This is a genomic window from Streptomyces maremycinicus, assembly GCF_001184025.1.
Classification (GTDB): domain Bacteria; phylum Actinomycetota; class Actinomycetes; order Streptomycetales; family Streptomycetaceae; genus Streptomyces; species Streptomyces maremycinicus.
In genome coordinates, this window is sequence record NZ_BBYG01000009.1 from 115344 (window position 1) to 228368 (window position 113025).

Genomic DNA, 113025 nt, shown 5'->3' on the forward strand with positions numbered 1-113025 from the left:
ACCTGCGCAACCTGGTCGCCGGGCTCGCTCCGATGGACGTCGCCCTGGTCGGCATCGACTGCAAGCAAGGCGTCGAGCTGTTTCCTCTGGCCCGCCGCTTCTCCGCGCTGGCCGACAACCCCGATACCGCCGCCGAGCTGCTGGATGCGCTGGTGTCCCGGATGGAGGGCGTCTACCAGGTGATCCGGGCCGAGCAGCGCATCACCTCCGCCATCGCGGACGCGGAGATAGCCGCCGACATCTGGGACCTGCCCGAACACCTGCGGCCCGTGCCGGTGGTGGTCCTGGTCGACGAGGTCGCCGAACTCGCGCTGGCCACGAAGAAGAGCGACCCGCGCCGGGATCGGATCATCAAGGCTCTGGTCCGTCTCGCCCAGCTCGGCCGCGCGGCCGGCATCTACCTCGAGGTCTGCGGGCAGCGTTTCGGTTCCGAACTCGGCGACGGCATCACCATGCTGCGCGCCCAGCTCACCGGCCGCACCGCGCACCGCGTCAACGACGAGACCAGCGCCAAGATGGCCTTCGGAGACATCTCCCCGGACGCCGTCCTGGCCGCCATCCAGATCCCCGCCGAACTGCGCGGGGTCGCCATTGCCGGGGACTCCACCGGGGGCTGGCATCGCATCCGCGCCCCGCGCACCTCCCTGCGCCAGGCCGTCAACACCTGCAACCGGCACGCCGACCGCACCCCGGACCTGCCCGAACTCGCGACCTTCCGGCCCGAGCTGACCGGCACCGCCCCGGCTGTCGAGCAGCTGGCCGAGGCCGCTCCCGCCACGGCCTGATCCCTCCCGCTCCACGGTCGCTGCGACCGCCTGCACGCCCGGTCCCTACCCCTGCCATGCCTGATGAAGGGAGACCCCCGTCATGTGCCCCGACTGCGAGGACTTCGCCCGCACCGTCCTGCTGCTCGGCCAACTCGCCCTGTACGCCGACACCAGCGGCGCGGACCTCGACTTCGTGGACGCCGTCAGCCCCGCCCTGGCCGCCTCGCTCCCCGAGCCGCCCGCCGTTCCCGGTGAGGAGTCCTGATGGCCGCCCGTCACGGTCTGCGCGTGGACGCCGTCTTGGTCCAAGCCGTCATCGCCGGTGCCCTGTCCTTCGCCCACCTGCACGACCTGGCCGCCGCTGCCGGACAGAACGGCTGGAAGGCCTGGGCCTACCCGATCAGCGTGGACCTGCTCCTGGTCGCCGCCTGGCGACGACTGCGCTCCGAGGGTCCGTCGCGGCTGGCCTGGTGCTGGTTCCTCATCGCCCTGTTCGCCTCCCTCGGCGCGAACATCGCCACCGCCGGATTCCTCGACCTCGCCGACCCGCCCGCCCTGCTCCGCCTCGGCATCGCCGGATGGCCCGCCCTCGCCTTCCTCGGCGGCACCCTCCTCGCCCACTCCGCCGACCACCACACACCCACCCCGCCGGCACCTGCCCCGGCCCCGGAACCCGACGCCGTCACCGACCCTGAGCCGCTCCCCGAATCCGTGCCCGTGCTCGAACCGGAGCCCTCACCTGCCCTGGTGGACGAGCCCCCGGCCCTGCCACCTGCCGACTCGACGCCCGCAGTTCCTGCCGTCCTCGTCGACCACGCCCGCAAGGTCGCCGCCGAGTACCGCGACCGCACCGGTGGCCCGATCGACACCGACACCCTGCGCGCCCGCCTCGGCGTCCCGCCCCACCTCGCCGACGCCATCGCCGCCCAGCTCGCCTGACCGGAAGGAACGACAGGTGACCTCCGACCCCGCCGACCTGACCGCCGCCGACCACCTCGACGCTGCCCGCGAGATGACCGCCGCCAACCGGCCCTACCTCGCCCACCTGTTCGCCGAGGAAGCCGCCCGACGCACCACCGACCCGGCCACCGCCGCCGGTATCCGCGCCAGCTTCCCCGACCCCACCGCCCGGAAGGACTGACCGCCATGCCCGCCCGCGACAACTTCCACTCCGTGATGCGGATCGGCCCCGTGCAGATCGGCACCCACCGCGACCGCAACGGCCGGACCAAGCACGCCGCCGTCTGCACCGCCGACCGCTGCGGCTGGTCCGCCGACTACTCCAGCGGCACCGCCGCCCAGCTCGCCGCCCGCACCCACCGCTGCCGCGTCCGCTAGGAGACACCGCCATGCAGGTCCCGCTCTGGTTCGCCCTCGCCGTCGTCGGCTACCTCGGCTGCAAGCTCTTCCGCCCGCCGCTCTGGCTGGTCCTGGTGCTGCTCCTCGGCGGCTACCTCATCGCCGACAGCCTCCTCGCCCCCGTCATCGACACCGCCGTCAAGTAGTCACCTGAGAAGGGAGATCCGCCATGTTCCGCCCGAAGCTCCCGGTCATGCCGCAGCCGACCGGCCTCGTCACCCCGCCCGCCCGGGTCGTCGAGCCGACCGCCGTCATCCAGCACCAGCCCGCCCTCGTTGCCCCGGTCGCTGCGCCCGCTCCGGTGTCCACGCGGCCCACGGTGCAGCTCACCCCGGGCTCGGTCCTCGCTCTGGTCGGCGGCGGTACGGCCGTGGTCCTGGTCGTCGGCACGGTGCTGGTCTCCATGCTCCTGGCGGTCGCCGTCACCGCCGCCTCGGTCGCCGTCTGCGCCCTGGTCATCCGCTCGCTCATCTCCTCCCAGCACCGCCGCTGAACGGTCCCGGGGCGACGCACAAGCCGCCAAGCACGCCGCCGCCTCTGGGACCGCGTTCCGGTACGCCAACCGCATCGCCAAGGAGAACGCCATCGACCCGCACACCACCGTGAGCATCCTGCCGTTACTCGGCTGGGCCGTGCACGGCAGCGTCCTCGCCCGCCGCCTCGCCTGCGCCCGCCGCGACCCGCTCACCGGCCTGCACACCCGCACCGGATGGACCGACCGCGCCGACCACCTCATCCGCCGGCACCCGAACGCCGCCGTCCTCCTGGTCGACCTCGACCACTTCAAGAACCTCAACGACACCCACGGCCACGCCGCCGGGGACGCCGCCCTCGTCGCCACGGCCGACCGGCTGCGCACCTGGTGCGGACACACCGGCACCGCCGGCCGACTGGGCGGAGACGAATTCGTCGCGGTCGTGCGGGACCTGGCCGCCGTCGACCTGGACGCGCTCACCGCCGCACTTCACCGGCCGCTCGACTACGACGGCGTCTCGCTGCCGCTGGCCGCCTCCGTCGGGTCCTGCCCGATCGCCGAGCTTCCGGTGCCCTGCCTGCCCGACGCGCTCGCCGCCGCCGATGCGGCCATGTACGCCGCCAAAGGCCGTGGCCGCCGGGGCTCCCGCACTGCTCGCTGAGAGGCCACCGGGTGGCGCACAAGCCGCCAAGCACGCCGCCACCCGGGGCCGTTCCTTCCAACCGCAATCGAAAGGAACCACCATCATGGCCCACCCCAGCGCGCCCCCGCCGAGGATCTGCCCGGCCTGCGACGGCTTCGCCTACGTCGCTGTCACCCTCGGCGGCCGTGACGCCCGCGGCTGCCTGCGCACCATCACCGCGCACTGCCCGGCCTGCCAGGGCACAGGCACCGCCCGCACCCGCCGCAACCGCGAGGGCGCCCGTGCCTGACACCCTGCTCGACCCGACCACCCTCGGCGACCTGCTGAGGGTGGCTTCGGCGTCCGACTACGACCGTTGGGAAGACCAGATCCGCCGCACCGGCGGCTGCGCTGACCCCATCCATCTGACCGGCTGGACCCTCACCAAAGACAAGACCACCGGCGAGACCCTGCACCACTACTCCACCGAGAACGAGCCCGGCGGACGCCTGCGCCTCGCCTGCGGCAACCGCCGCGCCTCCCGCTGCCCCTCCTGCGCCTGGACGTACGCGGGCGACACCTACCACCTGATCCGCGCCGGCCTCGCCGGGGACGACCGCCGGAACATCCCCGCTGCCGTCCGCGACCACCCGCGCATCTTCGCCACCCTCACCGCCCCGTCCTTCGGCCGCGTCCACAACCGCCCCGACCATGGCGTCTGCCGCTGCGGCACCCACCACCAGGCCGATGACCCCGCCCTCGGCACCGCCCTCGACCCGGCCACCTACGACTACGCGGGCGCCGTCCTGTTCAACAACCACGCCGGCCAGCTCTGGCAGCGCTTCACCAACCGGCTCCGTCGCGAGATCGCCGCCCGCGCCGGCCTGTCCCAACGCGAGCTGAAGGAAGCCGCCCGGGTCTCCTACGGCAAGGTTGCCGAGTTCCAAAAGCGCGGTGCCCTGCACTTCCACGCCGTCATCCGGATCGACGGCCCCGACGGACCGGACACCGCGCCCCCGGCCTGGGCGACCGTCGAACTCCTCGCCGACGCCATCCAGGCCGCCGCCACCCACTCCTACACGTCCGTCTCGGTGCCCGCCGCCGGGGACCAACCCGCCCGGACGTTCCGATGGGGCCGACAGCTCGACGTCCGCCCCATCAAGGCCTTCGGCGACGGCTCCGACATCACCGAACAGGCCGTCGCCTCGTACGTGGCCAAGTACGCCACCAAGGCTGCCGAGAACACGGGCACGCTCGACCGGCGCATCGGCGAACTCGCCGAACTCGACCGCCACGGCGTGCCCGACCACGCCCGCCGACTCATCCAGGCCTGCAAGCAACTCGACCCGCTGTACCCCGAACGCCGCCTGTGGGCCTGGGCTCACATGCTCGGCTTCCGCGGTCACTTCTCCTCGAAGTCCCGCCGCTACTCGACCACCCTCGGCGAACTCCGGCAGGCCCGCGCCGACTACCGCGCCGCCCAGGAGCACGCCGCCCTCGGCCTCGAGGACCAGGAGCCGGACACCGTCCTCGTCCTGGCCGACTGGCAGTACGCCGGACACGGCCACACCCCCGGCGAATCCGCCCTCGCCGCCACCATCGCCCGCGGCCTCCAACTCAACCGCGAAACCGCCCGCGAAGCCCTACGCGACCACCTCGTCCTGGAAGGAACCGCCGCATGACCGTCAGCACGCTTCCCGAGCGGTACCTGACCCCGGCCGACGTCGCCGAGCTGCTCGGTGTGCCGGTCGAGACGCTGTATCAGTGGCGACGGAAGCGCACAGGTCCTCCGGCCTTCCGCGTCGGCCGGCACCTTCGCTACGACCCCGTCCGGCTTCGCGAGTGGGTCGACGGTCTGACCGAGGTGGCCGCCTGATGCCGGGCCACGTGCAAGATCGCTGGTACAAGACAGAGGCCGGTCCCCACGGCAAGCCGGTGAAGGCGAAGACCGACCGCTATGGCAGCGGTCTCCGCTACCGGGCCCGGTACGTCGGGCCGGACGGCACCGAAAAGAGCCGGTCCTTCCCCGACCGTCAGAAGCGCAAGGCGGAGGAGTGGCTGGCCGAGACGGCGGCCGACATGTCCCGCGGCCAGTACGTCGACCCGAAGGCCGCCCGCATGACCTTCCAGCAGTACGCGGAACGCTGGATCACCGGGCAGACGACCGACCTGAACACGCGCATCGGAGTGGAGACCCGGCTTCGGCTGCACGCCTTCCCCCGCATCGGGGCGCGTCCGCTCGGGTCCTTCCGGCCGGTCCACATCCGCGAGTTCGTGCGCGACCTGGAGAACGACTCGATAGGCGGTAGCTACGCCCGCAACATCTACGCGAACGTCCGCGCGGTCCTGTCGGCCGCCGTGGATGACGGCCACCTCGCCCGGAATCCGTGCTCGGCGGCATCTGTCCGCCCGCCGGCCGTCTCGACCGCCCGGGTCGTGCCCTGGCTCCCGTCCCAGGTGTGCGCGGTCCGCGACGCCCTGCCCGAGCGGTACCAGGCCATGGTCTCCGTGGGCAGCGGCTGTGGTCTCCGACAGGGCGAGATCATCGGTCTGGCCGAGGACACCGTACAGCTCGACGGCGACACGCTGCGGGTCACCACTCAGGTCAAGCTGATCCGGGGTGTCGCGGTGTTCGCTCCGCCCAAGGGCAACAAGGAGCGGGACGTACCGCTGCCGACGTCGGTGGCCTCGGCCCTACGGCAGCACATGAAGAATCACCCGCCCGTGGGCATCAAGCTGCCGTGGGGCCGCCCGGACGGCCCGCTCACCGAGCGGCGTCTGATCTTCACGAACACGGTCGGCGGCATCGTCTGGCGAAGCAACTTCAACTTTCACGAGTGGAAGCGCGCCCTTGCCGCGGCCGGCCTCATCCCGACCCCGGAACTCGGGAAGCCGTACGCCTCCGCCCGGCAGCACGGGATGCATGCCCTTCGCCACTTCTACGCCTCGGTCCTACTGGACGCGGGCGAGAGCATCAAGGCCGTGAGCGAGTACCTCGGCCATGCCGATCCGGCGATGACGCTGCGGGTGTACGCCCACCTGATGCCCAGCAGCAGTGAGCGGGCTCGCCGGGCCTTGGACGACGTCTTCGGCACGGCCCAGGAGCCCTGACGGCCCAGGGACGGCCCACCGGGCACAAGACGGCCCCCTACTGGCGACAAAACCGCTGGTAGGGGGCTTCTTCGTGCCCGTGGGAGATCAGTTCTCCGGGCTTAGGCATGGCTTTACCAGTGTCGCAGATCCACTACGGTGCCCCGGTCGCCGCCGATCACCGGCGCCCACGGCAACGGGCCCCCTCCCCGAAGTGCGGGAAAGGGGCCCGTAGGAGCCGGTGGTGCAGGTGATGCGGGTGGAACCAGTGGTGCCCGCCGAATCGGTGGTGCCCGTGGAACCGGTGGTGCCCGTGGGTCAGCCGGAGCCCACGAACAGGACGAGCAGCAGCCAGACCACGGGGGCCGTGGGCAGGAGCGAGTCGAGGCGGTCCATGATGCCCCCGTGGCCCGGGAGCAGCGTGCCCATGTCCTTGATGCCCAGGTCCCGCTTGATCATGGACTCGCCGAGGTCGCCGAGCGTGGCGCTGGCCGCGACGGCCAGGCCGAGCAGCAGGCCCTGCCACCAGGTGCCGTCGTCGATCACGAACTGCATCAGCAGCGCGCCGGCGACCATCGCGAACGACACCGCGCCGAGCAGGCCCTCGCGGGTCTTGCCCGGGCTGATGCGCGGAGCCAGCTTGGTCCTGCCGAAACGCCAGCCGACGGCGTACGCGCCCGTGTCGCTGACGACCGTCAGGACCAGGAACGTCATGACGCGGAACGCTCCGTCGTCGGCGGTGAGCATCAGGGCGACGAACGTGGCCAGGAACGGGACGTAGAAGGCCGCGAAGACGCCGGCGGTGACGTCCTTCAGATAGCCCTCGGGCGGTTCGGTCATCCGCCAGACCAGCACCGCGAGCGCGGTGAGGGCCATGGCGACCCAGGCTCCCTCGGGACCCCGGACGTATCCGGCGACGACCATCGCCGCGCCGCCGACCGCGAGCGGCACGAGCGGCGCCTTGATGCCCTTGCGCTCCTGAAGCCTGCTGGTCAGCTCCCACAGGCCGACGACGACCGCGATCGCTATCACGCCGATGAACACGGCCTTGACCACGAACAGCGACGCGATGATCACCACACCGAGCCCGACGCCGACCCCTATGGCCGCGCCCAGGTCACGGCCCGCACTCTTCTTCTGGGGTGCGGGCGCCGGGTGAGAGGCGTCGGGCATGGGCTCCGGATTCTGCGGCACCGCCGCAGGGGGCTGTGCCGACGGTGTGTCGTGGCCGTGGGCGGCGGTGCCGTACGACTGGTTGCCGTAGGGCCGGTCCGGGAACAAGGGGCCGCCCGACCGAGCGGCCCCCCGGTCGTCATCCTGGTTTCCGCCGTGCGCGGGTACGTCGGGGACGATGGGCATGGGGCGAGTCTGCTGCGCCTCAGGCGCATCGTACGCGGGACCCGCCGGGGCGGCCCCCTGGACAGGCCCCTGGCCGGCGGGCTCCCAGTACCCGGCCCGCGACCCGGCGTGTGGCGGTGAGCCCCAGGAAGAGTCGTTCATCAGACCTCGAGCAGCTCCGCTTCCTTGTGCTTCAGGAGCTCGTCCACCTGCGCGACGTACTTCGCGGTGGTGTCGTCGAGCTCCTTCTCCGCACGGCGGCCCTCGTCCTCGCCGACCTCGCCGTCCTTGATCAGCTTGTCGATCGCGTCCTTGGCCTTGCGGCGGACCGCGCGGATGGACACCTTGGCGTCCTCGCCCTTGCCCTTGGCGACCTTGATGTAGTCGCGGCGGCGCTCCTCGGTCAGCTCGGGGAACACCACTCGGATGATGTTGCCGTCGTTGCTCGGGTTGACGCCCAGGTCGGAGTCGCGGATCGCCTGCTCGATGTTGCGCAGCGCGGTCTTGTCGAACGGCGTCACGACCGCCATGCGCGGCTCCGGCACGGAGAACGAAGCCAGCTGGTTGATCGGCGTCGGTGCGCCGTAGTAGTCGGCAACGATCTTGTTGAACATCGCCGGGTGCGCACGGCCGGTGCGGATCGCGGCGAAGTCCTCCTTGGCGACCACGACGGCCTTCTCCATCTTCTCCTCGGCCTCGAGGAGGGTCTCTTCGATCACCACTTGCTCCTGCGTGTCTTGAGTAGGCCCGGCTGCACTTCCCTGCGGAGGCGGCGGCCGGCTGCGTCGCGTCTTCTTCCTGCACGGTTCCCGACCGGCAGGACATTGTCCATCCCCCGGCCAGGGTCCGTCCCCCGGTCAGGTGTCGTCGTACGAAACCGGGGTCCTACGGGGTCCACCGGTCAGGCCCGGCTGCCCTGCTCACCCACAAGCGTGCCGATCTTCTCACCCTTGACGGCGCGAGCGATATTGCCCTCGGTCAGAAGCTCGAAGACGAGGATCGGAAGCTTGTTGTCGCGGCACAGCGTGATCGCGGTCATGTCGGCGACCTTCAGGTCGCGGGTGATGACCTCGCCGTAGCCGAGGGCGTCGAACTTCACGGCCGCCGGGTTGGTCTTCGGGTCGGAGTCGTAGACGCCGTCCACGCCGTTCTTGCCCATCAGCAGCGCCTCGGCGTCGATCTCCAGGGCGCGCTGGGCGGCGGTGGTGTCGGTGGAGAAGTACGGCATGCCCATACCGGCACCGAAGATGACCACGCGGCCCTTCTCCAGGTGCCGCACGGCACGCAGCGGGATGTACGGCTCGGCGACCTGGCCCATGGTGATGGCGGTCTGCACGCGGCTGTCGATGCCCTCCTTCTCCAGGAAGTCCTGGAGAGCGAGGCAGTTCATGACCGTACCGAGCATGCCCATGTAGTCCGAGCGGGCGCGGTCCATGCCACGTTGCTGGAGTTCGGCGCCGCGGAAGAAGTTGCCGCCGCCGATCACGACCGCGATCTCGGCACCGTCACGGACGACGGCGGCGATCTCACGGGCGATCTTGTGCACCACGTCGGGGTCCACGCCCAGGCCCCCGCCGCCGGAGAATGCCTCCCCGGACAGCTTCAGCATGAACCGGCCGCGCAGTTTGCCGTCGTCGCTCGTCTGGGCCTTGGTGGTCATGGGAGAATCCCGCCTCTTTCACGTGGTGCACATGCGAAGAAGGCCATTGCCGGTGGGGTGTTCCAACCCGTGCGCGGCAATGGCCTCCTCGTCAGATCTGCTGTCGTCCGTCACGCACGCGCGTGACGGCGTACCGGACGACTGCCTCCGACCCTATCGGGCCGGAGCGTCGATAGCGGCACGGACTCAGATGCCGACCTTGATGCGCGTGAAGCGCTTCAGGGTGACACCGGCCTCGTCCAGGACCTTCTGGACGGACTTCTTGTTGTCCAGCGCGTACGGCTGGCCGAGCAGCGTGGCGTCCTTGAAGAAGCCGTTGAGGCGACCCTCGACGATCTTCGGCAGGGCGGCCTCGGGCTTGCCCTCGGCGCGGGTGGTCTCCTCGGCGACGCGGCGCTCGGACTCGACGACCTCGGCCGGCACGTCCTCCTTGGAGAGGTACTTCGGCGCGAAGGCGGCGATGTGCTGGGCGATGCCCTTGGCGACGTCGGCGTTCGGCTTGTCCAGCTCGACGAGGACACCGATCTGCGGGGGCAGGTCGGGCATCGTGCGGTGCATGTACGCGGTCACGAAGCCACCGGCGAACTGCGCGAAGCGGTCCAGCACGATCTTCTCGCCGAGGTTGGCGTTGGCCTCGTCCACGAACGCCTGGACGGTCTTGCCGGCCTCGATCTCGGACGCGAGCAGCGCCTCGAGGTCGGCCGGGGAGGTCTTGGCGACGTGCTCGGCGATCGCGTTGGCGACGGCCTGGAACTTGTCACCCTTGGCGACGAAGTCCGTCTCGCACTTCAGCTCGACGAGGACGCCGGAGGTGTTGTCGTCGGCGATGATCGAGACCACGGCGCCGTTCTCGGCGGAGCGGCCCTCACGCTTGGCGACGCCCTTCTGGCCCTTGATCCGGAGCGCCTCGACGGCCTTGTCGACGCTGCCCTCGGCCTCGTCCAGCGCCTTCTTGCAGTCCATCATGCCGGCGCCGGTGAGCTCACGGAGCTTCTTGACGTCAGCGGCGGTGTAGTTCGCCATGATCTGTGAATCTCTCTCGGAGTTCGAAGTCTCGAAGATCTACGAAGATCTGGGGGGCTGTGGGTGAACGGCGGGCGGTGCGCTGGGCACCCCCCGCCGTCACTTCGTCCCTAGGGCCGTACGGACGCGTCGGCGACCGTGCGGCCTACGGCCTGACTCAGGCCTGCTCGCCCTCGGCGGCCGGAGCGGCCTCGGCGGCGGGGGCCTCGGCGGCGGGCGCCTCGGTCTCGGCGGCGGGCGCCTCGGCGGCGGGGGCCTCAGCCTCGGCAGCGGCCTCGGCCGGCTTCTCGGCGGACTCTTCGCCGTCCGCCTTCTTCTCGCCCTCGAGCAGGTCGCGCTCCCACGCGGCCAGCGGCTCGCCGGCGGCCTTGTCACCCTTGTCGCCGGTGGCGACGCCGGAACGGGAGATGAGGCCCTCGGCGACGGCGTCGGCGATCACGCGGGTGAGCAGGGTGACGGAGCGGATCGCGTCGTCGTTGCCCGGGATCTTGTAGTCGACCTCGTCGGGGTCGCAGTTGGTGTCGAGGATGGCGACGACCGGGATGTTGAGCTTCCGGGCCTCGCCGACCGCGATGTGCTCCTTCTTGGTGTCCACGATCCAGACGGCGCTGGGCACCTTGGACATCTCGCGGATACCACCGAGGGTCTTCTCCAGCTTGGCCTTCTCACGCGAGAGGACCAGGAGCTCCTTCTTCGTCAGACCCGAGGCGGCGACGTCCTCGAAGTCGATGAGCTCGAGCTCCTTGAGGCGCTGAAGGCGCTTGTAGACGGTCGAGAAGTTGGTGAGCATGCCGCCCAGCCAGCGCTGGTTGACGTAGGGCATGCCGACGCGGGTGGCCTGCTCCGCGATGGCCTCCTGCGCCTGCTTCTTCGTGCCGACGAACATGACCGTGCCGCCGTGGGCGACGGTCTCCTTGACGAACTCGTAGGCGCGGTCGATGTACGACAGCGACTGGAGCAGGTCGATGATGTAGATGCCGTTGCGCTCGGTGAAGATGAAGCGCTTCATCTTCGGGTTCCAGCGACGGGTCTGGTGACCGAAGTGGACGCCGCTTTCCAGCAGCTCCCGCATCGTGACGACGGCCATGGCCGTTCTCCTTGGGTTTCTCGGTTGTGCCGCGGGGACCGGACGGCTCCCGCGCCTGACGCCCGCGGTGCGCCGAGCCACGAAGGACCGAGGGGCGCGGATACCGGAGAACCGACCGTGGCCGGTCCCCGATACCGGGGCGTGCGAAGTCGACCCGGTGACCCGGATCGCCAGAAGAAGTGTACGGGACCGGCGGGGCACCGGGTGACGCCGCTGTCCACAACCGTCGGGTGGTCCACAGGTCCGGGCCCCGGTCCCGGCGACGCGGGACGGTGTCGTCATGAACGCACAGCGATTCACGGCCCTGCTGCCGTTCCTGCCGTCCCTGCCGATGCTGTCGATGCTGTCGCTCTTGACGGTGGCCACGGTGGCGTGGGCGGTCCCGCAGCCCGCACCGGGCGCCCGGGCGCTCCCCGGGCCGACCGTCCCGGCGGTCGGCCGGGCCTGGCCGGTGGGCACCCGTCCGGCGGTGGTACGCGGCTGGGAACCCCCGGCGAGCCCGTACGCCCGCGGCCACCGGGGCATCGACCTGTCGGCGCCGCCGGGCGCTGCGGTACGGGCGGTGGCGGCCGGCCGGGTGTCCTTCGCGGGCCGGGTGGCGGGCCGGGGCGTCGTCTCGGTGGAGCTGTCGGCGACGGGTGTGCCGCCCCTGCGGACCACCTACGAGCCGGTACGGGCGTCGGTGCGCAAGGGCGACGAGGTGGCGCCGGGCGCGGTCGTCGGCACCGTGGAGCCGACGGGCTCGCACTGCGCGCGGACGTGTCTGCACTGGGGGCTGCTGAGCGGCCGGACCTATCTGGACCCGCTGTCGCTGCTGCCCCCGTGGCTGCGCCGGAGCGGCCCGTCGCGGCTGCTGCCGGTGCTCGGGGTGCCCCTGCCGTGAGTCAGCCCCGGACGCCGCGCAGCACCATCGTCACCGCGGCGTCCGTGATCGCGGTGGGATCCTCCGCAGCCCCCAGTTCGATCCGCCGCACCGCCGCGTCCACCACGCCCTGGAGCAGCATCGCCGCCAGCCGGGGCTCCTCGTGTCCCAGCTCAGCCAGCGCCGCGCCGATCATGGCCACGAGCCCGCCGTGCGCGGCCCGGATCTTCTCCCGGGCCCCCGCGTCCAGCTCGCTCGCCGAGATCGCCACGACGGCGCGGTGCCGCCGGTCGCCCACCAGGGCGAGCTGCCGGCGCACATACGCCTCGACCTTGGCCTCGGCCCCCTCGGCCGCGGCCATCGCCGACTCGACCTCCGCCGCCCAGACGGGGAAGTCGACCTCGCACAGCTGCTCGACCACGGCGGCCCGCGACCGGAAGTACTCGTAGACGGACGAGCGCGCGAGGCCCGTGCGCTCGGCGAGGGCCGGGAAGGTCAGCGCCTCCGTCCCGCCCTCGGACAACAGGGAGCGTGCCGCGTCCAGCAGGGCGGCACGCTGCATCGACCGGTGCTCGGCCACGGAGGCCGCTCGAATCCTTGGCACGTCGACCACTCTACGGACGCGCCGCCCGCGGCGGGAGTGACCCCGCCCGTCCTTCCGCCCGCCCGTCCTTGCGCCCGCCACCGTTGCGGGCCCCCGTCCCTCCGCGCGCCCGTCCGCCGGCCTGGGCAGTGCCCTCTGCCCAGGCCGTCCGCCGGTCAGGGCGCCGCGCCCTCCGTTCAGCGGCCGAAGCTCGCCAGTTTCGCGCGCAGCTGGAGGACGGACTTGGTGTGGATCTGGCTGACCCTGCTCTCGGTCACCCCCAGCACGTTCCCGATCTCGGCGAGCGTCAGGCCCTCGTAGTAGTAGAGCGTGACGACCGTCTTCTCCCGGGCGGGCAGCGTGTTGATCGCCCGGGCGAGGAACCGCCTGAGCTCCCGGTCCTCGGCCACCTCCACGGGGTTGTCCGCGGCGGTGTCCTCCAGCGTGTCCATGAAGCTGAGGCCGTCCCCGTCCTCGCCCCCGACGTGCAGCAGCTCCTCCAGTGCCACCACGTTGGCCAGCGACAACTGACTGAAGACGGCGTGCAGTTCCTCCACCGCGATGCCCAGCTCGGCGGCCACCTCGCACTCCGACGGAGTCCGCCGCAGCCGCGCCTCCAGCGTCGCGTAGGCCCGCTCGACGTTGCGCGCCTTCTGGCGCACCGACCGCGGGATCCAGTCCAGCGCCCGGAGCTCGTCGATCATCGCGCCCCGGATCCGGGTGATCGCGTAGGTCTCGAACTTGATCTCCCGTCCGATGTCGAACTTCTCGATCGCGTCGATCAGTCCGAAGACCCCGGAGGACACGAAGTCGGCCTGCTCCACATTGGGCGGCAGGCCGACGCTCACCCGGCCCGCCACGTACTTCACCAGCGGTGAGTAGTGCAGGATCAGCTGCTCACGCAGCCGTTCGTCCCCCGTCGCCTTGTACGACCGCCACAGCTCGTCGAGTGTCGAGGGAGCGGGCGGCCGCACGCTGCCACCGTCACGGGCGGCTGGGGTGATCGCCGCCCGGTCGGACCCGGAGGTGTGCTGGGGCATTCGTCGCCTTGTGCCGTTCTGCCGTGAAGTGCGTGTGGTGGGTACCGCGTGGTGCAGAGGTGCCGGTCTGTGCCGGAATCCTCGTGAGCGTAGCGTGACTGGGGTGTCGCGGTGCGCGAAGGCGGAGCCCGGACCGGTACGCAGATACGTTCCGCTGAGCGCACTCCAGGGTCACGTCGGTCTTCGCGGTCGACCCCGACGGTGCGTCAACTGCCGGAATCCCCAAGGCTTTCGACGTTCCCCCGGACGGCCGAACCCCCCGGGTCAACACGGACGCCGACCCGCTCGAACGGAGACCACCGCCTGGCGTGTCAACTTCCAGCCGTCGCCGTGTCGTTCGACGTAGCCGAGCGCTCTGAGTTCGTACAGTCTCGCGATCGCGTCGTCCGGCGTGGTGCGGGCCTCGCGGGCGATCTCCTCGGCCGGCGCGGGTCTGCGGGCGGGCAGCGCGGCCAGGACGCGGCGGGCGGCCGGCTCCAGCAGATCGCGCGGCAGCGCTGGACCGCGCCGGTCGGGGGCCAGCTCACCCATGTCACCGACCAGTTCGACGACCTCCGCGACATCGGTGACCAGCACGGCCTCTCCCCGCAGCAGTTCGTGCACACCGGCGGAGAGGCCGCTGGTGGCCGGCCCCGGGACGCCCATCGTGTGCCGGCCCAACCGCTGGGCCGCCCGGGCGGTGACCAGCGAGCCGCTGCGGTAGGCGGCCTCGACGACGACCGTGCCCCGGGTGAGCGCGGCGATCACCCGGTTGCGCAGGATGAACCTGCTCGGCGTCGGATGGTCGCCGGGCGGCAACTCGCCGATCACGAGCCCCTGTTCGGCGATCCTGTTGATCAACGCCGTGTGGCCGCGCGGGTAGGGCCGGTCGACCCCGCAGGCGAGGACGGCGACGGTGGCGCCGCCCGCCCCCAGAGCGCCCCGGTGGGCGGCGCCGTCCACCCCGTAGGCGCCGCCCGACACCACCACCCAGCCCCGCTCGGCGAGGCCGGCGGAGAGGGTGGCCGCCATGTGGGCGCCGTACTCGGTGCAGGCGCGGGCGCCGACGACGGCGACCGAGCGCAGCGCCCACATCCGCAGACCGGGCCGCCCCCGCACCCAGAGGCCGACCGGCCGGGCGTCCCCGAGCTCGTCCAGCGTCCCCGGCCACTCGGCGTCCCCCGGGCACACGAACCGCACCCCGGCCTCCCGCGCCACGGCGAGATCCCGCTCGGGCTCCGCCTGCCCGGCCCGCGCCCGCAGGCCGGCCCAGCGCCGCGCGGTCACCCCGGGCAACGGCTCCCCGTCGTCCCGCAGCCGGCGCACCACCTCCGCCGCGCCCCGCTCGCGCACCCACTGCCCGCCCACCTCGTCGCCGGGTTCGAGGACCCGCCCGAGGAAGACCCGGGCGAGCCGGTCGGCGGCCGGTTCACCACCGCCGTTCACGTCAGGGCCCCGAGGGCCATCGGCACCCCGCGCGGCACTCCCGTGCGCAGCTGGAGGGCCAGGTTCACGTCCATCGCGCCGGGCCGGTCGTGGCCGACCAGGTCGGCGACGGTCCAGGCCACGCGCAGGACCCGGTCGAGTCCCCGGGCGGTCAGCACCCCTCGCTCCAGGCCGCGTTCCGCCTCGTCCATGGCGCCGACCGCGGCATGCCACCGGTTGCGCAGCTCCCGCCCCGGCACCTCGCTGTTGGTCCGCCACGGGGTGCCCGCCAGCCGGGCCGCCGCCCGCTCGCGGGCGGCCCTGACCCGGTCGGCGACGATCGCGGTGGACTCCCCGCCGGGACCGCGGTGCGCGAGCTGGGCCCGGCTGACCGGGTCCACCTCGACCCGCAGGTCGACCCGGTCCAGCAGCGGGCCGGAGAGACGGGCCTGGTAGCGGCGGATCGCGGAGGGCGGGCACTCGCACAGGGTGTCCCGCTGCGAGAACCGCCCGCACGGGCAGGGGTTCGCCGCGAGGACCATCAGGAACCGTGCCGGGAACCGGACCACGCCGGCACTGCGCGCGATCACCACATGGCCCGCCTCCAGCGGCTGCCGCAGGGCGTCGAGGGCGTGGCTGCCGAACTCGGGGGTCTCGTCGAGGAAGAGCACCCCCCGATGGGCCAGCGAGACGGCGCCCGGCCGGGCGAATCCGGCCCCGCCCCCGACCAGTGACTGCATCGTGGCCGAGTGGTGCGGGGCGCAGTACGGGGCCACGTCGATGAGGGGCTTGCCCGGTGGCAGCAGCCCGGCCACCGAGTGGACCGCGGTGACCTCCAGCGACTCCTGCCGGCTCAGCCTGGGGAGCACGGCCGGCAGACGTTCCGCGAGCATGGTCTTGCCGGTCCCGGGCGGTCCCTCCAGGAAGAGATGGTGTCCGCCGGCCGCGGCCACCTCCACCGCGGTCCGTGCCGATCCCTGACCGATCACGTCCGCGAGGTCGTGCTCCTGTTCCTGGTGGGCGGCGCCCATGCTGTGCATCCCGGTGGCCGCTCCGGTGCCGGGCATCCGCAGGCCGGCCAGCAGCGGATCCGGGCGGCCCGCCTCCTCCGGTTCCTCGTCGGGGACCGGCTCGTCTGCGAGGATCGCGATCAGCTGCCGCAGGCTGCGCACCCCGAGCACGGACACCCCGGGGACCAGTGCCGCCTCGGCGGCGGCGCACTCCGGCACGACCACCTGTTCGTATCCGGCGTCGGCCGCGGCAAGCACGGCGGGCAGGATGCCCCGGACCGGGCGCACCCGGCCGTCCAGGCCCAGCTCTCCGATCATGACGATGTCGGCGAGCACCCGTGGGTCGATCCGCTCGGCCGCGCCGAGCACCGCGCTGGCGATGGCGAGGTCGAAGCCGCTGCCGCCCTTGGGCACCGAGGCCGGGCTGAGTCCGACGGTCAGCTTCTTCTGCGGCCATTCGCCGCCCGAGTTCACCACCGCCGCCCGGACCCGGTCGCGGCTCTCGGTCAGGCTCTTGTCCGGCAGCCCCACCAGCGTGAACGCCGCGACTCCCGGTTCGAGGTCGGCCTGCACCTCGACGACGACCCCTTCGACGCCCACCAGCGCCACCGAGCACGTACGCGCGAAGCCCATCTCAGGCCACCCCCCGCGCGTGCTCGACGACGGCCGCGCCGCGGCGGGGCAGGACGACGCCGACCAGGTCGATGCGGACGCCGCCCGGCGGTGCTCCGCCGTGCGCCTGGATCCACCGCTCGGCCAGGTCGCGCAGGCGCTCGGCCTTCTCGGGCGTCACCGAGGCCATCGGGTGCTGGAATCCGCCGCCGCTGCGGGTCTTCACCTCGCAGACCACCAGGACGTCGCCGTCGCGGGCGACGATGTCGATCTCACCGGCCCTGCCGCAGCGCCAGTTGCGCTCCAGGACCGTCATCCCGGCCTCGACCAGCCGCCGTGCGGCCACTTCCTCGCCGTACCTGCCGCATGCGCCCCGGGCCCGGTCCGCCGTCGTGTGCGCGTTCGCGTTCGTGTTCGTGTCCATGTGGGCACCACCTCCGGCACCCACGCTCACGCATCCGCCGCCCCGGAAAGGATCTTGGTGGACAACCCGGGGCCTGTGGAAAACCCGGTCACCCACACGAGCGGCCGCCTCCGGGGGCTCAGCTCCCCGGAAGCTCCAGATCGCTCTTGTTGAGCTCCTCGATGTTCACGTCCTTGAACGTGAGTACCCGTACCTGCTTCACGAAGCGGGCCGGCCGGTACATGTCCCACACCCAGGCGTCGGCCATCGACACTTCGAAGAACACCTCGCCCTGGACCGAGTGCACCTGCATCTCGTAGTCGTTGGTGAGGTAGAAACGCCGCTCGGTCTCGATCACGTATTTGAACAGACCGACGACATCGCGGTACTCCCGGTAGAGCTTCAGCTCCATCTCGGTCTCGTACTTCTCGAGGTCCTCGGCGCTCATGGCATGTTCCCCTTCAGCCGTGCGATCTCCCCATTGTGCGCCAGTCCCGTGCGCCGCTAGACGATTTCCGTGTCCAGCGTTACGGGTCCGGCCGGAGGACCTTCGTCGAGCAGCCTGCGCAGCAGCTCGGCGAGTCTGGTCGGATACACCGTCTCATGGGCCCGGGCCAGTTCCTGACAGGTCCACCAGCGCGCTCCGGCGACGCTGCGCCGCTCCAGCTCGGTCAGGGCCGTCGCGCGGGTCGCCGTCACCGTCGTACGGGCCAGGTAGTACCACTCGTCCTGGTCCCAGCGGCGGCCCGCGAACGGGAAGGAACACCTGCGCCGCCACAGCACCGGACCGAGCTCGACCTCGGAGATGCCGGTCTCCTCGACGAGTTCCCGCAGAGCCGCCTCCTCACGGGTCTCGTCGCCCTCCACCCCGCCCCCGGGGGTGAACCACCAGTTGTCGGCCGGGTCGTCCGGTTCATGGCCGTGCAGCAGCAGGATGCGGTCCTGCGGGTCGAGGAGGACGACCCGGGCGACCTTGCGCAGGCCGCCCTCGTAGGAGTCGAGGCCCGCGCCCACCGGCCCGTCCGAGGTCTCAGCGGGCACCGGCCGCCTCCGGCCGGGCACGACGGCCGGACGTCCGCTTGGCGATCGGGCCGTAGGCCCCGCCCCCGAGGACCAGCACACCACCCGCGACGATCATCCAGCCGATGGTGCCCAGCGGGCCGGGCTGCGACAGGGCGCCGAGCGCCGTGAAGCCCGTGGGGCGCTCCAGCATGCCGTTCATGGGCCAGACGACGGCGTCGACCCGGGCCGCGACGGCGCTGCGCGCGACCGTGCCCTGCGCCGCGTCCGTGAGGTGGGCGGAGGAGTCCAGGGAGCCCTCCCGCTCGTCGCCGAGCAGGAAGAGCCGGCCCTCCGGGACCTTCACGGTCGGGATGTTCTTGTTCTCGGCGAGGCTGCCGGCGGGCAGATACGGTTCCTCGATCTGCTTGCCGTTGACGGTCAGCTTGCCCTCGGTGCAGCAGGAGACCGTGTCGCCGCCGACCGCCACGACCCGCTTGACCACGGGCGCGTTGCTCGCCCAGGTCTTGTCGGTGAAGACGACGACGTCCCCGCGGCGCACCTCGTCGCCGTCGATGCGCTCGGCCAGCACACGGTCGCCGGCCGCGATCGTCGGGCTCATGGAGCTGGTGGGCACGGTGTACGGCCGGTAGAGCAGGGCTCCCCACCCGAATCCGCCGAGGAACAGCACGAGGCCCAGTGCGACGGCCAGTCCGGACAGACGCTGTCCGGTCCGGCTGCCCACCGGGCCACTGCTGGTGCCACCGCCACTGTGCGGGGCCGTACGCGTCGTGCTCTCGCCACCCATGGATCCGCACCCTACCCGGCGGTACCGAGCCGGGTCAGCCCTTCCTCCCCGGTCTTCCCGAGCCTTGGTCACAAGCTTGGGAAAGGGTTTGCCGAGTGGCGCCGGACCGGAAGCCGGAAGGTCAGCGGGCCGCGGAGCCCTCCGTGCGCCGACGGCGCCACAGCACGACGGGGACGGCGCCGACGAGGGCGAGACCCTGCGGGGCGACCGTCAGCGCCGCGGATCCCGCGCTCTGGGCGCTCAGGCCGTCCTGGTCGAAGGTGTCGGGCACCGGCAGCGTGCCCCAACGGGTGATCGGCCAGGCCTTGACGACGGCACGGCCGACGACCTGGTCGACGGGCACCATGCCGTGGTTCTTGTCCGACTGGTTGTAGCGCGAGTCGCGCGAGTTCTGACGGTGGTCGCCCATCACCCAGATGAAGCCCTTGGGGACCTTGACGGTGAACTGGCCGCCCTGGTCGTCCTGGCTGCACGGGGTGTTGCCGGGGTACACGTACGGCTCGTTCAGCGCCTTGCCGTTGACCGTGAGCGGGCCGGTGCCCTTGCACGCGACGGTGTCGCCGCCGACGCCGATGACCCGCTTGATCAGGTCCTTCTCCTCTGCGGACGGCATCAGGCCGATCCAGCTGAGGACGGTCTGGAAGGCGTTCGGATCAGCGGTGGCCTCGCCCGCCAGCCAGTTGTCGGGGTCGTGGAAGACGACGACCTCACCGCGCTCCGGCTCGGACCCGAACCACGGGGTCAGCTTGTCGACGAGGACCCGGTCGCCCTCCTTGAGGGTGTTCTCCATCGAGGCCGACGGGATGGAGAACGCCTGCACCAGGAACGTCTTGATCAGCAGCGCGAGGACGAGCGCGATACCGATCAGGATCGGCAGCTCCTTCCAGAAGGAGCGGGGCTTCTTCGGCTTCGGGGCCGGGCCACCGCCGGAACCACCGCCACCGGTCCGGGGCGGCTCGTCCGCCGGGGGGCCGTCGCCACCCGCCACCGGGTCATTCCCGGGGGTCACGGCGCTGTCGGAAGCCGGGTCGGCTGCTTCCACGGGATGACCGCGGTGCTCCTCGCCGTCGTGCCCGGACCGTGCGCCAACCGCCACATCCCCCACGCCAACTCCTCACTCTGTGCCGCTGCCTGCCCCACGTACGACGCAGGCCCACCACTCCCATAACGAGCGGGAGTTCCGCAGGGCTCGGGAGTTGTCCAACCGATCCGTTCGGATCGCCGGGGGCAACCCTATGCGACGGCTGGGCGGACGCGGTCGCCGTGGCGGCCGAGCCGGTGACGGATGCGAAAGTTTGCGGTTCCTTGAGACGGACCCAGTGCCCCAGCGGCCAGGCGATGACCATGGCCCGCCCCACGACCTCGTCCTCCGAGACGGTGCCGCCGTAGTCGGTGTTCTGGTGGGCCCGGGAGTCGGCGGAGTTGGCGCGGTGGTCGCCCATCACCCACAGCCGCCCCTGCGGGACGGTGATGTCGAACGACGTGCTGGAGGGCGCGTTGCCGGGATACAGATACGACCCCTCTTCCAGGGGAACGCCGTTGACGGTGACGCGTCCCTGCGTGTCACAGCAGACCACACGGTCGCCACCCACCCCGACGACCCGCTTGATGAGGTCCTTCTCGTCGTCGGACGGCAGCAGGCCGATGAAGGTGAGCCCCTCCTTGATCTGCTTGACGACGACCGGGTCCGCCTTCTTGGCGGTGGTCTGCTCGTCGTCGAGCCAGCCGCCGGGGTCCTTGAAGACGACGACGTCCCCGCGCTCGGGCTTGGAGCCGAACCACGGGGTGAACTTGTCGACCAGGACACGGTCGCCGATCCGGATCGTCTGCTCCATGGAGCCGGACGGGATCACGAAGGCCTGCACCAGGAACGTCTTCAGGACCAGGGCTATCAGGACGGCGACACCGACCAGCAGCGGTATCTCCCGGACGGCCGAGCGCCTGCGCTTGCGCTTGACCTTGCGCTGGAGCTTGCGCCGTTCCGCGCGGGTGCGGCCGGCGGCCGAACTGGACGTGCGCCGGGCGCCGGTGGGCAGAAGGTTGTCCGCGGCGCTGGTGGGGATGCCGCGCGGCCTGCCGCGGTTACCCATGGGCGCCCTCCGCGCCGGGCACCCGCGCGTAGGCGCTCGGGCGGGACAGACGGGTGAGGTGCGCGAAGGGCCAGAGGATCCAGTCGGCGCGGCCGATCACCCGGTCCACGGGGATCATGCCGCCGCCCGGTGAACCGAGGTGGTCCCGCGAGTCGCTGGAGTGGCTGCGGTGGTCACCGAGGACGAACAGGGTGCCCTCGGGCACGTCCACGTCGAAGTCCACCGTGGACGCACGGTCGCCGGGATACAGGAACGTCGACTCGTCGACCGACCGGCCGTTCACCTTGATCCTCCCCTCCTTGTCGCAGCAGACCACGTGATCTCCCCCTACACCCACGACGCGCTTGATGTAGTCGAAGTTCCCGAAGTACCCGGCGCCGTCGAAGACGACGACATCACCGCGCCGCGGCTCGGCACCGAAACGGTACGCCAACTTATTTACGAGAACGCGGTCGCCGATCCTCAATCCGTTTTCCATGGATCCGCTGGGAATCTGGAACGGTTGCACCACGAAAGCGTTGAGGGCCAGCAAAAACAGCAGGCAGATCAGCAGGGTCAGACTGGTCCGGCCGCCCGGCAGCCACCGCGTGATCCGCTCCACCAACGCGAAACGCGACCGTCCCTCCGGTCCCTCCGCCTCCGGGGTCTCCTGGGAGACGTCCTCGGGAACGGAAGGGCGGGAGGAGCGGTCGCGCTCCGTCGTCGGCTGAGCTTCGGTGTCCATCGGGGCCAGATGCTATCCGGCCGCGCCGTGAACGCCCGAGGGCGCTCAGTTGTCGCGCTTCTCCTTGATCTTCGCGGCCTTGCCGCGCAGCTCACGGAGGTAGTAGAGCTTGGCGCGACGCACGTCACCGCGGGTGACGAGCTCGATCTTCTCGACGATCGGGGTGTGCACCGGGAAGGTGCGCTCGACGCCGACGGAGAAGGAGACCTTGCGGACCGTGAAGGTCTCGCGGACACCGGCGCCCTGGCGGCGGATGACTACGCCCTTGAACTGCTGCACACGGGAGCGGTTGCCCTCGATGACGCGGACGTGGACGTTGACGGTGTCACCCGGACGGAAGGCCGGGACGTCGCTGCGCAGCGACGCGGCGTCGACAGAGTCGAGCAGGTGAGACATTTCGTCTGCTTTCTTCGCTGATGCCACAGGTCATCAACGGAACTAGATGTTCGAGGATTGAGTGCCGTGTGCCCGTCGAGGCGGGCGTCGTGTCCCCCTGTGGCAGGGGCGCACACCGGACGGCGCACAACAGCGGCCTATTCTTCCACGCTGTCGGTCCTGCGCCAAAATCGACCGTACGGGGCACCCTCCGGGTCGGGCATCCAGCCCAGGATGGAGAGCATCTCGCGGTCCTTCTTGCCGAAGGTCCCCGGCTCGCAGCGCTCGATCAGGTCGGGCCGGTTGGCCGTGGTGCGCCGCAGGGCCTCGTCCCGGCGCCAGCGGGCGATCCTGCCGTGGTGGCCGCTGAGCAGCACCTCGGGGATCTCCCGGCCGCGCCAGGCGGGCGGCTTGGTGTAGATCGGCCCCTCCAGGAGGCTGGCCATGGCACCGGGGGCGAAGGAGTCGTCGCGGTGGGACTCGGCGTTGCCGAGCACGCCGGGCAGCAGGCGGGCCACCGCCTCGGTGACGACCAGGACGGCGGCCTCCCCGCCGGCCAGGACGTAGTCGCCGATGGAGACCTCGTAGACGGGGATCCGGGTGGCGTACTCGTCGATGACCCGCCGGTCGATGCCCTCGTAGCGGGCCGGGGTGAAGATCAGCCAGGGGCGTTCGGAGAGCTCGACCGCGAGTTCCTGGGTGAAGGGCCGGCCGCTGGGGGTCGGGACGACGATCGCGGGCGCGTGCGCGCCCCGCTCGTAGCCGTCGGCGAGGACGGTGTCGAGCGCTTCGCCCCAGGGCTCGGTCTTCATGACCATGCCGGGTCCGCCGCCGTAGGGGGTGTCGTCGACCGTGTTGTGCCGGTCGTACGTCCACTCCCGCAGATCGTGCACGTGTACGTCCAGCCGGCCGCGCGCGCGTGCCTTGCCGACGAGGGAGACGTTCAGCGGGTCGAGGTACTCGGGGAAGATCGTGACGACGTCGAGGCGCATTACGGCCGGTCCCCGTCCGCGTCGGCGTCCGCGTCGTCGGTGTCGCCGACCGCGTTCGCGTCCGTGTCCTCGTCCGCGTCCGCGTCCGCGTCCCGGGAGGAAACGATCTCGGCACGGTCGTCGATCAGACCGGGCGGCGGGTCGATGACGGCCCGCTGCTCCTCCAGATCGATCTCGATGACGATCGCCTCGACGAAGGGGATCATCACCTCGCTGCCGTCGGGCCGCTCGACGATGAAGAGGTCCTGGGAGGGCAGATGCGAGATCTCCGTGATCCGGCCGACCTCCGCGCCGTCCTTGGTGACCACGTCCAGGTCCATCAGCTGGTGGTCGTAGTACTCGTCCTCCTCCTCGGGCAGCTCCGCGGGGTCGACCTCGGCGATCAGGAGGGTGTTGCGCAGCGCTTCGGCGGCGGTGCGGTCCCGCACCCCCTCGAAGCGCAGGAGGAGACGACCGCTGTGCACCCGGCCGGTCTCGATGGTCAGCGGGCCGGTCGAGGCCGGGTCCGTGGACAGGACGGCGCCGGGCGCGAGCCGCAGCTCCGGCTCGTCGGTGCGTACCTCGACGGTGACCTCGCCCTTGATGCCGTGGGCGCGGCCGATCCGCGCGACTACGAGCTGCACTTCTGAAGATCTCCTGTCGTACCTGTCGTCACATACCGGTCGTCACGACTGCCGTAACGACCACGGGCCGGGGACGGCCCAGTGGCCCTCCCCGGCCCGAGCCGGTGTTGCGAAACGCGTCAGCGGACGTGATCCACGTCGACGAGGTCGACGCGGACGCCACGGCCGCCGATGGCGCCCACGACGGTGCGCAGAGCGCGTGCGGTGCGGCCGTTGCGGCCGATCACCTTGCCGAGGTCGTCCGGGTGGACCCGGACCTCGAGCACGCGCCCGCGGCGCAGGTTGCGCGAGGCGACCTGCACATCGTCGGGGTTGTCGACGATGCCCTTCACGAGGTGCTCAAGCGCCTCTTCGAGCATGCTGCTCAGGCCTCGGTCGACTCGGACTCGGCGGCAGCCTCGTCCTTCTTCTCAGCCTTCTTCTTCTGGGTGATGGCCTCACCCTTGCCCGAGTCGTCGCCACCGAGGGCCTCGAACGACGGGCGAGCCTTCTTCGGCTCGGCGACGAGCAGCGGCGCCGGGGCGGGCTCGCCCTTGAACTTCTGCCAGTCGCCGGTCTTCTTCAGAATGGCGAGCACGGGCTCGGTCGGCTGCGCGCCGACACCCAGCCAGTACGCCACGCGGTCGGCGTCGACCTCGATGATCGACGGGTGGTACGTCGGCTGGTACTTGCCGATCTCCTCGATCGCACGACCGTCACGACGGGTGCGGGAGTCGGCGACGACGATGCGGTAGTGAGGCGCGCGGATCTTGCCCAGACGCTTCAGCTTGATCTTGACTGCCACGGAAGTGGTGTCTCCTGGTCTTGACGTGGTTGGGCACGGCGAGATGGCCGCGTGGGGTTGCGGTACCCGAGTGCCCGATGGACGCGTCAGCCGGAGGAGAGAGGGGTCCTGTGCGACTGTCGAGTACAGCTAGCCATTGTGCCACACCGCTCGGGTCCCTTCCGGCCACGGGTGGTCCCCGGGCATGCGGAAGCAACGCCCGGCGCGTGCGGGGCGCCGCCGGCGACGGCCCCCCGCATCACACTGAACCGGCAGCCACGAGATGCCGGTGCATGACGGCGCGTGCCTAGGCGGCGCCCGCGATCTCCGGGATCCGGAACGGCTTGCCGCAGCCCCCGCACACGATCGGCGCCTGGGCCAGGACCGACGGTACGACCCGCACGTTGCGGCCGCAGTCGCACACGGCCTTGACCCGGACGCCGCCGCCGGAGGAGCCGTGCCGGGCCGCCGGGCCGCGGAAGCTGCGGGTGGTGTCGGAGGAGGTGGCCGCCAGATGGGCCTTGAGGGCCCGCTGGAGGCGCTCGATCGTCGGACGGTAGCGCCGCTTGGCCTCGGGGTTGAGCGTGACCAGGGAGAAACCGCTGCTGGGGTGGGGTTCCTCGGGGTGGTCCAGACCCAGTTCCTCGGCGATCGCGAGGAATCTGCGGTTGTGGTAGCGGCCGGCGCGGGAGGTGTCACGCACGCCGCGGGCTGCGGCGATGCCATGGACTGCCTCGTGAAGCAGTCGCTCGAAGGAGAGCTCGTGACCGCAGGCGGACGACGACTCCCCGATCAGGGACTCTGGCGCGGCAAGATCGGGCAGTTCGGGGTGGTACCGCTGAATGTCGGCCCACGCCTCTGCCAGTTCTGCGGCGAGAACAGGTGGTGTCTGTGTCGTGCTCACGTAATGACAACGAGCGGGGGTGCCCCTGTGTTCCTATTCCGGGCCATCCCAAATAATTTGCACGTACCCGTCAGTTGCCGCTGATGCGTCCTGACGAGGGCGGGTGCGCTGATCTGCGGAGAAGCCTCACAGCTCCTACCAAGCTGGTGCGTAGGCCCACGTACGCCCCGGCGCGTAGACGAGGTCCACGCGCCGGGGCAGGGAAGTTCCGCAGGGGCGCAAGAGGCCTTTCGGTCGCTCTCGCGAGCGGAGGGCGCTGCCTCAGTAAGCGCGCGCGACGACGGCGACGTTACCGGGGGCGTCCCCGTCGTCCGGCACCGACCCGTCCTCCGCGATCAGACAGCGTACGGTCAGCGACTGCTCGGCCAGCCTGGCCTCGCCTTCTTCGCCGAGGGTCGCCCACGGGACGCGCGCCCAGCCGCCGGCGGCGGCGACCTCGGCCGCCTCCTCGATCGTCGAGACGTCCGTCGTACGGGATTCGCGGCGCTCACGGGACTGCCGCAGCAACAGCGCCTGGTCCTCCTCGAGGACGGCGGGCAGCAGGCTTTCGAGCGCGTCGATCGCCACCGGCTCCTTGCCGCCCGGGATGCGGCGCGCCAGCATCGCGGTGCCGTTCTCCAGGTCACGGGGCCCGATCTCGACCCGGACCGGCACGCCCTTGAGCTCCCAGTCGACCGCGCGCCGCCCGAAGGGGACGTCGGTGCGGTCGTCGACCCGGACGCGGAGCCCCGCCGCCCTCAGCCGGTCACCCACCTCGCGGACCTTGGCCAGAACCGCCTCGTCCCCCTTGACCGCGAGGACGACGACCTGGATCTGCGCCAGCCGCGGCGGCACCCGCAGCCCGTCGTCGTCGCCGTGGATCATCACCAGGGCGCCGATCATGCGGGTCGTCGAGCCCCAGGAGGTCTGCCAGACCAGCTCCTGCGTGCCGTCGCTGGTCAGGTACCGGGTGTCGAAGGCGCGGGCGAAGTTCTGGCCCAGCTCATGGCTGGTGACCATCTGGAGGGCCTTGCCGTCGCCCATCATGCTCTCGAGGGTGAGGGTGTTGACGGCGCCCGCGAAGCGCTCCTTGACCGTCTTGCGGCCGGAGACGAAGTCGATCGCGAGGACGTTCTCCAGGAAGTCGCCGTAGACCTCGCGCTGGATGCGGGCGGCGAAGTCGCGGGCCTCCTCGTAGGTGGCGTGCGCGGTGTGCCCCTCCTGCCAGAGGAACTCGGACGTCCGCAGGAAGAGGCGCGGCCGCAGCTCCCAACGGACCACGTTGGCCCACTGGTTGATCAGCAGGGGCAGGTCGCGGTAGCTCTGCACCCACTTGGAGAAGTACTCGTTGACGATGGTCTCGGAGGTGGGCCGCACGACCGCCGGCTCCTCCAGCTCCTTGCCGCCCCCGTGTGTCACGACGGCCAACTCGGGTGCGAATCCCTCGACATGGTCCGCCTCGCGGGTGAGGTAGGACTGCGGGATCAGCAGCGGGAAGTACGCGTTCTCGGTGCCCGTGTCCTTGATGCGGGCGTCCAGCTCCGCCTGCATCCGCTCCCACAGCCCGTAACCGTACGGTCGGATCACCATGGTGCCGCGCACCGGGCCGTTGTCGGCCAGTTCGGCCTTGTTGATCAGATCCTGGTACCAGCGGGGGAAGTCGTCCGCCTGCGGGGTGAGAACGGGAGCCTTGGCCATGGCGAGATGGTACGGCCCCAAGTTGCCGGGATGTGAATTCTCGCCACAGGCACGGTCGGTGCGCAAGCGGGGGCCCGAGACCTCTGGACGCCGTCGCGTACGGGGAGTTACCTGGCATACGGGGGAAGTGCGAGCGCACTGCACGGGGGTCACCTGATCGGTTACTGCGGCAATTTCTCGGCGGATTGGGGCGCTTATCCATGACACCTACGCTCGTGCGGCAGCACCTGCCACTAGCGGGGCCGACGCCCCGTGTGGACCCGGGTGCACGCGCGCGTGACTGGTCGGAGATCCAGGAGCGGATGCTGGTCCCGCTCTACGAGGCCGTCTACGAGCGACTGGACGTGGGGCCCGGCACCAGGCTCCTCGCCCTCGGCTGCGGCTCGGGGCTCGCCCTGCTGATGGCGGCCGCAAGGGGCGCGGCGGCCCTCACCGGTGTCGAACCCTCCTCCCCCGAACGGCTGGCCCTCGCGCGCGAGCGCCTGCTGCCGAAGGAGCCCGGGGACCGCAGCGCCGGCGGGCCGCGGGGGGACGGTGGCGGCACCCGTCTCACCGACCGGCTGCCGAAGGACGTGACCGAAAAGGGCACGCGCGCGTACGACCTGGTGACCGCGTTCGAGCCGATCGGGTGTCGCGCGGGCGACGCTGACGGCCTCGGCGGTCTGCTCGCCGCCACGACACCGTTCGTCACACGCGGGGCGCCCGTGGTGCTCGTCGGCTGGGGACCGCCGGAACGCTGCGCCACGTCAGCGGTGCTGCGGGTCGCGGCCAAGCTGGCCGATCCGTTGCGCCGCGGCACGGTCCGGCTGCGTCCGGTGCTGCGCGACGACCTGGAGGAGGTCGCCGGGCGGGCCGGTCTCCGGCCGGACGGATCGGGGCGGGTGGCCTGTCCCTTCGGGTACGCCGATGTGGAGAGCGCCCTGAAGGGCCTGCTGTCCACCGGGCTGTTCGACGCGGCGGTCGCGGCGACGGACCAGGCGCAGGTCGACAAGGAACTGACCGAGGCCCTGCACCCCTACCGGCGCCCGGACGGGACGGTGTGGATGCCGAACGTGTTCCGGTACCTGATCGCGCGGACTCCCTGAGGCTCACCGCGTTCCCCCGTCGGGGGTACCCCGGAATGCGCCGAGGGCGCCCCTCACAGTGAGGGGCGCCCTCGGCGACCGGAGCGGACCGGCCTCGGTCGGCGCCTGAGTGTCACCGGCGGCGTCAGCGGCGGCGTCAGCCCATGAACTTCTTGAACTCGTCCGGCAGTTCGAAGTCCTGGGCGCCCTGCTGCGGCAGGCCGAGCGCGTTGCCGCCCTGTGCCTGGGCCTCGCGGCGCTTGGCCTCCTCCAGCTCCTGCTGCTTGCGCTTCATCGGGTTGCCGGAGCGCTGCTTGCCCTTGGCCTGCTTCGGCTGCTTCTTCTGCCGGCCGGCGCCGCCACCCATGCCCGGCATCCCGGGCATCCCGGGCATGCCGCCGCCCTGAGCCATCCGGGACATCATCTTGCGGGCCTCGAAGAACCGCTCGACCAGGCCCTTCACCGCGCTGACCTCGACGCCGGAACCCTTGGCGATACGGGCGCGGCGCGAGCCGTTGATGATCGTCGGTTCCTGGCGCTCGGCCGGGGTCATCGACTTGATGATCGCCGCCGTGCGGTCGACGTCGCGCTCGTCGAGGTTGGCGATCTGGTCCTTGATCTGCCCCATGCCGGGCAGCATGCCGAGCAGCTTGCTGATGCTGCCCATCTTCCTGACCTGCTCCATCTGGGCCAGGAAGTCGTCCAGGGTGAAGTCCTGGCCCTTCTTGGACGCCAGCTTGGAGGCCATTTTCTCGGCCTCTTCCTGGCTGAACGTCTTCTCCGCCTGCTCGATCAGGGTGAGCAGGTCACCCATGTCGAGGATGCGGGAGGCCATCCGGTCAGGGTGGAAGGCGTCGAACTCGTCCAGCTTCTCGCCGTTCGAGGCGAACATGATCGGCTTGCCGGTCACCGAGGCGATCGACAGGGCCGCGCCACCGCGGGCGTCGCCGTCGAGCTTCGACAGCACGACACCGTCGAAGCCGACGCCGTCGCGGAAGGCCTCGGCGGTGTTGACGGCGTCCTGGCCGATCATCGCGTCGACGACGAAGAGGATCTCGTCGGGCGAGACGGCGTCGCGGATGTCCGCGGCCTGGCGCATCAGCTCGGCGTCGATACCGAGGCGGCCGGCGGTGTCCACGATCACGATGTCGTGGACCTTGTTCTTGGCGAACTCGATGGAGTCCTTGGCGACCTGGACCGGGTCGCCCACCCCGTTGCCCGGCTGCGGGGCGTACACGGCCACACCGGCGCGCTCGGCGACGACGCTGAGCTGGTTGACGGCGTTGGGGCGCTGGAGGTCACAGGCGACGAGCAGCGGCGAGTGGCCCTGCTCCTTCAGCCAGCGGCCGAGCTTGCCCGCGAGGGTGGTCTTACCGGCACCCTGGAGACCGGCCAGCATGATCACGGTGGGCGGCTGCTTGGCGAAGCGCAGCCGCCTGGTCTCACCGCCGAGGATCGTGACGAGTTCCTCGTTGACGATCTTCAGGACCTGCTGGGCGGGGTTGAGCGCCCTGGAGACGTCGGAGCCGAGGGCGCGTTCCTTGACGTTCTTGATGAACGTGCGGACGACCGGCAGGGCCACGTCGGCTTCGAGGAGCGCGATGCGGATCTCGCGCGCCGTGGCGTCGATGTCCGCTTCGCTCAGGCGCCCCTTGCCGCGCAAGTTCTTGAAGGTCGCTGAAAGGCGATCGGAGAGAGTATCGAACACGGCGGCGTCGGTCCTCGGAGTCGGGGGCAGTCTGAGCGTCTTCCAGGGTATCCGGCCGCGCAAGACATTCGTCCCCGCCTGCTCGCTTTCGGCGGGCGGGTACGCGTGCCGCGCGACACACGGTCACGCCCTGAGCGTCTCCTCCAGCTTGCGGGTGACCGAGGCCGCCTCGTCGCCGGGCAGCGGCGCGCCCTCGGCGCCGGTGACGTAGAAGGCGTCCACGGCGTTCGCGCCGAGGGTCGAGACGTGCATGCTGCGCACCCGCAGCCCCTCGTCCTCCAGGGCCTGGCCGATCCGGTGCAGCAGCCCCGGAGCGTCCTGCGCGCGCACCTCGATGACCGTGGCGTGCCGGGAGGCCGCCGGGGCGACCGTCACCCGCGGCGGCGGCGCGACCACGCCCCGCCTGCGGGGGTAGGCGGCGTCCCGTTCCGCGAGCCGTCCGGCGATGTCCAGCGAGCCGTCCAGGGCGCGTACGAGGTCGGCGCGCAGCCGGGCCGCCTGGGGCAGGGAGCCGTACTCGGCGGCGACCCGCCAGTTGAGCAGCAGGACGGAGCCCTCGACGCCGGTCGGCAGGTCCAGGGCGCGCAGTTCGGCGGTGCGGACGGTCAGGCGGTGCACGGCGAGGACCCCCGCCACGGCGGGCAGCACGCCCGCCTGGTCGGGTACGGCGATCAGCAGTTCCACACCGAGCGGCTCGGGGTCGTCCACCGGTCCGTCCTCCGCGAGGGGCTCGGTCTGGGCGCGCAGGGCCAGCACCGGGCCGCCGGTGGCGACCGCCTCGATGGCGAGCCGTTCCTGCTCGGCGGTGGGCGCGGCGACGGCGGGCTCGTCCGGCGCGTTCCCGGCGAGCACCGCCGCCACCCGCTTGACCAGGTCCGCGACGAGCGAACCCCGCCAGGACGACCAGGCGGCGGGGCCGGTGGCCAGCGCGTCCGCCTCGGTGAGCGCGTGCAGCAGTTCCAGGGTGCTCTGGGAACCGACGGCCTCGGCGACCGAGCGGACCGTGGCCGGGTCCTCCAGGTCGCGCCGGGTGGCCGTCTCGATCAGCAGCAGGTGCTGCCGTACGAGCGTGGAGAGGACGGCGACGTCGGCCCGGTCGAAGCCGATCCGGGCCGCGACGTCCTTGGCGATGATCTCGCCCGCCACCGAGTGGTCGCCGGGCCAGCCCTTGCCGATGTCGTGCAGCAGGGCGGAGACGAGGAGCAGGTCGGGGCGGCTGACCCGGCGGGTGAACTCGGAGGCCCGGACGGCGGTCTCGATGAGGTGCCGGTCCACGGTCCAGATGTGCACGGCGTTGCGCTGCGGGCGGCAGCGCACCCGCTCCCAGTCGGGCAGCAGCCGGGTGATCAGGCCCTCGGCCTCGAGCGCCTCCCAGACCTCGATGGTGGGCCGGCCCGAGCCGAGCAGGGTCACGAGCTGCTCGCGGGCCTCGGCGGGCCAGGGCGTGGGCAGCGGGCGCACGGTGGCGGCGAGGCGCCGTACGGCGTGCAGGGAGAGCGGGAGGCCCGCCTGCGCGGCGGCGGCCGCGGCGCGCAGGGGGAGCACGGGGTCGCGTTCGGGGCGTGCGGCGCGGGCGAGCACCACCTCGCCGTCCTGCTCCACCACTCCTTCGGCCAGCGGGGACCGTTCGGCCGGGGGCTTGGCGCCGCCGCCCAGCATGGCGCGCAGCCGCGGCCGCACGGAGCGCGACCGCAGCACGCGTCCCACCTCGCGCCAGGTGACGTCGCTCGCGTAGGAGATGAGGCGGGCCGCCTCGTACACCTGCCGCAGCAGGGTGTCGGCGTCCAGCAGGCCCAGCTCGGCGGCCACCTGGTCCTGTTCCTGGAGGGCCAGCCGGTCGGTGGCCCGGCCGGTGGCCAGGTGCAGGGCGTCCCGTACGTCGAGGAGCCGGCGCCGGGCGTCGTCGAGGCCCTCGCGGGGCGCGTCGGCCAGCCAGGAGGCGGCGACGGCCCGCAGCGCGGTGGCGTCCCGCAGACCGCCCCGCGCCTCCTTCAGGTCCGGCTCGAGCAGGTACTGGAGCTCTCCCTGGCGCTCGGCGCGCTCGGCGCAGAGCTCCTGGAGCTCGGGGAGCCGCTTGGGCGCCTGGTTGCGCCAGTCGGCGAGGACGGCCGTACGCAGTCCCGCCGTCAGAGCCGGGTCGCCGGCGAGGTGACGGGCGTCGAGGAGGCCGAGCTGGACCTTGAGGTCCTCCCCGGCGGTCTTGCGGGCCTCGGCCGGCGTGCGCACGGAGTGGTCCAGCGCCAGGCCCAGGTCCCACACGGGGTACCAGAGGCGGTCGGCGAGGGCGGCGACCGCCTTGGGGTCGGCGCCGTCGTGCAGCAGCAGGAGGTCGAGGTCGCTGCGCGGGGACAGCTCGCTGCGGCCGTAGCCGCCGACGGCGACCAGGGAGACGCCCCTGAGGTCCTCGGTGCCGGCCGTGAAGAGCCCCGACAGCCAGTCGTCGGTCAGTTCGGCGAGGGCGGAACGGCGCGGCGGCCCGGACCGCGCCCCCTCGGTGAGGAGGCGCAGCCGGGCCGCCGCGTAGCCGCTGGGTCCCGAGTCCTCTGCATCCTTGCGCACGTCCGTACTCGTCACCCAGCGACTCCTGTTCTGTTCTGCCGTCAGAGCGCGTCCGGGCCGCGCTCGCCGGTGCGGACCCGTACGGCCGTCTCGACCGGGAGGGACCAGACCTTGCCGTCACCGATCTTGCCGGTACGGGCCGCCTTCACGATGACGTCGATCAGCTGCTCGGCGTCGTCGTCCTCGGCCAGCACCTCGATACGGATCTTGGGAACGAGGTCGACCGTGTACTCGGCACCGCGGTAGACCTCGGTGTGTCCCCGCTGACGACCGTAACCGCTGGCCTCGGTGACCGTCAGACCGTGGACGCCGAAGGCCTGGAGGGCTTCCTTGATCTCGTCGAGCCGGTGGGGCTTGACGACGGCGGTGATGAGCTTCATGCGTCCACCTTCTTGCTCGCGTCGGTGACCGCGGTCGGGAGGGCGGTCGTGCGGGCGGCGCCGCCGCCGGCCCCGCTGAAGTCGTATGCGGTCTCGGCGTGCTCGGCCTGGTCGATGCCGGCCACCTCGTCGTCCTCGGAGACGCGCATGCCGATCGTCTTGTCGAGGAGGAAGGCGAGGATCGCGGAGACCACCAGCGAGTAGCCGAGGACCGCGAAGACTCCGGCGCACTGCTTCCAGAACTGGTCGAGGCCGCCGCCGTAGAAGAGGCCCTCGACATCGGACTGGCCCTTGCCGCTGGCGAAGAGGCCGATCAGCAGGGAGCCGACGACACCGCCGACGAGGTGGACGCCGACGACGTCGAGCGAGTCGTCGTAGCCGAACTTGTACTTCAGGCCGACGGCCATGGCGCACAGGACACCGGCGATGGCGCCGACGGCGATCGCGCCGAGCGGGGAGACCGCGCCGCCGGACGGGGTGATGGCGACCAGACCGGCGACCGCGCCGGAGGCGGCGCCCAGCGTGGTGAACGCGCCGTGGCGGATCTTCTCGTAGACGAGCCAGGCCAGCATGGCGGCGGCCGTGGCCACCTGCGTGTTGACGAACATCAGCGCGCCGACGCCGTCGTCGTTGCCGAGCCACGAACCGGCGTTGAAGCCGAACCAGCCGAACCACAGCAGACCGGCGCCGAGCATGACCAGCGGCAGGCTGTGCGGGCGCATCGGGTCCTTCTTGAACCCGATGCGCTTGCCGATGACGAGGATCACGCCGAGCGCCGCGGCACCGGCGTTGATGTGCACCGCCGTACCACCGGCGAAGTCGATGACACCCAGCTCGAAGGCCCAGCCGCCGGCGCCCCAGACCCAGTGCGCGACCGGGAAGTAGACGACCGTGGCCCACAGCGCGACGAACAGCGCCCAGGCGGAGAACTTGACGCGGTCGGCGAGCGCACCGCTTATCAGGGCGGGCGTGATGATCGCGAACATCATCTGGAAGACCATGAACACGAAGATCGGGATGGTGTAGCCGTCCCACAGCTGTGTCAGGCCGATGTTGCTGAGACCGACCCAGTCGGAGTTCCAGCCGATGAGGCTGCCGGAGTCGGTGCCGAAAGCGAGGGAGAAGCCGTACAACACCCACAGGATGGTGACGATCCCGATGCTGATGAAACTCATCATCAGCATGTTGAGCGTGCTCTTGACGCGGACCATGCCTCCGTAGAAGAAGGCGAGGCCCGGGGTCATGATCAGCACCAGGGCTGAACAGATGAGCATGAAGCCTGTGTTCGCGGACGACAGCGTGGGTGCGTCCGCCGCAAGCGTGATGGCTGCTGCCATCGGCGTCTCCTCGTCGTAGGTACGGCCCCGTGCGGGCGATGCCAGAGCGGGTCGTGAGGGGTGGGCCGGTTATGCGCCATGAGATTCGCGCAGCGCGGTTTCGGTGGAAGCCCCTCGTTGTTTCGCCGCTGTGACGAAGGCGTCCCGTGCGTTACGCCTCGATGAACTGCCCGATGGTCGCCGATCGGATCGTTATCGTGGCGCAACCTTCGGAGAACGCAATAAACCGGCCGCGGGCGGCCTTCCGAATGACCTGGCATGGGGGAGCCGAGTCGGGCAGTTCGGGAGGGCCGGCCGCGGCCGGAGTTTCAGGGGTTCCGCTCAGTGGATCAGCGGGATCAGACCGCTTCCGCCGTCTCCGGCAGCTCGATGGTGAGCCGCTCGGTGAGGTCCACGACCTCGGAAAGATCACCGAAATCGCGTACGGCGCTGTCGACGGTCTTTCGGATACGAGTGTTGACGCGCTCGGAGCGCACCTTCTTGGCCTCCTTCATGGCCTGGGTGGCGAGGGTGGCGCTCTGCGCGGGCTCGCGCTGGAGGAGGTGCACGGTGGCCATGCCGATCAGGTTCAGCACGTAGGAGCGCTGGTGGTCGTGGTCGCCCGCGAACAGTTCCACAGCCTTGCGCATCAGGGGCTCGGCCAGCGAGGCGTAGGTGGGACTGCGGCCGGCGACATAGGCGAGGTCGCGGAACGAGTGGCTGTTCTCGCCGTACAGCTCGGCCTCGGAGAAGAAGCGGATCCAGTCGGGGTCCGGCTCGTCCCACTCCTCCGACTCGGCGAAGGTGTCCTCGGCCATCCGCACCGCCCGCTTGCACCGGCCGGGCTGCCCCATGTTGGCGTAGGCGCGGGCCTCCATCGCATACAGCATGGACTGGGTGCGCGGGCTCGCGCAGTCCCGGCTGCCGTACTGCGCGAGGTGGATCAGCTCCAGCGCGTCCTCGGGCCGGCCGAGGTGGATCATCTGGCGGCTCATGCTGGACAGCACGTAACTGCCGAGCGGCCGGTCACCGGCCTCCTTCGCCGCGTGCAGCGCGAGGACGAAGTACTTCTGCGCGGTGGGCTGGAGCCCGACGTCGTAGCTCATCCAGCCCGCCAGCTCGGCCAGTTCGGCGGCGACCTTGAAGAGCCTCCTCGCGGTGGACTCGGGCTGGGGCTCCTGGAGGAGGTCCGTCACCTCGTGCAGCTGCCCGACGACCGCCTTGCGGCGCAGCCCGCCGCCGCACTGGGCGTCCCACTGCCGGAACATCACGGTGGTGGACTCCAGCAGGTCCAGCTCGGGCCGGGAGAGCCGCCCGCGGGCCCGGCTGGTGGGGACCGAGTCCGGCTCCTCGAGCGGGGCGGGTGGCGAGGGGACGAGCCAGCGCTGCATGGGCTCGATGAGCGAGGGGCCCGCGCACAGGGCGAGCGAGGTGCCGAGGAAGCCGCGCCGCGCCAGCATCAGGTCGCTGCGCGAGAACTCGCTGAGCTGCGCCACCGTCTGCGGGGCCGTCCACGGCAGGTCGACGCCGGTCACGGAGGGCGCCTGGCGCGCGGCGCGCAGCCCGAGGTCCTCGACGGAGACGACACAGCCGAACCGTTCGGAGAACAGCTCGGACAGGATCCTCGGGATCGGCTCGCGGGGGTTCTCGCCGTCCAGCCAGCGGCGCACCCGCGAGGTGTCCGTGGAGATGTGGTTGGCGCCCAACTGGCGTGCTCGACGGTTGACCTGACGGGCCAGTTCGCCCTTCGACCAGCCGCTGCGCACGAACCACGAGGAGAGCAGCTCGTTCGGGCGCTTGTCCACACCCGCAGCGTTACTTCCGCTTCCGCCGTTGCCGCTCACTGGAACGCCCCCATCCCTGAGACCACTTGTCACTGAGTGCGCCAAGCCTTATCAGAATGCCGGTAAATACGGCCTGCCGTACGGGACTTGTCACCCTTCGAACGGAAAGCCGACTTGCCTCCGGCATACCCACAAGCGCATGTGCCTCCAGGACCCGCACACTCAAAGTAATCCTACGATCACGGCTCCGGCCACGAGGATCCCGGAAACGCCACCATTCGCCACCCCTTCGAATGAACTCACGATGGCTCGTCCGCGATTCACTTGACACAGAACGGCCGAGGGTGAGCGGAGCGAAGCACTCAGGGGCGCACACAGCCCGGCACACCACCCGGAGCGCTTCCGGGCGCCGCCCTGATCGGACGGCGAACGGGAAGCGGAAGCACACAGAGTCACGACGATCGACCGCTGCGTAACCATCGGCGCGTCGAACCCGTTGGAGGGGGCATGGGCTTCACGATCGGCGGCATTCGCGAGATCCGCTCCGGCGCGCGCAGGCGCGGTCGCTCGTCCGAGTGCACCGCCGTCGCCGAGTTCACGGGACTGTGGGGATGGGACGCGGTGCCCGGCGCGCGGGCCACGGCGGGCGCCTGCTCCTGCGGGGACGCCGACTGCCGTGAACCCGGCGCGCACCCCCTGGCGTTCGCCCCCCGGGTCCCCGCCGGGGCCACGCTCGACGAGGTGAGCAGGACCTGGTCGGACTTCCCCGGCGCCGCGGTCATGCTGCCCGTCGGGCGCGCCTTCGACGTGATCGACGTCGCCGAGCCCGCCGGCCGTCGCGCCCTGGTCCGTCTGGAGCGCATGGGCCTCCCCCTCGGGCCGGTCATCGCCACCCCCGAGGGCCGCACCCAGTTCTTCGTCGCCCCCGGCGCCGCCGCCGAACTGGACGGCCTGCTCTACCGCATGGGCTGGGACGACCCGAGCGCGCTGGACCTGCGCGGCCTCGGCCCCGGCGCGTACCTCACGGCCCCGCCCTCCGACCGCGGCGGTCTCGGCCCGGTGCGCTGGCTGCGCCCGCCCGCGCTGGACTCGGCGACCCACCCCCCGCAGGCCCGTCTGCTGCTGGGCACGCTGGCCTATCTGGCCCACCGGTCGCGCGCCTGAGCCGTACGGCGCGCACACAGCCGAGCGCCCGCTCCCACTGCACCTGGGGGCGGGCGCTTCTCGTTGTCCTCTCGGTCCTCTCGCGCCCGGACGGGCGCCGTTCTCGCGGTGTGCGACGGCCCTCAGTCGCCGATAAGGGCATCCACGAACGCCTCCGGCTCGAAGGGCGCCAGATCGTCCGCGCCCTCGCCGAGTCCGATCAGCTTGACCGGGACGCCCAGCTCACGCTGGACCGCGACCACGATGCCGCCCTTCGCCGTGCCGTCCAGCTTGGTCAGGACGATGCCGGTGATGTTGACGACCTCGGCGAAGACACGGGCCTGCACGAGGCCGTTCTGCCCGGTGGTGGCGTCGAGGACGAGCAGCACCTCGTCGAGCGGCGCGTGCTTCTCGACGACCCGCTTGACCTTGCCGAGCTCGTCCATGAGCCCGGTCTTGGTGTGCAGCCGCCCCGCGGTGTCGATGAGGACGACGTCCACCCCCATCTCCTTGCCCTCCTTCACCGCGTCGAACGCGACGGAGGCGGGGTCGCCCGCCTCGGGGCCCCGCACGGTGTGCGCGCCGACGCGTTCGCCCCAGGTCTGGAGCTGGTCGGCGGCGGCGGCGCGGAAGGTGTCGGCGGCGCCGAGGACGACGGTCCGCCCGTCGGCCACGAGCACCCGCGCGAGCTTGCCGGTGGTGGTGGTCTTGCCGGTGCCGTTGACCCCGACGACCATCACGATGCCCGGCTTGCGCTCCTCCGGCTCGGTCTTCACGGTGCGGTCGACGTCGGTGCCGACCAGCTTGAGCAGCTCCTCGCGCAGCAGGCTGCGCAGCTCCTCGGGGGTACGGGTGCCGAGCACCCGGACGCGCTCGCGCAGCCGCTCGACCAGCTCCTGGGTGGGCTGCACGCCGACGTCGGCGGTGAGCAGCGTGTCCTCGATCTCCTCCCAGGTGTCCTCGTCGAGGTGCTCGCGGGAGAGCAGCGTGAGCAGGCCCTTGCCGAGGGCGTTCTGCGAGCGGGACAGCCGGGCGCGGAGGCGGACCAGCCGCCCCTCGGTGGGCTCGGGGATCTCGAGCTCGGGAACCTCGAGAACGGGCGGTTCCTCGACGGCGGTGCCGGTCGAGCCGCCGTCGGGAAGATCCACCTCCTCTATGGTGCGGCGCGGTTCGTCGCGCGGCGTCTCGGCCTCGTCGCCGACGTGCGGCTCGGCCGGAGGGGCGGTGATGTCGGGCGCGGTGGGGGGCGGTGGGGGCAGCGACTTCTTCCGTCGGCTGCCGACCACGAGCCCGCCGAGCACACCGAGCACGACCACGGCGATGACTACAGCAAGGATGACGGTTTCCATAACGCGTCCAGTATCCATCCCTGCCCGCCCGGGACCCCGCTGCCCGGCCCGTACGGCCGGGGCCTGTCAGCTCTTGTGCGGCGCCGCCCGCGCCCGGAACCGCAGCCGCGGACAGCGCTCCTCGGTCTCCTCCGACGCGTCCTCGGGGCAGCAGCAGTGCTCGGCGAGCCCCCGCAGGTCGCCGGGGTCGAGCCGGCGGGCGACGCGCCCCCGGTCGGCCTCGTCCCGCGGGTCGGTCGGCAAGACGGGTCGGGTCAGGGCCCGAGCCTATGGCCGACCGGGCCGGACCCATGGCCATCTGACACCCCGTCAGCTACGGTCCCCCCACATCCGCCGAAGGGGGCCTGCCATGCCCGTCACCGTCGTCCGTTTCAACCTCGTCGCTCCCGGCGCGACCCCGGCCGAGCTCGGGGTGCGGTACCGGGCCGCTCTGGAGATGGCCGCGTACGCCGACGAGTGCGGGGTCACCACCGTGCAGACCGAGGAGCACCACGGGGCCGAGAACAACTGGCTGCCGTCGCCGTTCGCCTTCGCGGGCGCCGTGCTCGGCGCGACCCGGAGGATCGCGGTCACGGTCTCGGCGGTGATCGGCCCGCTGCACGACCCGCTGCGGCTCGCCGAGGACATCGCGGTGCTCGACCTGCTGAGCGGGGGCCGGCTGGTCACGGTCGCCGGGATCGGGTACCGGCCCGAGGAGTACGACCGGGCGGGGGTGGACTGGAAGCGGCGCGGGCGGCTCCAGGACGAGCTCCTCGACACCCTGCTCAAGGCCTGGACCGGGGAGGAGTTCACGTACCGGGGCCGTACCGTACGGGTCACCCCGCGGCCGTTCTCCGAGCCGCACCCCCTGTTGCTGGTCGGCGGCTCCTCGAAGGCCGCCGCCCGCCGGGCCGCCCGGCTCGGCCTGCCCTTCTTCCCCAGCGCGCACCTCCCGGAGCTGGAGGCGTACTACAAGGAGCGCCTGGTGGAGCACGGGACCGAGGGCTGGACGATGATGCCGGGTGCCGAGACCCCGCTGCTGCACATCGCCGAGGACCCGGACCGGGCGTGGGCCGAGTACGGCGAGCACTTCCTGCACGAGGCGCAGACCTACGCCTCCTGGCAGTCCGGCGACATCCGCTCGGCGGTGCGGTCGGCGGCGGGCAGCGTGCGGGAACTCCGTGACGAGGGGGTCTACCGGATCCTCACGCCGGACGAGTGCGTGGCGCAGGGGCTGGACAACCTCGTCCTGCATCCGCTGGCCGGCGGGATGCCGACGGCGGAGGGGTGGCGCGGACTGCGGCTGTTCTGCGAACGCGTGCTGCCCCGGCTCGACGGGTGAGCCGGGGCAGCGCGTTCTACGGGTATCGAGGAGCGGGCAGCGGGGACTTGGCCCGGCTCCTCGAGTCGAGAGGCCTCCGCGGGAGGCTCAGCCCATCTCCTCCAGGGACTTGCCCTTCGTCTCCTTGACGTACTTCAGGACGAAGGGGATGGAGAGGGCGGCGAAGGCGGTGTAGATCACGTAGGTCGCGGAGAGGTTCCAGTCGGCCAGGGACGGGAAGCTCGCGGTGATGGCCCAGTTGGCGATCCACTGCGCGGACGCGGCGACACCGAGGGCGGCGGCGCGGATGCGGTTGGGGAACATCTCGCCGAGGAAGACCCAGACCACCACGCCCCAGGACAGGGCGAAGAACAGGACGAACACGTGGGCGGCGATCAGGGCGATCCAGCCCTGGGTGGCCGGGAGCTTGCCGTCGACCAGGTCGAAGGAGAACGCCCAGGCCTCCAGCCCGAGGCCGATGACCATGCCGACGGAGCCGATGAGGGCCAGCGGCTTGCGGCCGACCCGGTCCACGAAGATCATCGCGATGACGGTGCCGATGATGTTGATGATCGACGTCGTGAAGGAGTAGAAGAACGAGTCGGTCGGGTCGACACCGACGGACTGCCACAGCGTCGAGGAGTAGTAGAACGCGACGTTGATGCCGACGAACTGCTGGAAGACCGACAGGCCGATGCCGACCCAGACGATCGGCTTGAAGAAGAAGGAACCGCCGAGCAGGTCCTTGAAGGTCGACTTGTGCTCGCTCTTCATGCCGTGCTCGATCTCGGCGACGCGGGCGTCCAGGTCGATCTTGTCGCCCTCGACCTCTGCGAGGATGTCGCGGGCCCGGTCGTACTTGCCGACGGAGATCAAGAAGCGCGGGGACTCGGGGATGGCGAAGGAGAGCAGGCCGTACAGGACAGCCGGGATCACCATGACGCCCAGCATGACCTGCCAGGCCTCCAGGCCCATCAGCTTGCCGCGCTGGTCGCCGCCGGCGGCGTTGAGCAGACCCCAGTTGACCAGCTGCGAGATCGCGATGCCGATGACGATCGCGGCCTGCTGGAAGGAGCCCAGACGGCCGCGGTAGGCGGGCGGGGCCACCTCCGCGATGTAGGCGGGGCCGATGACCGAGGCCATGCCGATGGCGAAGCCGCCGACGACCCGCCAGGCCGCGAAGTCCCACAGCGCGAACGGCAGCGCCGAGCCGACCGCGCTGACGGTGAACAGCACCGCGGCGATCTGCATCACCCGGATCCGGCCGATCCGGTCGGCGATGCGGCCCGCGGTCGCGGCACCGATCGCGCAGCCGATCAGGGCGATGGCGATGACCTGCGCCAGGGCCGCGGAACCGACGTCGTAACGGTCCCGGATGGCCTCGACCGCACCGTTGATCACGGAGCTGTCGTAGCCGAAGAGGAAACCGCCCATCGCGGCCGCCGCCGCGATGAAGATGACGTGCCCGAGATGATCGGGGTGAGCCGTCCCGGCTCCTGACTTTTGTGCCTGCTCTGTGCTGGTCACGTTCAACTCCTCGGGCCGCCGGCAGCGCCGCCGACGGGATCAACACCTCCAGATAGGTGGTACCTGAAGGTAAAAGCAACGGAGCCGAGACTATGCCTTCAAGTTTCGAAGTCAAGAGGGTGTGAGTGTGACTTTTCAGCACACGCTTTAGGGAGGTGTGTTCAATTCTTGAAGAGATGCTCGGGGCTTGGTGCCTAGTACCCCGCCGCGGCCCGTTCAGCGCAGGCGCTGGCTGATGACCTTCGACACACCGTCGCCCTGCATGGACACGCCATACAGCGCGTCGGCGACCTCCATCGTGCGCTTCTGGTGCGTGATCACGATCAGCTGCGAGGACTCCTGGAGCTCCTGCATGATGCGGATCAGCCGCTGGAGGTTGGTGTCGTCGAGGGCCGCCTCGACCTCGTCCATGACGTAGAACGGGCTGGGCCTGGCCTTGAAGATCGACACCAGCATGGCGACGGCGGTCAGCGACCGCTCGCCACCGGAGAGCAGGCTGAGCCGCTTGACCTTCTTGCCGGGCGGCCGGGCCTCGACGTCGACGCCCGTGGTGAGCATGTTGTCGGGGTCGGTCAGGATCAGCCGCCCCTCACCGCCCGGGAACAGCCGGCTGAACACCCCTTCGAACTGCCGCGCGGTGTCCCGGAACGCCTCGGTGAAGACCTGCTCGACCCGCTCGTCGACCTCCTTCACGACCTGAAGGAGGTCGGCCCGGGTCTTCTTGAGGTCCTCCAACTGCTCACTGAGGAACTTGTGCCGCTCCTCCAGCGCCGAGAACTCCTCCAGGGCGAGCGGGTTCACCTTGCCGAGCTGCTGATAGGCGCGTTCGGCCGCCCGCAGCCGCTTCTCCTGCTCGGCCCGCAGGAAACGCCTCGGCTGGTTGCGCGGGTCCTCGGGGTCCTCCGGCAGCACCTCGCCCTCGGCGGGCGGCGAGGGCGGCACCGGCTGGTGGGGCCCGTACTCGGAGACGAGCCCCGCGGGCTCCACCCCCAGCTCCTCCAGCGCCTTGGTCTCCAGCTGCTCGATCCGCATCCGCTTCTCGGCACCGAGCACCTCGCCCCGGTGGACGGAGTCGGTCAGCTTGTCCAGCTCGGCCTTGAGATCGCGCCCCGCGGTGCGGGCGGCGGCCAGTTCCTGCTCGCGCCGCGCCTTGGCGGCGTCGGCGGCGACCCGCTCCGCCTCGGCCCGTCCGAGGGACACCTCGACATGCGCGAGCAACTGCCGGGCACCGGAGGCGACGGCCTCCGCGACCGCGGCCTCGTGCCGCAGCCGCGCCCGCCGCTGCTCCGCACGCGCGCGTGCCTCGCGTTCGGCCCGCGCGGCCCGGTCCAGCGAGTCGGCCCGCCCGGCCAGCCCCTTCACCCGCTCCTCGTGCGTACGGACCTGGAGCCGTGCCTCCATCTCGGTCTGCCGGGCGTTGGCCCCGTCCGCGGCGAGCCGGTCGCGCGCGGAGGTGTCGGGCTCCTCCTCGACCGGCATCTCCTCGGCGACGGCCAGCCGTTCGGCCAGTTCCTCGGCCTCTTCCACGGCCCGGTCCAGTGCCTCCTGGGCCCGCGCCGCGGCCGCCGCGGAGCGCTCCGCCTCACCTGCGGCGCCCCGCGCCTGTCCGGCGAGCCGCCCGAGCTGCTGGGCCACGGCCGACTTCTCCCGGTCGGCCGCCCGCCGCCGCTCCCCCGACTCCTCGACGAGCGCGGCACACTCCTTGCGCCGCTCCCCCGCCGCCTGCTGCTCCAGGGTCAGTTCCGCGCAGCGCACGGCCAGCTCGTCCAGTTCGGCCGCGGCCTCGTCGACGGACGCCTGCACCTCCAGCAGACTGGGCGCCCCGGCGGACCCGCCGTGCGCGAAGTGCGCCCCCAGCAGATCGCCCTCGGCGGTGACGGCGGTGAGATCGGGCCTGGCGTAGACGATCTCCTCGGCGTCCTCCAGCGTGCCGACGACGACGATCCCGCGCAGGAGACGCCGTACGGCGGGCAGCAGATCGTCGGGGCCCCGCACGAGGTCGGCGGCATACCTCAGCCCCTCGGTCTCCCGGGGCTCCTGGGGTACGTCGTCGGGGGCGCCGCCGAGCAGCAGCGCGGCGCGGCCCGCGTCCTGCTTGCGCAGCAGGCGGATCGCCTCGGCGGCCGCGGACGGCGAGGCGACGGCCAGGGCGTCCGCCGCCGCCCCGAAGGCCGCCGCGAGCGGGACCTCGTACCCCTGTGTCACCGTCAGCAGTCCGGCCGCCGGGCCCAGCAGTCCGCTCAGCCGGTCGCGCGCGCCGAGCAGCGCGCCCGTGCCGTCCTTGCGGCGCAGGCCCAGCGCCAGGGTCTCGTGGCGGGCCTGGGTCGCGGCCCGGCTGCGTTCGGCGGCGGTGACCGCCTCGCGGGCGGCGGTGAGGGCGGACTCCGCCTCGACGAGCCGCCGCTTGGCCGCCTCGTGCTGTTCCCCGAGCTCCTGGTCACCCGCGTCGAGGCCGTCGACCTCCGCCTTCAGCGCCTCGTACTCCTCCTGCGCGGCGACGGCCCGCTCCTGGGCCTCGTCGCGGGCGGCGGCGAGCCGGTCGATCTCGGCCTGGGCGGAGGCGGCACGCGAACGGGCCGCGTTGACCTGGCCGTTCAGCCGGGCCAGGCCCTCGCGGCGGTCGGCGATGGCCCGGGCGACGTCCTTCAGCCGCCGTTCCTCCACGGCGAGCTCCCGCTCCAGGTCGGCGCGGTGGGCGACGGTGTCGTCGAGCGCGTGCTGGGCCGCCTCGAGGGCGGCCTCCAGCTCGGCCTCCTGCTCGCGGACGCGGGCGGCCTCGCGCTCCATGTCCTCGGGGTCGCGGCCGCGGCGCTCGTCGGGCGGCGCGGAGGTGGCGCTCTTCACCCGCGCGTCGGCCAGCGAGATCGTGCCGCGGACGCGCTCGGCGAGCTGGGACAGTTCGTACCAGGTCTGCTGGGCGCGCTGGAGGCGCGGTGCGAGCCTGCGGACCTCGTCCTCCAGCAGCGCCTCCCGCTGGAGGGCCTTGCGCAGTTCCTGCTCGGCGGCTTCCTTGCGCTCCTTGAGGGCGGCCTCGTCGGCGACCTCGGCGCTGAGGGCCTCCCGCAGCCGTACGAGATCGTCGGCGAGGAGGCGCAGGCGGGCGTCGCGCAGGTCGGCCTGGATGACGGCGGCCCGGCGGGCGACGGCGGCCTGCCGGCCGAGCGGCTTGAGCTGGCGCCGCAGCTCGTCGGTCAGGTCCTGCACGCGGGCGAGGTTGGCCTGCATCGCGTCCAGTTTCCTGAGCGCCTTCTCCTTGCGCTTGCGGTGCTTGAGGACGCCCGCGGCCTCCTCGATGAAGGCGCGGCGGCCCATGGGGTCGGCGTGCAGCACGGAGTCGAGCTGGCCCTGGCCGACGATGACGTGCATCTCGCGGCCGATGCCGGAGTCGGACAGCAGGTCCTGGATGTCGAGGAGCCGGCAGGTGTCCCCGTTGATCTGGTACTCGCTGCCGCCGTTGCGGAACATGATCCGCGTGATGGTGACCTCGGCGTACTCGATGGGGAGCGCGCCGTCGGAGTTGTCGATGGTCAGGGACACCTCGGCGCGGCCCAGCGGGGGGCGGCCGGTGGTGCCGGCGAAGATGACGTCCTCCATCTTGCCGCCGCGCAGCGACTTCGCGCCCTGTTCGCCCATGACCCAGCTGAGCGCGTCGACGACGTTGGACTTGCCCGAGCCGTTCGGTCCGACGACGCAGGTGATACCCGGTTCGAACCTGAGCGTGGTCGCCGAGGCGAACGACTTGAACCCCCGCAGGGTCAGGGCCTTGAGGTGCACGGCGCTGGACTCTACCTTCCGGGGGTGTCTCACTCCATGAACCCGCGGTTTCACCCATGAACGCGCAGGGCACACCAAACGTTAAGAGTCTGAAAGGGTGCGCGGGGGAGCGAAAGAGCGGCCGGGACGACGGCGGGAAAGCCGGAGTGGACGAGGCGAAGACGGGGCGGGGAAAGAAAGAAGGGACGCCGAAGCGTCCCTTGCAAACTCTGACAACCTAGCGGTCCGACGCGGTGAGATGAGCCGCCCGACCACTGCGTGTGCCGTTGTGCAGCGGTGCAGCGATCAGGTGAGCGCAGGCTCCGCCTGGCGTGCGTCGATGCTCTCCAGAAGCGATTCGTGAGAAGCGGCAGCCGTCAGCGCGTCGTTCTCGGCCTGGATCCGTCCGAGCTCGGATTCCAGATCCTGTACACGCTGCTGGAGCCGTCGCATCTCGGCGAGGAGTCGCGGGTCGGAGCCGCCGACGTAACCGAGAAGCGCCTTTGCCATGATGGATGGTCCTCCACAATGAGTGACCGACCGAAGCGGTGTGGGTCGTGAGGGATTCGCACCCGCGGTGCTTGCCAGGATCTCGGTGATGTTGCCGTTCATCCATGCCAAACAGCTGAGGTGCGCGGGGTGCTTTCAGCGTCTCACCAAAAAGTTTGACGGTCAACACGATCACGCCCCGTATTGGCGGGCATCCCGGTGGCGCGCGGCCTGAACGGCGGCGCTGCGACTCCTGCGGGGCCCTCGGGGCGTGGCGATCATCCTGACGTGCGGAGCCTCCCACTGCAAGCGATTCTTGGCAACCACCTGCCCCTTTTCGTCGGGGCAGGTGCCACTGGCATGTACCGGCGCCCGTTCCGGACCGCTCCGCGCGCAATCCTCAGCGGATCGCGAAGCCGTCGTAGCCGCCGCGCGGTGTGTCCCATATCTCGGTGACGCCGTCCACCCGCCCGGGCGTGTCGTCACCCAGGAGCCACCCGAGCAGTCCCTCGCAGCCCTCCCGGGCGCCCTCCGCGACGACCTGGACCCGTCCGTCGGCCAAATTGAGAGCAAAGCCACTCAGGCCGCCGATCTCCAGCGCCTTGGCCCGGGTGAACCAGCGGAAACCCACTCCTTGGACGTGTCCGCGCACCCAGGCGACCAGCCGTACATCCTCGTTCATGGGTGCAACCTAACCGGGCAAAGTCGCTCGGAGCACTTCCTCCCCCAGGCCCATGCGGTACCGTCCCGACCCAATGATTCTCATATGAAACTCACTCGATCGGGTGAGTCAGGTTGACCAGAGGGCGCAGGAGGCGCACGACGCCCCAGCACTTCGGCCGACCGGAGAATCACCGCTGGGAACACCGCTTGGACGAGGAAGGCAAGGACATGGGACGCCACCGACGCTCCGCCGCCGGCCGCGCCGCCACGGGCCGCGCCACGGGGGTCACACAGACGCACGGCTCGCACGCGGACAGTCACGCCACGCAGGACCCGTACGCCGACGATCGCCCCGCCATGGGCATCGCGCCCTATCTGAATCCCGAGGCGTACGCCGACTCGGTCGCCAGAAGCCGGGAGTACCTGTTCGCCACCGGCGACGAGTACGCCCACGACACCGCGGTCTTCGCGACGGACGGCTTCCGGCCCGACGACGGTGCCCTGCGACCGGGCTCGAACCAGGCCGGGGCGGGCCGCCGGCGCAAGCGGAAGGTCGCCACGCCGGTCAAGACGGGCCTGCTGGGAGTCTCCGCCGCGGTCGCCATCGGCACCGTCGCGGTGGCCACGGGCGTGGTGCCCGGTCTGGACAACTACCAACTGGGCGGCGGCAGCGGCTCGGGCGACAAGGTGCAGGCCGCCGACTCCCCGACCAACTCGGCCTCCGAGCAGGGCGGCACCTCCGGCTCCGCCGACGCCGGACGCGGGGGCACGTCGACCAGCCGCGACGCCGGCCGCTCGGCCTCGCCCTCCGCCCCCACGACACCGTCCCCCTCCGCCTCCACCGCGACGGCGTCCCCGACCGAGACGGCCACCGAGGAGCCGCGGGCCACGCCCTCGAAGAAGCCGAAGACCACGCCGTCCAAGTCGAAGACGGCCACCGAGGCTCCGGAGAAGTCCGAGTCCCCGGTGACGGTCTCGGCCGAGGCACAGGCCGCGGCCGAGGTGCTGAAGCTGGTCAACGAGGAGCGGGCCAAGGTCGGGTGCAGCGCCGTCGCCGCCAACAGCGGGCTGTCGGAACTCGCCGAGGCGTTCAGCGACGACATGGCCGCGCGAGGCTTCTTCGACCACACCGATCCGGACGGGGCGACCCCGTGGGACCGGGCCGCGAAGGCCGGGATATCCGACCTCGGCGGCGAGAACATAGCCCGTGGCCAGGCCGACGCAGCCGCGGTCATGGAAGCCTGGATGAACAGCCCCGGCCACAAGGCGAACATCCTGAACTGCGACTTCAAGACGCTGGGCGTCGGTGTCCATCTGGGCGCCGGCGGGCCGTGGTGGACGCAGGACTTCGGCTACTGAGACAACCGCAGCTCAGCCACCTAAGACTGCCCCTGGGCCGTCTCCGGGCCGTCTTCCGCAGAATCAACGTCCTGAAATCACGGGGGAGGACGCGGTGGCAGAGGCTCGACCGGTTGACGACGACACAGTGGCGGCCTTGCTGACCTACTGGGCAGTGCTCGAAATCCGGAGCATGGCCCGCCGCCGTAAGGCCCTGACCACCTGGCCCGACGACGACTACGTTGCGTGCATCGCATGGCTCGCGGATCTGGTGCACAACATCGCAGGAAGCCAGACCCAAGCGCCTCGACGGATCTCCTGGCGCAAGAGGCGCCGCCGTATGAGCTGGACCTGGCGGACCGCGGGCCCGGCCGGACGCACATGGATCCTGGAAACCCTCAAAAAGAACGGCACGGTCTGGACCCCGCCCTCGGACGACCGAGGAGGCAGCACGACCGTCACGGACCGATCTCTGTAGAACGACGGATCAGCCGTGCCCCCGCCGTGCCCGTTGCTCCGGTAAGCGGCGGGGAACCGCGGTGGGTGACGGGCAGCGCACACCAGAACGACCCTTGACCGAGATGCCTGGTCAGGGGCCCTAGGGGCCCTCACCTGCGGTGGGTGTGGGATGTGAATGCACGGTCTGCGAAGTGTCCTCGGAGCAGCAGCAGTGGGATGCGAGCCGACGAAGATCCTCGACGTGGAGCCACAGTGGGGCGCGTCCTCTCGCGCTCTCGGCTTCTGAGTCCGTCGGAATGATCTCGGGCATGGCCGCATGCCTGGCGTGCCGCCTCCGTGCCGGAACCGACGGGAACTCACGGGGAACCGAGGTCCGCAGGGGTGAACTCGCCGGGCTCTGGCCCAGACAGGGAGTCCGCAACGCCTTCGGAGGGCCTGACCACGGTGGTCAGGCCCTCCGTGCGGTACAGCAGCGACCTGTCAGTGCTTGAGGGAGCCTTTGGACCGTTCTTTCGCGCCGCGCATCATGCCCCGTGCTTCGAGAGCGGCGCCTTTTGCTTCGAGGGTTCCTTTGTGCACAGCGTGGGCGGCCTTCCGCACAGTCTTTCCGACCACCTGTTCAGCCTTCGCCTTGGCCCGTTCTCCGGCGCTCATCTCAGTACCTCCGCGAGTGTCACTGGCCGTGTGCCCTTGAAGCAGGCGGCAAAACCAGCGTGGGGGACGTGCCGATCGTGAACGGCCGGTGGCCGGGTGCACCCCGCTCGGGCCGTCTCTGGGCCGTGCGGGGAGGGCTCGATGACGACCAACGCTGACAACCACCGACGGCCAAGTCGCAGGTCGCAGCGCTGACCGAAGGCACGGGCGTAGGTCAGAGACCTGGCTCGTCACGTCTTCGGCTACCAGAGCCCGGGCCGGGCCAGGACCGAGCGGCGGGGCCCGGTCCCGGACCCGCGGAAAGGATCAAGCGGCCTGGGCGCGGCCGGCCAGGAAGGTCTCCGCGGTCTCGGCGACGCGCCGCCCCAGGTGCTCAGCCGTCGCCACGTCGGCCTTGTGGACGGCGTCCGGACCCTCGTCGACGTTGGTCTGCGCGGCCGCGCCCAGGAAGACGCCCAGGCGGTTGAGGTCGTGCTCGGAGGCGGTGCTGCTGTTCCAGCCGGGCAGCAGGCCGAGGTTGACCCAGTGCATGCCGAGCTGCGCGGCGAGGATCTGGAAGAACTGGAGCGTGTGCAGCTTGTCGCCGCTCTTGGAGCCGGAGTTGGTGAACCCGGCGGCCAGCTTGTCCTTCCACGCCTGGGTGGCCCAGCGCGCGGAGGTCGCCTCGGCGAAGGCGTGGAAGGCGCCGGACGCCGTCCCCATGTAGGTCGGCGAGCCGAACACGATCGCGTCCGAGGCGTCGAGCACCGCCCACTGCTCCTCGGTGATCTTGTCGACCTCGATCAGACGCACCTGCGCGCCGACGTCGGCGGCACCGGCCCGGACGGCCTCGGCGAGCACGGCGGTGTGGCCGTAGCCGGAGTGATAAGCGACAGCGATGACGGGCGTGGACATGCAGAACTCCTTGAACAGCGCAGGTCGAAAGCAGTAACCACAGGAAAGCACTAACTTTTCGTTAGTGCAACCTGTCGGGCAGCGCTGCCTTCACGTACGCTTGTCGCATGGACATCACCCAGGAGCGCGCGGAGGACCAGGACCTCCCGTTCAACGTGTTCGCCAAGGCCTGCCCCTCGCGCGGCACGCTGGAGCATGTCACGGGCCGCTGGGGCGGACTCACGCTCGGGGCACTGTACGAGGGCTCGCTGCGCTTCAACGAGCTGCGCCGCCGGGTCGACGGCGTGAGCGAGAAGATGCTGTCCCAGACGCTGCACGCACTGGAGCGCGACGGGCTGGTGCACCGCGAGGCCCAGCCGACCAACCCGCCCCGCGTGGACTACGAACTGACGCCGCTGGGGCGCGAGCTGGCCGAGCGGCTGCTGTCCCTCATCCACTGCGTGGAGGAGCGCATGGACGACGTACTGGCCGCCCGCGAACGCTACGACGGGACGCGCGGCACCCTCTGACACTTCGGGCAGAAATAGCTCGAACGGTTCATCCACGGGCGCCGGACCATCGGCGTGGCACACCGCCTGCACGGCAGCCCTTCACGGCCGTACGCGTCGAGCGAGCGGTCGAAGTAGCCCGACTCGCCGTTGACGTTGACGTACAGGCTGTCGAAACTGGTGCCGCCCACCGCGAGGGCCGCGTTCATCACGTCCCGGACATGGCCCAGGAGTTCGAGCGTGCGGGGGCGGGTGAAGTTCGCGGTCGGCCGGTCGTAGTGCAGCCGGGCGCGCCAGAGCGCCTCGTCCGCGTAGATGTTGCCGACCCCGCTGATCAGCGACTGGTCGAGCAGGGCGCGCTTGATGGTGGTGCGCTTGCGCCGCAGGGCCTGATGGAACGCCTCGTCCTCGAACAGCGGGTCGAGGGGGTCACGGGCGATGTGCGCGATGACGTCCGGCAGTCCGTCGGGCGTGGTGTCGTGCAGCGACAGCCCGCCGAAGGTGCGCTGGTCGACGAAGCGCAGTTCGGTGTCGACCGCGTCCGCGAAGCGCACCCGCACGCGCAGATGCTTCTCGTCGGGGGCCTCGTGCGGCTGGACCAGGAGCTGGCCGCTCATCCCGAGGTGGGCCAGGACCGCCTGACGCGTGTCGGTCAGCGGCAGCCACAGATACTTGCCCCGACGGCTGGGCGTGCCGACGCGATGACCCTTGAGCCGGTGCGCGAAGTCGTCGGAGCCGGCGATGTGACGGCGTACGGCACGCGGGTGCAGCACTTCGGCCTCGGCGACCGTGCGATGGGCGACCCACCGCTCCAGACCGCGTCGGACGACCTCGACCTCGGGCAACTCGGGCATGGGATCCCCCGTACGGAGCGCCCGCCTCCCATCGGAGGGCGGGCGCTCGTCTCGTACCGCTGTTCCACTGTTGCGCGGTTCCGCTGTGCTGCGGTTCCGCCGTTCGTCAGGCGGAGGCGGACTCGGGGTCCGGGCTGCCGTCGGCGGCCGCCACGGCGTTCGCCGTCTTGGCACGCTCGTCCGCCGCGGCCCGGATGGACCGCCAGGCGGACTCGGCGGCCTGCTGCTCCGCCTCCTTCTTGCTGCGGCCGGTGCCGGTGCCGTACGAGACGCCTCCGACGCGGGCAGCAGCAGTGAAGGTCTTCTCGTGATCGGGGCCGGTCTCCGTGACGAGGTACTCGGGGACACCGAGGCCCTCGGTCGCGGTGAGCTCCTGGAGACTGGTCTTCCAGTCCAGGCCGGCACCGAGGTTCGAGGACTTCTCGATCAGCGGGTCGAACAGGCGGTGCACCAGTTCGGAGGCCGCGTCGAGGCCCTGATCGAGATAGACCGCACCGATCACCGCTTCGAGGGTGTCGGCGAGGATGGACGCCTTGTCCCGGCCGCCCGTGCCCTCTTCACCCCGGCCGAGCCGGATGAAGGAACCCAGGTCGAGGCCACGACCGACCTCCGCCAGCGCACGCGAGTTGACCACCGCGGCCCGCAACTTGGCCAGCTGGCCTTCGGGCAGGTCGGGGTGGGTGCGGTACAGCGTGTCCGTGACGACGAGGCCGAGCACGGAGTCCCCGAGGAACTCCAGCCGCTCGTTCGTCGGCAGGCCGCCGTTCTCGTATGCGAAGGAACGGTGGGTCAGCGCACGCACCAGAAGGGCGGACTCGAGCTGATAGCCGAGCCGCCCTTCCAGAAGCGTGTGGGACGAGGCCGTGTTCTCCGCCTTTTTCTTGGCGGTCGTGTCCGCCTTGGCGTCAGACATGAAGCCTCTCACCAGCCGCTCAGACCTCGAGGACCTGGCGCTTGTTGTAGGTGCCGCAAGACGGGCACGCGATGTGCTGCTGCTTGGGCTCGTGGCAGCGCTCGCACGCAACCAGGGTGGGGACCGCAGCCTTCCACTGCGACCGGCGGTGGCGCGTGTTGCTGCGCGACATCTTCCGCTTCGGAACAGCCACGGCTACTTCTCCTGCTTCTCGTTGGCGGGCGCCGGTCGAGGCGCTTCGCCACTCATCTCGTCCTTCTCGCCGTCTTCGAGTGAACCGGCGAGTCCCTGCAATGCCGCCCAACGGATGTCGGTGGCGTCATGGTGGTGGTCCGGGTCGTCCGTGAGCCGGGCTCCGCACTCGGAGCACAGGCCCAGACAGTCGTCCTGGCACACCGGCTGCATCGGCAGTGCGAGCACCACCGCATCACGCAGCACGGGTTCGAGGTCGAACAAACCGTCCTCGATGAAGAGCCTGTCCTCGTCTTCCTCGGCGTCGTCGACCGGCTCCGCTTTGGGGCGGCCCCGGTCGTCGGCGTCAGGGTACGAGAACATCTCCTGGAAGTCCGCTTCGAGCTCCAGCTCCAGCGGCTCCAGACACCTTACGCACTCCCCCTCGGCCTGTGCACGGGCGGTGCCTGTGACGAGCACACCTTCCATGACCGACTCGAGTCGGAGCTCGAGCTCCACCGGGGCGCCTTCCGGCACTCCGATCACTCCCTGGATCCCGAGATCCTGGGGAGCCTCGAACTCGCGGGTCAGACGCTGAAGCGCACCAGGACGCCGGCCCAGCTCGTGCGTATCGAACACGAGAGGCTTGCGGTGGTCGAGGCGGGCGTTCAGGGCCATTCCTGCTTTCGATCTTCTGAGCTCTGGGGACACTGCCCCACGGTTGCGCGGGCAGCTGTGATCGCGGGGCGTATCGAAGACAGCGAAGCGCACACGCGACCGAAGAGACAGGATACTGGAGCATTCGCCCACAGCCCAATCCGGGTGTCTCCCCCGGCCTCCCCGGCCTCCCCGGTGCTACAGGCCGCGCTCCTGCTCATAGGCGCGCAGCTGCTCGGGACTGATCATGCCGGTGTCGAAGAGGCTGGCCTCGTCGAGGGCGTAACCCTGCTGGGCCTGCTGCTGGACCTGCTGGGGCTGCTGCACGGCCTGGTTCGGGTCGTACGGGGTCTGCTGGGTGTCGTAGCCCTGGATGGGGGCCCCTCCCGCCGGAGCGTAGTCGAAGGTGGGGGAGTACGGGTCGGCCTGCTGCTGGTAGCCGTACGCGTCCTGCTGGCCGTAGCCCTGCTGCTGTTGCTGCTGGTAGCCGCCGTAGGGGTCCGCCTGCTGCTGGTAGCCGTACGCCGGCTGCGGTTCCTGCTGGTCGTACGGCTGCTGGACGGGCTGCGCCGCCGCCGCGTCCTGCTCCGCGAGGGCGGTGAGGTCGGCGAGGTAGTCGGCGTCGGAGGAGTGCTGGAAGGTCGTGGCGTCGTCGGCGAGGGCGCCGAGGTCGTCCGTGGCGATGCGGCCGTGCAGCTTCTGGCGGCCGCGGCCGACCGCGTCCAGGGTCTTGGCGAGGACAGCCTCGAAGGCGCCCAGCTTGGTGTCGACGTAGGCGTCGGCGTCGCGGCGCAGGGTCTCGGGGTCGTGGCTGCGCTCGGGGGCGTCCTCGTCCTCGTAGCCGTTCTCGTCGGTGCCGGGTCCGGTGCCAAGGAGCTTCTCGCGGCCGCGGCCGACGGAGCCGAGCGTCTTGGTGAGGACGACCTCGAAGTTCGCGAGCTTGGAGTCGACGTAGTCGTCGGCCTCGGCGCGGACCTCCTCGGCCTCCTTGCGGGCCTCGGCGAGGATGCGGTCCGCCTCGTTCTGCGAGCGGCGGGCGATCTCGGTGTCGGAGATCAGGGAGCCGCGCTCGGCGTGCGCGGTGGAGATGATCCGCTCGGCCTCCTGGCGGGCCTGCTCGACCATCTGCTCACGGCCGCCGATCAGCTCCTCGGCCTGGGCGAGGGAGTCGGGCAGGGCCGCGCGCACCTCTTCCAGCAGGGCGAGCAGGTCCGCGCGGTTGACCACGCACGAGGCCGACATCGGCATCGACCGGGCACTGGAGATCGTGGTGACGATCTCGTCGAGCTTCTTCTGCACGTCCACCGGTTGCTCGCCACTCTCTGCGCTGTGTTGGAGACGGACGGAACGACTGTACGGCCATGCGGTGTCCGGCGGACACCGGGTGACAGGCCGTCAGCGGACCGGTCCCGGGGTCAGTCCTGCCTGAGCCGTCCGGCCAGGGCTTCCAGGACCAGCGGCGGCACCAGGTGGGAGACGTCGCCGCCCCAGGTGGCGACCTCCTTGACCAGGGAGGAGGAGAGGAAGCTGTACGTGGGGTTGGTGGGCACGAACAGCGTCTCGACGCCCGACAGGCCGTTGTTCATCTGGGCCATCTGAAGCTCGTAGTCGAAGTCGCTGACCGCCCGCAGGCCCTTGACGATGGCCGGGATGTCGCGCTGCTTGCAGAAGTCGACGAGGAGGCCGTGGAAGGACTCGACCCGGACGTTGCCGTACTCGGCGGTGACCTGGCGGATGAGGTCGATCCGCTCGTCGATCTCGAACAGGCCCTTCTTGGCCTTGTTGATCATGACCGCGACATAGACCTCGTCATACAGACGAGAGGCACGGGAAATGATGTCGAGGTGTCCGTTGGTGATCGGGTCGAACGACCCGGGACAGACGGCACGGCGCACTTGTGGTCCCTCGCTCTCCAGTCCGGTCATCGCGCGTCTTCGCACGTAGAGGCGGCGCGACCGTACCAAAACGTTCCCTCGCCGTAGCGACGGGACCTGAGCGCCTCGAAGCCGTCCGGCCAGGGGAACTCCCCGCCTCTGGTGCTGCGCTCCACGGTGACGAGGGCATCGGCCGCGAGCCAGCCCCCCGAGCGGAGTGTGAGCAGAATCTCCCGAAGATCGTCGTTCGTGACGGCGTACGGAGGATCGAGGAAGACGAGGTCGTACGGCTCCGTCGGCGATGTCTGGACGATCTGCCGGGCCTTGCCGGCCCGGACCTCGGCGCCGGGCAGACCGAGCGCCTTCACGTTCTCCCGGATGGTGCGGGCCGCCCGCGCGTCGGCCTCGACGAGGAGGGTGTGGCCCGCGCCCCGGGAGAGGGCCTCCAGGCCCACGGCGCCGGAGCCCGCGTACAGATCGAGGACGCGTTCGCCGCCGAGGGGGCCGCCGAGCAGGGCCTGCCAGGTGGAGAAGAGACCCTCGCGCGCGCGGTCGGAGGTGGGGCGGGTGCCGGTGCCTGGCGGGACCGCCAGTCGACGTCCACCGGCGGCGCCGGCGATCACGCGGGTCATCTCGGGTTCCTTGTTCGGGAGCGGATACCCGTCCAGTCTGGCAGGCGAAGCCGCACAGGTGCGCTCCGGCGGGGGCCGGACCGGGCTGCGGCGGCGGCCCGGCGTCCGTGTCGGCCGGCGTCAGCCCTTTTCCAGGTACTGCTCGCGTTCCTCGTCCAGGAGGGCGTCCAGGGCGATGCGCAGGCCGGGGACGGTCTCCAGCTCGGGGTCGGCGGCGACCAGGCGGGCCGCCTCCTCGCGCGCCTCCGCGATGACCTCCTCGTCCTCGATGACCGCGAGGACGCGCAGGCTGGAGCGGGCGCCGGACTGCGCCTGGCCCAGGACATCGCCCTCGCGGCGCTGTTCGAGGTCGATCCGGGAGAGCTCGAAGCCGTCGAGGGTGGCGGCCACGGCGTCGAGGCGTCGGCGGGCCGCGCTCGCCTCGGGCATCTCGGAGACCAGCAGGCACAGCCCGGGCGCCGAGCCGCGGCCCACCCGACCGCGCAGCTGGTGCAGCTGGGAGACGCCGAAGCGGTCGGCGTCCATGATCACCATCGCGGTGGCGTTCGGGACGTTGACGCCGACCTCGATGACGGTCGTGGCGACCAGGACGTCGGTGTCGCCCGCGGCGAAACGGCGCATGACGGCGTCCTTGTCGTCGGGGTGCATGCGGCCGTGCAGGACCTCGACCCCGAGGCCGTGCAGGGGGCCCTTGGCGAGCTGGTCGGCGATGTCCAGGACGGCGAGCGGCGGCCGCTTCTCGGCCTCGTCCTCAGGTGACTTCTTCCTGGCCTTGCCGCCCTTCTTCTCCTCCTCCTCGTCGCCGATGCGCGGGCAGACGACGTACGCCTGATGGCCGTTGCCCACCTCCTCGCGGACCCGCTCCCAGGCGCGCGCCAGGAAGTGCGGCTTGTCGGCGGCCGGGACGACATGGCTGGCGATGGGCGAGCGGCCGGCCGGGAGCTGGTCGAGGACGGAGGTCTCCAGGTCGCCGAAGACGGTCATGGCGACGGTGCGCGGGATGGGCGTGGCCGTCATGACGAGCAGGTGCGGGGGCTGCTTGCCCTTGCCGCGCAGCGCGTCGCGCTGCTCGACGCCGAAGCGGTGCTGTTCGTCGACCACGACCAGGCCCAGGTCGTGGAACCGGACCTTGTCCTCGATCAGCGCGTGGGTGCCGATCACGATGCCGGCCTCTCCGGTGACCAGGTCGAGCAGTGCCTGCCGGCGGGCGGCCGTGCCCATGGACCCGGTCAGCACCACGACCTTGGTGGCCCGCTCGGACCCGCCCAGCATCCCGCCCTCGGCCAGTTCGCCCATCATCTCGACGACGGAGCGGTGGTGCTGCTGGGCGAGGACCTCGGTGGGGGCGAGCAGGGCGGCCTGACCGCCGGCGTCGACCACGGCGAGCATGGCGCGCAGCGCGACCAGGGTCTTGCCCGAGCCGACCTCGCCCTGGAGCAGCCGGTGCATCGGGTGGTCCGTCGCCAGGTCGTCGAAGATCTCCTTCGAGACCTTCTGCTGGCCCTCGGTGAGGGTGAAGGGCAGCCGGGCGTCGAACGAGGTCAGCAGACCGTCGGCGGCGGGCTCGCGCGGGACGGCCGGGAGTTGGGCGTCGGCGTGGCGGCGGCGGGCGAGGGCGACCTGGAGCACGAAGGCCTCGTCCCACTTCAGCCGGGCACGGGCGTCGGCGATGTCCGCCTTGGTGTGGGGGCGGTGGATCTTCAGCAGGGCCTCGGGGAGGGGGACCAGCCCCCGGCCGTCCCGCAGCGCGTCCGGGAGGGGGTCGAGCGCCTCCTGCGCGGCGGGCAGGACGGTCTGGATCGCCTTGCCGATCTTCCAGGACTCCAGTTTCGCCGTCGCGGGGTAGAGCGGGATGAGGGCGCCCGCCCAGGTCTCGACCGATTCCTCGCTGTCGGCCCGCAGCAGTTCGTAGGCCGGATGGGCCAGCTGGAGACGGCGGTTGAAGACCGAGACCTTCCCGGAGAACATCGCGCGCGTGCCCGGCAGCAGATCCTTGTGCGGTTTGTGGACGCCGCTGCCGAAGAAGACCAGCTGGAGGCGGCCGCTGCCGTCGGTGATGGTCACCTCCAGGCGCTGGCCCTTGCCCCGGGGAGCCTTGGCGGAGGCGAAGCTGTGCAGCCGGGCGTCGGCGACCTGGGCGACCACGGTGACGTGTTCGTCCATGGGGAGGTCGGCGAGGTGGGTGAGCTGGCCGCGCTCCTCGTATCTGCGGGGGTAGTGGTGCAGGAGGTCGCCGACGGTGTGCAGGCCGAGGTGCTCGGCCATCACCTTCGCGGTGGCGGGGCCGAGCACTGACTTCAGTGACTGTTCCAGTGGTTCTTTCAGCGCGGGCACGAGATCCATTGCACACCACACCACTGACATTGCCGTATATGTGTCCCGAAACCCCTGGTCAGGCGGCTCGTTCGGGCCCTAGGATGACGCGCTCCGGCCATCATCCGCGGTCACCGCCCCACCGGGACCGCCCGACCCCGCGCCGTGCTCCTCCCCCAGCCCGCGGCGCAGCAGCGATGGACTCCCAGACCTCACCGTCATCCCAGGCACCCCAGCCGCCTCACACGTTCCAGGTCGACCTGCGTGGTCTGGTGGACCTGCTGTCCCATCACCTCTATTCCAGTCCCAAGGTCTATCTGCGCGAGCTGCTCCAGAACGCGGTGGACGCGATCACCGCCCGGCGGGCCGAGGAGCCCGACGCCCCGGCGCGCGTGCGGCTGTTCGCGGCGGACGGCGGACTGCGGGTGGAGGACTCCGGCATCGGGCTGACCGAGGCGGACGTGCACGCCCTGCTGGCGACGATCGGGCGCAGTTCCAAGCGCGCCGAGGGGCTCCAGGACGTGCGTTCGGACTTCCTCGGGCAGTTCGGCATCGGGCTGCTCGCCTGCTTCGTGGTGGCCGAACGGATCCGCGTGGTGAGCCGCAGCGCCCGTACGCCGCACGCGCCGCCCGTGGAGTGGACCGCGCGCGACGACGGCTCCTACACCGTGCGGACCCTGCCCCACGAGGAGCGCCCCGAGCCGGGCACCACCGTGCATCTGGTGGCGCGGGCCGGCGCCGGTGAGTGGCTGGCGGAGCCGCGGGTGCTGGCGCTGGCCCGGGACTTCGGATCGCTGCTGCCGTACGACGTCCGGGTCGGCGAGGAGGCGGTCACCGATCTGCCGGCGCCCTGGGACCGCTCGTACCCCTCTCCCGCCGACCGGCGGGTGGCGCTGGCCCGGCACTGTCACGAGCTGTTCGGGTTCACGCCGTTGGACTCGGTGGAGCTGGACCTGCCGGTGGCGGGGGTGCGCGGGGTGGCGTACGTGCTGCCGTCGGCGGTCAGTCCGGCGCAGCGGGCCGGTCACCGGGTGCATCTCAAGGGGATGCTGCTGACCGAGCGGGGCGAACAGCTGCTGCCCGACTGGGCGTTCTTCGTGCGCTGTGTCCTGGACACCGACAGTCTGCGGCCGACGGCCTCGCGGGAGTCGCTGTACGAGGACGAGACGCTGGCGGCGGTGCGGGAGGCGCTGGGCGAGCGGATCCGGTCCTGGCTGACGGCTCTGGCCGCCGGTGATCCGCAACGGCTGGCGGCCTTCCTCGAGGTGCACCACCTGGGCGTGAAGTCCCTGGCGCGGCACGACGCGGAGATGCTGCGCACGATGCTGCCGTGGCTGCCCTTCGAGACGACCGACGGACGGCTGTCGCTGGAGGAGTTCGCGCAGCGGCACCCGGTGGTGCACTTCACCCGGACCGTGGAGGAGTTCCGGCAGGTCGCGCCCATCGCGTCCGCGCAGGGCATCGGGGTCGTCAACGGCGGTTACACGTACGACGGCGAGCTGGTCGAGGCGCTGCCTTCGGTGCGGCCGGGAACCGTGGTCGCCGAGCTGGACGCGGACACCGTGACCGCCCACCTGGACACCGTCGCCGCGGCCGACGAACCGGCGCTCTCGGGTTTCCTGGCGGCCGCGCGGGCGAAGCTCGACCCGCTGGGCTGTGATGTCGTCCTGCGGGCCTTCCACCCGTTGTCGGTGCCCGCGCTGCACCTCGACGACCGGGGGGCCCGGCACGAGCAGGCCCGCGCGCAGGCCGAGTCGCAGGCCGACGACCTGTGGGCGGGCATCCTGGGCTCGCTGCGCGGGAGCGCCCCGCGCGCGCGTCTGGTGCTCAACCATCTCAATCCGCTGATCCGGCGGATCAGTTCGTTGAACGATCCGGAGCTCATCGGCACCGCCACGGAGTCGTTGTACGGGCAGGCGCTGCTGATGGCGCAGCGCCCGCTGCGGCCCGCGGACTCGGCGCTGCTGAACCGGGCGTTCATGGGCCTCCTGGAATGGGCCACGCACGGGGAGTCGGCGTCCGGGGAGCCGACAGAGGAACAGGGCGGTCACTGATGAGCGAGATCACGGACTTCGACTCCCTCCGCAGGGCGATGGCGGAGAACGGCGAGCAGCCGGAGGGCCCGGCCCGCAACACGCGCGCGGAACAGCTGCTGGTGGAGGCCGAGAGGCTCGGCATCCCGCTCGCCGTGATCGAGGCGCTCGGGCACCAGCTGAAGGTCTACAACTACAGCTCCGAGAAGGCGAAGATGTTCGTCCCCTTCGCGCGGCTGCTGCGTATGTGGGACGAGCGGCCCGAGGACTTCGACGAGTACGAGACGCACTCGCTGCACTGGGTCTTCAAGTGGATGTCGGCCGGCATGCTCGACCAGCCGCACGTGCCGCTGGCATCGGTGGAGAAGTGGCTCGGCGAGATGGAGCACCGCTACCGCCTCGCCGGTCACTCCACGCGCGCGGTGCGCAGCGCCGAGTTCAGCGTGGCCGCGCACGTGGGCGACGTGGAGCGGGCCGAGCGGGCGTACGCCGCGTGGCTGGCCGCGGACCGGGACGCCATGGCCGACTGTCACGCCTGCGAGCTGCACGGTCAGGGCTGGTGGCAGGCGGAACGGGGCCGGGACGCGGAGGCGCTGGCGCTGTGGGCGCCGGTCCTGGAGGGCGAGTACACGTGCGCGCACGAGCCGCACACGGTGCTCGCGTCCTCCCTGCTGCCGTTGCTGCGGCTGAACCGCCTGGAGGAGGCCCGCGCCCATCATCTGCGGGGCTTCCGGCTGGTGCGGTCCATGGAGAGCATGCGGGGCGCCTACGCCGACCACGTCGAGTTCTGCGCGCTGACCGGCAACGAGGCGCGGGGCCTGGAGCTGCTCGCGGAGCGGCCGGCGTACTTCACGGACGAGGGGCAGCCGCAGAGCAGGCTGGAGTTCCTGAACGTGGTGGTGCTGCTCATGGAGCGGCTGTCCGAGCTCGGGCTGGGCGGACAGCCGGTCCCCGGCCCCGCCGGGCGGGAGTGGACGGCCGGGGAACTCGCGGGACACGCGCGCACGCAGGCCCTGGCGCTGGCCGCGCGCTTCGACGAGCGCAACGGCACCTCGTACGTCAGCGAGCGGGCCCGCGCGCGGATGGCGCAGCGTCCCCTGGTGGAGCGGCTGCCCCTGGGGGTGCGGACGACCCGTCCCGCCTCCGCCGCGGCCGGAGCGGGAGCCGGAGCGCCGGTGCCCGAGGCCTCCGTCCCGGCTCAGGACGCGGTCCGTGAGGACGTCGAACCGGATCTGGCGGCCCTGCTCGCCGAGGCCCGGCGGCTGTCCGACACGCTCCAGCCGCATGCCGTCGAGGCGTGGGCGACGGTGGCACGGCTGGCCGAGGAGACGGAGGGTGTCGAGCTGGGGACGCGGGACCGCGCGGAGATCGCCGACCACGAGGCGATAGGTCTCGGCCCCGAGGGTGCCGAAACGTTCGAGCACGCGGCCGAGCTGTACGCGCGGGCGGGCGACCCCGGCGAGGCCCTGGCGGCACGCGCGCGTGCGGCGTACGTCCGGGCGCTGGCCGGCGAGATCGACGAGGCGCTCGCGGCCGTCGCCGAGCCGTACGACCGGGTGCTCGCGCTGTACGCCGACGGCGGCACGGAGGTGCCGCAGGCGGCGGGCGTGCTGATGGGCCGGGCGCGGATCCTGATGCGGCGCGTCCACGAGGCCGAGGGCGCGGTGGTCGACGAGGCGGTCCTGGCCGAGGCGGAGGCGGCGGTGGGAGAGCTGCTGGCGCTCGTCGGCGGGCGGGCGGGCAACGACGTACGGCTCGCCGCCCGGGTCGCCGAAGGGCACGCGATGCTCGCGGAGCTGGCGACCCAGTCGGGGAACCCGGAGGCGGGCGCGGAGCTGTTCGCGCGGGCCGCGGCGGAGTTCGTCGAGACGGGCCTGCCGTGGTTCGCCGTGGAGTACGAGGCCCGGCTGGCCGGTCTCGCCCACCAGTTGGGCGACATGACGGAGGCGGAGCGGGCCCTGCGGGCGGCCCTGGAGCACGGCGGACCGTATCTGGAGGCGATCGGTCGGGCCCAGCTGCACCTCCAGCTCGCCGAGGTCGTCGGGGGCCGGGGAGAGGCCGAGGAGGCCTCGGAGCATGCCTTGGAGGCGGCCCACTGGGCGGACGAGGCGGGCGCGGGCCCCACGCTCGGCGCCTGGGCCCGGCACCAGCTGGGCGGGTTCCTGGTGCGGCAGGGCCGCTGGGCGGAGGCCGCGGAGGTGCTGGAGTCCGCGCTGGCGGAGCTGACCGTCGAAACGCACGGCGACGGCGCGGTCGTCCAGACGCAGTGGTGGCTGGGTGACTGTCTGAGCGAGCTCGGGGAACACCGGGACGCCGCCGAACGCCGGCTCCAGGCCGCCGAGATCGCCCGCGACTGGCCCGAGCAGCACGACCACGCGACCCTCGCCCACCTGGCCGCGGAGTCGCTCGGCCAGGCCGGTCTGCCCACCGAGGCGGACCGGGCCTACGCCCGCGCGGGCGAGCTCTGGCGCGGCCTCGGCAACGTCCACGGACTCGTCCGCTCGCTGCGCGCCCGCGCCTGGCTGGCGTTGCGCACCGAGGACGGGACGGCCGCGGCGCGCGATCTGATGGCGAGTGCCGTGGAGGAGTGCGCGGACGCCTTCGACGGGACGGACGACGACGCGGCGCGTCTGCGGCTCGTCGCCGAACTCGGCCACACCCACCGCCAGTTCGGGGACCTGCTCGCGCGTTCCGCCACCGAGGACGCCGACGACGACTCGATCCGGGCCACCCTGGACGAGGCGCTCTCCCAGATGGGCGAGGCCGTCACGGTGTTCGTCGCCCTGGGCGAGGACGCCGTGCACGCCCGGACCGGCGCGGAGCTGGCCGCGGGCTGGCTGGAGACCGACCTGGGGCGCCCCGCGGCGGCGGCCGCACGCGCGCGTGCGGTGCTGCGGGCCTACGCCGATGCCGAGTACGACGCCGATGACGACGGCGACGCCGAGGCCGCTGCCGAGTTCGGCGGCGGCGAGGACGGGGCCGAGACGGTGCGGGCGCGGCGGGCCGAGGCGGAGCAACTGCTGAACGCGACGGAGGAACAGCGGGACCGTTGAACGACCCCTCCCCCTCCACGCGCCTGCGCTCCCGTGCCCGGGCGCCCCTGCGCCCGCACGCCCGTACGCCGCTCGCCGCTACTCCACGCCGATCAGCACCAACGCGCCCTGCCGTCCTCCCCGGTACACCACCGTGTCCACGGCGAGGTACGCCTCCCGCACCCGGGCCTCCAGGCGCTCGGCGACGCCCTCGGGGGCCTCGTCGCCGAGCACGAGGGTGACGAGTTCGCCGCCCGCCGCCAGCATGCGGTTCAGGACACTCTCGGCGGCGGCGGCGACATCGGAGCCGATGACGGCCACATCGCCGTCGATCAGGCCGAGGACGTCCCCGGCCTGGCAGATGCCGGCCATGGTCCACGACTGGCGCTCGGCGACGGTGACCTCGGCGTAGCGGGTGGCGCCCGCCGCCGAGGTCATGGAGACGACGTCCTCGTCGAAGCGGCGATCCGGCTCGTGCACGGCCAGTGCCGCGATGCCCTGGACGGCGGACCGGGTGGGGATCAGCGCCACCCGGATGCCCTCCGTGCGCGCCTGCTCGGCGGCCGCGGCGGCGGTGTGCCGCAGATCGGCGTCGTTGGGCAGCAGCACGACCTCCCGCGCGTGTGCCCGTCGCACGGCCTCGACCAGCTCCCCGCTGGCGGGCGGCTCTCCGGGGCGCGCGAGCACCGTGGTCGCGCCGGCCTCGGCGTACAGCCCGGCCAGGCCCTCGCCGGGCACCACGGCGACGACCGCCCGCTGGACGCGCTCGCGCGGCGGACGCTCGCTCCCGCGCGTGTGCGCGTCGTCGGCGCCGAAGTGGGTGATGCGGATCCGGTACGGCCGGCCGGCCTCGACGCCCGCCTCCACGGCCGCGCCCGCGTCGTCCACGTGCACATGGACGTTCCACAGGCCGTCGCCGCCGACCACGACCAGCGAGTCGCCCAGGGCGTCCAGCCGCTGCCGCAGCCGCGCCACGGCCGTGTCCCCGGCCTCCAGCAGATAGATCACCTCGAAGGCGGGACCCTCGCCGCCCGCTTCTCCTTCGCTCCCCGCGCCGCCCGGCCCGTCGTCGGCGCAGTCCGCCCCGTGCACGGCCCGCACGCGCGCGTGGGCGGCGGCAGCGGCCGTGGCCGCGGACACGGCGCCGGAGACCGCCGGCACCTCCCCCGTGAACGTCTCCACCAGCGCCGCGAGCACCGCGACCAGCCCCCGGCCGCCCGCGTCCACCACTCCGGCGTGCTCCAGGACGGCCAGCTGGCCCGGGGTCGCGGCGAGCGCCGCGCACGCCCCCCGGTAGGCGGCCCTGGCGACCGTCCCGCAGTCCCCCTCGGCGCCCTCCGCAGCGTCGGCGGCGGCCGAGGCGACCGACAGCACGGTGCCCTCCACGGGGTGGGCGACGGCCTGGCGGGCGGAGTCGGCCGCGTGCCGGAGGGCCAGGCTCAGCCCGTCCCCGTCGGTGTGAGGGGTCTCACCCTCGGCGGTGAGCACCTGGGCCATGCCGCGCAGCAGCTGCGCGAGGATCGTCCCCGAGTTCCCGCGCGCGCCGATGAGCGCGCCGTGCGCCATCGCGCGCGCGGCGTCGGCGAGCGAGGGCGTCCCGGCGGGCGCGGAACCCGCGGCGGCACCGGCCTCGTGCCCGGCGAAGACCGCCTCGACGGCGGTCGCCGCGGACTCGACGGTCAGATACAGGTTGGTGCCGGTGTCCCCGTCCGCGACCGGATAGACGTTGATCGCGTCGATCTCCTCGCGGGCCCGGCCCAGCGCCGTGAGCGCCAGACCGCACCAGGTGCGCACCGCGAGAGCATCGAAGAACGTCTGCGGCACCTGCGCCACCTGCGCCTCCTTGGGCTGCTGGACTGGACGCAGCGTAGACCCCGGGCCGGTGCGCCCGGGAGAGCGGGCCGGACCGGAGCGGGCGGAGGCCGACCGGGGCAGGGGGCAGGGCCCTGAGCAGCCATGGTAGTTTCGTTGCACCGGCGCAGTCGTTGTATGCTGCTCCGGTTGCCCGATCCGCATCGGGCCATCCCCCTGGCAGCGCCACTCGGATCCTAGACCCTGATCCCGGCATGCCGGGATCATCCGTAAGTGCATCTGAAGTCTTTGGAGTGACCCGTGGCTGCCAACTGCGACGTCTGTGGCAAGGGGCCGAGCTTCGGCAACAACATCTCGCACTCGCACCGCCGTACGTCCCGTCGCTGGAACCCGAACATCCAGCGCGTCCGTACCGTGGTCGGCGGGACGCCGAAGCGCGTGAACGCTTGCACCTCGTGCATCAAGGCCGGCAAGGTCTCGCGCTGACGCTCCTCCCCCCACTCCCGACACCGTTCGGGTCGGGGGGAACCCCATCGCGCGCGGCCACTGCTGGTTCGCTGCATAGAGCCGGTCCACCCAGGTGGGCCGGCTTTCTGCTGTGCCCGGGGCCCCGTCGCCCGGCAGGAGACCCCTGCTCGTCCCACCGCTGCGCGACGCCGGCCGTGGCGTCCGCGTGGCGCGCCTGACGGAGGGGGCCTGTACGGCACCGAGCCGCCCGCCGGAGCGGCCGACGCGCTCCGGGTCCCGGATGACCCGGCCGCGCCGCCGTCCGGCCCCGCACGCGGAGATCCAGGCCACTCCCGCCGGCTGTCGGCCGGCGGTCCCGCCCGCCCCGTCGGCCTCCACCGCGTCGAGCGGCTGACCGAGCGGGGGCGGGCCGCCCTCATCGCCCACCGGAACGCCTTCACGCCGGGCCGCGACCACCGGTCGGAGACGGTCTGCGACGGTCGGAGACGGTCGGCGGACAGTTCGGGTCGCCGAGAAGGCCGCGACCGGCATCAGGCTCCGGCAGCGCCCCGGGTGAGATCCCATCCGTGGCCGACGGGACCGATGCCCGCGCCCAGCGCGAAGCCGGCGGCGATCGCCCCGGTGACGTAGCGCTTGGCCGCCGCGACCGCCGCGGGCACGGAGTTCCCCTGGGCCAGTCGCGCGGCGATCGCGGACGCGAGGGTGCAGCCCGTGCCGTGCGTGTGCCGGTTGTCGTACCTCGGCGCCCGCAGCCAGTGCTCCTCGCGGCCGTCGGTCAGCAGGTCGACGGCGGCGCCGGGGAGATGGCCGCCCTTGATGAGCGCCCAGCGCGGCCCGTACGCCAGCACCGCGGCCGCCGCGTCCCGCAACTGTTCCTCCGACTCGACGCGCACGCCCGTCAGTTGGGCCACCTCGTCGAGGTTCGGGGTGGCGACGGTGGCGACCGGCAGCAGCTTCGTCCGGACGGAGTCCAGCGCGGAGGCGGCCAGCAGCGGGTCCCCGTGCTTGGAGACGCCGACCGGGTCGACGACGACGGGAGCGCCGGTGTCCGACAGCAACTCGGCGACGGTCTCTACGAGTTCGGCGGAGGCGAGCATGCCCGTCTTCACCGCCTGGACACCGATGTCGTCGACGACGCTGCGGTACTGGGCGCGCACCGCCTCCACCGGCAGCTCCCAAGCCCCCTGCACACCAAGGGAGTTCTGCGCGGTGACGGCGGTGATCACGCTCATGCCGTGCACGCCGAGCGCGAGCATCGTCTTCAGGTCGGCCTGGATCCCGGCCCCGCCGCCGGAGTCGGAGCCGGCCACGGTCAGCACCCGGGCGGGGGCCCCGGGGACGCTCACACGGGCGGTCACGACTCCAGGCCCCCTTCGCCGAAGTGGTCCCAGCCGCCCTTGCTGGTCCAGGGCGCCCCGTCGACCGTCACCTGGGGCAGGGCGGACGGGTTGAGCACCTCGCCGATCACCTTCCAGCGGGCGGGCAGCTTCACGTCCGGTGGGAAGGTCGCCACGATCGCGTGGTCCTCTCCGCCGGTGAGCACCCACTGGATCGGGTCGACGCCTACGGCCTGCCCGATGTCGTTCATCTGGGTGGGGATGTCGATGGCCCCGGAGCGGATGTCGATCCGGACCTTGCTGGCCTCGGCGATGTGCCCGAGGTCGGCGATGAGCCCGTCGCTGACGTCGCACATCGCCGTCGCGCCGAGCGAGGCGGCGGCGGGACCCGCGTGGTACGGCGGCTCGGGACGGCGGTGGGCCTCGACGAAGGCGCGGGGCGAGCGGAAGCCGCGGGAGAGCACCGCGTACCCGGCGGCGGACCAGCCGAGCCAGCCGGTCACCGCGACGAGGTCGCCGGGCTGGGCGCCGCCCCGGGTGACCGGCTCGTGGTTGCGCAGATCGCCGAGCGCGGTGATCGACACCATGATCGTGTCGCCGCGTACGACGTCACCGCCGACCACCGAGGCGCCGGCCACCTGGCACTCGTCGCGCAGGCCGTCCATCATCTCGGACGGCCAGGTGACCGGCAGTTCGGCGGGCACCACGAGACCGAGCAGCAGGGCCGTCGGCACCGCGCCCATGGCGGCGATGTCGGCGAGGTTCTGCGCGGCGGCCTTGCGGCCCACGTCGTAGGCCGTGGACCAGTCGCGGCGGAAGTGCCGGCCCTCCAGCAGGATGTCGGTGCTGGCCACGACCCGGCGGTCGGGCGCGGCCACCACCGCGGCGTCGTCGCCGGGGCCGACCCGGACCGCGGGGGTGGTGGTGAGACGGGAGGTGAGCTCCCTGATGAGCCCGAACTCCCCGAGCTCACCAACAGTGCCCTTCATTGCCCTTTCGCCCCTTCTTTACCTGTCCGTGCCCGGTCGCGCGTAACCAGTGTCCTCGATACGGTCGAGTCAGCCGTCAACTTCTGTCCTGCCCGTACCCCGGCGCGCGAGCCGTGGTTCCCGCAGGTCTCCCCGCGGCGAGCGGCGACGCGATACCGTGGCGTTCCTTTTCCCCACATGATCCTCGTGGCCGCCCTGGAGGTTCCGTGGTACAGGCGTACATCCTGATCCAGACCGAGGTCGGCAAAGCGTCGACCGTCGCCGAGGAGATCGGCAAAATCCCTGGCGTCGTCCAGGCCGAGGACGTGACGGGACCCTATGACGTGATCGTGCGGGCCCAGGCCGACACGGTGGACGACCTCGGCCGCATGGTGGTCGCCAAGGTCCAGCAGGTGGACGGGATCACCCGAACCCTGACCTGCCCGGTCGTGCATCTGTAGCCCCCGTCTAACCTTGGCCGGTGAACCTTTTGCGTCACCGGCCCATCGGCCTGCCCTCGCTCGCCCTCCTGCTGCTCGCTGCGGGCTGCTCCTCAGCAGACGGTGGCACGTCGGTGGTGGTTCCCAGCCCCTCGGGATCGGTCACCAAGCTGTGCCGAAACCTGGACGAGGCGCTGCCGTCCACCGTGGACGACCTCGACCGCGGGGATCCCTCACCCGCGTCCGCGCTGACCGCGGGCTGGGGGAACCCGGCGATCATACTGCGCTGCGGCGTCGAACGACCCGAGAAGATGAGCGACGAGAACGCGGACGCGGTCGAGGTGGACGGCGTGGGCTGGCTGCTGGAGGAGCAGGACGGCGGCGCGTTCCGGTTCACCACCACCCTGCGCAGGGTGTACGTCGAGGTGACGATCCCGGAGAGCCGCGCGGGGGACGGCGTGGCGCCGCTCGTCGACCTGGCGCCCTCCGTCAAGAAGGCGATCCCCGAAGGGGTCGCCGACTAGCCGACCAGCAGGGTTTCGGTGCGCGACCGGGTCAGCGCAGGCCCGTCGACCTGCGCAGGGCCGCCTGGACGAGGCGGTCCACCAGCTCGGGGTAGCCGATGCCGGTCGCCTGCCACATCTGGGGGTACATCGAGATCGGGGTGAAGCCGGGCATCGTGTTGATCTCGTTGATGACGAACTCGCCGTCGTCCGTGAGGAAGAAGTCCGCCCGGACCAGTCCCTCGCAGGACGCCGCCTCGAAGGCGTCCACCGCCAGCCTGCGGATCTCCGCCGTCTCCTCGTCGGTGAGCGGCGCCGGGACGATCCCCGGGGTCGAGTCGATGTACTTGGCGTCGAAGTCGTAGTACGCGTGCGCGTCCGGCGGCGGGATCTCGGCCGGTACGGAGGCGCGGGGGCCGTCCTCGAACTCCAGGACGCCGCACTCGATCTCGCGGCCCCGCAGCGCCGCCTCGACCAGGATCTTCGGGTCGTGGCGCTGGGCCTCGGCGATCGCCTCGTCCAGCCCGGACAGGTCGTCGACCTTGGTGATGCCGATGGACGAGCCCGCGCGCGCGGGCTTCACGAACAGCGGCCAGCCGTGTTCGCCGGCGAAGTCGACGATCTTCTTGCGGGCGGCGGACTCGTCCTGCGCCCACTCGCGCGGCCGGATCACCACGTACGGGCCGACCTTGAGCCCGAAGGAGGTGAACACCCGCTTCATGTACTCCTTGTCCTGGCCCACGGCCGAGGCGAGCACACCCGCGCCCACGTACGGGACGCCGGAGAGCTCCAGCAGCCCCTGGAGGGTGCCGTCCTCGCCGTACGGGCCGTGCAGGACCGGGAAGACGACGTCGACCTCGCCGAGCGCCTTCGGTACCGATCCCGGCTCGTAGTAGACGACTTCGCGGTTGGCGGGGTCGACGGGGAGCACCACGCCGCCGTCCCGCGACTCGGCGAGTTCGTCCACGTCGGGCGTACGGCGGTCGGTGATCGCCATGCGCTCGGGTGCGTCGGCCGTGAGGAACCAGCGGCCCTCGCGCGTGATGCCGATCGGCAGGACCTCGTACTTGGTCCGGTCGATGGCCCGCAGGACCGCGCCGGCCGTGACCACGGAGATCCCGTGCTCGGAGCTGCGACCGCCGAAGACGACGGCCACCCGCGGCTTGCGGACGGGCTGCTGAGGGCTCTGGGGGAGGTTCTCGGTGCTCATATCGGCATGAGAGTACCCGGTGGTAGGGCCGGGAGTCAGCGTCCGCCCACCGGGTTCGCTCAGCGTCGTTCGGGCTTCGCGCTGCGCGACATCAGCTCCTTGAGGGCGACCACCGGCGGCTTGCCCTCGTGGACGATGCCGACGACCGTCTCGGTGATGGGCATGTCGACGCCGTGCCGACGGGCCAGATCCAGCACCGACTCGCAGGACTTGACGCCCTCGGCGGTCTGCCGGGTGACCGCGATGGTCTCCTGGAGGGTCATGCCCTTGCCGAGGTTGGTGCCGAAGGTGTGGTTGCGCGAGAGCGGCGAGGAGCAGGTCGCCACCAGGTCGCCGAGCCCGGCGAGTCCGGCGAAGGTCAGCGGGTCCGCGCCCATCGCCAGGCCCAGCCGGGTGGTCTCGGCGAGGCCGCGCGTGATCAGCGAGCCCTTGGCGTTGTCGCCGAGGCCCATCCCGTCCGCGATGCCGACCGCGAGGCCGATGACGTTCTTGACCGCGCCGCCCAGCTCGCAGCCCACCACGTCGGTGTTGGTGTACGGGCGGAAGTACGGCGTGTGGCAGGCGGCCTGGAGCCGCTGGGCCACGGCCTCGTCGGTACAGGCGACCACGGCGGCGGCGGGCATCCGGGAGGCGATCTCCTTCGCCAGGTTGGGACCGGTGACGACGGCGATCCGGCCCGGGCCCACCTTGGCGACGTCGTCGATGACCTCGCTCATCCGCATGGTCGTCCCGAGCTCGACGCCCTTCATCAGCGACACCAGGACGGTGTCCGGGGCGAGCAGCGGCGTCCAGTCGGCGAGGTTGGCGCGCAGGGTCTGCGAGGGGACCGCGAGGACGGTGAAGTCGGCGTCCCGGGCCGCCTCGGCCGCGTCGGCGGTGGCGCGCAGGTTGCGCGGGAGTTCGACGCCGGGGAGGTAGTCGGGGTTGGTGCGCGTGGAGTTGACCGCGTCGACGAGTTCGGGGCGGCGCGCCCACAGCGTCACCTCGCAGCCCGCGTCGGCGAGGACCGTACCGAAGGCGGTCCCCCATGATCCGGTGCCGAAGACGGCCGCCTTCACGGACTTGCTCACTTGCTGTTCTCCCCCTCGTGACGGGACTTCGCGTGGCTGGCCCGCGCGGGTCCGGACGGCACGCCGTCGATCTCCGCGACGGTGTCGGCACCGGATTCCGCGGGGGCCTGCGCCCCGGGTGCCGCACCGGCCGCCCCACCGGTCTGCGCCCGCGTACGGCGACGCTGCTCGATCCGCTCGCGGCGCGGGTCGTAGGGCGTCTCGGGGGCCTTCTCGCCGCGGATCTCCTCCAGCTGGGCGGTGATGGCCGCCATGATGACCTCCGTGGCCTCCTTGAGGAGTTCCGGGGTCATCTCGTGGCCGTAGAACCGCGTGAGATCCACGGGCGGGCCCGCGAGGACGTGGTGGGTCTTGCGCGGAAGGAGGTGGGGCTTCTTGGCGTACGGCGGCAGGAGTTCGTTGGCGCCCCACTGGGCGACCGGGATCACCGGGCACTTGGTCTGGAGGGCGACGCGCGCGGCACCGGTCTTGGCGGTCATGGGCCAGCCGTCGGGGTCGCGGGTCAGGGTGCCCTCGGGGTAGAACGCGACGCACTCGCCGCGCTCGACGGCGTCGATCGCGGCCCGGAAGGCGCTCAGCGCGTCCGTGCTCTCGCGGTACACGGGGATCTGGCCGGTGCCGCGCATCGCGGCGCCGACGAACCCCTCCTTGAAAAGACCGCTCTTCGCCAGGAATCGCGGCACGCGTCCGCTGTTGTACTGGAAGTGGGCGTAGGCGAAGGGATCGACATGCGAATTGTGGTTCACCGCGGTGATAAAGCCGCCGTCGGCCGGAATGTGCTCCATTCCGCGCCAGTCCCGCTTGATCAGAACCACCAGCCAGGGTTTGCAGAGGACCGCAGCGAAGCGGTACCAGAAGCCGATTCTGCGGCGGGGCACGCGGACACCTTCCTCTAGGACTTCCCATGGCCTGCTCCGGGGCCTGGGGGCCGCACAAGTGTCGCCCCGGGCCGCCGGTCTGTCGAGAACACGGTACGCCCGCGCGTCCGACCGGCGGACGGGCCGGGTGACAATGGCCGCGACACGAGAGGGACGGTACGCCGGTGCAGTGGACCTTGGTCATACCCCTGAAGCCCTTGGCGCTGGCCAAGAGCAGGCTGTCGGACACCGCCACCGACGGGCTGCGCCCGGGTCTCGCCCTCGCCTTCGCCGAGGACACCGTTGCGGCCGCACTGGCCTCACCTGCGGTGCGGGATGTGGCAGTAGTCACGGACGACGCCCTGGCCGGGCGGGTCCTGGCGGCCCTGGGCGCCCGGATCGTCGCCGACGAGCCGCGCGGCGGCCTCAACGCCGCCCTGGCCCACGGAGCCGCCGCCGTACGCGCCTTTCGTCCCGACTCCCCGCTCGCCGCCCTCAACGCCGATCTTCCCGCGCTGCGCCCGCCGGAATTGGCCCGGGTACTGGACGCGGCCGGGGAATTCCCCCGCTCTTTTCTCCCGGACGCGGCCGGGATCGGGACCACGCTTCTCGCCGTCGCCGCGGGCCGTGAATTGCTTCCCGCATTCGGTACGGATTCCCGTGCCCGGCACCGCTCGTCGGGGGCCGTTGAACTCTGCCTTCCGGGGGTGGATTCCGTTCGCCAGGACGTGGACACCGGCGAGGATCTGCGCACCGCGCTGTCCCTGGGGGTGGGCCCTCGGACGGCCGCCGCCGCGGCGCGGCTGTTGATCCCGGGGCAGTAGGCTGCCGCCATGCAGGCGACCGCATACACGTACGACCCCGACACCCGCAGCGGACAGGTGCTGCTGGACGACGGCACACCGGTGCCCTTCGACGCGCCGGCGTTCGACGCGGGCGGGCTGCGGCTGCTGAGGCCCGGACAGCGCGTGCGGATCGAGGTGGAGGGGCCGAAGGACAGCCCCCGGATCACCCTGGTGACACTCCAGACGTTCTGACGCTCCCGACGTCCTGAGGCACCCGACGCCCTGAGGCACCGGCCGTTCCGAGGCACCGGGCCCGCGTCGAAAGCCCTCCCGGCAGCCGCCGGACACGCCGCGGGCCGGACTTCCGAGAGGGAGTCCGGCCCGGCGCGTGAGTGCCCCTGCTGTTCTACGCCTAGCGGGCGGTGGCCTTCTTGGCGGTGGTCTTGCGCGCGGTCGACTTCTTGGCCGGGGCCTTGGTCGCCGTCGCCTTCTTCGCGGCCGGGGCCTTCTTGGCCGTCGTCTTCTTGGCGGTGGTGGACTTCGCGGTGGTGGTCTTCTTCGCCGCCGCGGTCGTCTTCTTGGTGGCGGCCTTCTTCGCGGTGGTCTTCTTGGCGGTGGCCGTGGTCTTCTTCGCGGCGGCCGTCGTCTTCTTCGCGGGGGTGGCCTTCTTCGCGGCGGCCGACGCCCTCTTCGCCGGGGCGGCCTTCTTCGCGGCGGCCTTCTTGACCGTGGCGGAAGCGCCACCGGTCAGGCTGCCCTTGGGGGCCTTCTTCACGGCGACCTCGCCACCGCGCGGGAGCTTCTTCGAGCCGCTCACCAGGTCCTTGAAGCCCTGTCCTGCGCGGAAACGCGGCACGGACGTCTTCTTGACCCGAACCCGCTCGCCCGTCTGGGGGTTGCGAGCGTAGCGGGCAGGCCGGTCGACCTTCTCGAACGAACCGAAGCCGGTGACCGAGACCCGGTCCCCCGCGACCGTCGCGCGGACGATGGCGTCCAGGACCGCGTCGACCGCCTCGGCGGCCTGCTGGCGGCCGCCCACCTTGTCGGCAATCGCTTCTACGAGCTGCGCCTTGTTCACGTCTTCCCCTTCGGAGACATTAGCCGGAACGAAACTGTTCAAGCTTTTTCGCACGTTAGGCAGATATATACCGCAAATCAAACACGAAACGGGCTAATCACCCTTGTGCCGCAACGAAATCGGCCGCTCCGGAGACGATCAACGCTCCCCTTCGGGCATTCGCCCCTCGTCGAGGTCCGCCATGAACCGCTCCAGACGCCTTGTCGCATCGGCGAGATCGTGCTTGGCCGCGGCCGTAATGACCAGCAGCTTCCGGGTCAGCGCCATCCGTACGCCCTCCGGGACTTGCAGTGCGCGCACTCTTGTGTGCGCTTCCTTGAGCTGGTTCGCGACCGCCGTATAGAGCTCGAGTTGGCCGTCGTGTTCCATGCACAGATTGTGCCATCTGGGGCGAGTTGTCGCCCGCCCAGGGGGCAACTGCCGCCTCGAACGGCCGCTCCGGCACTTCCGGCGGTCACTTCCGCACACGTCGCGTACCCCGGCAACAACCGCTCTAACGTGGGGTGTTGGGTGCGAGAGCAAAGATCCACGGGGCCGAACGGGTGCAGACACAGCCGTACCCCCGATCGGACCGATCGGGGGTACGGCGGGGGTGTCGCGGTGGCCGAAACTCGACCTGCGCAGGGCCTTCTCGGGCCCCACGCCCGGCGTCGGGGTCAGATCTGGAGCGTCCTCGGCTTGTACGTCGGGCGCTTGGCCTCGTACGCGGCGATGTCGCCCTCGTTCTGGAGCGTGATGGAGATGTCGTCCAGACCGTTCAGCAGCCGCCAACGGGCGTTCTCGTCGAGCTCGAAGGGCGCGGTGATGCCCTCGGCCCGCACCTCACGCGCCTCGAGGTCCACCGTGATCTCGGCCTGCGGGTCCTTCTCGGTGAGCTCCCACAGCGCGTCCACGATCTTCTGCTCCAGAACCACCGTGAGCAGGCCGTTCTTCAGCGAGTTGCCCCGGAAGATGTCGGCGAAGCGGGACGAGATCACGGTCTTGAAGCCGTAGTTCTGGAGGGCCCAGACGGCGTGCTCACGGGAGGAACCGGTGCCGAAGTCGGGACCGGCGACCAGCACGCTCGCGCCCTGCCGCTCGGGGCGGTTGAGGATGAAGTTCCCGTCCTTGCGCCAGGCCTCGAACAGACCGTCCTCGAACCCGTCCCGCGTGACCTTCTTGAGCCAGTGAGCAGGGATGATCTGGTCGGTGTCGACGTTGGAGCGGCGCAGCGGGACGGCCCGGCCGGTGTGCGAGATGAATGCTTCCATGACTGATCAGACTCCAGCGGGCGTACGGGTCTCGGCGTCGGACAGGTCGGCCGGGGAGGCCAGGTGGCCCAGGACGGCCGTGGCGGCCGCGACCTGCGGCGACACCAGGTGCGTACGACCGCCCTTGCCCTGCCGGCCCTCGAAGTTGCGGTTGGACGTGGACGCCGAGCGCTCACCCGGGGCCAGCTGGTCGGGGTTCATGCCGAGGCACATCGAGCAGCCCGCGTGCCGCCATTCGGCGCCGGCCTCCTTGAAGACGACGTCCAGCCCCTCGGAGACGGCCTGGAGGCCGACCCGCACCGAACCGGGGACGACCAGCATCCGTACGCCGTCGGCGACTTTGCGGCCCTCGACGATGGCGGCGGCGGCCCGCAGGTCCTCGATGCGGCCGTTGGTGCACGAACCTACGAAGACGGTGTCCACGTTGATGGAGCGCAGCGGCTGTCCGGCCTCCAACCCCATGTATTCCAGGGCCTTTTCGGCGGCGAGGCGCTCCGAAGCGTCTTCGTACGAAGCAGGGTCGGGGACGGCTGCCGAAAGCGGCGCGCCCTGACCGGGGTTGGTGCCCCAGGTGACGAACGGCGACAGCGCCGCGCCGTCGATGACGACCTCGGCGTCGAACTCGGCGTCCTCGTCCGTCTTCAGCGTCTTCCAGTACTCGACGGCCGCGTCCCAGTCCGCGCCCTCGGGCGCGTGGTCGCGGCCCTTGATGTACGCGAAGGTGGTCTCGTCGGGGGCGATCATGCCCGCGCGGGCGCCGGCCTCGATCGACATGTTGCAGATGGTCATCCGGGCCTCCATCGAGAGCTTCTCGATGGCGGAGCCGCGGTACTCCAGGATGTAGCCCTGACCGCCGCCGGTGCCGATCTTCGCGATGATCGCCAGGATCAGGTCCTTGGCGGTGACGCCGTCGGGCAGCTCGCCCTCGACCGTGATCGCCATCGTCTTGGGACGGGCCAGCGGCAGCGTCTGGGTGGCCAGCACGTGCTCGACCTGCGAGGTGCCGATGCCGAAGGCCAGCGCGCCGAACGCGCCGTGCGTGGAGGTGTGCGAGTCACCGCAGACGACGGTGGTGCCGGGCTGGGTCAGACCCAACTGCGGGCCGACGACGTGCACGACGCCCTGCTCGACGTCGCCGAGCGGATGCAGCCGCACGCCGAACTCGGCGCAGTTCTTGCGCAGCGTCTCCAGCTGGGCGCGCGAGACCGGGTCGGCGATCGGCTTGTCGATGTCGAGGGTCGGGGTGTTGTGGTCCTCGGTCGCGATGGTGAGGTCGAGACGGCGCACCGGGCGGCCGTTCTGCCGCAGGCCGTCGAAGGCCTGCGGGCTGGTCACCTCGTGCAGGAGGTGCAGATCGATGAAGAGGAGGTCGGGCTCGCCCTCGGCGCGCCGGACGACGTGGTCGTCCCAGACCTTCTCCGCGAGTGTCCTACCCATCGCTTTCCCTCCGGCCGGCAAACGCACCGGCCCAACTAGAGATCTTGTGGAGGCGACGCCCTCTGCCCCTGTGCCCGGGCACCCGCCGCCAGGCCCGTTGGTCCGCGGGCCACCATGCGTCCAAGGGTTGCGCGTCTCACGGAAAAATGAACTTGCGTTTCACAGAGTGAGACGGGAGTATCGTTGCATGGACAACAGTAGCGGCGTCGGCGTTCTGGACAAGGCAGCCCTTGTCCTGAGCGCCCTGGAGTCCGGTCCGGCCACCCTCGCAGGCTTGGTCGCTGCCACCGGACTCGCACGACCCACGGCTCACCGGCTGGCCGTGGCTTTGGAACACCACCGTATGGTGGCGCGCGACATGCAGGGCCGTTTCATCCTCGGCCCCCGCCTGGCCGAGCTGGCCGCGGCCGCCGGCGAGGACCGTCTGCTCGCCACCGCGGGACCGGTGCTCACACATCTGCGGGACATCACGGGCGAGAGCGCGCAGCTCTACCGCCGCCAGGGCGACATGCGCATCTGCGTGGCCGCGGCGGAACGCCTGTCCGGCCTTCGGGACACGGTCCCGGTCGGTTCCACGCTCACGATGAAGGCCGGCTCCTCGGCCCAGATCCTGATGGCCTGGGAGGAACCCGAGCGCCTGCACCGCGGCCTCCAGGGCGCCCGCTTCACGGCGACAGCCCTGTCGGGCGTACGGCGCCGCGGCTGGGCCCAGTCCATCGGCGAGCGCGAGCCGGGCGTCGCCTCGGTGTCGGCTCCCGTCCGCGGCCCCTCCAACCGCGTGGTGGCCGCCGTCTCCGTCTCCGGCCCCATCGAGCGCCTGACCCGTCACCCCGGCCGGATGCACGCCCAGGCGGTCATCGACGCGGCGGCCCGCCTCTCGGAGGCCCTGCGGCGCACCGGCTGACGCCAGGAGGACAGGGCAGCCTCAACGCCGCGGCGGCCCTTTCCTCGACGTCCGCCTCACCCGCCCGACGCGGCGGACCGGTATCCGAAACGGTCCTTCGCGTACCGCCCCCGCTCCCCCAGCGGGACCTGTCCGTGCGCGGCCGCGAGGCCGAAGGCCGGCATGTCCCCGTAGATCGCCTCGTACGAGCCCTCCGGCACGACGTACGTCTCGTGCCAGATCCCCACGTGCCCCCGCAGCCTCCCGCCCCGCTCCAGGCGGTTGATCTTCGCCCAGACCTCGTGATGGAACGCGTCGGGCGCGGTCGCGTAGGCGTACAGCTTCTCCTTGGACTCCCAGTACTGGACGACGTAGTACGTCCGGGGCGAGGCCGTCAGGAGCACCCGGGAGAGCAGACCGCGCCCCGGATCCCTCTTCAGCTCCGCCAGCATGCGGAACATGGCCCGCATGACCGGCACCCACTGATGCACGGCCCAGAAGTGGTTGACGCGCATCCCGATCAACAGGACGACCACGTCTCCCCGGGCGTCCGCGGTGGTACGGCCGACTTCGACAGACATGCTTGGATAGTGCCGCTGACCAACGGAGGGCGCAAGGCATGCGGCTGGCCGAACTGAGCGAACGCAGCGGTGTGTCCACCGCGACGATCAAGTACTACCTGCGCGAAGGGCTCGTGCCGCCCGGCCGCCAGGTCAACACCACGACCGCCGAGTACGACGAGGAGCATCTGCGCCGGCTGCGGCTGGTGCGGGCGATGATCCATGTGGGCGGGCTGCCGGTGGCCACCGTCCGCGCGGTGCTCGGCCATGTGGACGACGACTCGCTGGGCCGCACGATCCGGCTCGGCGCGGCCCTGTGGGCGCTGCCGCAGGTCCCGGAGCCGGACGCGGAGGACGAGTACGTGCGCGCCGCCCACCTGGAGGCGGACGAACTGCTGCACTCCCTGGGCTGGTCGAACGCCCGGCTGCTGACGACCGTCTCCCCCGCCTACCGTTCACTGGTGGTGGCGGTGGCCGCGCTGCGCCGGCTCGGCTACGACTGGGACGCCGAACTTCTCGTGTCCTACGCCCGGTTGATGCACCGGGCGGCCGTGCTGGACCTGGACTTCGTGGAGACCCGGGAGTCGGAGCGGGAGCGGATCGAGGCGGCGGTGCTGGGCGCGATCCTCGTCGAGCCGATGATGCAGGCGCTGCACCGGCTGGCACAGGAGGAGGAGTCGGCGCGGCGCTACGGCTTCACCTGAGCCGGCCGGCCGGACACCCGGACCTGCGCATTCCCGCCCCGGCCGGATACCCGGACATGCGGATCCCGGGAAATGCGAAAAGCCCCCCGCCGAAGCGGGGGGCTTTTCTATCGCGTACCCCCGACCGGATTCGAACCGGCGCTACCGCCTTGAGAGGGCGGCGTGCTAGGCCGCTACACAACGGGGGCCTGGACACTGCGTTTGCGCAGGTCCGAGCTGGTCTACCTGGACTCGAACCAAGAATGACGGTACCAGAAACCGTAGTGTTGCCAATTACACCATAGACCAAGGTTATTCAAGGAAAAGCGTACCCCCGACCGGATTCGAACCGGCGCTACCGCCTTGAGAGGGCGGCGTGCTAGGCCGCTACACAACGGGGGCCCTAGCGATCCTGCATCGACGAGAGAGGGAGCTACCCGAGCTCTCCTCGCGGGAAGGATCTGTACCCCCGACCGGATTCGAACCGGCGCTACTGCCTTGAGAGGGCAGCGTGCTAGGCCGCTACACAACGGGGGCTTTGCGGAGTAGATCTCCGCGGGCGCAGATGAGCTCTGCGAGCTGGCCTACCTGGACTCGAACCAAGACTAACTGAACCAGAATCAGTCGTGCTGCCAATTACACCATAGGCCACTGGAACGCAAGCCCCGGAGGGGTTCTTGTTCTAGCGTTGCTCCTCCGGTTCCGGCCTTTCGGCCCGCTCCCCGGCGGCGCAGGAAGAACATTACCCGAAGGTGGACCGGGCTCCAAAACGGGTATCGGGGCCGAGGATCGCGGGCAGTTCGGCGAGCGAGACGATCCGGTGGCGTCCGGAGGGGAGCTCGACGGTGGCCGTACCGCAGCGGTCGATCCACACGGAGAGCAGTCCCGCCTCGGCGGCGCCCTGTCCGTCGATCTCCGGATGGTCGCCGACGTAGGCCACCTGGTGCGGGGCGAGCGACAGGGCCTCGCAGGCCGCGAGGAAGGCGCCGGGCTCCGGCTTGGAGACGCCCAGTTCCGCCGCGCACAGGATGACCTCGAAGCGGTCGTGGACGCCGAGGACGCGCAGTTTGTGATCCTGGACATGGATGCTGGAGTTGGAGAGCACCGCGTGGCGGTGGCTGGCGGCGAGGGCGTCCAGCACCGGCAGGACGTCCGGGAAGAGCGACCAGGCGGCCTCGTAGTGCGCGTGGTAGCGCCGAAGCCAGTCGTCGGCCTCCGCGTCGCTCATCTCACGGCCCAGGAACGCCCGCACCCGGCCCCGGCACTGGTCCTCGAAGGTGATCCCGCCCGCAGAGAAGCGGGCCCAGTGCTCCTCGGTGACCTCCCGCCACCGCGCGAGCCCCCGCTCCGCGGTGCCGAACCGGTCGAGCAGCCCCTCGGCCGTCAGATACGACCGCATGCCCTCGCGGTCGGCGGTCGTGTAGTCGAAGAGGGTGTCGTCCACGTCCCAGACCACGGCGAGGATGCTCATGATCCAACCGTAACGCGGGCCCGGCCGCCCTGTCCGGGGTATGCCGAAGGGGCGGCACCCGGATCACCGGGCGCCGCCCCTCGGGCGCGGTCGGGGACCGCGCGGGCGGTTCTAGGCGGTGAGCTTCGCCAGTGCCGCGTCGACGCGGGCCAGCGTCTTCTCCTTGCCCAGGATCTCCAGGGACTCGAAGAGCGGCAGGCCGACCGTGCGGCCGGTGACGGCGACGCGGACCGGGGCCTGGGCCTTGCCGAGCTTGAGGCCGTGCGCCTCGCCGGCGGCCAGGACGGCCTCCTTCAGGGACTCGGCCGAGGTCCAGTCGGCCGCGGCCAGCTTCTCGCGGGCCGTCGCGAGCAGCGCGTCGCTGCCCTCCTTCATCGCCTTCGCCCAGCTGGCCTCGTCGGAGACCGGCTCCGGCAGGAAGAGGAAGTCGACGTTGTCGGTGATCTCCGACAGCACCTTCAGACGGGTCTGGGCGTGCGGGGCGATCGCCTCCCACTTGGCCTCGTCGAAGTCCTGCGGGGCCCAGGGGGCGAAGGGGGCCTTCAGCCAGGGCGCGCAGCGCTCGGTGAAGTCCTTCACGTCCAGCAGGCGGATGTGGTCGGCGTTGATCGCCTCGCACTTCTTCAGGTCGAAGCGCGCCGGGTTGGGGTTGACGTCCCCGATCTCGAAGGCCGCGGTCATCTCGTCCAGGGTGAAGATGTCCTGGTCGGCGGAGAGCGACCAGCCGAGCAGCGAGAGGTAGTTGAGCAGTCCCTCGGGGAGGAAGCCGCGCTCGCGGTAGAGGTTGAGCGAGGACTCCGGGTCCCGCTTCGACAGCTTCTTGTTGCCCTCGCCCATCACGTACGGCAGGTGGCCGAACTGCGGCGTGCCCTGGGCGATGCCCAGTTCGGTCAGCGCCTTGTAGAGCGCGATCTGGCGGGGGGTCGAGGAGAGCAGGTCCTCGCCGCGCAGGACGTGGGTGATCTCCATCAGCGCGTCGTCGACGGGGTTGACCAGCGTGTACAGCGGGGCGCCGTTCGCGCGGACGATGCCGAAGTCGGGCACGTTCTCCGGGGTGAAGGTCAGCTCGCCGCGGACCAGGTCCGTGAAGGTGATCGTCTCGTCGGGCATGCGGAAGCGGACGATCGGGGTACGGCCCTGGGCCCGGTACTGCGCCACCTGCTCCTCGGTGAGGTCGCGGCAGTGGCCGTCGTAGCCGGAGGGCCGGCCGGCGGCGCGGGCGGCGTCGCGGCGGGTGTCCAGCTCCTCCTGGGAGCAGTAGCAGTGGTAGGCGTGGCCGGCCTCGAGGAGCCTGCGGGCGACGTCGGCGTAGAGGTCCATGCGCTGCGACTGGCGGTACGGCGCGTGCGGGCCGCCGACCTCGGGGCCCTCGTCCCAGTCGAAGCCCAGCCAGCGCAGCGAGTCCAGGAGCTGCTGGTAGGACTCCTCGGAGTCACGGGCCGCGTCGGTGTCCTCGATGCGGAAGACCAGGGTGCCCTGGTGGTGCTTGGCGAACGCCCAGTTGAACAGGGCGGTGCGGACCAGGCCCACGTGGGGGTTACCGGTGGGCGAGGGACAGAAACGGACGCGTACGGGGGAGCCGGGTGCGCTAGCCACGCTTGACAACCTTGTTGGTGAGAGTGCCGATGCCTTCGATGGTGACGGCGACCTCGTCGCCGACGACCAGGGGGCCTACCCCTGCCGGGGTGCCCGTGAGGATCACGTCGCCGGGGAGCAGCGTCATGGCCTCGGAGATGTTGACGATCAGATCCTCGATCGAGTGGATCATCTCGCTGGTGCGGCCGAGCTGCCGTTGCTGCCCGTTGACCGTCAGCTGGACGGTGAGGTCGGCGGCGGTCTTCAGGTCCAGGCCGGTCTCCACCCAGGGGCCCAGCGGGCACGAGGTGTCGAAGCCCTTGGCCCGGGCCCACTGCTTCTCGCGCTTCTGGACGTCGCGGGCGGTGACGTCGTTCGCGCAGGTGTAGCCGAAGATCACGTCCTTGACGCGCTCACGGGGGACCTCGCGGCAGAGCCGGCCGATGACCACGGCGAGCTCGGCCTCGTGATGGACCTCCTCGGAGAAGGCCGGGTACTGGATGGCGTCGCCGGGACCGATCACCGAGGTGGACGGCTTGAAGAAGGCGAACGGGGCGTCCGGCACCTCGTTGCCCAGCTCGCGCGCGTGCTCGGCGTAGTTACGGCCGAAGGCCACGACCTTGTTGGGCAGGACGGGCGGGAGCAGCCGGACCTTGCTCAGCGGCACCTTGGTGCCGGAGAGCTCGAAGTCCGTGAACGGGATGCCCTTGATGATGTCGAGGACGAGCTCGTCCGGCTTGTCGCCCTCGACCGCGCCGAAGGCGACGTTCCCGTCGATGGAGAACCTGGCGATGCGCACGGGTTGGTTGGCCCCTTGACTGAGCTGGCTGGAGTCTGACGCCCCAGGCTAACGCGGAAGGGCGTCCCCGGCCGGGGACGCCCTTGACATCCGTGGGTGGCCGCCTTGAGCATTCGGCGGCCGGTGCCCGTATCTCCGCGTGATGATCTACTCCACGACGGAGGCGGCGACCGGCGCCTCCATGAGGATGGTGCGCTTGGGGTTCGCGGTCTGGGCGGGAAGTTCGACGGAGTGCTCCTGCTGCTCCGGGAGCTGGAGCTCGTCGGCGTCCGTGAGGTGCGCCAGGGTCGTACGCCGGGGGTTGGCGATCTTGTGGAACATCGTCGTCGTCTTCACTGTTGTACGTGACCCTGTCGTGTCCGGGCGTCCGGGAAGCCCTCAAGGGGCTCCGTACAGACGCGGTTTGTCGGATGTGCCATCCCTGTAAAGCGTCAGGCTAAACACGCGATTCCCGGTGAAGACGTGAAGGTCGCATGATCAGCGTGTGAGTTTGCTCACGAATCACTGGGCAAAGCGGTCATTCCGGACTGCTCGGCGACCTTCGCGAAACGGGCATTCACCACCTGAAGCATTCATTCCGCTCCTGATCATGGCGACTGGGACACCCCCCGGCCACCCCCTCTTCCCACCCTTATGTCCGCCTTACGTGGGATCACTTTCTACATCCCGTAACTTGACCCTCACGTCGTGTCACGGATGTCACAGCCTGGCCAACGGGCCTTGTTGGAGATCCTGCACTGTGCTGGAATTCCTCGGACCGCCGCTGGATCGAGCCGGCGCACAGAGGGCGCCCAGCGCGCCCGGTGGCGGCGAGGACAGGGGGAGCCAGCGCCGGTACTCACGACCAATTGACGGGCGTATTCAGGACGCCCGCCAACACGCCGACACCGTCCTTCCGTTCGCGCGGAGGGGCGCCTGGTCCAGAGGTTGCGACGCTAGTGCAGGGACGTTTCAAGAGGGATGGCAGCGCTTCGGCCGAGCCGGAGCCGCACGGCGGGACTGGCCCGATGGCAGTCGGCTCCTCGCCCCAGCACGCCCAGAACCAGGGCCCCAATCCGTCCGGCGACGGCGGTGAGCGCTCCGGACGTCCCGGCGCGTCCGCGTCGGCGACCACTCCTCCCCCGGCTCCGACGAAGCCGCCGACCGGCCCCACCGGCCCCGGCCCGCGGGTCGCGCTGCGCAACTGGCGCATCTCCACGCGTCTGGTGGCACTGCTGACCCTGCCCGTGGTCGCGGCCACCTCGCTGGGCGCGCTGCGCATCAACCAGTCGATGGACGACATCCAGCAGCTCGACAACATGAAGCTGCTGACGGACATGACCAAGCAGGCCACCGACCTGGCCGACGCGCTCCAGGACGAGCGTGACCGCTCGGCCGGCCCGCTGGCGCACAACGGCAAGGCGACGGACCCCGGTATCAAGGGCCTGCGCGAGAAGACGGACCGCGCGCTCAGCGCCTTCCAGGACGCGTCCGAGGAGATCGACGGCGCCACCTCGGAGGGCAACCTCCAGGGCGTCCGGGACAGCCTCGTCGGTCTGCTGGGCGACCTCGGCAACCTCGCCAAGGTCCGTTCGACGGCCTACGCGGAGAAGGGCAACTCCACCCAGACGGTGGAGGCCTACCACCGCCTCATCACCAGCCTGCTCGACCTCTCGCAGGACATGGCGCAGGCCACGAGCAATCCGGAGATGATCCAGCGCACGCGTGCGCTGGCCGCCTTCTCCTCCGCCAAGGAGTACGCCTCCGTCCAGCGCGCCGTGCTCGCGGCGGCGCTGCCGGTGGGCAACACCGTCTACGGCGACCTCTCCGAGAACGACCGGCAGTACGCCGAGGCCGGACTCGAGAACCAGGACTCCGACCTCGCGAGCTTCCGCAGCATCTACGGCGACAGCGGCGCCGAGGAACTGCTGAAGCCGATCCAGCAGGGCAACCCGGTCATCGAGGACGCCGACACCTACGCCACCCGTGCGCTCAGCTCCTCCAGCGGCCTGGAGTCGCTGGACAAGCAGTCGTACCAGGACTGGCTCGACGCCAGCTCCACCAAGATCAAGCAGATGAACAACATCGAGCTCACCCTGCTCGAGAACATGGAGCAGAAGGCGCGTGAGCTGCGCGCCGAGTCGGAGCGCGAAGCGATCATCTCCGGTGCGCTGATCCTGCTCGTGCTCGGTGTCTCGCTGGTCGGCGCGTTCGTCGTCGCCCGGTCCATGATCCGTTCGCTGCGCCGCCTCCAGGAGACCGCCACCAAGGTCGCCCAGGACCGCCTGCCCGAGCTGGTCAAGCAGCTGTCCGAGTCCGACCCGCAGGACGTGGACACGTCCGTGGAGTCGGTCGGTGTGCACTCCCGGGACGAGATCGGCCAGGTGGCCGCGGCCTTCGACGACGTGCACCGCGAGGCGGTCCGTCTCGCCGCCGAGCAGGCCCTCCTCCGGGGCAACGTCAACGCGATGTTCACCAACCTCTCGCGCCGCTCCCAGGGCCTCATCCAGCGTCAGCTCTCGCTCATCTCCGAACTGGAGTCCCGCGAGGCCGACCCGGACCAGCTGTCCTCGCTCTTCAAGCTCGACCACCTCGCGACCCGCATGCGCCGTAACGGTGAGAACCTCCTCGTCCTCGCGGGTGAGGAGCCCGGCCGTCGCTGGACCCGTCCGGTCCCGCTGGTCGACGTGCTGCGTGCCGCCGCGTCCGAGGTGGAGCAGTACGAGCGCATCGAGCTGGCCTCCGTGCCGACCACCGAAGTGGCCGGCCGCGTCGTCAACGACCTCGTGCACCTGCTCGCCGAGCTGCTCGAGAACGCCACCTCGTTCTCCTCGCCTCAGACCAAGGTCAAGGTCACCGGTCACGCGCTGCCCGACGGGCGGGTGCTGATCGAGATCCACGACACCGGTATCGGCCTCTCCCCGGAGGACCTCGCCGCGATCAACGAGCGGCTCGCCTCGCCGCCCACCGTGGACGTCTCGGTCTCGCGCCGCATGGGTCTGTTCGTGGTCGGTCGTCTGTCGCAGCGCCACGGCATCCGCATCCAGCTGCGTCCCTCCGACTCCGGTGGCACGACCGCGCTGGTCATGCTCCCCGTGGATGTCGCCCAGGGCGGCAAGAAGCCTCAGCCCAAGCCCGGTCAGGGCGCCGTCGCCGGTGGTCCCGCCGCCGCGCAGGCCGCCGCGGGCGTCGCCGCCGCGCGTCGCCAGACCGGCGCGCAGAACGGCTCGCAGGGCGGTGCCCTCGGCGCCGGCCCCGGCGCCGGTGGCCGGCTCGCCGCCGGTCAGGGCCCCCGGGCCGCGCTGCCCGGCCGTGACGGCGGTGGCCGTCCCGGTGGTCAGCCGCCGCGCGGACCGCAGCAGCCTCCGGCCTCCCCCCAGCAGGGCCGACCGGCTCCGGCCGGTGCGGGTTCCGGCTTCGGCGGCCAGGCGCCGGCCGCGCCGCAGGGTCTCCAGGCGGCCGGTACGGGTTCCTCCTCGGGTGTGGACATGTTCGGCGGACGTCCGACGCAGCAGCGGGCCGGCAACAAGGCCGAGCAGGGCGGCCGCGGCCGTCAGCCGCAGCTGCCGCCGCGCGGTGGTCCGCGCGCCGAGCTGCCGGGCGGCAACCCGCAGCCGCGGGCGACCAGCTGGGGCGACGAGAACGCCCAGCCGCCGGTGCCGCGCAGCCCGCTGGACGCCCCGCGCGGTCACGAGGAGCCGGACGCCGCCCAGACGTCGCGCATGCCGCGCTTCGACGACCGGCAGGGTCCCGGCGCCACCGCCGAGATACCGGCGATCCCGCGCACCGACGACCGCCAGAGCCCGGCGGGCCCGGCCGACTTCGGCCGCCCCGTCACGAACGGCTTCCAGGGCACGGGCCAGTTCCCGGCCGTGGGCAACCCCCAGCAGGGTCAGGGCGGACGCCAGGACACCAACCAGTTCCAGCGTCCCGGCACGAACGGCCGCCAGGACACGGGGCAGTTCCAGCGCCCCGGCACCAGCGCCCCGCAGGACGAGAACGGCTTCACCCGGTCCGACGTCTTCGGCACCCCGGGCGGCCAGAACGCTCCCGCGGCCCCGAACCAGTTCGCTCCGCAGGCGTACGACAACGGCTCCACCGGCCAGTTCACCGCAAACGGCTACGACGGCTCCTCGACCGGTCAGCACTCGCTGCCCGGCCGCCAGGACCCCTCGTCCACCGGCCAGTTCGCCGCACCGCAGGCGGGTGGCTACGGCACCCAGGCGCAGCCGACCGGCCCGCAGCGTCCCGTGGGGCGTCCGGAGCCGGAGGCACTGCCGCCGGCCTCGGGTCCCGGTGACGGACGTACCCCGCTCTACGACACGCTGGAGACCAACTGGTTCCACGGTCAGCAGGCGGGTGGTGCGGGCCAGGCTCCGCAGCAACAGCAGCAGCACCAGGAGCCGCAGGCTCCGGCTGCCCCCCAGCGTCCCGCCACCAATGCCTCCTGGCGCACCTCGCCGAACGACGAACTCGTCCGGCAGGCAGAGCGGGTCAGGCAGCCGGCCGCGGGCGGCGTCACCACATCCGGCCTGCCGCGCCGGGTGCCCAGGGCGAACCTCGTCCCGGGCACAGCTCAGCAGCAACAGCACCAGCCCGGTCCGCAGGTCTCGCGCGCGCCTGACGACGTACGCGGACGGCTGACCAATCTCCGTCGGGGCATCGCGCAGGGTCGTCAGGCCGGCAACGGCCAGACCGGCAGTTTCCCGAGCCCCACTCACCAGCAGGAGCGTTAGTTGAGTCAGATGAGCCAGGCGGCACAGAACCTGAACTGGTTGATCACCAACTTCGTGGACAACACCCCTGGGGTGTCCCACACCGTTGTCGTGTCCGCCGACGGGCTCCTGCTCGCGATGTCCGAAGGCTTCCCGCGCGACCGTGCCGATCAGTTGGCGGCCGTCGCGTCGGGGCTGACCTCGCTGACGGCCGGCGCCTCCCGGATCTTCGAAGGCGGCAGCGTCGCGCAGACCGTCGTCGAGATGGAACGAGGGTTCCTCTTCCTCATGTCCGTCTCGGACGGCTCGTCGCTCGCCGTTCTCGCCCACCCCGAGTGCGACATCGGTCTCGTGGGCTACGAGATGACGCTGCTCGTCGACCGCGCCGGCGCGGTCCTCACGCCCGACCTGCGCGCCGAACTCCAGGGCAGTCTGCTCCACTGACCCGCCCCAGCACCACCCACCTCACGAAATCACCGTCCGGCCGACACAATCCCCCCACCGGCCTCGACGGACGGCACGACTGACCGCGAATGCTGTCCCGCCCGGAGGATCCATGACCCCGCCCACCGCCCATCATGATCCGTACGCGGAGCCGTACGGGGATGAGGGCGACCAGCCGCTGGTGCGTCCGTACGCGATGACCGGCGGCCGGACGCGGCCGCGCTATCAGCTCGCCATCGAGGCGCTGATCAGCACGACGGCCGACCCGGCAGCGCTCATGGGGCTGCTCCCGGAGCACCAGCGCATCTGCCACCTGTGCCGTGAGGTGAAGTCGGTCGCGGAGGTCTCGGCTCTCCTGGCCATGCCGCTGGGAGTGGCGCGGATCCTGGTCGCGGACCTCGCCGAGGCCGGACTGGTGGCCATCCACCAGCCGGGCGGCGACGAGAACAACGGCGGCGCTCCGGACGTGACGCTGCTCGAAAGGGTGCTCAGTGGACTTCGCAAGCTCTGACGGAGGGCGGGCCACCACCTCCGCGAAGATCGTGGTGGCGGGGGGCTTCGGCGTGGGCAAGACCACGTTCGTGGGCGCCGTCTCCGAGATCAACCCGCTGCGCACGGAGGCCGTCATGACGTCCGCGAGCGCGGGCATCGACGACCTGACCCACACCGGGGACAAGACCACCACCACGGTGGCCATGGACTTCGGTCGTATCACGCTCGACCAGGACCTGATCCTGTACCTGTTCGGTACGCCGGGCCAGGACCGGTTCTGGTTCATGTGGGACGACCTGGTGCGCGGCGCGATCGGCGCGATCGTCCTGGTGGACACCCGGCGTCTCGCCGACTGCTTCCCGGCGGTCGACTACTTCGAGAACAGCGGTCTGCCGTTCGTCGTCGCCCTCAACGGCTTCGACGGCTCGCAGCCGTACCAGCCGGAGGAGGTCCGCGAGGCCCTCCAGATCGGACCGGACACCCCGATCATCACGACGGACGCCCGGCACCGCTCGGATGCCAAGAGCGCGCTGATCACGCTGGTCGAGCACGCGCTCATGGCACGACTGCGGTAATTTTCAAGCACGCGGTGCCGTACGGCAGTTGTCGTAGACGCTCTGGAGCCGACTGTGGCCTTTGACACGGTCGGCTCCGGTGTTCATAACGTTTCGGCAGTGGAATCCACAGGCACCGCCACGCGTCGCGGTCGCTCGGTCTCGCTGTGCGCACGAAAGCCCCGCCTTTTGGCGGGGCTCGTTCTTTTTGACCGTTTTATCTGGGGCTTACATCACACCGAACCAGTGCTTTCCCATGTTTGGAAGAGCGCTGGTCGTCATGCTGGAATGCCTGAACTGCCCAATAGTCAATGACGTACTCATGGTCGATGGCTGACCGGGCTCTGAGACACTGCGGCACGACGAAGGTGCCGACCGCCGAGAGGTTGTTGGTCGAGTGAGGCGAAGCAAGCAAAGTCCCGAGCCGGCGGCCCGGGGCAACTTCACCCCGCCGCCGCGCGGAGCGGCACCCGCCCCTGTGCCCGGTTCGGAGCCGGCGTCCGCACCCGCGAAGAGCGGCGGTCGTCTCTCCCCGCGGAACTGGCGGGTGCCCACCCGGCTGAACGCGATCCTGCTCATACCCGTGGTGGTCGGCCTGGTCATGGGCGGCTTCCAGGTGAAGAACTCGATCAACACCTGGCAGGAGGCCCGCGACGCCGAGAAGACGGCGAAGATCGTGGCCGCCGCCGGCGCGTACGCCGAGGCCCTGCTCAACGAGCGGGACATCAGCGCCCAGCCGCTGCTCCAGTCCAAGAAGGACGACTCGAACGTCAAGGCGGCCCGCGCCACCACCGACGCGAAGGCCACCGCCTTCCACGACGAGGTCGTCGGGATGCCGGACAAGGAAGGCCTCAAGCGCCGTCTGAAGCTGGTCGAAGAGGCCGAGCCGACGCTGGCGAAGATCCGCGCGGCCGCCTACACCAAGGCCCTGGACCCGGTGAAGACCGAAGAGGGCTACGTCGCGGTCGAGCACCTGCTGATGGAGTTCTCCAACGAACTCGGGCTCGGCACCGGCAACATCACCGCCTACGGCCGCACCGTCTACGCGGTCGCCCTGGCCAAGGGCGCCGAGTCCCTCCAGCGCGCGATCGGCATGCACCTGCTGGTCCGGCCCAGCCCCGACGAGACGGTCTACCGGCAGCAGCTCACCGCCTTCACCTCGTACGCCTACCTCGAGGGCATCGCCCAGCAGGAGTACGTCTCCGGTGGCACCACCGAGGACGCCGCGCGGCTCACCGAGGTCATGAAGGAGAAGACCGAGGAGGGCGCCAAGCAGGTCGCCGAGGCCAAGGACAAGGCCGACGCCGCGGGTGAGGACTTCACCGCGCCGCCGACCATGGACAAGATGATCCAGGCGATCAGCAGCGGGCGCTCCCCGTCCCAGCTCGCCGAGCAGGGCATCACCGCCGACGCGTGGATGACCGCCGCGACGCTGAAGTTCGAGGGCTACAGCCAGGTCGAGAGCGAGCTCATCAACCGCGCGGTCACCGACGCGGGTGAGATCGCCTCCGACGCGCAGCGCGACGCCATCATCAACGGCGCCATCGTCATCATCGCCCTGCTCGCCGCGTTCATCGTCGCCAGTCTCATGGCCCGCCAGATGAGCCAGGCCATGCGCCAGCTGCGCAACGCCGCCTTCGGCATCGCCGAGCAGCGCCTGCCGATGCTGGTCGACCAGCTCTCGCGCACCGACCCGGGCCGGGTGGACACCCGCGTCCAGCCGATCCCCATCAACACCAGGGACGAGATCGGCGAGGTCGCCCGCGCCTTCGACCAGGTCCACCGCGAGGCCGTCCGACTGGCCGCCGAGCAGGCCCTGCTCCGGGGCAACATCAACGCGATCTTCACCAACCTCTCGCGCCGCAACCAGTCCCTGATCGAGGGCCAGCTGACCCTGATCACCGACCTGGAGAACAACGAGGCCGACCCGGACCAGCTGGAGAACCTCTTCCGCCTGGACCACCTCGCCACCCGTATGCGCCGCAACGGCGAGAACCTCCTGGTCCTCGCCGGCGAGGAGCCCGGCCGCCGCTGGGACCAGCCGGTCCCGCTGGTCGACGTGCTGCGCGCCGCCTCCTCCGAGGTGGAGCAGTACGAGCGCATCGAGCTGTCGGGCGTCCCGGAGGCCGAGATCCACGGCCGCGCCGTGACCGACCTCGTGCACCTGCTCGCCGAGCTGCTGGAGAACGCCACCACGTTCTCCTCCCCGCAGACCAAGGTCCGGGTGACCGCGACCCGTCTCCCCGACGGCCGGGTCATGATCGAGATCCACGACAAGGGCATCGGCCTCACCGCCGAGGACTTCGCGGACATCAACCACAAGCTGGCCAACCCGCCGACCGTGGACGCCGCTATCTCGCAGCGCATGGGCCTGTTCGTGGTCGGCCGGCTGTCCGACCGGCACGGCATCCGCGTGCAGCTGCGCCCCTCGGGCGAGCAGGCCGGCACCACCTCGCTGGTCATGCTCCCGGACGCCATCACCCACGGTGGCGGTGGCGAGCAGCAGCCGCGCGACGAGTTCACCGTCTCGCAGATCATCCCGGAGCAGAACTACGGCGGCGCCGCCGGCGAGGACTTCAACAACGGTCTGCCGATGCGCACCGCCGCGGAGCTCGGCTTCGACGACAGCCAGTACGAGGTCCCGGACGACATCCGCGACCTGGACCCGGTGGGCCGCTCGCTGATGCGCGAGGAGCGCCGTGCGGCCCTGGACGGACAGCCGGGCCAGCCGGCCGGGCAGCAGCAGTCCGCCGAGGGCTTCGACGCGTCCCGTCAGCAGCAGCAGCCCTACGACGCCGGGCAGAACGGCTACGACCCCGCCCAGCAGGGTGCGGCGGCCGGCTACGACAACGGTGCGACCGGGTATGCCGAGCAGCAGGCGGCGTTCGACCAGCAGACGTCGTACGAGGAGCAGCAGCGCCCGGCGTACGACGACCAGTACTTCGCGCCGAACGGTGGCATGCCGCAGGGCGAGTCCTTCTCCGGCAACGGCGGCCCTGCGCAGAACGACGGCTACGCGTCGAACGGCGGCTACCCGGACCCCGCGTATGCGGAGCCCGGCCAGGAGGACCGGTCGGCGACTCCCGCCGCCGCGTCCGAGGGCTTCCAGCCGTACCAGGAGCAGCAGTCCTACCAGGACGACTGGCCCCAGCAGAACGGCCACACGAACGGTTACCAGAACGGCTACCCGGACCAGTACGCTCCGGAAGCGGAATCCGCGCAGGCCGCTGACGCGGGTGAGCAGAACCGCGTAGGCTTCGACCGGCCGGGACCGACCTCCTCCGCCTCCCACGCGCTGACCGACGCCGGTCTCCCCCGCCGCGGTTCCGCCGCGAGCGGTGCGAACGGCGCCCGGTCCGCGAAGCAGGAGCCGGCGGCCTCCCCCGCGGAGAGCAACGGCGGCGGCGACTCCTGGCGTTCGGCCAACGACGAGCGCTGGCAGCAGGCCTCCGCTCTGAAGAAGCCCAAGGCGGGTGGGGTCACCTCCTCCGGCCTGCCCCGGCGGGTGCCCAAGGCCAATCTGATCGAGGGCGCCGCCGAGACCACCCCCCAGGGAGGCCCCCAGGTCTCCCGCGCCCCGGAGGACGTCCGAGGCAGGTTGAGCAACCTGCGCCGGGGCGTCCAGCGCGGACGCAGCGCAGGCAGCAGTGAAACGAACGGCCAGGGCCTCGGTCCTGACAGCACCTACAACCAGGAGCGTTAGTGTGAGCCCGATGAGCCAGGCGGCACAGAACCTGAACTGGGTGATCACCAACTTCGTGGACAACACCCCGGGGGTGTCCCACACCGTGGTGGTCTCCGCCGACGGACTCCTTCTGGCGATGTCCGAAGGCTTCCCCCGCGACCGAGCCGACCAGCTCGCGGCCGTCGCTTCCGGTCTGACGTCCCTGACGGCAGGCGCCTCCCGGATCTTCGAGGGGGGCAGCGTGAACCAGACGGTTGTGGAGATGGAGCGGGGATTCCTCTTCCTCATGTCCATTTCCGACGGTTCCTCGCTCGCCGTTCTCGCGCATCCGGAGGCGGACATCGGCCTCATTGGGTACGAGATGGCCCTTCTGGTCGACCGAGCCGGCTCGGTTCTGACCCCCGATCTTCGTGCGGAGCTCCAAGGGAGCCTTCTCAACTAACAAACGAACGGTGCGTTTTGGCGTCCCGAGGCCGTAGGGTTTCGGGACGCGGCTTCCACGTGATGGGTGCCAGGCACATCGGAGGAGGAGAGAGAGTGGCAACACCCCCAGGCGGATCGAATTCGGGCAACTGGTCGTACGGCCCTGCCCAGGGCCAAGGCGACGGTTCCCAGAACCCGAACCGTTACAACTTCCCCTCCGCGCCCAGCCAGCAGCGGCCGTACACGCCCCAGGGCCCCCAGGGTCCCGGGCCGTCGCCGTACGACCAGCCGTCGGCGCCGCGCATCCAGCCCGTACAGCCGCACCGCCGCACCCCGGAACCGGCGCCCGCAGGGGCGTCGAACAACCCGCTGGTGCGTCCGTACGCCATGACCGGTGGCCGGACCCGCCCGCGGTACCAGCTCGCCATCGAGGCGCTGGTGCACACCACTGCGCAGCCGCACCAGATGCAGGGCCAACTGCCCGAGCATCAGCGGATCTGCAACCTCTGCCGAGAGATCAAGTCGGTCGCCGAGATCTCGGCACTGCTGACCATCCCTCTCGGCGTGGCCAGGATCCTCGTCGCCGACTTGGCGGAGGCGGGACTGGTCGCCATCCATCAGCCCGGCGGCGACGAGAACGCCGGCGGCCAGCCAGACGTGACACTGCTCGAAAGGGTGCTCAGTGGACTTCGCAAGCTCTAGCGGGGGTCCGTCCCGCTCCACCACTTCCGCGAAGATCGTGGTGGCGGGCGGCTTCGGCGTGGGCAAGACCACGTTCGTCGGGGCTGTCTCGGAGATCAACCCGCTGCGCACCGAGGCCGTCATGACGTCCGCGTCGGCGGGGATCGACGACCTCACCCACACCGGGGACAAGACCACCACCACGGTGGCCATGGACTTCGGCCGTATCACCCTGGACCAGGACCTGATCCTGTACCTGTTCGGTACGCCGGGCCAGGACCGGTTCTGGTTCATGTGGGACGACCTGGTGCGCGGCGCGATCGGCGCGATCGTCCTGGTCGACACCCGGCGTCTCGCCGACTGCTTCCCGGCGGTCGACTACTTCGAGAACAGCGGTCTGCCGTTCGTCGTCGCCCTCAACGGCTTCGACGGCTCGCAGCCGTACCAGCCGGACGAGGTCCGCGAGGCCCTCCAGATCGGCCCCGACACCCCGATCATCACGACGGACGCCCGCCACCGCGCGGACGCCAAGAGCGCGCTGATCACGCTCGTGGAGCACGCGCTGATGGCCCGTCTCCGGTAGGCACCGGCCGTAGACAGCCGAAAGGCCCCCTCCACCAGGAGGGGGCCTTCGCCGTTGCCCCGACACCGTCGGGGCTCTCGGATCGCCGGGTTCGCGGACCGCCGGGCCTGCGGGCCGCCGGGCCATCGGGCCACCGGGCCTGCGGGCCGCCGGGCCATCGGGCCACCGGACCGCCGAGCCACCGGACCGCCGAGCCGCCGAGCCTCCGGGCCTGCCGGACCGCCGGACCGCCGGACCGCCGAGCGCGGGCCACCGGCCACCGGGCCACAGAAAAGGGCCCCTCTCGTGTGAGGGGCCCTCTCCGCGTCTTACGGGTCAGTGCCAGCTGTGCGGGGCGCGGAAGCCGCCCTCGCGCTCCAGGCGGCGCCAGCCGGCCTTGGGGCGGCCTCGGTGGGTCTCGGTCGGGGACGACTGGGCGGCCGCGCGGGCCAGGAGGACCGCCGTGATGGCGGCGACTTCCTCGGGCTCGGCGTGGCCCTTCTCGACGCGGATGTCGGGAGCGTTCATGGGTGCAAGTCTCCGTGGATGAGGTTTCCGCAGGGGATCCAGTGGGTTACCCGTGGGATCTGCCGGGTTACTGCGGGGGGTTGCCGTGCTTGCGCGAGGGAAGGTCCGCGTGCTTCGACTGGAGCATGGCCAGCGACCTGATGAGTACCTCGCGGGTTTCGGCGGGGTCGATGACGTCGTCGACCAGACCGCGCTCCGCCGCGTAGTACGGGTGCATCAGCTCGGACTTGTACTCCTTGACCATGCGGGCCCGCATGGCCTCGGGGTCCTCGGCATCGGCGATCTGACGCCGGAAGATGACGTTGGCGGCACCTTCGGCGCCCATCACGGCGATCTCGTTCGTCGGCCAGGCGTAGGTGAGGTCGGCACCGATGGACTGGCTGTCCATGACGATGTAGGCACCTCCGTAGGCCTTGCGCAGGATCAGGGAGATCCGCGGCACGGTGGCGTTGCAGTAGGCGTAGAGCAGCTTCGCTCCGTGCCGGATGATTCCGCCGTGCTCCTGGTCGACGCCCGGGAGGAATCCGGGGACGTCCAGGAAGGTGACGATCGGGATATTGAAAGCGTCACACATCTGGACAAAGCGTGCAGCTTTTTCCGACGCCTCGATGTCCAGGACACCGGCGAGGGCCTGCGGCTGGTTGGCGACGATGCCGACGACCTGGCCGTCGAGGCGGGCCAGGGCGCAGATGATGTTGCGGGCCCAGCGCTCGTGGATCTCCAGGTACTCGCCGTCGTCGACGATCTCCTCGATGACCTTGGTCATGTCGTACGGACGGTTGCCGTCCGCCGGGACCAGGTCGAGCAGGACGTCGCCGCGTCGGTCGGCCGGGTCGCCGGACTCGGTGCGCGGCGGGTTCTCCCGGTTGTTCTGCGGGAGCAGCGAGAGGAGGTAGCGCACCTCCGCGATGCAGGTCTCCTCGTCGTCGTACGCGAAGTGGCAGACACCCGAGGTCTCGGCGTGCACGTCGGCGCCGCCGAGGCCGTTCTGGCTGATCTCCTCGCCGGTGACGGCCTTGACCACGTCCGGCCCGGTGATGAACATCTGCGAGGTCTCGCGGACCATGAAGACGAAGTCGGTGAGGGCGGGGCTGTAGGCCGCGCCGCCCGCGCAGGGGCCCAGCATGACCGAGATCTGCGGGATGACGCCCGAGGCCCTGGTGTTGCGCTGGAAGATGCCGCCGTAACCGGCGAGGGCGGAGACACCCTCCTGGATACGCGCGCCGGCGCCGTCGTTGAGCGAGACCAGCGGGGCACCGGCCGCGATGGCCATGTCCATGATCTTGTGGATCTTCGTGGCGTGGGCCTCGCCCAGCGCGCCGCCGAAGATGCGGAAGTCGTGGGCGTAGACGAAGACCGTCCGGCCCTCGACCGTGCCCCAGCCGGTGATGACACCGTCGGTGAACGGCTTCTTGGCCTCCAGGCCGAATCCGGTCGCCCGGTGCCGGCGCAGCTGCTCGACCTCCTGGAAGGACCCCGGGTCCAGGAGCAGCTCGATCCGCTCCCGGGCGGTCAGCTTGCCCTTGGCGTGCTGCGCCTGGGTCGCCTTCTCGCTCGGGCCGGCCAGCGCCTGGGCACGGATCTGGTGCAGCTCGGCCACGCGGCCGCGCGCATCCGTGGGTTCCGAAGGCTCTGCGGTCTGCTCGCCCGTCGTCTCTTCCAAAACGGTCATGTAGTGACCTTACGAAGCCCACCAAGGAAAGAGGGACGTCGACTCCGTACAGTCTCCGGCGCGTTTTCCTGGTACCCCTGAACAGAACCGGGCGCGCATGCAGCCGTTCCGACTGCTCAGAGGGGCTGGGTCTTGTAGGGGTCACACAAACCGCGGCACTGAGACCCGCCTCACATTCCCGGGGCGCACATGCCCTCCCCGGAGTGAAAGGGAGCGTCCGGACGGCCGTCCGCGTCCACCGAATCCTAGTGGGGCGAACTCGCCGGGGCGAAGATGTTGAACATTGAACGGAATAGGTCTACGGTCGTTCTCGTTAACCTCGTTGAAGATTAAACATCCTCGATCTTCCCGTCCCCAAGGAGCACGTCATGGGCATCTTCGGCCGCAAGACCACCGACGAGACCGCCACCACCGCCGCCGGCACCGCCACCGTGAGCCCCGAGCTCGCCGCCCTGACCGGCGACTACACGATCGACCCCGCCCACTCGACCATCGGCTTCGTCGCGCGCCACGCGATGGTCACGAACGTCAAGGGCAAGTTCAACGAGTTCACCGGCTCGCTGCACCTGGACGGCACCGACCCGTCGAAGTCGAGCGCCACCGTCGACGTCACGATGGACAGCATCGACACCGGGTCCGCCGACCGTGACGGCCACCTGAAGACCGCCGACTTCTTCAAGACCGACGAGTTCCCGGCGATGACCTTCCGCTCCACCTCGGCGCAGGCGCTGGGCGGCGACGACTACCGGATCACCGGCGACCTCACCATCCTCGGCGTCACCAAGCCGCTCAGCATCGACCTCGAGTTCAACGGCTCCGCCAAGGACCCGTTCGGCAACGAGCGGGTCGGCTTCGAGGGCAAGGCCGAGATCCTGCGCTCGGCATGGGGCCTGACCTGGAACGCGGCACTGGAGACGGGTGGCGTTCTGGTCTCGGACAAGATCAAGCTGAACTTCGACATCTCGGCGATCAAGAACGCGTAAGTGATCTTCCGAATACGGTGGAAATCGGCGAATAGGGGTCGGAAGCGAAGAGCTCCCGGCCCCTTTCGGCGTTCCGTGTCACAGTCGCGAGACATGAGCACCAGGACCGGACCCCAGCACTTCCCCGGAGCCAATCGCGACCACTGGTACCAGGACGACTTCGGCGGTGACCGCATGGAGGTCAACGTCGTCGTCCTGCACACCACCGAGGGGCGTTCGCTGCCCGACTACCAGGGCGGCTCCGCCGCACCCAACCTGACGGCCGTGCCGGACCTCGCCGCCAGGAAGCTGAAGTGGTACCAGCACTTCGAGATCGACGTCTCCTCGCGCGCGCTGGTCAACAAGCGCGGCGGCGTCGAGACGAACACGCTGAACGTCTGCCAGGTGGAGCTCGTCGGCACCTGCGCCCCCGACATCCACGCCAAGTGGAAGGCCCGCGACCAGGCCCACATCTACTGGCCCAAGGCGCCGGAGTGGGCGCTGCGCGCCGTCGCCGAGTACCTGGCGTGGATGAACATCCACCACCGGGTCCCGCTGCGGGGACCGGCACTCTGGCCCGCCTACCCCAAGTCCGCCGGGAACGGGGGCGGTCAGCGGATGAGCGGGGACCGGTGGAACGCGTTCAAGGGGGTGTGCGGGCACATGCACGTACCGGAGAACACGCACGGCGACCCGGGGGCGATCGACTTCGAGGCACTGCTCGGCTTCGCGAAGGCGGCGGTCCAGGACTGACCTCGGCTCACGAGGCACCGGCGGCCGTCTCCGCTCCGTGGAGGCGACCGCCGGCCGGACGGGAGAGGCGGTCCGTCCGGACCGGAGACGCCGTCGGCGGACGGATGTGGCTGAATCAGCCCCCTTGTGTGAGGGCTTGCGGGATTCCCATAATCCAGCAACAGATTTGACCTGACCATGCCAGCGCGTGGACCTTTCTTTGCGTTGCGATCCTCGCGGCGCGATCTTTGCGTTGACATGCACTCGTCAAGCCACCCCCCACGGAAGGCCCCACCTTGAAGAAGCTCCTCACCGCGCTCAAGAGATTCGCCGCCGTCGGCGCGGCCGCCCTCGCGATCGCCAGCCTTCAGCCCCTCTCGTCCGCACAGGCCGCCCCCTCCCCCGTCGTCGGCGGAACCCGTGCCGCGCAGGGCGAGTTCCCGTTCATGGTCCGGCTCTCGATGGGCTGCGGCGGAGCGCTCTACACCCAGCAGATCGTGCTCACTGCCGCGCACTGCGTGAGCGGGACCGGCGCCAACACCAGCATCACCGCCACCGCCGGTGTCGTGGACCTCCAGTCCACCACCGGCCGGGTCCAGGTCAGGTCGACCTACGTGTACCGGGCTCCCGGCTACAACGGCAACGGCAAGGACTGGGCGCTCATCAAGCTCGCCTCGCCCATCACCACCCAGTCGACCCTGAAGATCGCCACCACCACGCAGTACAACACCGGCACCTTCACCATCGCCGGCTGGGGCTCGGCCACCGAGGGCGGTGCCCAGCAGCGCTATCTGCTCAAGGCCACCGTGCCGTTCGTGAGCGACGCGACCTGTCGTACGTACAGCGGCTACAGCGGTCTGGTCGCCAGTGACGAGATCTGCGCCGGATACACCGCCGGCGGCACCGACACGTGCCAGGGCGACTCGGGCGGCCCGATGTTCCGCCGGGACTCCGCCAACGCCTGGATCCAGGTCGGCATCGTGAGCTGGGGCATCGGCTGCGCCCGGGCCAACGCGCCCGGCGTCTACTCCGAGGTCTCCACCTTCGCCTCGGCCATCGCCGCGGCGGCGGCCACGCTCTGACGCACGCCGGTCCCGCGGACCGGACGGAGTGCGTCGTACGACGTCCAGGGGCCCGGCGCCATCGCGCGCCGGGCCTCCGGCGGCTACCGGTGCGGCTACCGGTGAGCGGCTACCGCGGGACCGGCCGGAGGCGGTACGGGGTACCGGCGGAACCGGATACGGGTGGGACGGGGACCTGCGGAGCCGGATACAGGCGTGACGGAGTACCCGCGGAACCCGGATAAGGGTGGGGGTACCGGCGGGACGGGACGGGCGTCAGAAGCCGCCGCCGAAGTCGCCCCCGCCGCCGCCTCCGCCGAAGTCCCCTCCCCCACCGCCTCCGAAGCCGCCGAAGTCGCCCGGGTCGAAGTCGGCCCCGGAGACGTCGCCGCCCTCGTAGCCGCCGCCGAAGTCGCCGTAGCCGGTGCCGTAGTCGGAGGCGTAGGACGGGGCGGCCATGATGCCGCCGAGCATGGTGCCGACGAGGAGGCCGGGCAGGATGCCGCCGCCGAAGTAGCCGCCCGCCCAGGGGCCGTAGGCGGGGCCCGCCTCCCAGTACGGGCGGCGGCCGTAGTCGCTGTCGACCTCGCGGATGACCGGGTCGCGCCCGTCGGCCAGGCGGGTCGCGTCCGCCGCGCAGACCGGGACCTCACGGGTGGCCCCGCCGGGCGGGGTCCAGGTGGCGTCACCGACCGAGGGGCCGTGCCGGGGGTCGAAGAAGCAGGGCGGCCGGCGTTCGGGCAGCGGCTGTCCGGCCCGCCGGGCGCCCAGCCGGGCCAGCGAGAAGCGGCCGTCCTCCAGCGCCTCGGTGACGGCGCGGACGTCCTCGGGTCTGGCCGCCGCCGCCATGAGCGACTTCGCCTGTTCATAGGCGTCCAGGGCGCGTGCGTAGTCGGCGCGCATGGAGTCGTCCGCACCCGGCTCCGACGGGTGGAAGTCCAGCCGGTCGAGTTCCTCGCCGAAGGCCGTGATGTCCTCGTCCACGACGATCCGCAGCCGGTCGAGGGCCGCCCGCTGCTCCGCCGCGCGCCGCCGGCGGTTGCGCCGTACGAGGGTGTAGGCGCCCGCCCCGCCCGCCACCAGCACCGCGCCGGCCGTGATCAGCGCGGTGGACGAGATCCCGTCGCCGCCGGAGGAGTTCCAGCTGCTGGGCGCCGCGCCGCCCATGTTGGCCAGCGCCCGGTCGGTGAAGTCGGTCAGCTGGGTGTGGGCGTCGCTCTCCCCTTGGACGCCGGCGACCAGGTTGCGGACGGCCGTGCGGGGCAGCACCGAGGAGTCGGCGCGGGCGTCGAAGCGGTCACCGAGGCGGATCGCGTACAGGCCGGTCACGCCGGTGGCGGTGCGCAGGTCCGTGAAGAGGTCGGCCGTGGGGTAGCCGGCCGGCAGGACGGCGATGAACAGGGGTTTGTCGGCGTCCTCGATCTGCTGCTGGAGTGCGTGCGCCTCGGCCTGGGACAGTTGGCCGCTCGCCTCCGGATCGACGTAGACCGGGCTCTCGCGCAGGGCGGCGGCGATCGTCGAGACGTCGGTGGCCGCGGCGGCACGCGGAGCGCCCGCCGTCATGACCGCCAGAGCGGTCAGGACGGCGAGCGCCAGTGCGATCAGCGGTCCGGCGAAGCTTCGGGTCGATCGAGCGACCTGCATACTTCGAAGCTACCCGAAAGCCGCTGAAAGCGGTCCATTCGGACGGGATGGGGTGACAGCCGTCAGGACGCGGCCCGGTACGCCGCCGTCAGCTGTTCCACCGCCTTCGCGTACCGACCGGTCAGCAGCAGGTGGTCGGCGTCGGCGAAGGGCTTCGCCACCGCCGCCGTGACGGCCTGGCCGATCCTCTGCTGGACGAGCAGCCGCGCCTTGCCGACGAGCGCGCGTCCGACCTCGCCGGCACCGGCCCGCTCGGCCACCGCGGCCGCGGCCCGCAGCCCCTGAAGGGTCGCCGTTCCACCCTCCGGTGCCCGGCTCAGCGTCGTCAGACCCCAGCCGTAGGGGAACTGCGGGTCGTACGCCGCGTCGCCGACGTTGATCGGCAGCTGTGCCTGGGACTTCGGCCAGGTCACCGGAAGCTGCCCGGTGAAGGGCCGCCTGCCGTACAGGACGTCGGCCACGCCGTCGCCCTCGGTGCCCGGCAGCCAGGAGGCCACCAGCGCGTCGATGTCACCGAGCCGGTCGCCGATCAGCTGGGGCCGCCCCGAGACGATCAGCACCGCGCACTTCATGGCGGCGCACACCTTGTCCACGGCGGCCCGGTCGGCGGCCGTCAGCTCGAGGTCGTTGCCGTTGCCGACGTCTCCGACACCCTCGGCGTACGGGGTCTCGCCGACGACCACGACCCCCACGTCGTACCCGGCCGTCGACGCCGAGGCGTCCCGGGAATAGGTGACGTCACCGCCGGCCTTCCTCATCCCCTCCAGGATCGTCGTGCCCTGCGTGATGTCGCCCGAGGCGCCCTGCCAGGTGATGGTCCAGCCGCCGGTCTGGTTGCCGATGTCGTCGGCGTTGGAGCCCGCCACATACACCTTCTGGCTCTTCTTCAGCGGCAGGACCGCACCGGAGTTCTTCAGCAGCACCTGGGACTCGGCGGCCGCCTGCCGGGCCACCGCCCGGTGCGCGGCCGAGCCGATCCGGGACGCGCCGCTCGTGTCCGCGTACGGCTTCTCGAAGAGGCCGAGCGCGAACTTCTGGGTGAGGATGCGCGCGACGGCGTCGTCGATCCGCCGCTCGGTGATCCGCCCGGCCGCGGCCTCGTCGATCAGGGCCGCCGTGAACTCCTTGTACGAGTACGGCACCATCATCATGTCGACGCCCGCGTCCACCGCGGCGCGTACCCGGGAGGCGTAGTCGCCGGGGAGCTGGTCGATGGCGTTCCAGTCGCTGATCACGAAGCCGTCGAAGCCCATCCGGCCCTTCAGCACCCCGTTGATCATGTCGGCGCGGGCGTGCATCTTCACCGGGCCCAGGCCGTCGCCGAGGATGTCGAGCGACGAGTACGAGGGCATCACCGATCCGACGCCCCGGTCCACGGCCGTGCGGTACGGAGCGAGGTGGACGGCCTCCAGCTCCTGCCGGGTGACCTTGGTGACGCCCTGGTCGATGGTGTAGCTGCCGGTGGTGGAGGAGCCGAACCCGGTGCCGCCGTCGCCGACGAAGTGCTTGGCGGTGGCGAGGACCTTGTCGCCGTCCTTCAGGTCCCGGCCGTCGCGGGCGCCTTGCAGGCCCTGGACGACCGTCTCCATGGACTCCACGAGCGCCGGGTCCTCGCCGAAGGACTCGTACGAGCGGCCCCAGCGTTCGTCACGGGTCACGCACAGGCACGGGGCGAAGTCCCAGGGGACGCCGGTGGCCCGGACCTCGGACGCGGTCACCGCGCCGGTGCGCTCGGCCAGCCGGGGGTCGCGGGTGGCGCCGATGCCGATGTTGTGGGGCATGACGGTCGCGCCGGCGAGGTTGTTGTGGCCGTGCACCGCGTCCACGCCGTAGATCAGCGGGATCTGGAACCGGGTGGCCTGCGCCCGGAGCTGGAAGCCGTCGATCATCTTGGCCCAGGCCTCGGCGGTGTTGGGCGTCGGCGTGGAGCCGCCGCCGGAGAGCAGCGACCCGAGGTCGTAGGAGGCGATGTCGGCGCCGGTGCCGATCGCGCCGCGCTCGGCCTGGGTCATCTGACCGGCCTTCTCGGCCGGGCTCATCCGTGACAGGAGATCGGCGACGCGCTTCTTCACCGGCAACTTCGCGTTCAGGTACGGCAGTCCGTGCGCGTCGACGACGACCTGCGGGGTCTCGGCCGGCGGCTTGGCGCCGGTGACGGTCAGCTCGAGCGGGACGGTCTCGGCGGACTCGGCCGACCGGTCCTTCAGGGTGCGGACGGCGATCGTGCGGGTGGTGCCGGAGGGAGTTCCCGCCGGGAAGGTGACGGTTCCGGCGACCGGGGTGTAGTCCTTGCCGGGCTCGGCGGTTCCGGTCGCGGCGGTCTCGTAGGCGACGGTGACCGGGTCGTCGAGGAGAGCGGCGCCGGTGGTGGCGACGGTGAGGGTGACGGCGGCCGCGCCGCCCTCCCGGACCGGGTACACGGCCGCGTCGGTGGTGACGGCGGCGCGCAGCGACTGGTCCGCCCGGCCGTAGAGCTCCACACCGTCCAGGGCGAAGTCGCCCTTGACGCCGACGGGGAGGGTGAGGGCGTAGCCCCAGGTCTCGGTGAGGCCGAGGACGTGGTCGATGCCGCCGACGGGCTGGTAGTCCGTGCGGTAGGTGAAGTCGGTGAAGGGGATCTCCACCTGTTTCCAGCCGGTCCAGTCGTCGGTGAAGGAGGTCGTCCAGAGCTCGGACGCCTCGCCGTTCGCCCCGCCGTCCTTGATCTCGAAGGCGATCTTGCTGCCGTTGTCGCGGCCCTCCCACCAGAACCGGATGCCGCGGTGGGCGGACCAGTCGTGGGCGGGCTCCGCGAAGGCGAAGTCGTGGGTGAAGCCGCCGTAGCCGCTGATGTCGTAGTCGCCCGCGAGGACCTGGTCGCCCTCGGGGGCGTCCTCGCGGGCGGCCAGCCGGAGGGCGGGCGGGTCGTCGGTGTCGCCGCCCCAGGTGAAAAGGCCCTCGGCGGGCGGATTCGCGAAGGGGATCTCGCCCTCGAAGCGGTCGACCGGGACGGGGGCGGGGCCGGGGTCGTCGGCGCCGGACGCGCCGGCGGCTGTGGTCATCGGGAGCAGTGCGGCCAGCAGGGTGGCGGAGGCGAGCAGGGCGGTTCTTCGCATGGAACGTCCCTCTACTCTCGTGGTCCACTCATGACTTAGATCACGGCGTGAGTTAACTGGTGACCCGGTGCGCCGTCAAGACTTCACGCCAGAACTGGTACGGCCGCAACACCCGTCCGGATCAGGGACGTTGTTCGTTCGACAGATGAACGCGCGACCCCTTGACGCGCCCCGTCGGCCGTCATTTACTCACGCCTCGCACGCCCCCATCCCCCACCTTCGAAAGGGCGGCGCTCCATGCGGAGATCCACACGCGTCCTCCGGCTGCTCCTGGCCGGTCTGCTCAGCACGGCCGGGATCAGCGCGGCGGCCGCGCCCGCACACGCGGCCGGCGAACAGGTCACGGCCTGGCTCACCACCACGGACGACGCCGGCGGGCGGCACGTGGTCCGCGGGCTCCAGGCCCAGCCCGCCTTCGCCTTCCAGGCGGGCGCCGGCGGCAGCGGCGAGAACATCACCGTCGACGAGAACACCGGCTACCAGACCTTCACCGGCGGCGGCGCGTCCTTCACGGACACCGCGGCCTGGCTGATGAACGGCAGCGGGGCGCTGTCCGCCGCGACCCGGGAGGCGACCCTGCGCAAGCTGTTCTCGCCGACCGAGGGCATCGGGCTGTCGTTCCTGCGCAATCCGATGGGCGGCTCGGATCTCGCGCGCTTCGGCTACACCTACGACGACGTGCCGGCCGGCCAGACGGACGCCGACCTGTCGGAGTTCACGATCGCGCACGACCTGGCGGACGTGGTGCCGCTGACCCGGCGGGCCCGGGAACTCAACCCGGCGCTGACGGTGATGGCGTCGCCGTGGACGGCGCCCGCCTGGATGAAGGACAGCGGGCAGCTCAACGGGGGCTGGCTGAAGGCGGAGAACTACGGGGCCTACGCCTCGTACTTCGTGAAGTACCTCCAGGCGTACCGGGACCAGGGCATACCGGTGGCGTACGTGACGGCGCAGAACGAGCCGACGTGCTGCTCGGGCTACCCGTCGATGAGCTGGAACGCGTCGGGGCTCGCGTACTTCACGAAGAGCGAGCTGCTGCCGAAGCTGGCGGCGGCGGGGCTGTCGACGAAGGTGCTCGCGCACGACTGGAACTGGGACACCTACGACGCGTACGCGGCGCAGACGGTGGACGACGCGGCGGTCCGCTCGCACCCGAACTTCGGCGGGATCGCCTGGCACGGCTACGGCGGTGACGTGGCGAAGCAGACGGCGGTGCACGACCGGTACCCGCAGCTGGACGCCTTCGGCACCGAGCACTCCGGCGGCACGTGGATCGCGAACCAGCAGCGCGAGGACATGCTCGACATCGTCAACTACACCCGCAACTGGGCGAAGTCGGTGACGAAGTGGTCGCTGGCCGTGGACCAGAACCGGGGGCCGCACAACGGCGGCTGCGGGACGTGTGACGGGCTGATCACCGTGCACAACGGGGACGGGGCGAGCGGGACCGTCGACTACATGATCGAGTACTACACGATGGGGCACCTGACGAAGTTCGTCCGGCCGGGCGCGCGGCGCATCGCGTCGACGGCGTCGTCGACGGTGCCGAACGTGGCCTGGCGCAACCCCGACGGCTCCAAGGCGCTGATCGCCTACAACGACGCGTCGGCCGCCCGGACGGTGACGATCAACTGGGGCGCGCAGCACGCGACGTACTCGCTGCCGGGGAAGACGTCGGCGACCTTCACCTGGTCGGGGACGCAGTCGGGCGGCGGCGCCCGGTCGGGGGCCTTCACCGGTCTGGCGGGCAAGTGCCTGGACGTGGCCGGTGGTTCGAGCGCCAACGGGACGGCGGTGCAGCTGTACGACTGCAACGGCTCGACGGCTCAGCGGTGGACCGTGCAGACGGACGGCTCCGTCCAGGCACTCGGCAAGTGCCTGGACGTGACCTCGGCGTCGACGGCGGACGGGGCGAAGGTGCAGCTGTACGACTGCAACGGGACCGGTGCCCAGCGGTGGTCGTACGACACGGCCACCGGTGATGTCGTGAACACCGCGGCGAACAAGTGCCTCGACGTCACGGACAACTCGTCGGCGAACGGGGCACGGGCGCAGATCTGGGCGTGCACGGGCGCCGCCAACCAGAAATGGCAACTGCGGTAGGTCCGGGCCGTCGGCCGGGTGGGGGGGCCTCGGCGAGTCCGAGCGGCTCGCCGAGGACTCCCGCCGAGTGCCGCCTACTCGGCGGGCTCCACCTTGGCCCGCAGCAGCCCGTACGTGTAGGCGTCCTCCAGGGCCTGCCAGGAGGCGGCGATCACGTTCTCCGCGACGCCCACCGTGGACCACTCGCCCGTGCCGTCCGTCGTGGAGATCAGGACGCGGGTGGTGGACTGGGTGCCGTGGACGCCCTCCAGGATGCGGACCTTGTAGTCGACCAGGTCGAGCTTGGCCAGCTGGGGGTAGATCTTCTCCAGTGCCACGCGCAGGGCGCGGTCCAGGGCGTTGACCGGGCCGTTGCCCTCCGCCGTCGCGACGATGCGCTCGCCCTTGGCCCACAGCTTGACCGTGGCCTCGTTGGCGTGGGTGCCGTCGGGGCGGTCCTCGACGATGGCCCGCCAGGACTCGACCTCGAAGTACTTCAGCGGCTTGCCCTCGACCTCGGCCCGCAGCAGCAGTTCGAAGGAGGCGTCGGCCGCTTCGTAGGTGTAGCCCTTGAGCTCGCGTTCCTTGACCCGCTCCACGACCCGGCCGACCACTTCGCGGTCGCCGCCGAGGTCGACGCCGAGCTCCTTGCCCTTCAGCTCGACGGACGCGCGTCCGGCCATGTCCGACACCAGCATCCGCATGGTGTTGCCGACCTGCTCGGGGTCGATGTGCTGGTAGAGGTCCGGGTCGACCTTGATGGCCGAGGCGTGCAGGCCGGCCTTGTGGGCGAAGGCCGAGACTCCCACGTACGGCTGGTGCGTGGACGGCGTCAGGTTGACGACCTCGGCGATCGCGTGCGAGATGCGGGTCATCTCCCGCAGCCGGCCCTCGGGCAGGACCTGCTTGCCGTACTTCAGCTCCAGGGCCGCGACCACCGGGAAGAGGTTCGCGTTGCCGACCCGCTCGCCGTAGCCGTTGGCCGTGCACTGGACGTGCGTCGCGCCCGCGTCCACCGCGGCCAGGGTGTTGGCCACCGCGCAGCCGGTGTCGTCCTGGGCGTGGATGCCGAGCCGGGCGCCGGTGTCGGCGAGGACCGTGGAGACGACCGCCTGGATCTGCGCGGGGAGCATGCCGCCGTTGGTGTCGCAGAGGACGACCACGTCCGCGCCGGCCTCGGAGGCCGCCCGGACGACCGCCTTGGCGTATTCCGGGTTGGCGCGGTAGCCGTCGAAGAAGTGCTCGCAGTCGACGAAGACCCGGCGGCCCTGCTCCTTCAGGAAGGACACCGTGTCGCTCACCATCGCCAGGTTCTCGTCCAGCGTGGTGCGCAGGGCCAGCTCGACATGCCGGTCGTGGGACTTCGCGACCAGCGTGATCACCCCGGCGCCCGACTCCAGCAGCGCCCTGACCTGCGGGTCCTCGGCGGCCTTCGCGCCTGCCCGGCGGGTGGCGCCGAAGGCGACCAGCTGGGCGTGCTTGAAGCCGATCTCCTCCTGGGCGCGGGCGAAGAACTCGGTGTCCCGCGGGTTGGCGCCGGGCCAGCCGCCCTCGATGAAGCCCACGCCGAAGTCGTCCAGGTGCCGGGCGATGGCCAGCTTGTCGGCGACGGTGAGGTTGATGCCCTCCCGCTGCGCGCCGTCGCGCAGGGTGGTGTCGAAGACGTGGAACGAGTCGTCGGGTTCGCTGGTTGCGGTCATGGTCTGAAGGCTCCTGTGTCGGATCTCGGTCGTTACCGGAATGACCGGCTCCACCACCCCCCATGCTCCCTCGCGCTCTCGCTCCCGGCTGTGGGTGGGCCAGAAAAGCGAAAAACCCCTCGCGGGTGCGAGAGGTCTGCGCGCGGGTCGAGGACGACGGTGGCCGCTCGTACCTGGTCGTACGGAGCGGTCACTGCGGACCGGCGCGCCTGCTGCCAATAATCATGGCGAACGAGAGCACGGCCGCAGTCTGGCACATACCGTCCGTTTGCTCACCGGGCGTCTCAGGATGCGAACAGCGCGTTCTCACGGGTCGGCGCTCTCACGCGTCGCGGGCACTCTCACGCGTCGGCGCTCTCAAGAGCCGGCGCTCTCACGGGCCGGCGCTCTCACGGGCCAGCGCTCTCACGGGCCGGCGAGAAGGCTCTCCGCCAGGAACTCCCGGACGTGCCCGAGGACCTGCTCCCGGCCCGTGCCGCGCAGGCCGATGGCGACATGGATGGAGAAGCCGTCGAGCAGGGCGCGCAGCCGGGCCGCGAACCGGTCGGGGTCCACGCCCCGGAACTCGCCGCGCGAGACCCCTTCGGCCAGCAGCGCCACCAGGTCGCGGTGCCAGGCTCCCTCGATGGCCGCCTGGCGGTCCCGGGCGGCCGCGTCGACGGCGGCGCTCTGCGAGCGGTTCCAGACCTCCAGCCAGAGCGTCCAGTGCGGGTCCCGGTGGCCGTCGGGGACGTACAGGCCGACATAGGCGTCCAGCCGCTCACGGGCGGGGGCGGCGCGGGCCAGCAGCCGGGCGCGCTCGGCGCCGAGCCGTCCCTCGCTCCACTCCAGGGTGCGCAGCAGCAGCTCGTCCTTGGAGTGGAAGTAGTAGAGGAGGTGGCCGCTGCTCATCCCGACCTCGCGGCCGAGCGCCGCCATGGTGAGCTTCTCCAGACCGCGCTCGGCGATCATCTCCATGGCGGCGGCCAGGACGTCCTCGCGGGGCGGCGCGTTCCTGCGTCCCCGTGCCGCTCCGGCCATGCCCGGCTCCCCCGTGTCTCGTTCCCGGATCTCAGACCCTCGGCTGCTGCTGGGTGATGCAGTGGATGCCACCACCGCCGGAGAAGATCGTACGGGCGTCCACCAACGAGACCGTGCGGTGCGGGAACAGGCGACGGAAGACGCCCGCCGCGAGTTCGTCGCGCGGGTCGCCGAAGGCGCAGAGCACGACGCCGCCGTTGCAGAGGTAGTGGTTGATGTACGAGTAGTCCGCCCAGTGGCCGTCGGCCTCCAGGACGGTCGGGGCGGTGACCTCGACGACCTCCAGACGGCGGCCCCGCGCGTCGGTCTGCCCCCGCAGCAGCCCGATGACCTCCTTCGTCACCTCGTGGTCGGGGTGGGCCGGGTCGGGCTGGTGGTGGGCGACGACGACCCCGGGACGGGCGAAGGCGGCGACGATGTCGACGTGGCCGAGGGTGCCGAAGCCGTGCGGAGGGTAGTCGCCGGTGAGCCCGCGGGGCAGCCAGATCGCCTTGCGGGTGCCGAGCATGGCGTGGATCTCCGCCTCGACCCGCTCCCGCGTCCACCCCGGATTGCGCTCCGGGCCGAGCTGGACCGTCTCCGTCAGCAGGACCGTGCCCTCGCCGTCGACGTGGATCGCGCCGCCCTCGTTGACCAGCTTCGAGGCGTACGTCCGCGCCCCCGCGAGGTCCGAGACATGTGCGGCGATCTTCGCGTCGTGCTCCCAGCGGGCCCAGCCCTGGGCGCCCCAGCCGTTGAACGTCCAGTCGACGGCGGCGAGCCGCCCGTCCGCGGCGGTCAGGAAGGTGGGGCCGATGTCCCGCATCCAGGCGTCGTCGAGGTCGCGCTCGACCGTGTCGACGTCCGGCCCGAGCAGGGCACGGGCGTCCGCCGACTGCCCGGGGCCGCACACCACCGTCACCGGCTCGAAGCGGCGGACCGCGCGGGCGACCGAGGCCCAGGCGGCCCGGGCCGCGGTCAGGTCGTCGGGGTCGTCGAAGGTGGGGTTGGGGCCGGGCCAGGCCATCCAGGTGCGCTCGTGCGGGGCCCACTCGGCGGGCATGCGGAAGCCGTCGGCGGCAGCAGACATCAGCGGTCCTCAGAGGAAGTACAGGCGGTTGAGGGAGACGGACTCGGCCGGCTCGGAGCGCAGCGGCTCGCCGTCGAGGGTGACCAGACCGGTGCGCTGGTCGACGTCGACCGCTCCGGTACGGGAGTTGCGGCGCAGATCGGCGGGGCCGATGCCGCGGGTGCCGCGGACGGCGACCCGGCGGCGGCGGGTCGGCATCGAGTCGCCGCCCCGGTCGAGGGCGGCCCGGGCGACGAAGGCGACCGAGATGTCGGCGGGCGTGGCCCCGTACGCCCCGAACTGCGGGCCGAGCACCAGGGGTTCGCAGGTGTCGGTGGCCGCGTTCGGGTCGCCGACCACGCCGTACGCCGGGAAGCCCGACTTGAGCACGAGCTGCGGCTTGGCGCCGAAGTACTCGGGGCGCCACAGCACGATGTCGGCGAGCTTGCCCACCTCGATCGAGCCGACCTCGTGCGCGAGGCCGTGGGCGATGGCCGGGTTCACGGTGAGCTTGGCGATGTAGCGGAGCACGCGCTCGTTGTCGTCGCCGCCGTCCGGGGCGCCGAACTCGGCCTTCATCTTCCCGGCCATGGCGAACGTACGGCGGACCGTCTCGCCCGCCCGGCCCATGCCCTGGGCGTCGGACGAGGTGATGCCGATCGCGCCCAGGTCGTGCAGCACGTCCTCGGCGCCCATGGTCCCGGCCCGGATCCGGTCGCGGGCCATGGCAGCGTCGCCGGGCAGGTCGGTCTTCAGGTCGTGGACGGAGACGATCATGCCGTAGTGCTCGGCGACCGCGTCCCGCCCGAAGGGGAGGGTGGGGTTCGTGGAGGAGCCGATGACGTTGGCGACGCCCGCCATCTTCAGCACGTTGGGCACGTGTCCGCCGCCGCAGCCCTCGATGTGGAAGGCGTGGATGGTCCGGCCCTCCAGCACCCGCAGGGTGTCCTCGACCGACAGGCATTCGTTCAGCCCGTCGCTGTGCAGGGCGACCTGGACGTCGTGCTCCTCGGCGACCCGCAACGCCGTGTCCAGCGCCCGGGTGTGGGCGCCCATGTCCTCGTGCACCTTGAAGCCGGAGGCGCCGCCCTCGGCGAGCGCCTCGACCAGGGGGGCCTCGTGGGAGGACGAACCCCGGCCGAGGAAGCCTATGTTGACCGGCCAGGCGTCGAACGCGTTGAACGCGTGGCGCAGCGCCCAGGGCGAGTTGACGCCGACACCCCACACGGGACCGAACTCCTGCCCGATGACCGTGGTCACCCCGGAGGCGAGCGAGGCCTCCATGATCCGCGGTGACAGCAGGTGGACATGGGTGTCGACGGCTCCGGCGGTGGCGATCAGCCCCTCGCCGGACACGATGGATGTGCCCGTGCCGACGACCACGTCGACCCCGTCGAGGGTGTCGGGGTTCCCGGCCCGCCCGATCGCGTGGATCCGGCCCTCCCGGATGCCGATCGACACCTTGCGGATCCCCTGCACCGCGTCGATCACGACGACGTTGCTGATCACGACGTCACAGGTGTCGCGGACGGCGGCGGCCTTGAGGTGCAGCCCGTCCCGCGCGGTCTTGCCGAAGCCGGCCAGGAACTCGGCGCCGTGCCGCTGGGAGTCGGACTCCACACGGACGACGAGTCCCGAGTCGCCGAGGCGGACCCGGTCGCCGGCCCGGGGGCCGTGCGTGGCGGCGTACTCGTACGGGTTCATCGGTTCGACCCTCCCGCTTCCGCTCCCAGATAGCCGCAGGCGGCGGCCCGGCGCAGGGCCTCGTCCTTCGCGCCCGGCGCGTCGAGCGCCCCGTCGACCAGACCGGCGAAGCCGATCGCGACCCGGTCGCCGCCGATCGGCACGAGCCCCACGTCGCTGCTCTCCCCCGGCCCGAAGCGCACGGAGGACCCGGCGGGGACCGCGAGCCGCATCCCGTAGGCCTGTTCCCGTACGAAGTCGAGGCGCGGGTTGGCCTCGAAGAAGTGGAAGTGGGAGGTGACGGAGACCGGCACGGTCGCCGTGTTCGTGACCGTCAGCCGTACGGCCGCCTCGGGCTCGGTGTGCGCGGGCCCGGGCAGCAGGGCCCCCGGCGCCCGGTCCCCGAGCGTCCCCCCGGCGATCGGATCGCCGACGACCGCGAGTCGCGAGCCGTCGTCGAACACGGCCTCGACATGCACCTCGGTGACGACGTCCGCGACGCCCGGCAGCACGTCGTCCGGGCCGAGGACCGACCGGGCGCGGTCGATCGCCTCGGCGAGCCGGGCGCCGTCACGGGCGGCCTCGCAGACGGTGTCCGCGATGAGCGCGGTCGCCTCGGGGACGTTGAGCCGCAGCCCGCGGGCCCTTCTCGCCCGGGCCAGCTCAGCTGCCCCGAAGAGCAGAAGGCGGTCCCGTTCGGTGGGGGTGAGTCGCACGTTGCTCTCCCTTTCTTTGAACAGCACTCTAAACGCTCCGTTCGATGATCAGAAGTCATGACGGGCAATTTTTGAGCACCGCTCAAATTCGGCCGGACCCCGGAGACGCGTCAGGGCCACCCCGGACGGGGTGGCCCTGACGGAACAGAGATGAGGGGAAAGGACGACGGGAAGGGGGCGTCGGGAAGGGGGCGACTAACCCAGCTCGTGCATCCAGCCGTGCTTGTCCTCGGCCGTGCCGCGCTGGATGTCCAGCAGGGCCCGGCGGAGCTTCAGGGTGACCTCACCGGGCTCGCCGCCCGACTGCCGCCACTCACCGGCGGTGCGCTTGACCGTGCCGACCGGGGTGATCACGGCGGCGGTGCCGCAGGCGAAGACCTCCTTGAGGGCGCCGCTCTCGGAGTCGCGCTGCCACTGCTCGACGGAGACCCGGCCCTCCTCGGCCGTGTAGCCGAGGTCGCGGGCGACGGTGAGGAGGCTGTCGCGGGTGACGCCCTCCAGGATGGAGCCCGTCAGCGACGGCGTGACGATCCTGTCCTCGTACACGAAGTACAGGTTCATGCCGCCGAGCTCCTCGACCCACTTGCGCTCGACCGCGTCGAGGTAGCAGACCTGGGCGCAGCCCTGGGCGGCGGCCTCGGCCTGGGCGAGCAGGGACGCGGCGTAGTTGCCGCCCGTCTTGGCGTCGCCCATGCCACCGGGGACGGCCCGCACGTGCTCCTCGGAGACCCAGATGGAGACGGGCTTGACGCCGCCCGGGAAGTAGGCGCCGGCCGGTGAGGCGATGACGAGGAACAGGTACTCGTTGGCCGGCTTCACGCCCAGGCCGACCTCGGTCGCGATCATGAACGGCCGCAGGTAGAGGGACTCCTCACCGCCGTGCGCGGGCACCCAGTCCTTGTCCTGGCCGACGAGCGCGTCGCACGCCTCGATGAAGGTCTCGACCGGCAGCTCGGGCATGGCCAGCCGGCGGGCCGAACGCTGGAAGCGCTTGGCGTTCTGGTCCGGCCGGAAGGTGGCGACCGAGCCGTCGGGACGGCGGTACGCCTTCAGTCCCTCGAAGATCTCCTGCGCGTAGTGCAGGACGTTGGTGGCCGGGTCGAGGGGGATCGGCGCGTACGGGACGAGCTGACCGTCGTGCCAGCCCCGGCCCTCGGTCCACTTGATCGTCACCATGTGGTCGGTGAAGTGGCGGCCGAACCCGGGGTTCGCCAGGATCGCCTGCCGCTCGGCGGCGGAGGTGGGACTGGCGGAGGGCTTGAGCTCGATCGTGGGCGTCGTCATGAGTAGCTGTCCTTCGCTTCCTGGCGAGCGTCTGGGCCACCCCGCGTCTTTCGGCCGGGGGTCCGGGGGTTGTCCCCCGGAAGATGCAGCACCGGTTGTAGTGACGGGGCCGCGCTCACGCCCGTACGGCCGGTGGCCGGTGCTAGGACGTCCGAGCATTCCCTCATACCGCGGCTCCACGTTCGATTATCGCAAGCGGCGGACGAGGGCCAAAACGGCGGGAATGCGACCCAGGGCTGATGGTGGCACCCGGCGGGGGGCATGCGGAAGCCGCCGGGTGCGGATGCGACCCGGCGGCTTCGCGAGCTTTCGCGCGGCGCGGGTCAGCCGGCTACGCGTACGGCGAGCGCGTCACCGATCTCGGAGGTGCTGCGGGCGGGCAGCGAGCCGCGCTCCTCCAGGTCGGCGGAGACGGCTTCCTCGATACGGACCGCCTCGGC

The 113025-nt window shown here is 71.3% G+C and carries 110 protein-coding genes and 5 tRNA genes (2 of these 115 running past the window's edge); 40 read left to right on the forward strand and 75 right to left on the reverse strand.

The features are described from left to right. The 12 genes from AOQ37_RS05060 to AOQ37_RS05105 all read left to right on the forward strand — a co-directional run. Positions 1–785, forward strand: partial view of an FtsK/SpoIIIE domain-containing protein gene (locus AOQ37_RS05060; protein ID WP_062641678.1) — the 3' portion only. 568 nt of this gene lie to the left of the window's left edge; the window shows 785 of its 1353 coding nt (coding positions 569–1353); its start codon lies off the left edge, out of view; its stop codon occupies positions 783–785. 82 nt (positions 786–867) lie between these two features. Next, complete coding sequence (locus AOQ37_RS40770; RefSeq protein ID WP_199824934.1) at positions 868–1032, forward strand: hypothetical protein; 165 nt, start codon at positions 868–870, stop codon at positions 1030–1032. Further along, entirely contained in the window at positions 1032–1706 is a 675-nt protein-coding gene (locus AOQ37_RS05065) for a DUF2637 domain-containing protein (RefSeq protein ID WP_062641680.1), read from the forward strand. Before AOQ37_RS40770 ends, AOQ37_RS05065 begins: the two co-directional genes overlap by 1 nt. A 16-nt stretch (positions 1707–1722) precedes the next feature. Next, positions 1723–1908 (forward strand): hypothetical protein, encoded by a 186-nt coding sequence (locus AOQ37_RS05070; protein ID WP_062641682.1) that lies wholly within the window; start codon positions 1723–1725, stop codon positions 1906–1908. A 5-nt stretch (positions 1909–1913) separates the two neighbouring features. Continuing rightward, a complete protein-coding gene (locus AOQ37_RS05075; RefSeq protein WP_062641684.1) occupies positions 1914–2105 on the forward strand; it encodes a mobile element transfer protein in 192 nt (63 codons plus the stop codon). 11 nt (positions 2106–2116) lie between these two features. Further along, positions 2117–2272 (forward strand): hypothetical protein, encoded by a 156-nt coding sequence (locus AOQ37_RS39615; RefSeq protein WP_020133124.1) that lies wholly within the window; start codon positions 2117–2119, stop codon positions 2270–2272. A 23-nt stretch (positions 2273–2295) separates the two neighbouring features. Beyond that, positions 2296–2619, forward strand: a complete 324-nt coding sequence (locus AOQ37_RS05080; RefSeq protein WP_062641686.1) for a hypothetical protein — start codon at positions 2296–2298, stop codon at positions 2617–2619. A 91-nt stretch (positions 2620–2710) separates the two neighbouring features. Continuing rightward, positions 2711–3262, forward strand: a complete 552-nt coding sequence (locus AOQ37_RS05085) for a GGDEF domain-containing protein (protein WP_062642448.1) — start codon at positions 2711–2713, stop codon at positions 3260–3262. Between the two features lie 85 nt (positions 3263–3347). After that, a complete protein-coding gene (locus tag AOQ37_RS05090; RefSeq protein WP_062641688.1) occupies positions 3348–3533 on the forward strand; it encodes a hypothetical protein in 186 nt (61 codons plus the stop codon). After that, a complete protein-coding gene (gene repSA, locus AOQ37_RS05095; protein ID WP_062641691.1) occupies positions 3526–4905 on the forward strand; it encodes a replication initiator protein RepSA in 1380 nt (459 codons plus the stop codon). The genes AOQ37_RS05090 and repSA overlap by 8 nt, the downstream gene beginning before the upstream one ends. Beyond that, positions 4902–5099 carry a helix-turn-helix domain-containing protein gene (locus tag AOQ37_RS05100; RefSeq protein ID WP_062641693.1) on the forward strand — a complete coding sequence of 66 codons (198 nt, stop codon included), beginning with the start codon at positions 4902–4904 and terminating at the stop codon, positions 5097–5099. The genes repSA and AOQ37_RS05100 overlap by 4 nt, the downstream gene beginning before the upstream one ends. Next, positions 5099–6334, forward strand: coding sequence for a tyrosine-type recombinase/integrase (locus tag AOQ37_RS05105; protein WP_062641695.1), 1236 nt, complete (start codon positions 5099–5101; stop codon positions 6332–6334). Before AOQ37_RS05100 ends, AOQ37_RS05105 begins: the two co-directional genes overlap by 1 nt. Before the next feature lie 297 nt (positions 6335–6631). Here AOQ37_RS05105 and AOQ37_RS05110 read toward each other — a convergent pair whose 3' ends face one another. The 5 genes from AOQ37_RS05110 to rpsB all read right to left on the reverse strand — a co-directional run bounded on the left by AOQ37_RS05110 (position 6632) and on the right by rpsB (position 11421). Continuing rightward, the gene (locus tag AOQ37_RS05110; RefSeq protein WP_062641696.1) at positions 6632–7813 is read right to left on the reverse strand and encodes a phosphatidate cytidylyltransferase; all 1182 of its coding nucleotides are present in this window, start codon (positions 7811–7813) and stop codon (positions 6632–6634) included. Further along, complete coding sequence (gene frr, locus AOQ37_RS05115; protein WP_020128692.1) at positions 7813–8370, reverse strand: ribosome recycling factor; 558 nt, start codon at positions 8368–8370, stop codon at positions 7813–7815. Before frr ends, AOQ37_RS05110 begins: the two co-directional genes overlap by 1 nt. A gap of 182 nt (positions 8371–8552) precedes the next feature. Continuing rightward, complete coding sequence (gene pyrH, locus AOQ37_RS05120; RefSeq protein WP_062641698.1) at positions 8553–9311, reverse strand: UMP kinase; 759 nt, start codon at positions 9309–9311, stop codon at positions 8553–8555. A gap of 186 nt (positions 9312–9497) precedes the next feature. Further along, positions 9498–10334, reverse strand: a complete 837-nt coding sequence (tsf, locus tag AOQ37_RS05125; protein WP_062641700.1) for a translation elongation factor Ts — start codon at positions 10332–10334, stop codon at positions 9498–9500. 157 nt (positions 10335–10491) lie between these two features. Continuing rightward, on the reverse strand, positions 10492–11421 hold the full coding sequence (gene rpsB / locus AOQ37_RS05130) for a 30S ribosomal protein S2 (protein WP_062641703.1): 930 nt from the start codon (positions 11419–11421) through the stop codon (positions 10492–10494). Between the two features lie 280 nt (positions 11422–11701). Here rpsB and AOQ37_RS05135 point away from each other — a divergent pair, with 280 nt between their 5' ends. Next, positions 11702–12304 (forward strand): M23 family metallopeptidase, encoded by a 603-nt coding sequence (locus AOQ37_RS05135; RefSeq protein ID WP_107085112.1) that lies wholly within the window; start codon positions 11702–11704, stop codon positions 12302–12304. 1 nt (position 12305) lies between these two features. Here the strand turns inward: AOQ37_RS05135 and AOQ37_RS05140 are convergent, their stop codons facing one another. The 18 genes from AOQ37_RS05140 to proS form a co-directional block, all read right to left on the reverse strand. Further along, positions 12306–12863, reverse strand: coding sequence for a TetR/AcrR family transcriptional regulator (locus tag AOQ37_RS05140; protein ID WP_062641704.1), 558 nt, complete (start codon positions 12861–12863; stop codon positions 12306–12308). A gap of 200 nt (positions 12864–13063) precedes the next feature. Next, positions 13064–13906 (reverse strand): RNA polymerase sigma factor WhiG, encoded by an 843-nt coding sequence (whiG, locus tag AOQ37_RS05145; protein WP_062641706.1) that lies wholly within the window; start codon positions 13904–13906, stop codon positions 13064–13066. 264 nt (positions 13907–14170) lie between these two features. After that, positions 14171–15331 (reverse strand): DNA-processing protein DprA, encoded by a 1161-nt coding sequence (dprA, locus tag AOQ37_RS05150; protein ID WP_062641708.1) that lies wholly within the window; start codon positions 15329–15331, stop codon positions 14171–14173. Beyond that, entirely contained in the window at positions 15328–16953 is a 1626-nt protein-coding gene (locus tag AOQ37_RS05155; RefSeq protein WP_062641710.1) for a YifB family Mg chelatase-like AAA ATPase, read from the reverse strand. The genes dprA and AOQ37_RS05155 overlap by 4 nt, the downstream gene beginning before the upstream one ends. A 1-nt stretch (position 16954) precedes the next feature. Further along, positions 16955–17386, reverse strand: a complete 432-nt coding sequence (locus AOQ37_RS05160; RefSeq protein WP_078890014.1) for a YraN family protein — start codon at positions 17384–17386, stop codon at positions 16955–16957. 88 nt (positions 17387–17474) lie between these two features. Beyond that, positions 17475–17783 (reverse strand): DUF2469 domain-containing protein, encoded by a 309-nt coding sequence (locus AOQ37_RS05165; RefSeq protein WP_005311352.1) that lies wholly within the window; start codon positions 17781–17783, stop codon positions 17475–17477. 56 nt (positions 17784–17839) lie between these two features. Then, positions 17840–18376, reverse strand: a complete 537-nt coding sequence (locus tag AOQ37_RS05170) for an NUDIX hydrolase (RefSeq protein WP_062642453.1) — start codon at positions 18374–18376, stop codon at positions 17840–17842. Continuing rightward, complete coding sequence (gene lepB / locus AOQ37_RS05175) at positions 18366–19142, reverse strand: signal peptidase I (RefSeq protein ID WP_062641713.1); 777 nt, start codon at positions 19140–19142, stop codon at positions 18366–18368. The genes AOQ37_RS05170 and lepB (AOQ37_RS05175) overlap by 11 nt, the downstream gene beginning before the upstream one ends. 121 nt (positions 19143–19263) lie before the next feature. Next, positions 19264–20247, reverse strand: coding sequence for a signal peptidase I (gene lepB / locus AOQ37_RS05180; RefSeq protein WP_078890015.1), 984 nt, complete (start codon positions 20245–20247; stop codon positions 19264–19266). Further along, entirely contained in the window at positions 20135–21232 is a 1098-nt protein-coding gene (lepB, locus tag AOQ37_RS05185) for a signal peptidase I (RefSeq protein ID WP_062641716.1), read from the reverse strand. Before lepB (AOQ37_RS05185) ends, lepB (AOQ37_RS05180) begins: the two co-directional genes overlap by 113 nt. Next, positions 21225–21956, reverse strand: coding sequence for a signal peptidase I (gene lepB, locus AOQ37_RS05190; RefSeq protein ID WP_062641718.1), 732 nt, complete (start codon positions 21954–21956; stop codon positions 21225–21227). Before lepB (AOQ37_RS05190) ends, lepB (AOQ37_RS05185) begins: the two co-directional genes overlap by 8 nt. Positions 21957–22001: 45 nt before the next feature. Continuing rightward, positions 22002–22352 carry a 50S ribosomal protein L19 gene (gene rplS, locus AOQ37_RS05195; protein WP_020128707.1) on the reverse strand — a complete coding sequence of 117 codons (351 nt, stop codon included), beginning with the start codon at positions 22350–22352 and terminating at the stop codon, positions 22002–22004. A 137-nt stretch (positions 22353–22489) separates the two neighbouring features. Beyond that, positions 22490–23323 carry a tRNA (guanosine(37)-N1)-methyltransferase TrmD gene (trmD, locus tag AOQ37_RS05200; protein WP_062641720.1) on the reverse strand — a complete coding sequence of 278 codons (834 nt, stop codon included), beginning with the start codon at positions 23321–23323 and terminating at the stop codon, positions 22490–22492. Beyond that, on the reverse strand, positions 23323–23946 hold the full coding sequence (gene rimM, locus AOQ37_RS05205) for a ribosome maturation factor RimM (protein WP_062641722.1): 624 nt from the start codon (positions 23944–23946) through the stop codon (positions 23323–23325). Before rimM ends, trmD begins: the two co-directional genes overlap by 1 nt. A gap of 119 nt (positions 23947–24065) precedes the next feature. Continuing rightward, a complete protein-coding gene (locus AOQ37_RS05210) occupies positions 24066–24305 on the reverse strand; it encodes an RNA-binding protein (RefSeq protein ID WP_003973401.1) in 240 nt (79 codons plus the stop codon). A gap of 5 nt (positions 24306–24310) precedes the next feature. Further along, on the reverse strand, positions 24311–24730 hold the full coding sequence (gene rpsP / locus AOQ37_RS05215) for a 30S ribosomal protein S16 (protein WP_062641723.1): 420 nt from the start codon (positions 24728–24730) through the stop codon (positions 24311–24313). A gap of 286 nt (positions 24731–25016) precedes the next feature. After that, the gene (locus AOQ37_RS05220; protein ID WP_028806665.1) at positions 25017–25613 is read right to left on the reverse strand and encodes a hypothetical protein; all 597 of its coding nucleotides are present in this window, start codon (positions 25611–25613) and stop codon (positions 25017–25019) included. A gap of 261 nt (positions 25614–25874) precedes the next feature. Beyond that, positions 25875–27290: a proline--tRNA ligase gene (proS, locus tag AOQ37_RS05225; protein ID WP_062641725.1), complete on the reverse strand. Its 1416-nt coding sequence runs from the start codon at positions 27288–27290 to the stop codon at positions 25875–25877. Positions 27291–27490: 200 nt separating this feature from the next. On the opposite strand from proS, the gene AOQ37_RS05230 reads away from it, so the two are divergent. Continuing rightward, the gene (locus tag AOQ37_RS05230; RefSeq protein ID WP_078890016.1) at positions 27491–28375 is read left to right on the forward strand and encodes a class I SAM-dependent methyltransferase; all 885 of its coding nucleotides are present in this window, start codon (positions 27491–27493) and stop codon (positions 28373–28375) included. Between the two features lie 136 nt (positions 28376–28511). Here AOQ37_RS05230 and ffh read toward each other — a convergent pair whose 3' ends face one another. From ffh to nsdA, 5 genes are all read right to left on the reverse strand, one after another. Beyond that, positions 28512–30062, reverse strand: coding sequence for a signal recognition particle protein (gene ffh, locus AOQ37_RS05235; protein WP_062641728.1), 1551 nt, complete (start codon positions 30060–30062; stop codon positions 28512–28514). Positions 30063–30185: 123 nt separating this feature from the next. Beyond that, on the reverse strand, positions 30186–32636 hold the full coding sequence (locus AOQ37_RS05240) for a [protein-PII] uridylyltransferase (protein WP_062641730.1): 2451 nt from the start codon (positions 32634–32636) through the stop codon (positions 30186–30188). 26 nt (positions 32637–32662) lie between these two features. Beyond that, the gene (locus AOQ37_RS05245) at positions 32663–33001 is read right to left on the reverse strand and encodes a P-II family nitrogen regulator (RefSeq protein WP_003997576.1); all 339 of its coding nucleotides are present in this window, start codon (positions 32999–33001) and stop codon (positions 32663–32665) included. Further along, a complete protein-coding gene (locus tag AOQ37_RS05250; RefSeq protein ID WP_062641732.1) occupies positions 32998–34338 on the reverse strand; it encodes an ammonium transporter in 1341 nt (446 codons plus the stop codon). Before AOQ37_RS05250 ends, AOQ37_RS05245 begins: the two co-directional genes overlap by 4 nt. A 338-nt stretch (positions 34339–34676) precedes the next feature. After that, on the reverse strand, positions 34677–36161 hold the full coding sequence (gene nsdA / locus AOQ37_RS05255; RefSeq protein ID WP_062641734.1) for a transcriptional repressor NsdA: 1485 nt from the start codon (positions 36159–36161) through the stop codon (positions 34677–34679). A 447-nt stretch (positions 36162–36608) separates the two neighbouring features. Between nsdA and AOQ37_RS05260 the strand changes: the two genes are divergently transcribed. After that, complete coding sequence (locus AOQ37_RS05260) at positions 36609–37265, forward strand: bifunctional DNA primase/polymerase (protein ID WP_062641736.1); 657 nt, start codon at positions 36609–36611, stop codon at positions 37263–37265. 122 nt (positions 37266–37387) lie between these two features. Here AOQ37_RS05260 and ftsY read toward each other — a convergent pair whose 3' ends face one another. Next, a complete protein-coding gene (gene ftsY / locus AOQ37_RS05265; protein ID WP_062641738.1) occupies positions 37388–38593 on the reverse strand; it encodes a signal recognition particle-docking protein FtsY in 1206 nt (401 codons plus the stop codon). 66 nt (positions 38594–38659) lie between these two features. After that, entirely contained in the window at positions 38660–38836 is a 177-nt protein-coding gene (locus tag AOQ37_RS05270; RefSeq protein ID WP_234436815.1) for a hypothetical protein, read from the reverse strand. Positions 38837–38942: 106 nt separating this feature from the next. Between AOQ37_RS05270 and AOQ37_RS05275 the strand changes: the two genes are divergently transcribed. After that, a complete protein-coding gene (locus tag AOQ37_RS05275) occupies positions 38943–39914 on the forward strand; it encodes an LLM class flavin-dependent oxidoreductase (protein ID WP_062641742.1) in 972 nt (323 codons plus the stop codon). A gap of 87 nt (positions 39915–40001) precedes the next feature. Here AOQ37_RS05275 and AOQ37_RS05280 read toward each other — a convergent pair whose 3' ends face one another. From AOQ37_RS05280 to AOQ37_RS05295, 4 genes are all read right to left on the reverse strand, one after another. Next, on the reverse strand, positions 40002–41420 hold the full coding sequence (locus AOQ37_RS05280) for a sugar porter family MFS transporter (RefSeq protein WP_062641744.1): 1419 nt from the start codon (positions 41418–41420) through the stop codon (positions 40002–40004). 216 nt (positions 41421–41636) lie between these two features. Then, positions 41637–45194, reverse strand: a complete 3558-nt coding sequence (gene smc / locus AOQ37_RS05285; protein WP_062641746.1) for a chromosome segregation protein SMC — start codon at positions 45192–45194, stop codon at positions 41637–41639. Between the two features lie 285 nt (positions 45195–45479). Beyond that, positions 45480–45683: a hypothetical protein gene (locus tag AOQ37_RS05290; protein WP_020128723.1), complete on the reverse strand. Its 204-nt coding sequence runs from the start codon at positions 45681–45683 to the stop codon at positions 45480–45482. 379 nt (positions 45684–46062) lie between these two features. Continuing rightward, positions 46063–46344: an acylphosphatase gene (locus AOQ37_RS05295; RefSeq protein ID WP_020128724.1), complete on the reverse strand. Its 282-nt coding sequence runs from the start codon at positions 46342–46344 to the stop codon at positions 46063–46065. A 209-nt stretch (positions 46345–46553) separates the two neighbouring features. Here AOQ37_RS05295 and AOQ37_RS05300 point away from each other — a divergent pair, with 209 nt between their 5' ends. Further along, on the forward strand, positions 46554–47684 hold the full coding sequence (locus tag AOQ37_RS05300; protein WP_062642455.1) for a CAP domain-containing protein: 1131 nt from the start codon (positions 46554–46556) through the stop codon (positions 47682–47684). A gap of 136 nt (positions 47685–47820) precedes the next feature. Next, positions 47821–48141, forward strand: a complete 321-nt coding sequence (locus AOQ37_RS40330; protein ID WP_159401305.1) for a hypothetical protein — start codon at positions 47821–47823, stop codon at positions 48139–48141. Between the two features lie 461 nt (positions 48142–48602). Here AOQ37_RS40330 and AOQ37_RS40775 read toward each other — a convergent pair whose 3' ends face one another. Both AOQ37_RS40775 and AOQ37_RS05305 read right to left on the reverse strand, forming a co-directional pair. Then, positions 48603–48776, reverse strand: coding sequence for a hypothetical protein (locus AOQ37_RS40775; RefSeq protein WP_167532579.1), 174 nt, complete (start codon positions 48774–48776; stop codon positions 48603–48605). Between the two features lie 306 nt (positions 48777–49082). Then, positions 49083–49670, reverse strand: coding sequence for a flavodoxin family protein (locus AOQ37_RS05305; protein ID WP_062641748.1), 588 nt, complete (start codon positions 49668–49670; stop codon positions 49083–49085). A gap of 107 nt (positions 49671–49777) precedes the next feature. On the opposite strand from AOQ37_RS05305, the gene AOQ37_RS05310 reads away from it, so the two are divergent. Continuing rightward, positions 49778–50179 carry a winged helix-turn-helix transcriptional regulator gene (locus AOQ37_RS05310; RefSeq protein ID WP_062641750.1) on the forward strand — a complete coding sequence of 134 codons (402 nt, stop codon included), beginning with the start codon at positions 49778–49780 and terminating at the stop codon, positions 50177–50179. On the opposite strand, the gene mutM is transcribed toward AOQ37_RS05310, so the two are convergent. From mutM to recG, 8 genes are all read right to left on the reverse strand, one after another. Then, the gene (mutM, locus tag AOQ37_RS05315) at positions 50152–51012 is read right to left on the reverse strand and encodes a bifunctional DNA-formamidopyrimidine glycosylase/DNA-(apurinic or apyrimidinic site) lyase (protein WP_062641752.1); all 861 of its coding nucleotides are present in this window, start codon (positions 51010–51012) and stop codon (positions 50152–50154) included. The two genes, AOQ37_RS05310 and mutM, sit on opposite strands and share 28 nt — an antisense overlap. 106 nt (positions 51013–51118) lie before the next feature. Then, a complete protein-coding gene (rnc, locus tag AOQ37_RS05320; RefSeq protein WP_062641754.1) occupies positions 51119–51925 on the reverse strand; it encodes a ribonuclease III in 807 nt (268 codons plus the stop codon). Positions 51926–51944: 19 nt separating this feature from the next. Beyond that, on the reverse strand, positions 51945–52118 hold the full coding sequence (gene rpmF, locus AOQ37_RS05325; RefSeq protein WP_003951102.1) for a 50S ribosomal protein L32: 174 nt from the start codon (positions 52116–52118) through the stop codon (positions 51945–51947). A gap of 2 nt (positions 52119–52120) precedes the next feature. After that, positions 52121–52774 (reverse strand): YceD family protein, encoded by a 654-nt coding sequence (locus AOQ37_RS05330; protein ID WP_062641756.1) that lies wholly within the window; start codon positions 52772–52774, stop codon positions 52121–52123. Positions 52775–52951: 177 nt separating this feature from the next. Further along, positions 52952–54058: a F0F1 ATP synthase subunit B gene (locus tag AOQ37_RS05335; RefSeq protein WP_062641758.1), complete on the reverse strand. Its 1107-nt coding sequence runs from the start codon at positions 54056–54058 to the stop codon at positions 52952–52954. Positions 54059–54168: 110 nt separating this feature from the next. Next, positions 54169–54648, reverse strand: a complete 480-nt coding sequence (gene coaD, locus AOQ37_RS05340; RefSeq protein ID WP_062641760.1) for a pantetheine-phosphate adenylyltransferase — start codon at positions 54646–54648, stop codon at positions 54169–54171. 26 nt (positions 54649–54674) lie between these two features. Then, entirely contained in the window at positions 54675–55259 is a 585-nt protein-coding gene (rsmD, locus tag AOQ37_RS05345; RefSeq protein WP_062641762.1) for a 16S rRNA (guanine(966)-N(2))-methyltransferase RsmD, read from the reverse strand. Positions 55260–55379: 120 nt separating this feature from the next. Further along, positions 55380–57602 carry an ATP-dependent DNA helicase RecG gene (gene recG, locus AOQ37_RS05350; RefSeq protein ID WP_062641764.1) on the reverse strand — a complete coding sequence of 741 codons (2223 nt, stop codon included), beginning with the start codon at positions 57600–57602 and terminating at the stop codon, positions 55380–55382. A 167-nt stretch (positions 57603–57769) separates the two neighbouring features. Between recG and AOQ37_RS05355 the strand changes: the two genes are divergently transcribed. After that, positions 57770–59626 carry an HSP90 family protein gene (locus AOQ37_RS05355; RefSeq protein WP_062641765.1) on the forward strand — a complete coding sequence of 619 codons (1857 nt, stop codon included), beginning with the start codon at positions 57770–57772 and terminating at the stop codon, positions 59624–59626. Then, entirely contained in the window at positions 59626–62658 is a 3033-nt protein-coding gene (locus tag AOQ37_RS05360) for a tetratricopeptide repeat protein (RefSeq protein ID WP_062641766.1), read from the forward strand. Before AOQ37_RS05355 ends, AOQ37_RS05360 begins: the two co-directional genes overlap by 1 nt. A gap of 78 nt (positions 62659–62736) precedes the next feature. Here AOQ37_RS05360 and fakA read toward each other — a convergent pair whose 3' ends face one another. After that, positions 62737–64470 (reverse strand): fatty acid kinase ATP-binding subunit FakA, encoded by a 1734-nt coding sequence (gene fakA / locus AOQ37_RS05365; protein WP_062641767.1) that lies wholly within the window; start codon positions 64468–64470, stop codon positions 62737–62739. Positions 64471–64749: 279 nt separating this feature from the next. On the opposite strand from fakA, the gene rpmB reads away from it, so the two are divergent. After that, on the forward strand, positions 64750–64935 hold the full coding sequence (gene rpmB, locus AOQ37_RS38400) for a 50S ribosomal protein L28 (protein WP_013000438.1): 186 nt from the start codon (positions 64750–64752) through the stop codon (positions 64933–64935). Positions 64936–65447: 512 nt separating this feature from the next. On the opposite strand, the gene thiD is transcribed toward rpmB, so the two are convergent. Then, positions 65448–66275 carry a bifunctional hydroxymethylpyrimidine kinase/phosphomethylpyrimidine kinase gene (gene thiD / locus AOQ37_RS05375; RefSeq protein WP_234436816.1) on the reverse strand — a complete coding sequence of 276 codons (828 nt, stop codon included), beginning with the start codon at positions 66273–66275 and terminating at the stop codon, positions 65448–65450. Beyond that, positions 66272–67243: a thiamine-phosphate kinase gene (locus AOQ37_RS05380; RefSeq protein WP_062641769.1), complete on the reverse strand. Its 972-nt coding sequence runs from the start codon at positions 67241–67243 to the stop codon at positions 66272–66274. Before AOQ37_RS05380 ends, thiD begins: the two co-directional genes overlap by 4 nt. A gap of 206 nt (positions 67244–67449) precedes the next feature. On the opposite strand from AOQ37_RS05380, the gene AOQ37_RS05385 reads away from it, so the two are divergent. Both AOQ37_RS05385 and AOQ37_RS05390 read left to right on the forward strand, forming a co-directional pair. After that, a complete protein-coding gene (locus AOQ37_RS05385; protein WP_020128743.1) occupies positions 67450–67683 on the forward strand; it encodes an Lrp/AsnC family transcriptional regulator in 234 nt (77 codons plus the stop codon). A 20-nt stretch (positions 67684–67703) separates the two neighbouring features. After that, complete coding sequence (locus AOQ37_RS05390; RefSeq protein ID WP_062641771.1) at positions 67704–68186, forward strand: DUF3515 domain-containing protein; 483 nt, start codon at positions 67704–67706, stop codon at positions 68184–68186. A gap of 31 nt (positions 68187–68217) precedes the next feature. Here AOQ37_RS05390 and AOQ37_RS05395 read toward each other — a convergent pair whose 3' ends face one another. From AOQ37_RS05395 to AOQ37_RS05405, 3 genes are read right to left on the reverse strand one after another with little or no spacing between them, the layout of a single operon-like run. Next, entirely contained in the window at positions 68218–69375 is a 1158-nt protein-coding gene (locus AOQ37_RS05395; protein WP_062641773.1) for a D-alanine--D-alanine ligase family protein, read from the reverse strand. Positions 69376–69434: 59 nt separating this feature from the next. Further along, positions 69435–70445 (reverse strand): NAD(P)H-dependent glycerol-3-phosphate dehydrogenase, encoded by a 1011-nt coding sequence (locus AOQ37_RS05400; protein WP_062641775.1) that lies wholly within the window; start codon positions 70443–70445, stop codon positions 69435–69437. After that, a complete protein-coding gene (locus AOQ37_RS05405; protein WP_062641777.1) occupies positions 70442–71323 on the reverse strand; it encodes a lysophospholipid acyltransferase family protein in 882 nt (293 codons plus the stop codon). Before AOQ37_RS05405 ends, AOQ37_RS05400 begins: the two co-directional genes overlap by 4 nt. A gap of 164 nt (positions 71324–71487) precedes the next feature. On the opposite strand from AOQ37_RS05405, the gene cofC reads away from it, so the two are divergent. Together cofC and AOQ37_RS05415 are read left to right on the forward strand one after the other, a co-directional pair. Continuing rightward, on the forward strand, positions 71488–72126 hold the full coding sequence (gene cofC, locus AOQ37_RS05410; protein ID WP_062641778.1) for a 2-phospho-L-lactate guanylyltransferase: 639 nt from the start codon (positions 71488–71490) through the stop codon (positions 72124–72126). Between the two features lie 9 nt (positions 72127–72135). After that, entirely contained in the window at positions 72136–72339 is a 204-nt protein-coding gene (locus AOQ37_RS05415) for a hypothetical protein (protein ID WP_062641780.1), read from the forward strand. 160 nt (positions 72340–72499) lie between these two features. Here the strand turns inward: AOQ37_RS05415 and AOQ37_RS05420 are convergent, their stop codons facing one another. The 4 genes from AOQ37_RS05420 to leuC all read right to left on the reverse strand — a co-directional run bounded on the left by AOQ37_RS05420 (position 72500) and on the right by leuC (position 75852). After that, positions 72500–73165 (reverse strand): HU family DNA-binding protein, encoded by a 666-nt coding sequence (locus AOQ37_RS05420; RefSeq protein WP_062641782.1) that lies wholly within the window; start codon positions 73163–73165, stop codon positions 72500–72502. 138 nt (positions 73166–73303) lie between these two features. Continuing rightward, positions 73304–73534: an SCO5555 family protein gene (locus AOQ37_RS05425; protein ID WP_028806672.1), complete on the reverse strand. Its 231-nt coding sequence runs from the start codon at positions 73532–73534 to the stop codon at positions 73304–73306. Positions 73535–73821: 287 nt separating this feature from the next. Beyond that, positions 73822–74415: a 3-isopropylmalate dehydratase small subunit gene (gene leuD, locus AOQ37_RS05430; protein WP_062641784.1), complete on the reverse strand. Its 594-nt coding sequence runs from the start codon at positions 74413–74415 to the stop codon at positions 73822–73824. 6 nt (positions 74416–74421) lie between these two features. Next, on the reverse strand, positions 74422–75852 hold the full coding sequence (gene leuC, locus AOQ37_RS05435; RefSeq protein ID WP_062641786.1) for a 3-isopropylmalate dehydratase large subunit: 1431 nt from the start codon (positions 75850–75852) through the stop codon (positions 74422–74424). Positions 75853–76039: 187 nt separating this feature from the next. On the opposite strand from leuC, the gene ndgR reads away from it, so the two are divergent. Next, positions 76040–76756, forward strand: coding sequence for an IclR family transcriptional regulator NdgR (gene ndgR, locus AOQ37_RS05440; protein WP_007384919.1), 717 nt, complete (start codon positions 76040–76042; stop codon positions 76754–76756). 56 nt (positions 76757–76812) lie between these two features. Here the strand turns inward: ndgR and AOQ37_RS05445 are convergent, their stop codons facing one another. Continuing rightward, the gene (locus AOQ37_RS05445) at positions 76813–77316 is read right to left on the reverse strand and encodes a DUF4188 domain-containing protein (protein WP_062641788.1); all 504 of its coding nucleotides are present in this window, start codon (positions 77314–77316) and stop codon (positions 76813–76815) included. Positions 77317–77354: 38 nt separating this feature from the next. Between AOQ37_RS05445 and AOQ37_RS05450 the strand changes: the two genes are divergently transcribed. Further along, positions 77355–77999: a MerR family transcriptional regulator gene (locus tag AOQ37_RS05450; protein WP_062641790.1), complete on the forward strand. Its 645-nt coding sequence runs from the start codon at positions 77355–77357 to the stop codon at positions 77997–77999. A 115-nt stretch (positions 78000–78114) separates the two neighbouring features. Here the strand turns inward: AOQ37_RS05450 and AOQ37_RS05455 are convergent. The 9 genes from AOQ37_RS05455 to AOQ37_RS39620 all read right to left on the reverse strand — a co-directional run bounded on the left by AOQ37_RS05455 (position 78115) and on the right by AOQ37_RS39620 (position 82159). Continuing rightward, positions 78115–78187 (reverse strand) — tRNA-Glu (locus AOQ37_RS05455). A gap of 28 nt (positions 78188–78215) precedes the next feature. Further along, positions 78216–78287 (reverse strand) — tRNA-Gln (locus AOQ37_RS05460). 20 nt (positions 78288–78307) lie between these two features. Beyond that, positions 78308–78380 (reverse strand) — tRNA-Glu (locus tag AOQ37_RS05465). Between the two features lie 62 nt (positions 78381–78442). Next, positions 78443–78515 (reverse strand) — tRNA-Glu (locus AOQ37_RS05470). Between the two features lie 42 nt (positions 78516–78557). Beyond that, a tRNA-Gln gene (locus tag AOQ37_RS05475) sits at positions 78558–78629 on the reverse strand. Between the two features lie 91 nt (positions 78630–78720). After that, on the reverse strand, positions 78721–79449 hold the full coding sequence (locus AOQ37_RS05480) for an HAD family hydrolase (RefSeq protein ID WP_062641792.1): 729 nt from the start codon (positions 79447–79449) through the stop codon (positions 78721–78723). A gap of 111 nt (positions 79450–79560) precedes the next feature. Next, positions 79561–81045 carry a glutamate--tRNA ligase gene (gltX, locus tag AOQ37_RS05485; RefSeq protein WP_078890018.1) on the reverse strand — a complete coding sequence of 495 codons (1485 nt, stop codon included), beginning with the start codon at positions 81043–81045 and terminating at the stop codon, positions 79561–79563. Next, positions 81038–81823 carry a fumarylacetoacetate hydrolase family protein gene (locus AOQ37_RS05490; protein ID WP_062641796.1) on the reverse strand — a complete coding sequence of 262 codons (786 nt, stop codon included), beginning with the start codon at positions 81821–81823 and terminating at the stop codon, positions 81038–81040. The genes gltX and AOQ37_RS05490 overlap by 8 nt, the downstream gene beginning before the upstream one ends. Before the next feature lie 147 nt (positions 81824–81970). Next, positions 81971–82159, reverse strand: a complete 189-nt coding sequence (locus AOQ37_RS39620) for a hypothetical protein (RefSeq protein WP_199824935.1) — start codon at positions 82157–82159, stop codon at positions 81971–81973. 602 nt (positions 82160–82761) lie between these two features. Between AOQ37_RS39620 and AOQ37_RS05495 the strand changes: the two genes are divergently transcribed. The 8 genes from AOQ37_RS05495 to AOQ37_RS05530 all read left to right on the forward strand — a co-directional run bounded on the left by AOQ37_RS05495 (position 82762) and on the right by AOQ37_RS05530 (position 93379). Further along, complete coding sequence (locus tag AOQ37_RS05495) at positions 82762–86538, forward strand: sensor histidine kinase (protein WP_062641797.1); 3777 nt, start codon at positions 82762–82764, stop codon at positions 86536–86538. Positions 86539–86547: 9 nt separating this feature from the next. Next, positions 86548–86961, forward strand: coding sequence for a roadblock/LC7 domain-containing protein (locus AOQ37_RS05500; RefSeq protein WP_020128762.1), 414 nt, complete (start codon positions 86548–86550; stop codon positions 86959–86961). 112 nt (positions 86962–87073) lie between these two features. Further along, complete coding sequence (locus AOQ37_RS05505) at positions 87074–87472, forward strand: DUF742 domain-containing protein (RefSeq protein ID WP_009190816.1); 399 nt, start codon at positions 87074–87076, stop codon at positions 87470–87472. Then, positions 87453–88028, forward strand: a complete 576-nt coding sequence (locus tag AOQ37_RS05510) for a GTP-binding protein (RefSeq protein ID WP_054239771.1) — start codon at positions 87453–87455, stop codon at positions 88026–88028. The genes AOQ37_RS05505 and AOQ37_RS05510 overlap by 20 nt, the downstream gene beginning before the upstream one ends. A gap of 376 nt (positions 88029–88404) precedes the next feature. Further along, entirely contained in the window at positions 88405–91710 is a 3306-nt protein-coding gene (locus tag AOQ37_RS05515; protein WP_199824936.1) for a sensor histidine kinase, read from the forward strand. A 10-nt stretch (positions 91711–91720) separates the two neighbouring features. Beyond that, positions 91721–92134 (forward strand): roadblock/LC7 domain-containing protein, encoded by a 414-nt coding sequence (locus AOQ37_RS05520; protein WP_037737006.1) that lies wholly within the window; start codon positions 91721–91723, stop codon positions 92132–92134. A gap of 95 nt (positions 92135–92229) precedes the next feature. After that, positions 92230–92817 carry a DUF742 domain-containing protein gene (locus AOQ37_RS05525; protein WP_062641799.1) on the forward strand — a complete coding sequence of 196 codons (588 nt, stop codon included), beginning with the start codon at positions 92230–92232 and terminating at the stop codon, positions 92815–92817. Next, a complete protein-coding gene (locus AOQ37_RS05530) occupies positions 92798–93379 on the forward strand; it encodes a GTP-binding protein (RefSeq protein ID WP_054239772.1) in 582 nt (193 codons plus the stop codon). Before AOQ37_RS05525 ends, AOQ37_RS05530 begins: the two co-directional genes overlap by 20 nt. A gap of 315 nt (positions 93380–93694) precedes the next feature. Here AOQ37_RS05530 and AOQ37_RS05535 read toward each other — a convergent pair whose 3' ends face one another. After that, positions 93695–93886 carry an acyl-CoA carboxylase subunit epsilon gene (locus AOQ37_RS05535; protein ID WP_062641800.1) on the reverse strand — a complete coding sequence of 64 codons (192 nt, stop codon included), beginning with the start codon at positions 93884–93886 and terminating at the stop codon, positions 93695–93697. A gap of 67 nt (positions 93887–93953) precedes the next feature. Continuing rightward, positions 93954–95558, reverse strand: coding sequence for an acyl-CoA carboxylase subunit beta (locus AOQ37_RS05540; protein WP_062641802.1), 1605 nt, complete (start codon positions 95556–95558; stop codon positions 93954–93956). Between the two features lie 368 nt (positions 95559–95926). Here AOQ37_RS05540 and AOQ37_RS05545 point away from each other — a divergent pair, with 368 nt between their 5' ends. The 3 genes from AOQ37_RS05545 to AOQ37_RS05555 all read left to right on the forward strand — a co-directional run bounded on the left by AOQ37_RS05545 (position 95927) and on the right by AOQ37_RS05555 (position 98334). Next, positions 95927–96541, forward strand: coding sequence for a YceI family protein (locus tag AOQ37_RS05545; RefSeq protein WP_062641804.1), 615 nt, complete (start codon positions 95927–95929; stop codon positions 96539–96541). A gap of 93 nt (positions 96542–96634) precedes the next feature. After that, complete coding sequence (locus tag AOQ37_RS05550) at positions 96635–97273, forward strand: hypothetical protein (RefSeq protein ID WP_062641805.1); 639 nt, start codon at positions 96635–96637, stop codon at positions 97271–97273. A 275-nt stretch (positions 97274–97548) separates the two neighbouring features. Further along, entirely contained in the window at positions 97549–98334 is a 786-nt protein-coding gene (locus tag AOQ37_RS05555; protein WP_062641807.1) for a S1 family peptidase, read from the forward strand. A gap of 255 nt (positions 98335–98589) precedes the next feature. On the opposite strand, the gene AOQ37_RS05560 is transcribed toward AOQ37_RS05555, so the two are convergent. Both AOQ37_RS05560 and AOQ37_RS05565 read right to left on the reverse strand, forming a co-directional pair. Continuing rightward, complete coding sequence (locus AOQ37_RS05560; protein ID WP_062641809.1) at positions 98590–99957, reverse strand: hypothetical protein; 1368 nt, start codon at positions 99955–99957, stop codon at positions 98590–98592. 62 nt (positions 99958–100019) lie between these two features. Next, a complete protein-coding gene (locus AOQ37_RS05565; protein ID WP_062641811.1) occupies positions 100020–103052 on the reverse strand; it encodes a glycoside hydrolase family 3 protein in 3033 nt (1010 codons plus the stop codon). A gap of 237 nt (positions 103053–103289) precedes the next feature. Between AOQ37_RS05565 and AOQ37_RS05570 the strand changes: the two genes are divergently transcribed. After that, a complete protein-coding gene (locus tag AOQ37_RS05570) occupies positions 103290–105155 on the forward strand; it encodes a lectin (protein WP_062641812.1) in 1866 nt (621 codons plus the stop codon). Positions 105156–105229: 74 nt separating this feature from the next. On the opposite strand, the gene cimA is transcribed toward AOQ37_RS05570, so the two are convergent. The 7 genes from cimA to AOQ37_RS05605 all read right to left on the reverse strand — a co-directional run. Beyond that, positions 105230–106834, reverse strand: a complete 1605-nt coding sequence (gene cimA, locus AOQ37_RS05575) for a citramalate synthase (RefSeq protein WP_062641814.1) — start codon at positions 106832–106834, stop codon at positions 105230–105232. 405 nt (positions 106835–107239) lie between these two features. Continuing rightward, positions 107240–107854: a TetR/AcrR family transcriptional regulator gene (locus tag AOQ37_RS05580; protein ID WP_062641816.1), complete on the reverse strand. Its 615-nt coding sequence runs from the start codon at positions 107852–107854 to the stop codon at positions 107240–107242. Positions 107855–107885: 31 nt separating this feature from the next. Then, complete coding sequence (locus tag AOQ37_RS05585; protein ID WP_199824937.1) at positions 107886–108923, reverse strand: agmatine deiminase family protein; 1038 nt, start codon at positions 108921–108923, stop codon at positions 107886–107888. Between the two features lie 9 nt (positions 108924–108932). Next, on the reverse strand, positions 108933–110606 hold the full coding sequence (locus tag AOQ37_RS05590) for an urease subunit alpha (protein WP_062641819.1): 1674 nt from the start codon (positions 110604–110606) through the stop codon (positions 108933–108935). Beyond that, entirely contained in the window at positions 110603–111301 is a 699-nt protein-coding gene (ureA, locus tag AOQ37_RS05595) for an urease subunit gamma (RefSeq protein WP_062642461.1), read from the reverse strand. Before ureA ends, AOQ37_RS05590 begins: the two co-directional genes overlap by 4 nt. Before the next feature lie 195 nt (positions 111302–111496). Then, positions 111497–112585: a branched-chain amino acid aminotransferase gene (locus AOQ37_RS05600; protein ID WP_062641821.1), complete on the reverse strand. Its 1089-nt coding sequence runs from the start codon at positions 112583–112585 to the stop codon at positions 111497–111499. A gap of 323 nt (positions 112586–112908) precedes the next feature. Then, positions 112909–113025, reverse strand: the 3' end of a protein-coding gene (locus tag AOQ37_RS05605) for a 3-isopropylmalate dehydrogenase (RefSeq protein WP_062641823.1). It continues 927 nt past the right edge of the window; 117 of the gene's 1044 nt are visible here — the last part of the coding sequence; its start codon lies beyond the right edge, outside the window; its stop codon occupies positions 112909–112911.

Bases quoted from the DNA above. Each gene is read 5' to 3' on its own strand.
- AOQ37_RS40770 (WP_199824934.1), top strand. From the start codon at position 868: ATGTGCCCCGACTGCGAGGACTTCGCCCGCACCGTCCTGCTGCTCGGC.
- AOQ37_RS05065 (WP_062641680.1), top strand. From the start codon at position 1,032: ATGGCCGCCCGTCACGGTCTGCGCGTGGACGCCGTCTTGGTCCAAGCC.
- AOQ37_RS05075 (WP_062641684.1), top strand. From the start codon at position 1,914: ATGCCCGCCCGCGACAACTTCCACTCCGTGATGCGGATCGGCCCCGTG.
- AOQ37_RS39615 (WP_020133124.1), top strand. From the start codon at position 2,117: ATGCAGGTCCCGCTCTGGTTCGCCCTCGCCGTCGTCGGCTACCTCGGC.
- AOQ37_RS05080 (WP_062641686.1), top strand. From the start codon at position 2,296: ATGTTCCGCCCGAAGCTCCCGGTCATGCCGCAGCCGACCGGCCTCGTC.
- AOQ37_RS05090 (WP_062641688.1), top strand. From the start codon at position 3,348: ATGGCCCACCCCAGCGCGCCCCCGCCGAGGATCTGCCCGGCCTGCGAC.
- AOQ37_RS05100 (WP_062641693.1), top strand. From the start codon at position 4,902: ATGACCGTCAGCACGCTTCCCGAGCGGTACCTGACCCCGGCCGACGTC.
- AOQ37_RS05105 (WP_062641695.1), top strand. From the start codon at position 5,099: ATGCCGGGCCACGTGCAAGATCGCTGGTACAAGACAGAGGCCGGTCCC.
- AOQ37_RS05110 (WP_062641696.1), bottom strand. From the start codon at position 7,813: ATGAACGACTCTTCCTGGGGCTCACCGCCACACGCCGGGTCGCGGGCC.
- pyrH (WP_062641698.1), bottom strand. From the start codon at position 9,311: ATGACCACCAAGGCCCAGACGAGCGACGACGGCAAACTGCGCGGCCGG.
- tsf (WP_062641700.1), bottom strand. From the start codon at position 10,334: ATGGCGAACTACACCGCCGCTGACGTCAAGAAGCTCCGTGAGCTCACC.
- rpsB (WP_062641703.1), bottom strand. From the start codon at position 11,421: ATGGCCGTCGTCACGATGCGGGAGCTGCTGGAAAGCGGCGTCCACTTC.
- AOQ37_RS05135 (WP_107085112.1), top strand. From the start codon at position 11,702: ATGAACGCACAGCGATTCACGGCCCTGCTGCCGTTCCTGCCGTCCCTG.
- whiG (WP_062641706.1), bottom strand. From the start codon at position 13,906: ATGCCCCAGCACACCTCCGGGTCCGACCGGGCGGCGATCACCCCAGCC.
- AOQ37_RS05155 (WP_062641710.1), bottom strand. From the start codon at position 16,953: ATGGGCTTCGCGCGTACGTGCTCGGTGGCGCTGGTGGGCGTCGAAGGG.
- AOQ37_RS05165 (WP_005311352.1), bottom strand. From the start codon at position 17,783: ATGAGCGCCGAGGACCTCGAGAAGTACGAGACCGAGATGGAGCTGAAG.
- lepB (WP_062641713.1), bottom strand. From the start codon at position 19,142: ATGGGTGGCGAGAGCACGACGCGTACGGCCCCGCACAGTGGCGGTGGC.
- lepB (WP_062641716.1), bottom strand. From the start codon at position 21,232: ATGGGTAACCGCGGCAGGCCGCGCGGCATCCCCACCAGCGCCGCGGAC.
- lepB (WP_062641718.1), bottom strand. From the start codon at position 21,956: ATGGACACCGAAGCTCAGCCGACGACGGAGCGCGACCGCTCCTCCCGC.
- rplS (WP_020128707.1), bottom strand. From the start codon at position 22,352: ATGTCTCACCTGCTCGACTCTGTCGACGCCGCGTCGCTGCGCAGCGAC.
- trmD (WP_062641720.1), bottom strand. From the start codon at position 23,323: ATGCGCCTCGACGTCGTCACGATCTTCCCCGAGTACCTCGACCCGCTG.
- AOQ37_RS05210 (WP_003973401.1), bottom strand. From the start codon at position 24,305: ATGCTCGAAGAGGCGCTTGAGCACCTCGTGAAGGGCATCGTCGACAAC.
- proS (WP_062641725.1), bottom strand. From the start codon at position 27,290: ATGGCCAAGGCTCCCGTTCTCACCCCGCAGGCGGACGACTTCCCCCGC.
- AOQ37_RS05230 (WP_078890016.1), top strand. From the start codon at position 27,491: ATGACACCTACGCTCGTGCGGCAGCACCTGCCACTAGCGGGGCCGACG.
- AOQ37_RS05245 (WP_003997576.1), bottom strand. From the start codon at position 33,001: ATGAAGCTCATCACCGCCGTCGTCAAGCCCCACCGGCTCGACGAGATC.
- AOQ37_RS05250 (WP_062641732.1), bottom strand. From the start codon at position 34,338: ATGGCAGCAGCCATCACGCTTGCGGCGGACGCACCCACGCTGTCGTCC.
- AOQ37_RS05260 (WP_062641736.1), top strand. From the start codon at position 36,609: ATGGGCTTCACGATCGGCGGCATTCGCGAGATCCGCTCCGGCGCGCGC.
- ftsY (WP_062641738.1), bottom strand. From the start codon at position 38,593: ATGGAAACCGTCATCCTTGCTGTAGTCATCGCCGTGGTCGTGCTCGGT.
- AOQ37_RS05275 (WP_062641742.1), top strand. From the start codon at position 38,943: ATGCCCGTCACCGTCGTCCGTTTCAACCTCGTCGCTCCCGGCGCGACC.
- AOQ37_RS05290 (WP_020128723.1), bottom strand. From the start codon at position 45,683: ATGGCAAAGGCGCTTCTCGGTTACGTCGGCGGCTCCGACCCGCGACTC.
- AOQ37_RS05295 (WP_020128724.1), bottom strand. From the start codon at position 46,344: ATGAACGAGGATGTACGGCTGGTCGCCTGGGTGCGCGGACACGTCCAA.
- AOQ37_RS05300 (WP_062642455.1), top strand. From the start codon at position 46,554: ATGGGACGCCACCGACGCTCCGCCGCCGGCCGCGCCGCCACGGGCCGC.
- AOQ37_RS40775 (WP_167532579.1), bottom strand. From the start codon at position 48,776: ATGAGCGCCGGAGAACGGGCCAAGGCGAAGGCTGAACAGGTGGTCGGA.
- AOQ37_RS05305 (WP_062641748.1), bottom strand. From the start codon at position 49,670: ATGTCCACGCCCGTCATCGCTGTCGCTTATCACTCCGGCTACGGCCAC.
- AOQ37_RS05310 (WP_062641750.1), top strand. From the start codon at position 49,778: ATGGACATCACCCAGGAGCGCGCGGAGGACCAGGACCTCCCGTTCAAC.
- mutM (WP_062641752.1), bottom strand. From the start codon at position 51,012: ATGCCCGAGTTGCCCGAGGTCGAGGTCGTCCGACGCGGTCTGGAGCGG.
- rnc (WP_062641754.1), bottom strand. From the start codon at position 51,925: ATGTCTGACGCCAAGGCGGACACGACCGCCAAGAAAAAGGCGGAGAAC.
- AOQ37_RS05330 (WP_062641756.1), bottom strand. From the start codon at position 52,774: ATGGCCCTGAACGCCCGCCTCGACCACCGCAAGCCTCTCGTGTTCGAT.
- rsmD (WP_062641762.1), bottom strand. From the start codon at position 55,259: ATGACCCGCGTGATCGCCGGCGCCGCCGGTGGACGTCGACTGGCGGTC.
- recG (WP_062641764.1), bottom strand. From the start codon at position 57,602: ATGGATCTCGTGCCCGCGCTGAAAGAACCACTGGAACAGTCACTGAAG.
- AOQ37_RS05355 (WP_062641765.1), top strand. From the start codon at position 57,770: ATGGACTCCCAGACCTCACCGTCATCCCAGGCACCCCAGCCGCCTCAC.
- AOQ37_RS05360 (WP_062641766.1), top strand. From the start codon at position 59,626: ATGAGCGAGATCACGGACTTCGACTCCCTCCGCAGGGCGATGGCGGAG.
- AOQ37_RS05380 (WP_062641769.1), bottom strand. From the start codon at position 67,243: ATGAAGGGCACTGTTGGTGAGCTCGGGGAGTTCGGGCTCATCAGGGAG.
- AOQ37_RS05395 (WP_062641773.1), bottom strand. From the start codon at position 69,375: ATGAGCACCGAGAACCTCCCCCAGAGCCCTCAGCAGCCCGTCCGCAAG.
- AOQ37_RS05415 (WP_062641780.1), top strand. From the start codon at position 72,136: ATGCAGGCGACCGCATACACGTACGACCCCGACACCCGCAGCGGACAG.
- AOQ37_RS05425 (WP_028806672.1), bottom strand. From the start codon at position 73,534: ATGGAACACGACGGCCAACTCGAGCTCTATACGGCGGTCGCGAACCAG.
- leuD (WP_062641784.1), bottom strand. From the start codon at position 74,415: ATGGAAGCATTCATCTCGCACACCGGCCGGGCCGTCCCGCTGCGCCGC.
- leuC (WP_062641786.1), bottom strand. From the start codon at position 75,852: ATGGGTAGGACACTCGCGGAGAAGGTCTGGGACGACCACGTCGTCCGG.
- ndgR (WP_007384919.1), top strand. From the start codon at position 76,040: ATGGACAACAGTAGCGGCGTCGGCGTTCTGGACAAGGCAGCCCTTGTC.
- AOQ37_RS05445 (WP_062641788.1), bottom strand. From the start codon at position 77,316: ATGTCTGTCGAAGTCGGCCGTACCACCGCGGACGCCCGGGGAGACGTG.
- AOQ37_RS05450 (WP_062641790.1), top strand. From the start codon at position 77,355: ATGCGGCTGGCCGAACTGAGCGAACGCAGCGGTGTGTCCACCGCGACG.
- AOQ37_RS05480 (WP_062641792.1), bottom strand. From the start codon at position 79,449: ATGAGCATCCTCGCCGTGGTCTGGGACGTGGACGACACCCTCTTCGAC.
- AOQ37_RS05500 (WP_020128762.1), top strand. From the start codon at position 86,548: ATGAGCCAGGCGGCACAGAACCTGAACTGGTTGATCACCAACTTCGTG.
- AOQ37_RS05505 (WP_009190816.1), top strand. From the start codon at position 87,074: ATGACCCCGCCCACCGCCCATCATGATCCGTACGCGGAGCCGTACGGG.
- AOQ37_RS05520 (WP_037737006.1), top strand. From the start codon at position 91,721: ATGAGCCAGGCGGCACAGAACCTGAACTGGGTGATCACCAACTTCGTG.
- AOQ37_RS05535 (WP_062641800.1), bottom strand. From the start codon at position 93,886: ATGAACGCTCCCGACATCCGCGTCGAGAAGGGCCACGCCGAGCCCGAG.
- AOQ37_RS05540 (WP_062641802.1), bottom strand. From the start codon at position 95,558: ATGACCGTTTTGGAAGAGACGACGGGCGAGCAGACCGCAGAGCCTTCG.
- AOQ37_RS05545 (WP_062641804.1), top strand. From the start codon at position 95,927: ATGGGCATCTTCGGCCGCAAGACCACCGACGAGACCGCCACCACCGCC.
- AOQ37_RS05550 (WP_062641805.1), top strand. From the start codon at position 96,635: ATGAGCACCAGGACCGGACCCCAGCACTTCCCCGGAGCCAATCGCGAC.
- AOQ37_RS05560 (WP_062641809.1), bottom strand. From the start codon at position 99,957: ATGCAGGTCGCTCGATCGACCCGAAGCTTCGCCGGACCGCTGATCGCA.
- AOQ37_RS05565 (WP_062641811.1), bottom strand. From the start codon at position 103,052: ATGCGAAGAACCGCCCTGCTCGCCTCCGCCACCCTGCTGGCCGCACTG.
- AOQ37_RS05570 (WP_062641812.1), top strand. From the start codon at position 103,290: ATGCGGAGATCCACACGCGTCCTCCGGCTGCTCCTGGCCGGTCTGCTC.
- cimA (WP_062641814.1), bottom strand. From the start codon at position 106,834: ATGACCGCAACCAGCGAACCCGACGACTCGTTCCACGTCTTCGACACC.
- AOQ37_RS05580 (WP_062641816.1), bottom strand. From the start codon at position 107,854: ATGGCCGGAGCGGCACGGGGACGCAGGAACGCGCCGCCCCGCGAGGAC.
- AOQ37_RS05585 (WP_199824937.1), bottom strand. From the start codon at position 108,923: ATGTCTGCTGCCGCCGACGGCTTCCGCATGCCCGCCGAGTGGGCCCCG.
- AOQ37_RS05590 (WP_062641819.1), bottom strand. From the start codon at position 110,606: ATGAACCCGTACGAGTACGCCGCCACGCACGGCCCCCGGGCCGGCGAC.
- AOQ37_RS05600 (WP_062641821.1), bottom strand. From the start codon at position 112,585: ATGACGACGCCCACGATCGAGCTCAAGCCCTCCGCCAGTCCCACCTCC.